At 59.3% G+C, this 115343-nt stretch carries 102 protein-coding genes and 2 tRNA genes (2 of these 104 only partly in view); 60 read left to right on the top strand and 44 right to left on the bottom strand.

Features of this window, described 5'->3' with window-relative positions:
- The 3 genes in view from R0125_RS08935 to imuA are tightly spaced (at most 25 nt apart) and all read right to left on the bottom strand, a layout consistent with a single transcriptional unit that may run on beyond the window.
- Positions 1-900 carry the start of an error-prone DNA polymerase gene (locus R0125_RS08935; RefSeq protein WP_317237889.1) on the bottom strand. The gene continues 2211 nt to the left of window position 1, outside the view, so 900 of the gene's 3111 nt are visible here — the first part of the coding sequence; the start codon lies at positions 898-900; the stop codon falls past the left edge of the window.
- Between the two features lie 4 nt (positions 901-904).
- Positions 905-2350 carry a DNA polymerase Y family protein gene (locus R0125_RS08930; RefSeq protein ID WP_317237888.1) on the bottom strand — a complete coding sequence of 482 codons (1446 nt, stop codon included), beginning with the start codon at positions 2348-2350 and terminating at the stop codon, positions 905-907.
- 25 nt (positions 2351-2375) lie between these two features.
- Positions 2376-3065, bottom strand: a complete 690-nt coding sequence (imuA, locus tag R0125_RS08925) for a translesion DNA synthesis-associated protein ImuA (protein WP_317237887.1) — start codon at positions 3063-3065, stop codon at positions 2376-2378.
- A gap of 143 nt (positions 3066-3208) precedes the next feature.
- On the opposite strand from imuA, the gene R0125_RS08920 reads away from it, so the two are divergent.
- The 3 genes from R0125_RS08920 to R0125_RS08910 all read left to right on the top strand — a co-directional run bounded on the left by R0125_RS08920 (position 3209) and on the right by R0125_RS08910 (position 4913).
- Positions 3209-3550, top strand: a complete 342-nt coding sequence (locus tag R0125_RS08920; RefSeq protein ID WP_248184461.1) for a 4a-hydroxytetrahydrobiopterin dehydratase — start codon at positions 3209-3211, stop codon at positions 3548-3550.
- 113 nt (positions 3551-3663) lie between these two features.
- On the top strand, positions 3664-4542 hold the full coding sequence (locus tag R0125_RS08915) for a putative RNA methyltransferase (protein WP_317237886.1): 879 nt from the start codon (positions 3664-3666) through the stop codon (positions 4540-4542).
- Complete coding sequence (locus tag R0125_RS08910; RefSeq protein ID WP_317237885.1) at positions 4542-4913, top strand: DUF202 domain-containing protein; 372 nt, start codon at positions 4542-4544, stop codon at positions 4911-4913. The genes R0125_RS08915 and R0125_RS08910 overlap by 1 nt, the downstream gene beginning before the upstream one ends.
- Before the next feature lie 3 nt (positions 4914-4916).
- Here the strand turns inward: R0125_RS08910 and R0125_RS08905 are convergent, their stop codons facing one another.
- Together R0125_RS08905 and ggt are read right to left on the bottom strand one after the other, a co-directional pair.
- Positions 4917-5168 carry a YkoF family thiamine/hydroxymethylpyrimidine-binding protein gene (locus tag R0125_RS08905; RefSeq protein ID WP_248184468.1) on the bottom strand — a complete coding sequence of 84 codons (252 nt, stop codon included), beginning with the start codon at positions 5166-5168 and terminating at the stop codon, positions 4917-4919.
- A 15-nt stretch (positions 5169-5183) separates the two neighbouring features.
- On the bottom strand, positions 5184-6947 hold the full coding sequence (gene ggt / locus R0125_RS08900; protein ID WP_317237884.1) for a gamma-glutamyltransferase: 1764 nt from the start codon (positions 6945-6947) through the stop codon (positions 5184-5186).
- A 110-nt stretch (positions 6948-7057) separates the two neighbouring features.
- Between ggt and purU the strand changes: the two genes are divergently transcribed.
- From purU to pyrF, 12 genes are all read left to right on the top strand, one after another.
- Positions 7058-7912 (top strand): formyltetrahydrofolate deformylase, encoded by an 855-nt coding sequence (purU, locus tag R0125_RS08895; RefSeq protein ID WP_248184472.1) that lies wholly within the window; start codon positions 7058-7060, stop codon positions 7910-7912.
- 126 nt (positions 7913-8038) lie between these two features.
- Positions 8039-10684 (top strand): DNA gyrase subunit A, encoded by a 2646-nt coding sequence (gene gyrA, locus R0125_RS08890; RefSeq protein WP_317237883.1) that lies wholly within the window; start codon positions 8039-8041, stop codon positions 10682-10684.
- A gap of 51 nt (positions 10685-10735) precedes the next feature.
- Entirely contained in the window at positions 10736-11818 is a 1083-nt protein-coding gene (serC, locus tag R0125_RS08885; RefSeq protein ID WP_317237882.1) for a 3-phosphoserine/phosphohydroxythreonine transaminase, read from the top strand.
- A 2-nt stretch (positions 11819-11820) separates the two neighbouring features.
- Positions 11821-12918: a prephenate dehydratase gene (pheA, locus tag R0125_RS08880; RefSeq protein ID WP_248184477.1), complete on the top strand. Its 1098-nt coding sequence runs from the start codon at positions 11821-11823 to the stop codon at positions 12916-12918.
- 21 nt (positions 12919-12939) lie between these two features.
- Positions 12940-14067 carry a histidinol-phosphate transaminase gene (gene hisC, locus R0125_RS08875; protein ID WP_317237881.1) on the top strand — a complete coding sequence of 376 codons (1128 nt, stop codon included), beginning with the start codon at positions 12940-12942 and terminating at the stop codon, positions 14065-14067.
- On the top strand, positions 14067-16295 hold the full coding sequence (locus R0125_RS08870) for a bifunctional prephenate dehydrogenase/3-phosphoshikimate 1-carboxyvinyltransferase (RefSeq protein ID WP_317237880.1): 2229 nt from the start codon (positions 14067-14069) through the stop codon (positions 16293-16295). Before hisC ends, R0125_RS08870 begins: the two co-directional genes overlap by 1 nt.
- Positions 16295-16975: a (d)CMP kinase gene (gene cmk / locus R0125_RS08865; protein ID WP_317237879.1), complete on the top strand. Its 681-nt coding sequence runs from the start codon at positions 16295-16297 to the stop codon at positions 16973-16975. Before R0125_RS08870 ends, cmk begins: the two co-directional genes overlap by 1 nt.
- Positions 16976-17105: 130 nt before the next feature.
- Entirely contained in the window at positions 17106-18797 is a 1692-nt protein-coding gene (gene rpsA, locus R0125_RS08860) for a 30S ribosomal protein S1 (RefSeq protein ID WP_248184486.1), read from the top strand.
- 129 nt (positions 18798-18926) lie between these two features.
- On the top strand, positions 18927-19223 hold the full coding sequence (locus tag R0125_RS08855) for an integration host factor subunit beta (protein ID WP_012139425.1): 297 nt from the start codon (positions 18927-18929) through the stop codon (positions 19221-19223).
- Positions 19224-19285: 62 nt separating this feature from the next.
- Entirely contained in the window at positions 19286-19588 is a 303-nt protein-coding gene (locus R0125_RS08850; protein ID WP_248184488.1) for a LapA family protein, read from the top strand.
- Entirely contained in the window at positions 19588-20757 is a 1170-nt protein-coding gene (gene lapB, locus R0125_RS08845; RefSeq protein WP_317237878.1) for a lipopolysaccharide assembly protein LapB, read from the top strand. The genes R0125_RS08850 and lapB overlap by 1 nt, the downstream gene beginning before the upstream one ends.
- Before the next feature lie 72 nt (positions 20758-20829).
- Positions 20830-21540, top strand: coding sequence for an orotidine-5'-phosphate decarboxylase (gene pyrF / locus R0125_RS08840; protein WP_248184494.1), 711 nt, complete (start codon positions 20830-20832; stop codon positions 21538-21540).
- 135 nt (positions 21541-21675) lie between these two features.
- On the opposite strand, the gene R0125_RS08835 is transcribed toward pyrF, so the two are convergent.
- Together R0125_RS08835 and R0125_RS08830 are read right to left on the bottom strand one after the other, a co-directional pair.
- Positions 21676-21751 (bottom strand) — tRNA-Asn (locus R0125_RS08835).
- Between the two features lie 70 nt (positions 21752-21821).
- Positions 21822-23006 carry a pyridoxal phosphate-dependent aminotransferase gene (locus R0125_RS08830; RefSeq protein WP_317237877.1) on the bottom strand — a complete coding sequence of 395 codons (1185 nt, stop codon included), beginning with the start codon at positions 23004-23006 and terminating at the stop codon, positions 21822-21824.
- A 209-nt stretch (positions 23007-23215) separates the two neighbouring features.
- On the opposite strand from R0125_RS08830, the gene uvrB reads away from it, so the two are divergent.
- Positions 23216-25249: an excinuclease ABC subunit UvrB gene (uvrB, locus tag R0125_RS08825; protein WP_248184531.1), complete on the top strand. Its 2034-nt coding sequence runs from the start codon at positions 23216-23218 to the stop codon at positions 25247-25249.
- A 7-nt stretch (positions 25250-25256) separates the two neighbouring features.
- On the opposite strand, the gene rimI is transcribed toward uvrB, so the two are convergent.
- Entirely contained in the window at positions 25257-26369 is a 1113-nt protein-coding gene (rimI, locus tag R0125_RS08820) for a ribosomal protein S18-alanine N-acetyltransferase (protein WP_317237876.1), read from the bottom strand.
- 229 nt (positions 26370-26598) lie between these two features.
- On the opposite strand from rimI, the gene R0125_RS08815 reads away from it, so the two are divergent.
- Positions 26599-28098, top strand: a complete 1500-nt coding sequence (locus R0125_RS08815; protein ID WP_248184501.1) for a RimK family protein — start codon at positions 26599-26601, stop codon at positions 28096-28098.
- Here the strand turns inward: R0125_RS08815 and R0125_RS08810 are convergent.
- Positions 28095-29255 (bottom strand): cation diffusion facilitator family transporter, encoded by a 1161-nt coding sequence (locus R0125_RS08810; protein WP_248184506.1) that lies wholly within the window; start codon positions 29253-29255, stop codon positions 28095-28097. The genes R0125_RS08815 and R0125_RS08810 overlap by 4 nt on opposite strands.
- Before the next feature lie 409 nt (positions 29256-29664).
- Between R0125_RS08810 and R0125_RS08805 the strand changes: the two genes are divergently transcribed.
- A complete protein-coding gene (locus tag R0125_RS08805; RefSeq protein ID WP_317237875.1) occupies positions 29665-30687 on the top strand; it encodes a quinone-dependent dihydroorotate dehydrogenase in 1023 nt (340 codons plus the stop codon).
- A gap of 195 nt (positions 30688-30882) precedes the next feature.
- On the opposite strand, the gene rmf is transcribed toward R0125_RS08805, so the two are convergent.
- Positions 30883-31092 carry a ribosome modulation factor gene (gene rmf, locus R0125_RS08800; protein WP_248184508.1) on the bottom strand — a complete coding sequence of 70 codons (210 nt, stop codon included), beginning with the start codon at positions 31090-31092 and terminating at the stop codon, positions 30883-30885.
- 319 nt (positions 31093-31411) lie between these two features.
- Here rmf and rlmKL point away from each other — a divergent pair, with 319 nt between their 5' ends.
- Positions 31412-33586 carry a bifunctional 23S rRNA (guanine(2069)-N(7))-methyltransferase RlmK/23S rRNA (guanine(2445)-N(2))-methyltransferase RlmL gene (gene rlmKL / locus R0125_RS08795; protein WP_317237874.1) on the top strand — a complete coding sequence of 725 codons (2175 nt, stop codon included), beginning with the start codon at positions 31412-31414 and terminating at the stop codon, positions 33584-33586.
- Here rlmKL and R0125_RS08790 read toward each other — a convergent pair whose 3' ends face one another.
- Entirely contained in the window at positions 33587-34189 is a 603-nt protein-coding gene (locus R0125_RS08790; RefSeq protein WP_317237873.1) for an outer membrane beta-barrel protein, read from the bottom strand.
- Positions 34190-34275: 86 nt separating this feature from the next.
- Complete coding sequence (locus R0125_RS08785) at positions 34276-34758, bottom strand: hypothetical protein (RefSeq protein WP_317237872.1); 483 nt, start codon at positions 34756-34758, stop codon at positions 34276-34278.
- 115 nt (positions 34759-34873) lie between these two features.
- On the opposite strand from R0125_RS08785, the gene R0125_RS08780 reads away from it, so the two are divergent.
- A complete protein-coding gene (locus R0125_RS08780; RefSeq protein ID WP_317237871.1) occupies positions 34874-36163 on the top strand; it encodes a M18 family aminopeptidase in 1290 nt (429 codons plus the stop codon).
- A 56-nt stretch (positions 36164-36219) separates the two neighbouring features.
- Here the strand turns inward: R0125_RS08780 and R0125_RS08775 are convergent.
- A tRNA-Asn gene (locus R0125_RS08775) sits at positions 36220-36295 on the bottom strand.
- Between the two features lie 70 nt (positions 36296-36365).
- Here R0125_RS08775 and R0125_RS08770 point away from each other — a divergent pair.
- Entirely contained in the window at positions 36366-37370 is a 1005-nt protein-coding gene (locus R0125_RS08770; protein WP_317237870.1) for a YheT family hydrolase, read from the top strand.
- A 16-nt stretch (positions 37371-37386) separates the two neighbouring features.
- Here the strand turns inward: R0125_RS08770 and R0125_RS08765 are convergent, their stop codons facing one another.
- On the bottom strand, positions 37387-38028 hold the full coding sequence (locus R0125_RS08765) for an arylesterase (protein ID WP_248184521.1): 642 nt from the start codon (positions 38026-38028) through the stop codon (positions 37387-37389).
- Between the two features lie 84 nt (positions 38029-38112).
- On the opposite strand from R0125_RS08765, the gene R0125_RS08760 reads away from it, so the two are divergent.
- Entirely contained in the window at positions 38113-38805 is a 693-nt protein-coding gene (locus tag R0125_RS08760; protein WP_248184534.1) for an ABC transporter ATP-binding protein, read from the top strand.
- On the top strand, positions 38805-41291 hold the full coding sequence (locus R0125_RS08755) for an ABC transporter permease (protein WP_317237869.1): 2487 nt from the start codon (positions 38805-38807) through the stop codon (positions 41289-41291). Before R0125_RS08760 ends, R0125_RS08755 begins: the two co-directional genes overlap by 1 nt.
- Positions 41292-41299: 8 nt before the next feature.
- On the opposite strand, the gene R0125_RS08750 is transcribed toward R0125_RS08755, so the two are convergent.
- The 4 genes from R0125_RS08750 to R0125_RS08735 all read right to left on the bottom strand — a co-directional run bounded on the left by R0125_RS08750 (position 41300) and on the right by R0125_RS08735 (position 45443).
- Positions 41300-41992 (bottom strand): substrate-binding periplasmic protein, encoded by a 693-nt coding sequence (locus R0125_RS08750; protein WP_317237868.1) that lies wholly within the window; start codon positions 41990-41992, stop codon positions 41300-41302.
- Between the two features lie 289 nt (positions 41993-42281).
- Positions 42282-43469, bottom strand: coding sequence for an iron-containing alcohol dehydrogenase (locus tag R0125_RS08745; protein WP_248183619.1), 1188 nt, complete (start codon positions 43467-43469; stop codon positions 42282-42284).
- The gene (locus R0125_RS08740; RefSeq protein ID WP_248183617.1) at positions 43469-44014 is read right to left on the bottom strand and encodes a hypothetical protein; all 546 of its coding nucleotides are present in this window, start codon (positions 44012-44014) and stop codon (positions 43469-43471) included. Before R0125_RS08740 ends, R0125_RS08745 begins: the two co-directional genes overlap by 1 nt.
- 151 nt (positions 44015-44165) lie before the next feature.
- Positions 44166-45443 (bottom strand): M48 family metalloprotease, encoded by a 1278-nt coding sequence (locus R0125_RS08735; RefSeq protein WP_317237867.1) that lies wholly within the window; start codon positions 45441-45443, stop codon positions 44166-44168.
- 193 nt (positions 45444-45636) lie between these two features.
- On the opposite strand from R0125_RS08735, the gene R0125_RS08730 reads away from it, so the two are divergent.
- From R0125_RS08730 to R0125_RS08695, 8 genes are all read left to right on the top strand, one after another.
- Positions 45637-46374 (top strand): DUF599 domain-containing protein, encoded by a 738-nt coding sequence (locus R0125_RS08730; RefSeq protein ID WP_248183615.1) that lies wholly within the window; start codon positions 45637-45639, stop codon positions 46372-46374.
- An 18-nt stretch (positions 46375-46392) separates the two neighbouring features.
- Positions 46393-46863, top strand: a complete 471-nt coding sequence (locus R0125_RS08725) for a PaaI family thioesterase (RefSeq protein ID WP_248183614.1) — start codon at positions 46393-46395, stop codon at positions 46861-46863.
- Complete coding sequence (locus R0125_RS08720) at positions 46860-47294, top strand: PaaI family thioesterase (protein WP_248183613.1); 435 nt, start codon at positions 46860-46862, stop codon at positions 47292-47294. The genes R0125_RS08725 and R0125_RS08720 overlap by 4 nt, the downstream gene beginning before the upstream one ends.
- Before the next feature lie 223 nt (positions 47295-47517).
- Complete coding sequence (gene htpG, locus R0125_RS08715) at positions 47518-49410, top strand: molecular chaperone HtpG (protein ID WP_317237866.1); 1893 nt, start codon at positions 47518-47520, stop codon at positions 49408-49410.
- A 6-nt stretch (positions 49411-49416) separates the two neighbouring features.
- Positions 49417-49635, top strand: coding sequence for a DUF2835 domain-containing protein (locus R0125_RS08710; protein WP_317237865.1), 219 nt, complete (start codon positions 49417-49419; stop codon positions 49633-49635).
- A gap of 374 nt (positions 49636-50009) precedes the next feature.
- Positions 50010-52181 carry a catalase/peroxidase HPI gene (gene katG / locus R0125_RS08705; RefSeq protein ID WP_317237864.1) on the top strand — a complete coding sequence of 724 codons (2172 nt, stop codon included), beginning with the start codon at positions 50010-50012 and terminating at the stop codon, positions 52179-52181.
- Between the two features lie 142 nt (positions 52182-52323).
- A complete protein-coding gene (locus R0125_RS08700; protein ID WP_317237863.1) occupies positions 52324-53289 on the top strand; it encodes a tRNA dihydrouridine synthase in 966 nt (321 codons plus the stop codon).
- 143 nt (positions 53290-53432) lie between these two features.
- The gene (locus R0125_RS08695; RefSeq protein WP_317237978.1) at positions 53433-54401 is read left to right on the top strand and encodes an MBL fold metallo-hydrolase; all 969 of its coding nucleotides are present in this window, start codon (positions 53433-53435) and stop codon (positions 54399-54401) included.
- Between the two features lie 33 nt (positions 54402-54434).
- Here the strand turns inward: R0125_RS08695 and R0125_RS08690 are convergent, their stop codons facing one another.
- On the bottom strand, positions 54435-55451 hold the full coding sequence (locus R0125_RS08690; protein ID WP_317237862.1) for a class I fructose-bisphosphate aldolase: 1017 nt from the start codon (positions 55449-55451) through the stop codon (positions 54435-54437).
- A gap of 155 nt (positions 55452-55606) precedes the next feature.
- Between R0125_RS08690 and R0125_RS08685 the strand changes: the two genes are divergently transcribed.
- A complete protein-coding gene (locus R0125_RS08685; protein WP_317237861.1) occupies positions 55607-57691 on the top strand; it encodes a dehydrogenase in 2085 nt (694 codons plus the stop codon).
- Positions 57692-57705: 14 nt separating this feature from the next.
- Here R0125_RS08685 and R0125_RS08680 read toward each other — a convergent pair whose 3' ends face one another.
- On the bottom strand, positions 57706-57813 hold the full coding sequence (locus R0125_RS08680) for a hypothetical protein (protein ID WP_317237860.1): 108 nt from the start codon (positions 57811-57813) through the stop codon (positions 57706-57708).
- Positions 57795-58055 carry a hypothetical protein gene (locus R0125_RS08675; RefSeq protein WP_317237859.1) on the bottom strand — a complete coding sequence of 87 codons (261 nt, stop codon included), beginning with the start codon at positions 58053-58055 and terminating at the stop codon, positions 57795-57797. The genes R0125_RS08680 and R0125_RS08675 overlap by 19 nt, the downstream gene beginning before the upstream one ends.
- A gap of 130 nt (positions 58056-58185) precedes the next feature.
- Here R0125_RS08675 and R0125_RS08670 point away from each other — a divergent pair, with 130 nt between their 5' ends.
- Complete coding sequence (locus tag R0125_RS08670) at positions 58186-59250, top strand: endonuclease/exonuclease/phosphatase family protein (protein WP_317237858.1); 1065 nt, start codon at positions 58186-58188, stop codon at positions 59248-59250.
- A 5-nt stretch (positions 59251-59255) separates the two neighbouring features.
- Here the strand turns inward: R0125_RS08670 and R0125_RS08665 are convergent, their stop codons facing one another.
- Positions 59256-61439: an OsmC domain/YcaO domain-containing protein gene (locus R0125_RS08665; protein ID WP_317237857.1), complete on the bottom strand. Its 2184-nt coding sequence runs from the start codon at positions 61437-61439 to the stop codon at positions 59256-59258.
- A 103-nt stretch (positions 61440-61542) separates the two neighbouring features.
- Complete coding sequence (gene tenA, locus R0125_RS08660; RefSeq protein ID WP_317237856.1) at positions 61543-62211, bottom strand: thiaminase II; 669 nt, start codon at positions 62209-62211, stop codon at positions 61543-61545.
- A gap of 86 nt (positions 62212-62297) precedes the next feature.
- Here tenA and R0125_RS08655 point away from each other — a divergent pair, with 86 nt between their 5' ends.
- Both R0125_RS08655 and R0125_RS08650 read left to right on the top strand, forming a co-directional pair.
- A complete protein-coding gene (locus tag R0125_RS08655; protein WP_317237855.1) occupies positions 62298-62861 on the top strand; it encodes an NAD(P)H-dependent oxidoreductase in 564 nt (187 codons plus the stop codon).
- Positions 62862-62900: 39 nt separating this feature from the next.
- Positions 62901-63830: a pirin family protein gene (locus R0125_RS08650; RefSeq protein ID WP_317237854.1), complete on the top strand. Its 930-nt coding sequence runs from the start codon at positions 62901-62903 to the stop codon at positions 63828-63830.
- On the opposite strand, the gene R0125_RS08645 is transcribed toward R0125_RS08650, so the two are convergent.
- A complete protein-coding gene (locus R0125_RS08645; RefSeq protein ID WP_248183598.1) occupies positions 63799-64689 on the bottom strand; it encodes a fatty acid desaturase family protein in 891 nt (296 codons plus the stop codon). The genes R0125_RS08650 and R0125_RS08645 overlap by 32 nt on opposite strands.
- 147 nt (positions 64690-64836) lie before the next feature.
- Here R0125_RS08645 and R0125_RS08640 point away from each other — a divergent pair, with 147 nt between their 5' ends.
- Both R0125_RS08640 and R0125_RS08635 read left to right on the top strand, forming a co-directional pair.
- Positions 64837-65874 carry an AraC family transcriptional regulator gene (locus tag R0125_RS08640; protein ID WP_317237853.1) on the top strand — a complete coding sequence of 346 codons (1038 nt, stop codon included), beginning with the start codon at positions 64837-64839 and terminating at the stop codon, positions 65872-65874.
- Positions 65871-66149 carry a SelT/SelW/SelH family protein gene (locus tag R0125_RS08635; protein ID WP_317237852.1) on the top strand — a complete coding sequence of 93 codons (279 nt, stop codon included), beginning with the start codon at positions 65871-65873 and terminating at the stop codon, positions 66147-66149. Before R0125_RS08640 ends, R0125_RS08635 begins: the two co-directional genes overlap by 4 nt.
- Here R0125_RS08635 and R0125_RS08630 read toward each other — a convergent pair.
- From R0125_RS08630 to R0125_RS08620, 3 genes are all read right to left on the bottom strand, one after another.
- Positions 66146-68029 carry a diguanylate cyclase gene (locus R0125_RS08630; RefSeq protein ID WP_317237851.1) on the bottom strand — a complete coding sequence of 628 codons (1884 nt, stop codon included), beginning with the start codon at positions 68027-68029 and terminating at the stop codon, positions 66146-66148. The genes R0125_RS08635 and R0125_RS08630 overlap by 4 nt on opposite strands.
- Before the next feature lie 174 nt (positions 68030-68203).
- Positions 68204-70090, bottom strand: coding sequence for a hypothetical protein (locus tag R0125_RS08625; RefSeq protein ID WP_317237850.1), 1887 nt, complete (start codon positions 70088-70090; stop codon positions 68204-68206).
- Positions 70083-70727: a TetR/AcrR family transcriptional regulator gene (locus R0125_RS08620; protein ID WP_317237849.1), complete on the bottom strand. Its 645-nt coding sequence runs from the start codon at positions 70725-70727 to the stop codon at positions 70083-70085. The genes R0125_RS08625 and R0125_RS08620 overlap by 8 nt, the downstream gene beginning before the upstream one ends.
- Positions 70728-70851: 124 nt before the next feature.
- Here R0125_RS08620 and R0125_RS08615 point away from each other — a divergent pair, with 124 nt between their 5' ends.
- Positions 70852-71721, top strand: coding sequence for an alpha/beta hydrolase (locus R0125_RS08615; protein ID WP_317237848.1), 870 nt, complete (start codon positions 70852-70854; stop codon positions 71719-71721).
- 231 nt (positions 71722-71952) lie between these two features.
- Here R0125_RS08615 and R0125_RS08610 read toward each other — a convergent pair whose 3' ends face one another.
- Complete coding sequence (locus tag R0125_RS08610; RefSeq protein WP_317237847.1) at positions 71953-73740, bottom strand: DUF4394 domain-containing protein; 1788 nt, start codon at positions 73738-73740, stop codon at positions 71953-71955.
- Between the two features lie 154 nt (positions 73741-73894).
- Positions 73895-74866: a hypothetical protein gene (locus R0125_RS08605; RefSeq protein ID WP_317237846.1), complete on the bottom strand. Its 972-nt coding sequence runs from the start codon at positions 74864-74866 to the stop codon at positions 73895-73897.
- Between the two features lie 512 nt (positions 74867-75378).
- On the opposite strand from R0125_RS08605, the gene R0125_RS08600 reads away from it, so the two are divergent.
- From R0125_RS08600 to R0125_RS08590, 3 genes are all read left to right on the top strand, one after another.
- Entirely contained in the window at positions 75379-77577 is a 2199-nt protein-coding gene (locus R0125_RS08600) for a TIM-barrel domain-containing protein (protein ID WP_317237845.1), read from the top strand.
- 160 nt (positions 77578-77737) lie between these two features.
- Complete coding sequence (locus R0125_RS08595) at positions 77738-78391, top strand: ABC transporter ATP-binding protein (RefSeq protein ID WP_248183633.1); 654 nt, start codon at positions 77738-77740, stop codon at positions 78389-78391.
- Positions 78381-80948, top strand: a complete 2568-nt coding sequence (locus R0125_RS08590) for an ABC transporter permease (protein ID WP_317237844.1) — start codon at positions 78381-78383, stop codon at positions 80946-80948. Before R0125_RS08595 ends, R0125_RS08590 begins: the two co-directional genes overlap by 11 nt.
- A gap of 9 nt (positions 80949-80957) precedes the next feature.
- Here the strand turns inward: R0125_RS08590 and R0125_RS08585 are convergent, their stop codons facing one another.
- Entirely contained in the window at positions 80958-81704 is a 747-nt protein-coding gene (locus tag R0125_RS08585) for an SDR family oxidoreductase (protein WP_248183579.1), read from the bottom strand.
- Positions 81705-81897: 193 nt separating this feature from the next.
- Between R0125_RS08585 and R0125_RS08580 the strand changes: the two genes are divergently transcribed.
- Both R0125_RS08580 and R0125_RS08575 read left to right on the top strand, forming a co-directional pair.
- Complete coding sequence (locus tag R0125_RS08580) at positions 81898-82713, top strand: alpha/beta fold hydrolase (RefSeq protein ID WP_248183577.1); 816 nt, start codon at positions 81898-81900, stop codon at positions 82711-82713.
- Positions 82714-84255 (top strand): PAS domain-containing hybrid sensor histidine kinase/response regulator, encoded by a 1542-nt coding sequence (locus R0125_RS08575; RefSeq protein ID WP_317237843.1) that lies wholly within the window; start codon positions 82714-82716, stop codon positions 84253-84255.
- Positions 84256-84585: 330 nt separating this feature from the next.
- On the opposite strand, the gene R0125_RS08570 is transcribed toward R0125_RS08575, so the two are convergent.
- From R0125_RS08570 to R0125_RS08545, 6 genes are all read right to left on the bottom strand, one after another.
- Positions 84586-84987, bottom strand: a complete 402-nt coding sequence (locus R0125_RS08570) for a hypothetical protein (RefSeq protein ID WP_317237842.1) — start codon at positions 84985-84987, stop codon at positions 84586-84588.
- Between the two features lie 141 nt (positions 84988-85128).
- A complete protein-coding gene (locus tag R0125_RS08565; protein WP_317237841.1) occupies positions 85129-85953 on the bottom strand; it encodes a MipA/OmpV family protein in 825 nt (274 codons plus the stop codon).
- A 242-nt stretch (positions 85954-86195) separates the two neighbouring features.
- The gene (locus R0125_RS08560) at positions 86196-86525 is read right to left on the bottom strand and encodes a hypothetical protein (protein ID WP_317237840.1); all 330 of its coding nucleotides are present in this window, start codon (positions 86523-86525) and stop codon (positions 86196-86198) included.
- A 242-nt stretch (positions 86526-86767) separates the two neighbouring features.
- Entirely contained in the window at positions 86768-87733 is a 966-nt protein-coding gene (gene rho, locus R0125_RS08555) for a transcription termination factor Rho (RefSeq protein WP_317237839.1), read from the bottom strand.
- A gap of 160 nt (positions 87734-87893) precedes the next feature.
- Positions 87894-88589, bottom strand: a complete 696-nt coding sequence (locus tag R0125_RS08550) for an NrdJb (protein WP_248183570.1) — start codon at positions 88587-88589, stop codon at positions 87894-87896.
- A gap of 26 nt (positions 88590-88615) precedes the next feature.
- Complete coding sequence (locus R0125_RS08545) at positions 88616-90754, bottom strand: adenosylcobalamin-dependent ribonucleoside-diphosphate reductase (protein WP_317237838.1); 2139 nt, start codon at positions 90752-90754, stop codon at positions 88616-88618.
- A gap of 552 nt (positions 90755-91306) precedes the next feature.
- On the opposite strand from R0125_RS08545, the gene R0125_RS08540 reads away from it, so the two are divergent.
- Complete coding sequence (locus R0125_RS08540; RefSeq protein WP_248183568.1) at positions 91307-92116, top strand: DUF6160 family protein; 810 nt, start codon at positions 91307-91309, stop codon at positions 92114-92116.
- A 60-nt stretch (positions 92117-92176) separates the two neighbouring features.
- Here the strand turns inward: R0125_RS08540 and R0125_RS08535 are convergent, their stop codons facing one another.
- The 3 genes from R0125_RS08535 to R0125_RS08525 form a co-directional block, all read right to left on the bottom strand.
- A complete protein-coding gene (locus tag R0125_RS08535; RefSeq protein ID WP_317237837.1) occupies positions 92177-92971 on the bottom strand; it encodes an ABC transporter ATP-binding protein in 795 nt (264 codons plus the stop codon).
- A 10-nt stretch (positions 92972-92981) separates the two neighbouring features.
- Complete coding sequence (locus R0125_RS08530; RefSeq protein WP_248183566.1) at positions 92982-93884, bottom strand: ABC transporter permease; 903 nt, start codon at positions 93882-93884, stop codon at positions 92982-92984.
- 66 nt (positions 93885-93950) lie between these two features.
- Positions 93951-94925 (bottom strand): ABC transporter substrate-binding protein, encoded by a 975-nt coding sequence (locus R0125_RS08525; RefSeq protein ID WP_248183565.1) that lies wholly within the window; start codon positions 94923-94925, stop codon positions 93951-93953.
- A 237-nt stretch (positions 94926-95162) separates the two neighbouring features.
- On the opposite strand from R0125_RS08525, the gene R0125_RS08520 reads away from it, so the two are divergent.
- A complete protein-coding gene (locus tag R0125_RS08520; protein WP_317237836.1) occupies positions 95163-96830 on the top strand; it encodes an AMP-binding protein in 1668 nt (555 codons plus the stop codon).
- Between the two features lie 146 nt (positions 96831-96976).
- On the top strand, positions 96977-97462 hold the full coding sequence (locus R0125_RS08515) for a thioesterase domain-containing protein (protein WP_317237835.1): 486 nt from the start codon (positions 96977-96979) through the stop codon (positions 97460-97462).
- 18 nt (positions 97463-97480) lie between these two features.
- On the opposite strand, the gene R0125_RS08510 is transcribed toward R0125_RS08515, so the two are convergent.
- A complete protein-coding gene (locus R0125_RS08510) occupies positions 97481-99169 on the bottom strand; it encodes an ABC transporter permease (protein ID WP_248183562.1) in 1689 nt (562 codons plus the stop codon).
- 107 nt (positions 99170-99276) lie between these two features.
- Positions 99277-100293, bottom strand: a complete 1017-nt coding sequence (locus R0125_RS08505; RefSeq protein ID WP_317237834.1) for a Fe(3+) ABC transporter substrate-binding protein — start codon at positions 100291-100293, stop codon at positions 99277-99279.
- A gap of 189 nt (positions 100294-100482) precedes the next feature.
- Between R0125_RS08505 and R0125_RS08500 the strand changes: the two genes are divergently transcribed.
- The 3 genes from R0125_RS08500 (at position 100483) to R0125_RS08490 (ending at position 102903) form a co-directional block, all read left to right on the top strand.
- Complete coding sequence (locus tag R0125_RS08500; protein WP_317237833.1) at positions 100483-100755, top strand: PilZ domain-containing protein; 273 nt, start codon at positions 100483-100485, stop codon at positions 100753-100755.
- A gap of 71 nt (positions 100756-100826) precedes the next feature.
- Positions 100827-101420 carry a hypothetical protein gene (locus R0125_RS08495; RefSeq protein ID WP_317237832.1) on the top strand — a complete coding sequence of 198 codons (594 nt, stop codon included), beginning with the start codon at positions 100827-100829 and terminating at the stop codon, positions 101418-101420.
- Between the two features lie 175 nt (positions 101421-101595).
- Positions 101596-102903 carry an HD-GYP domain-containing protein gene (locus R0125_RS08490; RefSeq protein ID WP_317237831.1) on the top strand — a complete coding sequence of 436 codons (1308 nt, stop codon included), beginning with the start codon at positions 101596-101598 and terminating at the stop codon, positions 102901-102903.
- On the opposite strand, the gene R0125_RS08485 is transcribed toward R0125_RS08490, so the two are convergent.
- A complete protein-coding gene (locus tag R0125_RS08485) occupies positions 102904-104037 on the bottom strand; it encodes an organic solvent ABC transporter permease (RefSeq protein WP_317237830.1) in 1134 nt (377 codons plus the stop codon).
- 285 nt (positions 104038-104322) lie between these two features.
- On the opposite strand from R0125_RS08485, the gene R0125_RS08480 reads away from it, so the two are divergent.
- Genes R0125_RS08480 through queF form a run of 3 tightly spaced genes read left to right on the top strand, consistent with a single transcriptional unit; the run spans position 104323 to position 106895 of the window.
- Positions 104323-105279 carry an ABC transporter ATP-binding protein gene (locus R0125_RS08480; RefSeq protein ID WP_317237829.1) on the top strand — a complete coding sequence of 319 codons (957 nt, stop codon included), beginning with the start codon at positions 104323-104325 and terminating at the stop codon, positions 105277-105279.
- The gene (locus R0125_RS08475; RefSeq protein ID WP_248183555.1) at positions 105276-106049 is read left to right on the top strand and encodes an ABC transporter permease; all 774 of its coding nucleotides are present in this window, start codon (positions 105276-105278) and stop codon (positions 106047-106049) included. Before R0125_RS08480 ends, R0125_RS08475 begins: the two co-directional genes overlap by 4 nt.
- A 27-nt stretch (positions 106050-106076) precedes the next feature.
- Positions 106077-106895: an NADPH-dependent 7-cyano-7-deazaguanine reductase QueF gene (gene queF / locus R0125_RS08470; RefSeq protein ID WP_317237828.1), complete on the top strand. Its 819-nt coding sequence runs from the start codon at positions 106077-106079 to the stop codon at positions 106893-106895.
- A gap of 42 nt (positions 106896-106937) precedes the next feature.
- Here queF and R0125_RS08465 read toward each other — a convergent pair whose 3' ends face one another.
- Together R0125_RS08465 and R0125_RS08460 are read right to left on the bottom strand one after the other, a co-directional pair.
- Positions 106938-108377, bottom strand: a complete 1440-nt coding sequence (locus R0125_RS08465; RefSeq protein WP_248183552.1) for an adenylate/guanylate cyclase domain-containing protein — start codon at positions 108375-108377, stop codon at positions 106938-106940.
- 1 nt (position 108378) lies between these two features.
- On the bottom strand, positions 108379-108690 hold the full coding sequence (locus tag R0125_RS08460; protein ID WP_317237827.1) for an Mpo1-like protein: 312 nt from the start codon (positions 108688-108690) through the stop codon (positions 108379-108381).
- 160 nt (positions 108691-108850) lie between these two features.
- Between R0125_RS08460 and R0125_RS08455 the strand changes: the two genes are divergently transcribed.
- The 8 genes from R0125_RS08455 to flgH all read left to right on the top strand — a co-directional run.
- Positions 108851-109408 carry a nitroreductase family protein gene (locus R0125_RS08455; protein ID WP_248183549.1) on the top strand — a complete coding sequence of 186 codons (558 nt, stop codon included), beginning with the start codon at positions 108851-108853 and terminating at the stop codon, positions 109406-109408.
- 201 nt (positions 109409-109609) lie between these two features.
- Positions 109610-110014, top strand: coding sequence for a flagellar basal body rod protein FlgB (flgB, locus tag R0125_RS08450; RefSeq protein ID WP_248183547.1), 405 nt, complete (start codon positions 109610-109612; stop codon positions 110012-110014).
- Between the two features lie 34 nt (positions 110015-110048).
- Positions 110049-110507, top strand: a complete 459-nt coding sequence (gene flgC / locus R0125_RS08445; protein WP_248183545.1) for a flagellar basal body rod protein FlgC — start codon at positions 110049-110051, stop codon at positions 110505-110507.
- Positions 110508-110525: 18 nt separating this feature from the next.
- Positions 110526-111203, top strand: a complete 678-nt coding sequence (locus tag R0125_RS08440; protein WP_317237826.1) for a flagellar hook assembly protein FlgD — start codon at positions 110526-110528, stop codon at positions 111201-111203.
- A 27-nt stretch (positions 111204-111230) separates the two neighbouring features.
- Complete coding sequence (locus R0125_RS08435) at positions 111231-113141, top strand: flagellar hook protein FlgE (protein WP_248183542.1); 1911 nt, start codon at positions 111231-111233, stop codon at positions 113139-113141.
- A gap of 74 nt (positions 113142-113215) precedes the next feature.
- A complete protein-coding gene (locus R0125_RS08430; RefSeq protein ID WP_248183541.1) occupies positions 113216-113968 on the top strand; it encodes a flagellar basal body rod protein FlgF in 753 nt (250 codons plus the stop codon).
- An 84-nt stretch (positions 113969-114052) separates the two neighbouring features.
- On the top strand, positions 114053-114841 hold the full coding sequence (gene flgG / locus R0125_RS08425) for a flagellar basal-body rod protein FlgG (protein WP_248183540.1): 789 nt from the start codon (positions 114053-114055) through the stop codon (positions 114839-114841).
- A 30-nt stretch (positions 114842-114871) separates the two neighbouring features.
- On the top strand, positions 114872-115343 hold the 5' portion of the coding sequence (gene flgH, locus R0125_RS08420; RefSeq protein ID WP_317237825.1) for a flagellar basal body L-ring protein FlgH. The gene runs 230 nt beyond the window's last position; the window shows 472 of its 702 coding nt (coding positions 1-472); the start codon lies at positions 114872-114874; its stop codon lies beyond the right edge, outside the window.

Below are 115343 nucleotides of genomic sequence, written 5' to 3'. Positions count from 1 at the left end.
CAGTGGTGTGCCACCGGGAAAACGCCGGCGCTCGCCTTCCCGGGTCAGGCGGTGCAGGAAGCTGACGGGGGATTCGCCTTCAGGCACCAGGTCGGGCGGGTATTCGTAACGCAGGCTGCCGGGCTCGAAAACACACCGCTCGGCGATGGCCAGGCTTTCTTTCAGCCAGGCCTCGGGAAATAGCCGCTGCAATACCGCCAGGGGGCGCAGGTAGCGCTCGCCGTTCTGGAACAGGTAGCGGCCGGCCTGTTCCAGCGAGGTGTTGTGACGCAGGGCGGTGAGCACATCCTGTAATGGCTGGCGTTCGCGGCTGTGCATGTGCACCTGCCCGGTGGCGGTGATCGGGCAGCGCAGGTCCGAGGACAGCTGGCCTATCCGGCACAGGTGGTGGTCTTCCCCGGATTCCAGGGTGCGGCTGGCGCCCAGCCACAGGCGATCGCCAAACAGCCAGTGCAGCCACTCGCCGCTGGCCAGTGCTTCGTCGTAGCTGGCGTTGGCCGGCAGGGGTGGCAACCACAGGCACAGGCAGTCCTCGAGAGGATGAGTTTCCAGATCCTCACGGAACAACCGGTATTGGCCTTTCTCTGCCCGGCGTCGGCCGGTGGTAATCAGTTGGCACAGCTGGCCGTAACCGGCGCGGTTGCGGGCCAGCAGGATGAACTGCGGTGGGGTGCCGTTGGCCGGGGCGTTTTCAAGTTCAAACCAGCTGCCGGTGATCAGCTTTACCGGGCTGTCTTTGAGAGCCGCCCAGGCTCTGGGAATACCAGCGACGGAACAGGCATCGGTAATGGCCAGGGCACGATAGCCCAGTTCCGCTGCCTGCTCGGCCAGCTCATAGGGATGTGAGGCACCGGTCAGAAAAGTGAAATTGCTGAAACAGTAAAGCTCGGCGTAAGACATGGGCTTATCCGAACCAGCCATGGACAAACCAGCCGCCCCGCACATCCCGGAATACCCAGGCCAGCTGACCGCTACTCAGCCCGGCGATGTAGTAATCCCGGTGCACCCGCTGGCCATCCCACCAGCCGCCGCTGATTCGTTCGGGGCCGGAATGCCAGGCCACCGGAGCCTCCGGCAGGGCTTGCGGGCCGCTCAGTAACCACAAGGGTCGGCGGGGCAGACTGGTCAGGTCGCTTATCGCCGGGCGCGGTTTGCGCTGAACCTCGGAGGCCGACCAGGCTCGTTCCGGGCGGTGATCCGGTTGGTGCGACAGTTGTTGCAGGGCGTCGTTGCCCAGACGGGCCTGCAGGCGGCTGATCAGTGTGTGCCAGGCTTCGTTCAGGTCCCGGGTTTCGCCCAGCAGGTCATTGCCTGCTGCGGCTTCCCGCCCGAGAAAGCGGCGCACGGATAACACCAGAGAAGCCACTGGAGCCGGCAGGGGGTGTTGCTCGAAGCGCAGGCGCATCAGGTTCAGAAATGCCTCGGCCCGGTGTTCCGGCCCGGAGGTGCGAATGCGCAAGCGGGTAGGCTCGTGATGGCGATGTGTCAGCACCAGGAGCAGGCTGTCGGTGTCCTGCTGGCGCCAGCACAGGTCTTCTTCCAGCTCCGTCAGTATGCGTTGCAGGGGAAACAGCAGGCCTTCGGCGCGCTCGATGTCCTGCACGAAATCCGCCTGCTGACGAAAGTGGTGCGGTGGCTGCCAGGGTTGTTGCGGGTCTGGCCGGCTGCCCTGAATTTTCTGCACCCGGGCAAGGGTTTCCGGTGCCAGCCGTCTGGCCAGCTCGGCGGCTGGTAAGGTCATGACTTCCCCCATTTGGGTCAGACCCAGACGCTGGAGCCGGGTCAGGGTGCGGTCGTCAAAGCCGGCGGCGGCCAGTGGCAGATTATGGAGATGCCGTTCCATATGGCCCTTGTCTGCAGTGCACTGGCCCTGGCCGGCCCGAGCGCAAAGACGAGCCGCCAGAGGAGTGGCTCCGGTGGCCATCCAGGCGGTCAGATGCCGTTCCGAGAGAGCCTGTTCCAGGGTTTGCCAGACGGCGGCCAGGCCGCCGTAGAGTTTTTCCAGGCTGCCCACCTCCACCAGCAAGCCGTCGGGCGGGTGGAGCACAATGCTGGCAACATGGCGGTACAGCCAGCGCGCCTGCTCCGCCAGAATCTGCTGTTCACGCCCCGGGTCCGCGTGGGCGATGGCCAGCTCGGGCACCAGGTTAATGGCGGTTTTCAGACGCATGCCCGCTTGCACACCCTGGGCCTGGGCTTGTGGGCAGGCTTGCAACACGCGCTGGGCAGACTGATCCACAACCACCAGAGCCGGTTTACTGTTCTCTTCATTCGCCTCATCACGCCCGTTGCGGGAGCGACGAATGTGATCCAGCAGCAGATGCGGGAAATGCAGGTAAGCCCAAAGCATGATGCCGTGCCTTTATGTCAGTCAGTCAGGGAGCGGATGCGGACCAGGGGCCCTGAACCACCCGGTTCGATTCGGTGACCGGTAAATCGGCCCGTCGGCCCATGGCCAGTGTGCAACGCTGCCCGGGCCAGCTGCCTCGACGTTTCAGCACATTGATCCGCAGGTCCTGGTGTTCGCCGGCTTCCAGCTCCAGGCGCAGAGCGGCCGGAGAACTCTGGTCGGCCAGCTTGCGGCTGCGGAACAGCACGCACACATTGCTGCCGGCCTCCGCCGCCAGTTGCAGGCGGCGGATATCCCGGGCGGCCAGTTTGCCCGGCCAGGCCAGTACCAGCCCGGTGACCGGAGAGCGCAGGCAGTTTTCCAGGGTCCAGAGCAGATCGCCGCTGTCTTCGGTGCGGATCATCACAATCTGGTCCAGATTCACTCTGTCACGGGCCAGGGCAGGGGCGTAAGGTGTGTGTGGCGGGTTCAGCCAGAACACAGTTTTGCCAGCGTGGGACAGCCGTTGCATCAGTGGCAGCACCAGCTGCAATTCGCCAATGCCCGGGGCATCCAGCAGGCATTCGCTCAGAGCTCCGCGGGGCCAGCCCAGGCCTCCGAGCTGATTGTCCAGGGCCTGATAACCGGTCGGTTCCGCCGGTTGCGTGGTCCGTGTCTGACGATGCCCCTGCCAGACACGGGCATCCTCTATCAGCGTGTTCAGAAGTTTGCTCATGGTGTTAAATTCCTGCCTGGTTTCCGGAGTACTGTTTAAATATACAGTATTCTGAACAGGGTCAAATTTCAAGAGTGGGCTTGATAATCCGCAGGCCGGCGGCCACGCTTGTAGTACACGCTACTGTTCAGGGGGAAAAGACCATGACTTCACTGGAAGGGCTGTCCTGCGAGGCCTGCAGCGCAGATGCCCCGAAAATCGGGGAAGATGAGAAGCGCAGTCTGCTGGGGGAAATTCCTGACTGGCAACTCGTTGAGCTGGATGGGGAAGAGCAGCTGCAACGGGTCTTCAGGTTTCGTAACTTTGCCGAGGCTCAGGCGTTTACCAACAGGGTCGGAGAACTGGCCGAAGCCGAGGGGCATCATCCCGCCATTCTGCTCGAGTGGGGCCAGGTGACGGTGCGCTGGTGGACTCACTCCATCGGTGGTTTGCACAAAAACGATTTCATTATGGCCGCCCGGACCGGTGCCGCTTACGGAAGCTGACCAGTGGTCCGGCACGGCAAAACCGATGGCGATGAAATCCGGCTTGCCATTTAGACCATTGGCGGTGTTTGGGGTAGCCTTGCGCATTCCCATTGCATTCAGGTGATACGCCCATGCCCGTCGAACCCTTTCAAGCTCTTGCCTGCCCGCTGGACGGAGAACCTCTGAGCCATACTGGCGCGGCCTGGCGCTGCCCGGTGGGGCATAATTTTGATACCGCCCGCCAGGGCTATATCCACCTGTTGCCGGTCCAGAACAAGCGTTCTCTTCATCCCGGTGACAGCAAGGAGATGGTGGCAGCCCGTCAGCGCTTTCTGAACGGCGGCTTTTACCAGCCCGTCGCCGATGCGGTGAATCGTCTGGTGCTGGCGGAAATGCCCGACACACACCGCTTAACCTGCCTGGATGCGGGCTGTGGAGAAGGCTATTACCTGCGCCAGTTGGCGGCGGCTGCCGCAGAACAACCGGCACTCGAGTTGTTGGGCGTGGATATCTCCAAATGGGCGGTACTGGCAGCCGCGAAACAGGACAAGCACCCGGCGTGGGTTGTGGGTACCAACGCCAGGCTGCCGGTGCTTTCGTCCTCGGTGGACCGGGTGCTCTGTGTGTTCGGCTTTCCTGTGTATGCCGAGTTTACCCGGGTGCTGAAGCCCGGGGGGCAGTTGCTTCAGGTGGACGCCGGACCCGCGCATCTACGGGAATTGCGTGAGATCATCTACCCTACGCTGAAGCCTGAAAAAAGCGCGGTGCGCGACGATCCGGTGGGTTTTAGAGTGCTTGGCTCCGCCATGGAGCGCTTTGCCCTGACGCTGGACAGCCAGGAGCAGATTGCGGATTTGCTGGCGATGACGCCACATTTGTACCGTGCCACCGCGGAGGGGCTTGAGCGTGCTGTGGCGCTGCAGTCGTTGACGGTCACCGTGGATGTACGCCTGACCCGTTATCAATGCACACTTCCAAACCCTTCACCGGATGAAAAGGAAAGCGCCTGATGTCAGATCTGAAAGACCCCCGGGTTCTGTTCGCCGCCGAGCGCACGTTGCTGGCCTGGAACCGCACCAGCTTGTCCTTCATTGCCTTCGGATTCCTGATCGAGCGGGCGGGGCTGTTGCTCCATGCGCTGGTCCCGGAAGCGGTGGGTGCCATCAACGCGGTGCTGGCGTTCTGGATTGGCATCCTGTTCATTCTGCTGGGGGCCTTTGCCGCAGTGTGGTCATCCCGCCAGTTCCGGGCCCTGTTGCGCACCCTGACCCCCGCGGAGTTTCCCGAAGGTTACGGCTTCCGCTGGGGGCTGGTGGTGAACATGGTTGTGGCGTTTCTCGGCACCGTGCTGGTTGCGGCGCTGTTTGTGGGGCGGGTGTAGGGGTTACCCCTTCGGCCGCCGGTCACCTTCCATGATTTTTGCCACGAAAACCGACTTGCCGTAGGTTTCGAACGACCATTTCAGGGTGTCTGAGAGCACCGACATCACCTCATCATACTCGCCGAACATCTCGGTGCTCATGCGCCCGGGATGCACCTCCAGACTGGTCTGTTTCAGCCGGTCAATCAGATCCCAGATTGGTTGCTTGTAGTCGTCCTTGAGCGGGTAACAGCTCAGTTGCACAGATAGATACATGATGTCTCCCCGGGTTCAGTAACCCTTTGCGGATGAAGTACTGCGTCTTGGATCGGCGCCGCCGTAAAGCGTTCCATCCTCACCAATCAGGACGCTCTGGATCGCACCCATGGCGTTGGTGGTTTTCACGGTATGGCCGCGGTCCTCCAGTAGCCGGAGGGTGTCCGGGCTGAATCCCTGTTCAATGAAGATCGCGTCCGGCAGCCACTGATGGTGCATGCGCGGCGCGTCGACGGCGCTCTGAATGTTCATGTTGTGATCAATCACATTAAGAATCACTTGCAGGGTGGTGGTGATGATCCGCGAGCCGCCGGGGCTGCCTGTGACCAGGAAGTTGCGGCCGTTCTTGCGCACAACCGTCGGCGACATGGAGCTGAGCATGCGTTTGCCCGGTTCCACCTTGTTGGCCTCGCCGCCAATCAGCCCGAACGCGTTGGGCTCACCGGGCTTGGCGCTGAAGTCGTCCATCTCATTGTTGAGCAGGAAGCCCGCCCCGGTCACGGTAATGCCCGAGCCGTAACTGAAATTGATGGTGTAGGTGTTGGATACCGCGTTACCCCAACGGTCGACGATGGAGTAGTGGGTGGTTTCCGGGCTTTCAAAGGCGTTGGGGTTGCCGGGCTGAAGTTCGCTGGCTGGCCGAGTCTTGTCGACGCTGATGTTTTTGCGCAGCTCGGCGGCGTAGGCTTTGTCCAGCAGGCCGTCGAGGGGAACATCAACAAAATCCGTGTCGCCAAGAAACTTCGAGCGGTCGGCGTAGGCCAGTTTCATAGCTTCGGCCATGTAATGCAGGGTGTCCGCGGCGTTATGGCCGAGTTCTGCCAATGGGTAGTGTTCCAGAATGTTCAGGATCTGCAGGATGTGGGTGCCGCCGGAGGAGGGCGGTGACATTGAGAACACCTCATGGCCTCGATAGGTTCCGCGCACCGGCTTGCGGATGGACGGCTGATAGTCTTTCAGATCCGCCGCGGTGATCAGACCATCATTACGCTGCATTTCCTCGACGATCAGGCGCGCTGTCTTGCCCTCATAGAAGCCTCGGGTGCCCTGATCGGCGATGCGCTGCAGGGTGGCAGCCAGTTCCGGCTGGCGAAAACGCTCGCCCGGTGGCCAGGGTGAGCCATCCTCCCGGTAAAACGTCGCACGGCTGGCGGGCCAGCGTTGCAGGCGGTCCCGGGCCTGCTCCAGGCCTTCGGTGAAGCGTGCCGGCACGATAAATCCGTCCCGGGCCAGGCGTATTGCCGGCGCCAGCGCTTCCGGCAGTGACAGGGTGCCGTGGCGTTCCAGTGCCAGGGCCAGTCCGGCCACCGTGCCGGGTACGCCGGAGGCCAGATGGGTGAAGCGGCTGCGGTTGGGCACCGCATTGCCATCGTTGTCCTGGAACATGGTTTCGGTGGCCGCGGCCGGGGCTTTTTCCCGGTAATCGATGGCTTCAACCGGGCCGCCGTCGCCGGGGGCAAACAACATGAAACCACCGCCGCCGATATTGCCCGAGCGGGGCTGCACAACGGCCAGTACAAAGCCGGCGGTTACGGCGGCATCTACGGCATTGCCATCATTTTTCAGCACCTCCAGCGCCGCGTCGGTTGCCAGGTCGTGGCTGGTGACCACCATGCCCTTGCGGCCCTGTTCCGGGTGGTGACGTTCGCCCTCCAGAATCGCCTGCGCACACAGACTGCCGGCAACGCTTAGCAGAATGACGGCAAGCCCGGCGCGAAGGCCCGGTGAGCGGCCCCTGGAGGCGTGTGTGCGGGGTACCTGAGGTGGGTGTCTGTCCATGTGCTTGTTCCTCGTTTCTGGCGTTCAGATAGGCTATGATAGCCGGTCATTTTTACGGGTGTGAAACCTTCGCCCCCGCGTTTCCGGATCAGAACTAAGGAAAGGCTTCCATGGAGCATACCTATCGTCTTGTTATTTCCTGCCCGGACCGGGTGGGAATTGTCGCCAAGGTGAGTAATTTCCTGTCCACCTACAATGGCTGGATTACCGAGGCGAGTCACCATTCGGACACCCATACGGGCCGCTTCTTCATGCGCCACGAGATCAAGGCCAGCTCGATTCCTTTCGGTCTTGATCAGTTTCGTGCCGCCTTTGACCCGATTGCCCGTGAGTTCGATATGGACTGGCACGTGGCGGATTCCGCGCAGCCCAAGAAGGTGATCCTGATGTGCAGCAAGGAGTCCCACTGCGTGGCGGACCTCCTGCACCGCTGGCACAGCCGTGAGATCAACGCCGAGATTGTGGCCGTGATCTCCAACCACGAGGACCTGCGCCGCATGGTGGAGTGGCACGAGATACCCTACCACTACATTCCGGTGTCCCGGGAAAACCGTGACGAGGCGTTTGGCGAAATTGATGGTCTGATCGAGGGCTACGCCACGGACGTGGTGGTTCTGGCCCGTTACATGCAGATTCTGCCGGCTGCTTTGTGTGAAAAATATTCCGGTAAGGTGATCAATATTCATCACAGCTTCCTGCCGTCCTTTGCTGGTGCCAGGCCTTATCACCAGGCCTACAGCCGGGGCGTGAAGCTGATCGGCGCTACCTGTCATTACGTCACCCAGGATCTGGACGAAGGTCCGATCATCGAACAGGATGTGATCCGCATTACCCACAGCGACTCCATCGAAGACATGGTTCGCCTGGGTAAAGACGTGGAGAAGAACGTGCTGGCCCGCGGCCTGCGCTCCCACATTGAAGACCGGGTGATTACCTACCAGAACAAGACGGTGGTTTTTGATTAAGAGCGGTTCGCAATTGCCCCGGTAAGGGGCTGACTGTGTTAGTATTGGCCGCTTGTTAAAGAATAACTACGGGGCGTACAAAAAGCCCTGAAACGACTTCCAGCAAACGCAAAGGAACCTTTCTCGATGGGTGAGTTAGCCAAAGAGATCCTGCCGGTAAATATTGAAGATGAGTTGAAGCAGTCCTACCTCGATTACGCCATGAGCGTTATCGTTGGCCGGGCGCTCCCGGATGTTCGTGACGGCCTCAAACCCGTTCACCGCCGTGTTCTGTTCGCCATGTCCGAACTGGGCAACGACTGGAACAAGGCCTACAAGAAATCCGCCCGTGTGGTCGGTGACGTCATCGGTAAATATCACCCCCACGGTGATTCCGCGGTCTACGACACCATCGTTCGGATGGCTCAGCCCTTCTCCCTGCGTTATCCGCTGGTAGACGGTCAGGGTAACTTCGGTTCTATCGACGGCGACAACGCCGCCGCCATGCGTTACACCGAAATCCGCATGAAGAAGATCGCGCACTCGTTGCTGGCGGATCTGGACAAGGAAACCGTTGATTTCGTCGACAACTACGACGGCACCGAGCGGATTCCCGAAGTGCTGCCGACCCGGGTGCCGAACCTGCTGGTCAACGGTTCTTCCGGTATCGCGGTGGGCATGGCCACTAACATTCCGCCCCACAACCTGACGGAAGTGGTCAGCGGCTGTCTGGCACTGATTGATAACCCGGACCTGACCATCGACGAACTGATGGATTTCATCCCGGGTCCGGATTTCCCCACCGAGGGCATCATCAACGGCCGTGCCGGCATCGTCGAGGCGTATCGCACCGGCCGCGGGCGTATCTATATCCGCGCCCGCCATGAAATCGAGCACGACAACAAAACCAACCGTGATGCCATCATCATTACCGAGCTGCCGTACCAGCTGAACAAGGCGCGTCTGATCGAGAAGATCGCCGAGCTGGTCAAGGAAAAGCGCCTGGAAGGCATCACCGAACTGCGGGATGAGTCCAACAAGGAAGGCATCCGCGTGGTGATCGAACTTCGCCGTGGTGAAAACCCGGAAGTCATCGTCAACAATCTGTTCGCCCATACCCAGTTGCAGACCGTATTCGGTATCAACATGGTGGCACTGATCAACGGCGAGCCGAAGATTCTCAACCTCAAGGAAATGCTCGACGCGTTCGTGCGCCACCGCCGCGAGGTGGTAACCCGCCGGACCATCTACGAGCTGCGCAAGGCCCGTGAACGTGGCCATATCCTTGAGGGTCTGACCGTTGCTCTGGCCAACATCGATGAAATGATCGAACTGATCAAGGCCTCACCGAGCTCCGTGGAAGCCAAAGAAAAGTTGATGTCCAAAGGCTGGGCGCCGGGTGATGTGCTGGCGATGTTGGAGCGTGCCGGTGAAGACGCCTGCCGTCCCGATGACCTGCCGGAAATCTACGGACTGCGGGATGGCCTTTATTACCTGTCACCGGAGCAGACTCAGGCGATCCTGGACATGCGTCTGCATCGTCTGACCGGTCTGGAAACGGAGAAGCTCCAGAACGAATACAAGGAAATTCTGGAGAAAATTGCCGGCCTGCTGGAAATCCTCGGGGATCCGGACCGCCTGATGCAGGTGATCCGCGAAGAGCTGGAGGCGGTGGTGAGTGAATTCGGCGACGAGCGCCGCACCGAGATCACCAGTTCCCAGCGTGACCTCACCATTGCCGACCTGATCGACGAAGAAGATCTGGTGGTGACCATTTCTCATGGTGGTTATGCCAAGACCCAGGCCGTGGAGGATTACCAGGCCCAGCGTCGCGGTGGCCGCGGCAAGGCCGCCACCTCGATGAAAGACGAGGATTTCGTCGAGAAGCTGTTGGTGGCCAATTCCCACGACACCATTCTGTGCTTCTCCAACCGCGGCAAGGTCTACTGGCTGCGTGTGTTCGAGATTCCTCGTGCCAGCCGCGCCTCTCGCGGCCGTCCGATGGTCAACATCCTGCCGCTGGACGAAGGTGAGCGTATTACCACGTTCCTGCCGGTACGGGATTACCCGGAAGACCAGTTCGTGTTAATGGCCACCTCGGCCGGTGTGGTCAAGAAGACCCCGCTGCCGAACTTCTCCCGTCCGCGCAGCAGTGGCCTGATCGCGCTGTCGCTGGATGAGGGCGATACCCTGATTGGCGCCGCCATCACCAAGGGTGATGCCGAAGTCATGCTGTTTTCCACGGCCGGTAAGGCCGTCCGCTTCAACGAAGAGGCCGTGCGCCCGATGAGCCGGACTGCCCGTGGTGTTCGGGGTATCCGGATGGCTGAAGGCCACCACGTGGTTTCCCTGATCATTCCGCAGGAAGACGGCGTGCTGCTCACCGCCAGTGAGAACGGTTACGGCAAGCGCACCGCGTTTGACGAGTTCCCGACCTACAGTCGCGGCAGTCAGGGCGTTATCGCCATGCAGTGTTCGGAGCGTAACGGCAACTTGGTGACCGCGCTGCAATTGTTCGACGGCGACGAAATGATGCTGATCTCGGACAAGGGCACGCTGGTTCGTACCCGCACTGATGAAGTGTCTGTTCTGAGCCGGAATACCCAGGGTGTGCGCCTGATCAAACTGAGCCAGGAAGATGAGCGCCTGGTGGGCGTCGAGCGAATCGCTGAAAGTGATGAGCCGGAGGAACTGGCTGAGGAATTGGCTGAAGGCGCATCCGCACCGGAACCGGGCAGTGAAGACAGTGCAGACGATGCCGGCAATGCCGAAGACGGTGCTGGCGAAGAATAACGCCAGCACCTTTCCCGGAACGACAGGTAAGACTTGAGAGATCACAGGAACATGAGCAGGGCGTATAACTTTTGTGCAGGTCCGGCAACCTTGCCGGAAAGCGTGCTGCGGCAGGCGCGGGATGAAATGCTCGACTGGCGTGGTACCGGCATGTCCGTGATGGAGATGAGTCATCGCAGTGATGAGTTCGTCGAGATTGCCGAAACGGCTGAAAAAGATCTCCGTGAATTGGCGGGAGTTTCAAGTGATTACGCTGTGCTCTTCATGCAGGGTGGAGCTTCGAGCCAGTTTGCGACTATCCCCCTGAACCTGCTGGGTGATCAGTCGTCTGCGGATTACATCAATACCGGTATCTGGTCGAAAAAAGCCATCGCAGAAGCGAGTCGGTACGGTCAGGTCAATGTGGCTGCCAGCAGCGAAGCGAGCGGTTTCACCACGATTCCGGAGCAGAGTACCTGGAACACCCGCAACGACGCTGCCTATCTGCATTACACACCGAACGAAACCATCGGCGGCCTGGAGTATGACTTCGTGCCGGACAGCGGTGCCGTACCACTGGTTGCGGACATGTCCTCCAACATGCTGTCGCGGCCGCTGGACGTGTCGAAGTTCGGAGTGATTTATGCCGGTGCCCAGAAGAACATCGGGCCGTCTGGTCTGGTGGTGGTGATTATCCGCAAGGATCTTCTCGGTAAGGCCCACAAGGAAACGCCGACCATGATGAACTACCAGGTCATCGCGGATAACGATTCCATGTACAACACCCCGGCGACCTATTCCTGGTATCTTGCCGGGCTGGTGTTCAAATGGCTGAAAGCTCAGGGGGGCGTTAAAGCCATGGGCGAGATCAATTTGCGCAAGGCGCAGAAGCTTTACGGCTTCATTGACGCCAACGATTTCTACGCCAACCCCATTGATCCCCGTTTCCGCTCATGGATGAACGTGCCGTTTACCCTGGCGGATGATGGTCTGAATGATGAGTTCCTGAAAGGGGCCAATGCCCGCGGGCTGCTGAACCTGAAAGGTCACCGTTCGGTTGGCGGCATGCGTGCCAGCCTCTACAACGCCATGCCGGAAGCCGGTGTGGACGCGCTGATTGCCTATATGACGGAATTTGCCAGGGAGCGTGGGTAATCATGAGCAATGAGCAGGCCCGTCTGGGTGAACTTAGAGACGAAATCGATCAGCTGGATCAGAAGATCATGGAGTTGATCAGCGCCCGCGCCAAATGCGCCCAGGAAGTGGCCAATGTAAAAATGGCCGCCAATCCGGAGCAGGACGTGTTTTTCTATCGTCCGGAGCGGGAGGCTCAGGTGCTGCGCCGAATCAAGGAGCAGAATCCCGGGCCCTTGTCGGGCGAGGAAATGGCGCGCCTGTTCCGCGAGATCATGTCGGCCTGCCTGGCACTGGAAAAACCGATGCACATCGCTTTCCTCGGTCCGGTGGGCACGTTTACTCAGTCAGCGGCGCTTAAGCACTTTGGCCATTCCGTGGTGAGTGTGCCGCTGCCGGCAATTGATGCGGTGTTCCGTGAGGTGGAATCCGGGGCGGCCCATTACGGTGTGGTCCCGGTGGAAAACTCCACCGAGGGCATGATTAACCACACGCTCGATATGTTTATGTCGTCGCCGCTGAAAATCTGCGGCGAGGTGCAGTTGCGCATCCATCATCACCTGTTGGTGTCGCCGGCAAACAAGGATCAGGAGATCACCCGGATCTACTCGCACCAGCAGTCGTTTGCCCAATGCCGGCAGTGGCTGGACACCCACCGTTACGGCATCGAACGGATTACCGTCAGCAGTAACGCCGAAGCGGCCCGCCGAGCCGCGGAAGAACCGGGCGCCGCCGCCATCGCCGGTGACATGGCTGCGGAACTGTACGGGCTGGAAAAAGAAGCCAGCAGCATCGAGGATCGTCCCGACAATACCACGCGGTTCCTGATTATCGGGCGTGAGGAAGTGCCGGCCAGCGGTCACGACAAGTCGTCGATTCTGGTGTCCATGCGCAACAAACCTGGCGCCCTGTATCAGTTGCTGGAACCCTTCCACCGTCACGGACTCAGTCTGACCCGGATCGAAACCCGGCCATCGCCCAGCGGTACCTGGGCGTATGTGTTCTACATCGACTTCGAAGGGCACACGGACGACGAGCAGGTGCGCAAGGTGTTGGCGGAAATCGACGAGGAAGCCGTGGAGTTGAAACGGTTGGGTTCCTACCCGATCGGGGTTCTCTAAGACGACTATCAGGGTGGTGTGATGACGATTGATTACCAGAGTCTAGCGGTCAGGGGTGTTCAGGCGCTGTCACCGTATCAGCCCGGCAAGCCCATCGCAGAGCTGGCGCGAGAGTTAGGTCTGAATCCCGACGATATCGTCAAGCTGGCCAGTAACGAAAATCCCCTCGGCCCAAGTGAGCGGGCTCTGGCGGCGGCGCGTGAGGCACTGAGCGAGCTCTGTCTCTACCCGGACGGCAACGGCTTTGATCTGAAGCAGGCGCTGGCTGAGCGTTTCGGCGTGGGCATGTCGCAGATTACCCTTGGCAACGGCTCCAACGACATCCTCGAGGTGATCACCCGCTGCTTTGCCGATGCGGAATCGGAAGTGATTTTCTCCCAATACGCCTTCGCGGTGTATCCGCTGGTGACGCAGGCCATTGGTGCCCGTGGCGTGCCGGTGCCGGCGAAAGACTGGGGCCACGATCTGGACGCCATGGCGGCGGCGGTTACGGATCGCACCCGGCTGGTGTTTGTTGCCAACCCCAACAATCCTACCGGCACCGTCCACGGTGCCGCCGCCATTCTGGACTTCCTGGCAAAGATTCCCCCACAGGTTCTGGTGGTGCTGGACGAAGCCTACTGTGAGTACCTTCAGGGTGAAAGTTATGCGGATGGCGTGCAGTTGCTGTCCCGGTTCCCGAATCTGATTGTTTGTCGCACCTTCTCCAAGGCCTGGGGGCTGGCGGCCTTGCGTGTGGGGTACAGCATCAGCTCGGCGGCCATTGCGGACATCCTTAATCGGGTGCGTCAGCCTTTCAATGTCGACACCGTCGCATTGGCAGCCGCCACCGCCGTACTGGGTGATGAGTCCTATCTGCAACGCTCCTGCGAGGTGAATGCCGCCGGTATGGCGCAGTTGGAAGAGGGTTTCCGGGCGCTGGATCTGGACTTTATTCCCTCGGCTGGCAACTTTATTGCCGTTGATGTCGGTGACGATGCCGTGGGTATCTACCAAGCCCTGCTGGAGCAGGGCGTGATCGTGCGTCCCGTTGCGGGCTATGGCATGCCCCGGCACCTACGGGTGTCCATTGGCCTCACGCACGAGAATGCGAAACTTCTGGATGCCCTGGGCAAAGCTCTGGGCCGCTCGGGGCAGGGGGCAGCCTAGTGGCAACCGGCGAGTCATCGTTCAAGCGGGTTGCGGTGATCGGCCTCGGGCTGATCGGCGGCTCGCTGGCGAAAGCGGTCCGTATGAATGGCCTGGCAGAGATGGTCGTCGGCACGGACAAGCGTGAAGACGAACTGTCCCTGGGCGTTGAGCTGGGGGTTGTTGACGAGGCGGCGGGCTCCATTGCCGACGCGGTAACCGGCAGTGATCTGGTGGTTCTGGCGGTGCCGGTTCGTGCTACGCGCGCAGTGCTTGAGGCCATCAAGCCCCATCTGTCGGCGGACGCTGTGCTGACCGATGTGGGCAGCACGAAAACCAGCTTCGTGCAGGATGTGCAGGCGGTGTTTGGAACGCTGTCACCCCGGGTGATTCCCGGGCACCCCATTGCCGGTTCCGAGAAGAGCGGCATTCGGGCCGCCAATCCGGAATTGTTCGCCAATCACAAGGTGATCCTGACGCCCGCGGATGATGTGGATGCGGCCGGCCTGGCCCGCCTGAAGGCCCTGTGGGAGGGCTGTGGCGCCACGGTCCTGACCATGTCGGTGGCCTATCACGACGAAGTGCTGGCAGCCACCAGTCACCTGCCGCATCTGATTGCCTTCTCGCTGGTGGACACGCTGGCCGGCGAGGACGAGAATCTCGATATTTTCCGCTACGCGGCCGGCGGCTTTCGCGATTTTACCCGCATTGCCGCCAGTGATCCGGTGATGTGGCACGATATTTTTCTGTCCAACCGGGACGCGGTTTTACGGGTAATTGACCATTTCACCCACGATCTGGACCAGCTCCGCACGGCCATCGCCGATCAGGACAGTGCCACGCTGCTCCGGGTTTTCAGTCGCGCCAAGGCGGCGCGGGAACACTTTTCGAAAATGCTCTCAGGACAGGCTTACGTGACAAACAACAGTCAGAAACAGGTAACGTTCCGTCTCCAGCCCGGCGGCAGTATGACCGGTGATATCCGGGTGCCCGGTGACAAATCGATTTCCCACCGTTCCATCATGCTGGGCGCTCTGGCGGACGGTCTCACCGAAGTGAAGGGGTTTCTGGAAGGCGAGGACAGCCTCGCCACGCTGCAGGCATTTCGCGACATGGGCGTTACCATCGAGGGCCCGGACGACGGCTTCGTGCGCATCCACGGCGTCGGTCTGAACGGCTTGCAGGCGCCCCGCGGCCCATTGTATCTGGGCAATTCCGGCACCGCGATGCGGTTGTTTGCGGGCCTGCTCGCGGCACAGCCGTTCGATTCCGAGCTGACCGGTGACAGCAGCCTGTCCAAGCGCCCCATGGGGCGTGTTGCGGATCCGCTGCGTGCGATGGGGGCAGTCATCAATACCGCCGACGGCGGTCGCCCGCCGATGAAAATCCGCGGTGGTCAGCAGCTGAGCGGCATTCACTATGAGATGCCGGTGGCTTCGGCGCAGGTCAAATCCTGTCTTTTGCTGGCGGGCCTGTACGCAGAGGGTGTCACCTCGGTCACCGAGCCGGCGCCGACCCGCGATCATACCGAGCGCATGCTGGCCGGTTTCGGGTATCACGTCCATCGTGATAACGCCACAGCCAGTGTGTCCGGCGGCGGCACACTGACCGCCACGGCCATCGATGTGCCCGCTGATATATCCTCTGCTGCGTTTTTCCTGGTGGCCGGCAGCATTGCGCCGGGCTCCGAGCTGACGCTGCGACACGTTGGCATGAATCCGACCCGGGTCGGGGTGATCAACATTCTCCGATTGATGGGTGCCGATATCGAAGTGCGCGACGAGCGCGAAATCGGCGGTGAGCCGGTGGCCGATCTGACCGTGCGTTCCGCACAGCTGAAGGGCATCGATATTCCGGAAGACCAGGTGCCGCTGGCGATTGACGAATTCCCGGTGTTGTTTATTGCCGCGGTCTGCGCGCAGGGCAAAACCGTATTGCGCGGTGCCGAAGAGCTGCGGGTGAAGGAGAGCGATCGTATTCAGGTCATGGCCGATGGCCTGGCAGCGCTGGGCGTGAAAACCACAGTGACGTCGGACGGCATCGTTATCGAGGGCGGTCAGACCATTGGCGGCGGCAAGGTTGACAGCCATGGCGATCACCGCATTGCCATGTCCTTTGCCGTGGCCTCGCTGCGAGCGGCCGGTGACATCGAAGTGACGGACTGTGCGAACGTGGCCACCTCGTTCCCCGGTTTCGTGGATCTCGCCCGCCAGACCGGTATCCGGATTCACGCCGAAGGAGGGGAGTGATGTCCTCCACTATGGCACCGGTCATTACCGTAGACGGCCCCGGCGGTTCCGGAAAGGGTACGGTGACCCAGATGCTGGCGAAACGTTTAGGCTGGCACCTGCTGGACAGCGGAGCGCTTTATCGTCTTACGGCACTTGCGGCCATGCGGCAGGGCGTAGCCCTGGATGATGAGGCCGGCCTGGTGAAGGTGGCTGCCAGCCTGGATGTGGCGTTCGAGCCGACCGGGCCGGGTGAGCCGGTGCGGGTGATTCTGTCCGGTGAAGACGTCACCGCGGAAGTCCGCACTGAAGCCACCGGTGACAACGCCTCCCGGGTCGCCGTGATACAGCCGGTGCGCGACGCCCTGTTGCAGCGGCAGCGGGATTTTCGCCAGTCGCCCGGCCTGGTGGCGGACGGCCGGGACATGGGCACAGTGGTGTTTCCCGATGCCCCGGTAAAGATTTTCCTGACCGCCAGTGCCGAGGAAAGGGCGCGCCGACGCTACAGCCAGTTGAAGGACGCGGGGGTCGATGTTAACATTGACACGCTTTTAGAAGAGATACGGGTTCGCGATGAACGAGATATGAACCGTTCCGCAGCCCCGCTCAAGCCAGCGGATGATGCGCAAGTCATTGATTCCACGGGTTTGAGTATAGAAGAGGTGTTAGACAGGTGTATGGCCGCTGCAGGTCAGGCCTGACTGCACCTTTTTGTCGTTGAAATGCCGGATGTAGCGTTACCTGCCAGCCCCAGGCTGCTTCCGGAAACTACTAACAGACCGTGTTGCTGGTAGCACGGAGCACACTTGCGTTGATCATATAGGACACATAATGAGCGAGAGCTTTGCGGATCTTTTTGAAGAAAGCCTAAAAGAAATTGACATGCAACCGGGTTCCATCGTCCAGGGAACCGTAGTTGACGTCGACAACGACTGGGTCACCGTTAACGCCGGACTGAAGTCCGAAGGCGTTATCCCCGCCTCCCAGTTTCTTAACGAAAAAGGCGAGTTGGAAGTTGCTATTGGCGACGTTGTCGATGTAGCTCTCGACGCTGTTGAAGACGGTTTCGGTGAAACCCGTCTGTCCCGTGAAAAGGCCAAGCGTGCTGAAGCCTGGAAGGTACTCGAGAAGTCCTTCGAAGCTGAAGAAGTGGTCAAGGGCATTATCAACGGCAAGGTCAAGGGCGGCTTCACTGTCGATCTGGCTGGCATCCGTGCCTTCCTGCCAGGCTCTCTGGTAGACGTTCGTCCGGTTCGCGACACCGCGCACCTGGAGAACAAGGAGCTGGAATTCAAGGTTATCAAGCTGGACCAGAAGCGTAACAACGTGGTTGTTTCCCGCCGCGCCGTTCTGGAAGCTGAAAACAGTGCCGAGCGTGAAGCTCTGCTGGAAACCCTGACTGAAGGTCTCGAAATCAAGGGTATCGTCAAGAACCTGACCGACTACGGCGCGTTCGTAGATCTGGGCGGTGTTGACGGCCTGCTGCACATTACCGACATGGCCTGGAAGCGCATCAAGCATCCGAGCGAAATCGTGAATGTGGGCGACGAAATCAATGTGAAGGTCCTCAAGTTTGACCGCGAGCGTAACCGCGTATCTCTGGGCCTGAAGCAGCTGGGCGAAGATCCCTGGGTCGATATCAAGGGTCGTTACCCGGAAGGCAGCAAGGTTACCGCACGTGTAACCAACCTGACCGACTACGGTTGCTTTGCTGAGCTGGAAGAAGGTGTTGAAGGTCTGGTTCACGTATCCGAAATGGACTGGACCAACAAGAACATCCACCCCTCCAAAGTCGTTCAGGTTGGCGACGAAGTGGGCGTGATGATTCTGGATATCGACGAAGAGCGTCGTCGTATCTCCCTGGGTATCAAGCAGTGTGTATCCAACCCGTGGGAAGACTTCTCCGGCAACTTCAACAAAGGCGACCGCATTTCCGGCAAGATCAAGTCAATCACTGACTTTGGTATCTTCATCGGTCTGGACGGTGGCATCGACGGCCTGGTTCATCTGTCTGACATCAGCTGGAACGAGACTGGCGAAGAGGCCGTTCGTGAATACAAGAAGGGCGACGAAGTTGAAACCGTTATCCTGTCTGTTGACCCGGAGCGTGAGCGCATCTCCCTGGGCATCAAGCAGCTGGAAAGCGATCCGTTCGCCGAGTTTGTTCAGCTGAACGACAAGGGCTCCATCGTCAAGGGCACCGTGTCCGCTGTTGACGCGAAGGCAGCTACCATCGCTCTGAACGACGAAGTCGAAGCCGTTCTGAAGGCTTCCGAAATAAGCCGTGACCGTGTTGAAGACGCACGCAACGCGCTGAAGGAAGGCGAAGAAGTTGAAGCGAAGATTATCAGCATCGATCGCAAGAACCGCGTGATCAACCTGTCTGTGAAATCCAAAGACGTTGAAGACGACAAGCAGGCGCTTGAGAACGTGCGCAGCAAGACCGCAGAATCTTCTGGTGCGACCACCATCGGTGATCTCATCAAGGAGCAGATGCAGCAGCAAAACGCCAACAAAGACTGAGTTTCTTGTTGGTATGAAAAAAACGGGCTCTAAGAGCCCGTTTTTTTTGTGTTTTTTTCTGGTTTGGCTAAACTAGGGTCATGGAGCTGGTAACCGGCTGTCCAATAATAAAGAAGAGGGATAAGCCTCATGACGAAGTCCGAACTGGTTGAGCTGATTGCGTCCAAGCAGACACAGCTCTCCGTGAAAGATGTGGAACTGGCTGTAAAAACGATTATTGAACATATGTCTCAATCCCTGTCCAATGGCCAGCGGATCGAGATACGCGGATTCGGCAGTTTTTCCCTGCACCACCGGGCAGCGAGAACCGGCCGGAACCCGAAAACCGGCGAGGCAGTCCAGTTGCCCGCCAAGTTTGTACCGCACTTCAAGCCGGGCAAAGAATTGCGCGAACAGGTGAATGACAGCCTGAAAAAAGGTTTTTGATCGCCTTTTTCAGGGAACGAACACTGATCGGGGGCCACACCCCCTGGGGGAGCATTACAGCAATGGCAGGGTTGCAGAAAGTTCTCATTATTCTGTTGGTTTTATTGCTTGTCCTGGTGGCGCTGGTTTTCTCTCTCAATAACCAGATGGCGGTGGCACTGAACTTTCTGGTGTTCGAGACCCAGCCCCATGGTGTTGCAGTCTGGATCATTCTGTCTTTTGTGGTGGGCGCGCTGATTGGTGTTTTGATCACAATGCTCGCCACCTTCCGAACTTCCGTCTCCCGTCGAAACCTGCAGAAGCGGCTTACCCGCGCGGAGCAGGCATTGGAGAAATCCAGGGCCGAGAACGACCGGACGCTTTAATGGAAATAGTGCTTCAATGGCTACTCCTGACCGTGGCTGTCGCGGCCGGTTGGTTTGCCGGGCGCCTCAGTAATTCTTCGCGGGGCTCGAAAAAGGTCATTGCCGATGAAGACTCGGTAAGAGATCGCCTGCAGTTCCTGTTTACCAATTACTCCGATCAGGCCGTCGAGAATTTTGTCCAGTCTCTGGCGGTTAACCGCGATACCGTCAGCCTTCATCTTTCCATCGGTGCCCATTTTCGCCATAAGGGCGAAACTGACCGTGCCATCCTGATTCACCAGAACCTGCTAGCCCGTCCTGAGCTGCCGCCTCGCTTTTCGCCGCAAGTTACCTTTGAACTGGCGCTGGATTACCTTAACGCCGGCCTGCTGGATCGTGCCGAAGCGTTGCTTCATGAGTTGATGGGGGATCGTGAATACGGCCGTAAGGCCTCTCTGCAGCTGATCGAGTTGTACCAGCAGGAGAAAGAGTGGGGCAAGGCCGCGCAGGTGGCCCAGACCCTGACCAACGGCCAGACCGATCCGGCGGTACTGAAGATGCTGGCTTACATTACCTGCGAGATTGCTGACGAAGCGTTCAAGAAGGACGATCGCTGGGGCGCCCAGAAACTCGCGAAAGAAGCCTTGGAATTCGACCGTTCCTGTGTGCGTGCCACCTTTATCCTCATGAAGTTGCAAATCCGTCAGGGCAACTTCAGAGAGGCTGCGGGCCAGAGCTTCAAGGTATTCGATCAGAATCCGGAGTTCGGTTCTGAGGCGGTAGACCGGTTGATGAAGCTGGAGCATGAGCACGGCGACATTGGCAGGTTGGTGAAGAAACTGCGGAAGCTCTATGAAACCTGGCCGAGCACCAGCCTGTTGTTGGCGCTGGTGGAGTCTGTGGAGCGCGCCTCCGGTCGCCCGGCGGCCATTGAGCTGCTGCGGCTGGAACTGGAGGTGCGCCCCAGTGTTCGGGGGCTTTTGCGTCTGGTAGAGATGGCCGGCTATGAGAAGGGCATGACTACGGACGAGGGTCGTCTGGTCAGCCGCATTGGCCATCTCATTCTCGCTAACCGCCCCGTCTATCGCTGTGTCAGCTGCGGCTTTTCGGGTCGGCAGTTACACTGGCTGTGCCCGAGCTGCAAACAATGGGAAACCGTGCGGCCCATTCAGGGTGTTGAAGCCGAATAACACCGAGTTGCGGTACACTATGGGGTACCGATGTTTCCGATCCCTTTCACCGATTGCCCCCAGGACCTGACTGTGCAAAGCAAACATGACCCGAAGATCATCGTCGCCCTCGATTTTCCCTCAGAGAATCCTGCGTTGGCGCTGGTGGATCAACTGGACCCGGCCAAATGTCGCCTGAAAGTCGGCAAAGAGCTGTTTACCCGTTCCGGCCCGGCATTGGTACGCAGTTTTCAGGATCGTGGGTTCGACGTTTTTCTCGATCTGAAATTTCACGACATCCCCAATACCACCTCTGCGGCCGTCGCGGCCGCAGCAGATCTGGGAGTCTGGATGGTGAACGTGCACGCATCCGGCGGTCAGAACATGATGGTTGCCTGCCGCGAGCGTCTGGAAGCCTTCGGCGCCGACCGCCCGTTACTCATCGCCGTCACCGTGCTGACCAGCATGTCCGCCGCGGACCTGGCCGGCATCGGTATCACCGACAGCCCGGAAGCTCACGTCTCCCGCCTGGCAACCCTGACCAGAAACTGCGGCCTCGACGGCGTGGTTTGCTCCGCCCAGGAAGCCCCGAAGCTGAAAGCGGAGCAGGGCGCCGACTTCAGACTGATCACCCCGGGTATCCGCCCGCTGACCGCCGACAAAGGCGACCAGCAGCGAATTATGACCCCCTCGGATGCCCTGAGGGCCGGATCTGATTACCTTGTTATTGGCCGGCCGATTACCCAGGCGGTGGATCCGCTGGCTGCGCTGGAGGCTATCCACACTGAGGTTGTCGGTCTCTGACTTTTGTTGAGACCCCTGTCTACAGGCTAGGGCAGAACCAAAGCTGCGATGACTCATCACGGCAAGAACACAAACCATGACGGCCAAAAACGAAAAAACCCGCTAACTCAAAGAATTAGCGGGCTTTCAAAATAGTGGCTCCCCGACCTGGGCTCGAACCAGGGACAAACGGATTAACAGTCCGTTGCTCTACCAACTGAGCTATCGGGGAACGTCGTCGTGTGACGAGGCGCGTATATTAAGTTGGCTATACCGCCCCGTCAACCCCTGGCAAAAACTTTTTAGCCGAGGGCTTTCTGCAGCCGTTCGATCGCCTTTTCCAGGTTGTCCATGCTGGTGGCAAAGCTCAAGCGCATGTGGCCCGGAGAGCCGAAGGCTGAGCCCGGAACCAGCGCCACACCGGCCTCGGTCAGCAACTTCTCGGCAAATTCCACATCGTTGCTAACGCTGCTGTCGGCATCAATAGCACCCTGGAAGCTCGGGAAAACATAGAAAGTGCCGTCGCCGTTCAGGCACTCCACGCCGGGTAGGTTGTTCAGCGCTTCTACCAGCCAGTCGTGGCGCTCCTTGAAGGCTTTGACCATCTCGCCCACGCAATCTTGTGACCCTTCCAGGGCAGCCTGAGCCGCGGCCTGGGAAATAGAGGCCGGGTTGGAGGTGCTCTGGGACTGGATCTTCTTCATGGCGCCGATGATTTTCGCCGGGCCCGCCGCATAACCGATACGCCAGCCTGTCATGGAGTAGGCCTTGGACACACCGTTCAGCACGAAGGTGCGGTCGTACAGTTCCGGCGTCGCGTTGAGGATGTTGCAGAACGGCTTGCCGGTCCACAGGATTGGCTCGTACATGTCATCCGTGGCGATCATGATGTTCGGGTGCTTCTTCAGTACTTCGCCAATCGCCTGCAGCTCTTCCAGGGTGTAGGCCATGCCGCTGGGGTTGGACGGGCTATTGATCACGAACAGACGGGTGCGCTCGGTGATGGCGTTTTCCAGCTGTTCCGGCGTAATCTTGAAGCGGGTGTCCGCGGTGGTTTCGATGATCACCGGTTTACCCTCGGCGACCAGCACCATGTCCGGGTAGGAAACCCAGTACGGCGCCGGAATAATAGCTTCGTCACCCTGGTTGAGGGTCGCCAGGGCAAGGTTGAAAAAGCTCTGTTTGCCACCACTGCTTACCAGAATCTGGTTGGCTTCATATTCCAGGCCGTTGTCTCGCTTGAACTTCGCAATGATCGCCTTCTTCAGAGCGGGCGTACCATCCACGGCAGTGTATTTGGTCTGGCCGTTGTTAATGGCCTCGATGGCTGCCTGTTTGATGTGCTGGGGGGTATCGAAGTCCGGTTCGCCGGCACCCAGGCCGATAATGTCCTGGCCTGCAGCGCGCAGTTCGGCTGCTTTATTGGTAACAGCGAGGGTGGGAGAGGGCTTGATTGCCTGTACTCGGCTGGAAAGTTGAAGGTCCAAACTTGCGCTCCTTAAAGCTGCGTCTGATAGGGCTGCGACCGCCGGGTGCCAGCGCTGCTGGCTGTTTGTCACCCAGCCGTCGATCGCAGTGATGGTACCATGAAGCCAGCGTAACGATAAATTTCTCTGTAAACTGCCATGATTCAAATTCCGAATCCTTCACCGGAGGTTGTCCGCCGCTTATGGCCACTTCAGAAACCGGCGCCCTGATGAAAGACGGTGCGTTCAAGGTCGATTCACCCTTCCAGCCGGCCGGCGATCAGCCCAAGGCCATTGCGGGCCTGGTGGATGGTATCCAGTCTGGCCTTGCCCATCAGACGCTGTTGGGGGTAACGGGCTCGGGTAAGACCTTCACCGTCGCCAATGTCATCCAGCAGGTACAGCGGCCCACCATCATCATGGCCCACAACAAGACGCTGGCCGCGCAGCTTTACGGTGAATTCCGCGAGTTCTTCCCGGACAATGCCGTCGAATACTTTGTTTCCTACTACGACTATTACCAGCCGGAAGCGTATGTGCCGTCGTCGGACACGTTCATCGAGAAAGACGCGTCCATCAACGAACACATTGAGCAGATGCGGCTGTCGGCCACCAAGGCCCTGCTGGAGCGGCCGGATGCCATTATCGTCGCCACCGTGTCGTCCATCTACGGTCTGGGCGACCCCCAGTCCTATCTGAAAATGATGTTGCACCTGGACCGCGGTGATCAGATCGATCAGCGTTACATCCTGCGTCGTCTGGCGGAACTGCAGTACACCCGCAACGACATCGAGTTTCACCGCGCCAACTACCGTGTGCGCGGCGATGTGATTGACGTGTTTCCGGCGGAATCGGAGAAAGAAGCCATCCGCATCGAGCTGTTCGACGACGAAGTGGAGAATCTGAGCTATTTCGATCCGCTCACCGGCGAGGTCCTGCGCCGGGTACCACGGGTGACTATCTATCCCAAGTCCCACTATGTGACGCCCAGGCAGACCGTGCTGGACGCCGTGGAACACATCAAGGTGGAACTGGATGGCCGCCTGCAGCAATTGCGAGACAACAACCGCCTGGTGGAAGCCCAGAGGCTGGAGGAACGCACCCGCTACGACATCGAGATGATGCTGGAGCTGGGCTACTGCAACGGCATCGAGAACTATTCCCGCTATCTGTCGGGTCGGCGGCCCGGTGAGGCTCCGCCCACGCTATTTGATTATCTGCCGCCCAATGCCTTGCTGGTGGTCGACGAGTCCCACGTGACGGTGTCGCAGATCGGTGCCATGTACAAAGGCGACCGCTCGCGCAAGGAAACCCTGGTGGAGTATGGTTTCCGCTTGCCGTCTGCGCTGGATAACCGGCCGATGCGGTTCGACGAGTGGGAGCGCATCGCGCCGCAGATGATTTTCGTGTCCGCCACGCCGGGCAACTATGAGGCCGAGCACGCGGGGCAGGTGGTTGAGCAGGTGGTGCGGCCCACTGGTTTGCTCGACCCGGAAATCGAGGTGCGCCCGGCGTCCACGCAGGTGGACGATCTGCTGTCGGAGATTCGCCTTCGTACCGCCGTCAACGAGCGGGTACTGGTCACGACGCTGACAAAGCGCATGGCCGAAGATCTGACCGACTTCATGATGGAGCACGATATCCGCGTGCGCTACCTGCATTCTGACATCGACACGGTGGAGCGGGTGGAGATCATCCGGGATCTGCGCAGAGGCGAATTTGACGTGCTGATCGGCATCAACCTGCTGCGGGAAGGGCTGGATATGCCGGAAGTGTCGCTGGTGGCCATTCTAGATGCGGACAAGGAGGGCTTCCTGCGCTCCGAGCGTTCGCTGATCCAGACCATTGGTCGTGCCGCGCGGAATATCCACGGCAAGGCCATTCTCTATGGGGATCGCATCACCGGTTCGATGCAGCGGGCGATCGACGAGACCGATCGGCGGCGGACCAAACAGGAAGCCCATAACCTGGAGCAGGGCATCACACCCCAGGGCCTCAACAAGAAGATCGCCGATATCATGGAAGGCGCCGGTGGCGGTGGTCGTGGCCGTCGCAAGGCGGAACGACCGGGTCAGAAGGCCGCGGAAGAGGCGGAACAGTACCGGGCCAGAACCGGCAACCGCTCGCCCCAGGAAGTGCTCAAGGAAGTGTCGCGGCTGGAGGACGAAATGTACAAGGCGGCTTCCGAACTGGACTTCGAAACCGCCGCCCGTTTGCGGGATGACATTGCCGAACTGAAAGAGGCCGCGCTCCGGACGGGTTAACCGGTGGTCAGCGCCGCGGCCCGACGATCACCGCGGCCTGCAGCGGCTGGTTTCTGCCATAGCGGGACATCTTGTCGAACACCCGGCGGTCAATGGGCAGATACTGCTTGTCGGCCACGGTTTCCCCCGCGGCCACATCGATTTCCGGATCGTGCAGGTAGACGAACTGGTCATCCATGGCGCACACGGTGACCCAGTGAGGCACGCGGCTGCGGTTCAACTGCCAGGTGCTGATCAGGATGACCGGCACACGCCCCTCGTGGAGCGCCGACTCGAGGCCCTCCAGGGTCAGAGGATCATGGTGAAGCTGGATGCCGGTCTGCCCAATGTCGTGCAGAAACCCCTCGTGTACCAGTTCCAGCACCCGCTTCTTGTCGTCGTTTCTGACCGTGTCCTTGAACAGGGCGCCTTCCTTGCTGATCCAGGCACTGGCGTAAAAGCCCCGGTGCCAGGCCGACAGCGCAAGCCCGTGGGGTCCGCAGCCGCCGTGGCCGGCCAGCATGAAGATGGTGGTGGCTTCACGCCAGATTTTCAGCTCTTCCAGAGTGGTCAACGGCTGCTGTTCATCCAGTGTGGCCATGGCCATGATCAGTGCCGCCGGGCCACAGGAGAATTCCGTGGTTTGCGGGTAATAGGGCACCTTGGGAAATTCCCGCGTCGGCTCATAGAACAGAATCCGCCGCTCGAAACGAAGCGCGTTGCCGTGGTCCTCGTAGTAATCCCGATACGTGCCGAACTGGCGATAGCCCAGCCGCCGATACAGGGCGATGGCGGATTCGTTGTCTTCGCGCACTTCCAGGCGCATGACAATCCGGTCGGCCTCCACCGCTTCCTTTTCCGCCTCGCGAATCAGCTTCTCGCCCACGCCGCGACCACGGGCGTCCGGGGACACGGCTACCGAATATATTCTCGCCATCCGGGTGGCGGCACTCATCAACACCAGACAGTACCCGACCAGGGCGCCGTGCAGATTCGCCACGATCAGGCGGTCCCTCGGCATTTCCAGAAACCGCCGGAAACTGCGGCGGGAAATCCGGTCCTCGCGAAAACTGCGGTTCTCCAGCTCAATCAGAGCGTCCAGATCATCGCTGGTGGCCTGGCGAAGAATGACATCGGGCATAAAAGGGGGCCTTGAGAGTGCTTACAGCGTGCTTGGAGAGCGCCTTGGGTACGTCGTGGTCGGGGCGGCTCGCAGGCTTCCCGTATGCGGCTATTATGGTAGAGAGTCGGGCAATCGCAAAGTGCGCCGCCATGCGTAAAAGCACGCATCCACAGGGGATTGTGCCGGCATGGGAGGCAAGCGTATCGTTGCCGGCAATTCAATGGACGTTTCCTCAGGGAGGAACTGCATGTCCCGTTTGCTCATTGTAGTGGATCGCGTTAAAGACTGGGCACCCTATTATCCCAGTGAGGACGTGCTCTCTTTTGACCAGTACCTCCAGTTCTCTGCGCCTGCTGCCAGTCGGGTGCGGGTGATCAACCTGTGTCAGAGCGCGAAATACCTGAGCCGGGGCTATTACTGTTCCTTGCTGGCGGAAGCGCGGGGGCACCATGTGGTGCCGTCGGTGATGACGCTTAACGATTTGAGCCGCAAGGGCCTGTTTTCACTGGAACTGGAAGAGCTGGATGCCAGTGTGATGACCTGGCTGGAGGCGGCCGGTTCGGAAATCGACCCGGCCAGTGACGAACGCAACGCTACCCATGAGGTGCGGGTTCGCACCTATTTCGGTCAGGCCGAACACCCGGAGCTGAAACCGGTAGCGCGGGCGCTGTTCGAGCGTTTCCCCTGTCCGATTCTGGAAATCGTGTTCAAGCGACGCAAAACCTGGCAGATCGAGTCCATGAAGCCGGCGGCGCCGTCGGATCTGAGTGAGCAGGAGCAGGATGTATTCGCCGCTGCGTTCGATCGCTTCAGCAGCATGGTGTGGCGCAAGCCCCGCACACGCCGCCGTTACCGGTTTGATCTGGCGGTACTGGTCAACCCCGATGAGGAGATGCCCCCCAGCGACAAAGTGGCCCTGAGCCGCTTCGAGAAGGCCGGCCGCAAGTTGGGTATCAACGTCGAGCAGATCAGTCGCCGTGACTACATGCGCCTGCCTGAGTACGACGGCCTGTTCATTCGTGAAACCACGGCCATCGACCACCACACCTACCGGTTTGCCCGCAAGGCCGAGGCCGAAGGCATGGTGGTGATTGACGACCCGGTGTCGATACTGCGCTGCACCAACAAGGTCTTTCTGGCGGACCTGTTGAAGAACAACAAGATACCCACACCGAAAACCCTGATCCTGTCAAAGGACCAGAAAGACGCCGTGGACCAGGTGGTTCGCGAACTGGGCTTTCCGGTGGTGATCAAGATCCCTGACGGTGCCTTCTCCCGCGGCGTGAACAAGGCGGAAGACGAGAAAACCCTGAAAGCGGGGCTGAAGGAGTTGTTCAAACAGTCGGCGTTGGTGCTGGCCCAGGAATACCTTTACACCGATTACGACTGGCGCATCGGCGTGCTGGGTGGTCGGGCCATCTACGCCTGCAAATACTACATGGTGAAAGGGCACTGGCAGATTTATCAGCACGGCGGCGCGGAGGTGGACAGCGGTGGCTTCGAAACCATGCCTACCTATGAAGTGCCGCGGAACGTGATTCAGGCCGCCCTGAACGCTACGCGTCTGATTGGTAACGGCCTTTACGGGGTAGACATCAAACAGTCGGGCAACCGGGTGGCGGTGATCGAGGTGAACGATAACCCCAGCATCGACGCCGGCGTGGAAGACCGCTTCCTCGGTGGCGAGTTATACACGCTCATCATGCAGGAATTTCTTTCCCGCATGGAGGAGAACCGGCGCCGTTAACGGGCGCCGAACCACAGGCGCAGGCTACCGAACCAGGGGTAGCCCTGCAGATGGCTGGTGATTTGCGCTTCGTCCACCCCGGTTGCGTCATCGGGGGTTTCGAAGAAAAGCTCCACGTGAATCTTGTTTCGCAGGTAATGCAGGCGGATGCGAGTGCGAGGTGGCATCTCACCGAGACGCGCTTCGAGAAGTTTGCGAATGCCCTCTCGCGTGGGGAGTTGTCCGGAGGTGGGGGGATGCTCCTCATCGTTTTCCGCGTCGATGTGGAAATTGATGTCGCGGATGTTGTCCAGGGCGTCTCTCATGCCCGACACCACCTGCATTCCGATCTGATGCCCTTCTGATACGCTGATCTCCGGGCGCACCACCAGGTGAATGTCCAGCAGGATATCATGCCCCATGCGGCGGCTACGAAGTTCATGCACATTGCGCACGCCTTCGGTATCGCGGGCGATGGCTTTAAGCATCTCGGTGTCTTCCGGTGACAGGCCGGTATCCACCAATTCCTTGACCGCGTCCCAGGTGAACTTCCAGCCAATGTGAATAATGATACCGGCGATCACTACGGCGGCGAGGGTGTCTACCCAGATGAACCCGCCCATCGCGCCGAGGGTGGACACCAGTACGATGACCGACGAGAACGCATCGGTGCGGCTGTGCCAGGCATTGGCGATAATCAGATCAGAGCGGATAGCCTGACCCACCCGGCGGGTGTAGCGGTAGATCCACTCCTTGCCGATAACGGAGGCGGCTGCCGCCACCAGCACCGGCCAGCCCGGCACCTGGTCTGCGCTCCCCTGAATCAGGCGAAGTATGTTGTCCCAGGCCAGTGCCGCGCCCACGGCGATCAGAATGCTCCCCAGTACCATGGTGCCAATGGTTTCAATGCGCTGGTGGCCATACGGGTGGTTCTGGTCCGGCTTTTGCCGCGATACCCGCATGACGCCGAGGACAACAAGGTCGGAAGCGACGTCGCTGAAGGAGTGGATACCATCAACCAGAAGCGCCTGGGAATGGAAAAATACACCACCAATGACTTTGATGACTCCCAGCACGGCATCGAGAACCATCCCGATGAGGGTGACCCTTGAGGCGGCGCGTAGCTCTGCCTTGAGATCCGGGCTATGGCGGACGGGTGTTGTCGGTGGGTGGGTCATTGAAAAGCGCTCTCGGGGTTTTGTGGGCCATTATAGTCGCAAATCGAGACGGCGCCGGGCAGAAAATAAAAGATGGTTCTTTTGTGTGATTTATGCACATCGTGACAAAGCTGTGAATTCGTAACATTCTGTTTATATGCGTTGGCCCGTAATGCAAAAATTTTGTATGTAACTGAAATTAAAGAATAAAAAGACTGATCAAAAAATGATCAATTCGTAGGCTGGCGCAGTTATCAAGGGATGGCAACCGTTCCCCCGCGATTTTGCACAGGTTTATCCACAGAATCCGTGGAAAAGCTTACAAGGCGTCCACGTGACAGGCATTTACGGGCGAAATAAGTAAGTTAGAGGATGCTGTGGACAACTTCCGGTATACTCCGCCACACCCAAAGGCAAGGAGTTTTTTTCGATGTACGGTGCTATCCGCAATCTTTTGTTCCGGCTGCCCCCCGAGCAGGCCCACACGCTTGCCCTGACCGGACTGGATCTGGCAAACCGTATCGGAGTGCTGAAGGCATGCTCGCCGACGATAGATGCATTGCCAGTCAATGTTATGGGGCTTGAATTCCCGAACCCGGTCGGCCTGGCGGCCGGGCTCGACAAGAATGCGGATCACCTGGACGCATTGGGCTCCCTCGGGTTCGGATTCATCGAAGTGGGAACCGTCACACCGCTGGCGCAACCCGGTAACCCGAAACCGCGCATGTTCCGCCTGCCGGAGCACCAGGCCATCATCAATCGTATGGGTTTCAATAATGAGGGCCTGGACCACATGCTGGCGCAGGTGGAGAAGCGCCGGTACCGAGGCATTCTCGGCATCAATGTGGGAAAGAACAAAGACACGCCGAACGAAGATTCCGAATCGGATTACCGCAAGGGGATTGCGGCCGTCTATTCGCGGGCCGACTACATCACGGTGAACGTGTCCTCACCGAATACGCCGGGCTTGCGTGACTTGCAGTTCGGTGATTCGCTCATGCGCTTGCTGGAGGCGGTCAAGGACGAGCAGACCCGTTGCGCAGCGCATCATGGCCGTTACGTGCCCATTGCCGTCAAGATCGCGCCGGACATGGACGATGAAGGCATTCGCTTTGTAGCGCGGGCACTGCGCAGTTCCGGTCTGGATGGGGTGATTGCCACCAACACCACCATCAGCCGTGATGCGGTTCAGGGTCACGAGAACGCTGGCGAGGCCGGGGGGCTCAGTGGTGCCCCGGTGCGCGAACCTTCGCTGCGGGTCATTCGCGGCCTTTATTCGGAGCTGGGAGAGGGCCTGCCGATCATTGGCGTGGGCGGTATTACGGATGGCGCCAGCGCGGCAGAGAAAATCCGGGCCGGGGCAAAGTTGGTGCAGATCTATACGGGCTTCATTTACCGTGGCCCGGCACTGATCAAAGAGGCGGTGGAAGCCATACGCCAATTGCCGCAGTAACAGATGGGGTAGCAGGGAAGGCCCCGTTTTCGGGGGCCAGAACGAAGATGGGCCCGCTAAGCGGGCCCGTGCGGGGGATGAACCCCGTGGCGCTTCATCGCATGGTACGGGTCGGGAGAACCCGTTTCGGTTGCTCTGAGTACTGCGTCAAATTGTATGTAAAAAGATCAGATTAAAGATCGGAGTTATGGTCTGTCACGCCGTGACGTTTGCCAGTTTGTGGATGCCGGACACGCCGGTCATGCCCTCCCATTGATCTGTGCGGCCCTCGCGCCACCCGCTTAACCATTCCTGGCGGACTTCCGCCTGTTCCAACGGGCAACTGTCTTTGGATTTGCCGGACACGCCGGCCAAATAACCCCGTTTGAATGCACGAGCGTACATGTCTCTTTTCTGTCTTTTCATGCCGTTCCTCACTGATGGATTAACAGAACAAGCGTGTACACTTCTGCCATGGTCCTGACAGGCGGATTCCCTCCGGGATTATCCACTATTGCCAGTTCCGACCAGAGCAGTCAGGATCCTGTTAACGGAGAGCAACAAGAGCTCCCCCGAACGACGCGTCACTTACAAGGTAAGTCGAACCTCGCGCCGATGTACACTAATTATTTCATCTATATGAAGCTTCTCTTATAGTTGTGTGACATAACGAACGTGTTTTTTCCAAGAGAAAATACACTATTCCATGCAGTTAGCCGCAAACCGAGATTTCCGGGAGTTGAACTTGTCTGATTCTGTCTTTTTCGTAACCTGTCCGAAGGGCGTTGAATACCTTCTGGCAGATGAACTTCGCACATTCGGCATGGAGCCGGTGCGGAATGCGCCTGCGGGCGTATGGGCAGAAGGACCGCTGGAGAGCGGCTATCGGGCATGTCTGTGGTCGCGGCTGGCGAACCGGGTCATCCTGCACATTGATGAGGTCAGCGCCACCAGCGGCGATGAGCTGTATGACGGGGTGGTCCATCTGGACTGGCAGCAGCACATTCCCGCCACCGGCAGTTTCCGCGTCAATTTCCTCGGCGAAAACGAAGCCATTCGCAATACCCAGTACGGCGCCCAGCGGGTCAAGGACGGCATCGTTGATCGTATGCGATCCAGCAGTGGGCAGCGCCCCTCGGTTGATGCGAAAACACCGGATGTCACCATTTCCGCACGCCTGAATCGTGGACGTCTGTCGCTGGGACTGGACCTCAGCGGTCACAGTCTGCACATGCGTGGATATCGCACGGATAAAGGCATCGCGCCACTCAAGGAGAACCTGGCGGCAGCGCTGTTGTTGCGTGCCGGCTGGCCGGGCATCGCGAAAGCCGGTGGTAATTTCATCGATCCCATGTGTGGCTCCGGCACGCTGGTGGTTGAAGCGGCCCTGATGGCGCTGGACATCGCGCCCGGCCGCAATACCGAACGTTTCGGATTCGAGACCTGGCTGGGTCACCAGTCGGAACTGTGGCTGCAGTTGCGGCAGGAAGCCGAGCGCCGTGCTCACGAGGGCAAGCAGGGCAGAGTGCCCCGTCTGGCCGGTTACGACCAGGACAGCCGGGTCATCGCCACGGCGTGGAAGAACATTCAGCGCGCCGGCCTGGACGGGCTGGTGCATGTGGAGTGTCGATCGGTTCAGGAGTTGGTGCTGGACGGCGAATGGGCGTCACAGGGCCTGGTGCTGACCAATCCGCCCTACGGCGAGCGGCTGAGTGAGCGCAAGGAGCTGGGTGCGCTCTACCAGTCGCTGGGTGAGGCGGTCAAGGCGGCGGTTCCGGGCTGGCGACTGGGGGTCTTCACCGGCGCGCCTGAATTTGGCAAGTCCATCGGTCTGCGCAGCTATAAACTGTACAACCTGTTCAATGCCAAACTACCGGCCCAGCTGCTGCTGTTCTCCATTGACGACGCCAGCGCCATGACACCACGGGAACCGGGCATTCCCGGCGAGGTGCAGCCGCGCATTGCCAATCAGGAACGGGCGGCCATGCTGCGCAACCGCTTGAAGAAGAACATGAAGACCATCGGCCAGTGGGCCCGCAAGCAGGGCATCGAATGCTACCGGTTGTACGATGCGGATATGCCCGAGTTTGCGCTCGCCATCGATCTGTATGACGGCCGGGTGCACGTGCAGGAATACGCCGCACCGAAGACGGTGGACGAGCGGTCTGCGCGGGAGCGCCTGGCGGAAGCGCTGGCGGTGATTCCGGACGCGCTCGGCATTGAGCGTGAACGTATGGTGTGCAAGCAGCGCCAGCGTCAGACGGGTACATCGCAATACGAAAAACAGGCCGCCAGCGGAGAGTTCTTCACCGTGCACGAACACGGCTGCGCGCTGAAGGTAAACCTCAAGGATTATCTGGATACCGGCCTGTTTCTGGACCACCGCCCGGTGCGGCACTGGATCCAGCAGCACGCCTCCGGTAAGCGCTTCCTGAATCTGTTCTGTTATACCGGCGCGGCCACTGTGCACGCCGCGGTGGGTGGTGCCAGCCGTTCATTGAGTCTGGATATGTCGAAAACCTATGTGAACTGGGCCGAGGACAATCTGGCGCTGAATCGGGTCGACCGCCGCCATCACAAGGTGGAGCAGGCGGACTGTCTGGCCTGGCTGGCTGCCAAACCAACGCCGGATCAGCGCTTCGATCTGATTTTTATGGACCCGCCCACCTTCTCCAACTCTGCCCGTATGGCCGGGGTGCTCGATATTCAGAAGGACCACGGCAAGCTGGTACGGCAGGCGATGCAGCGGCTGACGTCAGAGGGTCTGTTGATCTTCTCCAACAATTTCCGTCGCTTCAAGCTGGATGAGGCATTGGAGCGGGAGTTCGCCATCGAGGAGGTGTCGCGCGATACCCTCGACAAAGATTTCCAGCGCAATGCGCGGATTCACCGATGCTGGCATATCCGCCACAGGATCTGATCAGAACTCGTAGCGAATGCCGCCGGAAAACTGGAAGGTGTTCACGTCCGAGCCGGTATCCTTGAACAGGCGTCCGCCTTCGAATACCAGGTAGCCGTTGTCGATGATCTCGAAATCGAGACCCGCCAGCCAGCTGATGCTGAAGCTGCTGTCCGGGAAGTCGCCGTCGATTTCCCGGAACTGGCGGTTTTCGTCGGCATCGACGTTGGTCAGTTCGGCGTCGCCGTTGATGTGGGAGAAGCCGGCCTGGGCGTAGACATTGGCGTAGCTGGTAATGGGGTAGTGCAGGCCAAGGTACCAGCTGGCGAAGTAGTCGATGGAGAGGGTCAGGTCGCCGGTCTTGGCGTCTTTGTAGCCGCCGCCGGCACGGACTTCGGCGTGAAACAGATCCGTGATGTGTCCACCAACGACCAGGGTGCCTACCTGGCCCCAGGCCGCTTCGTTGGAGGTTTCACCAATGCTGCGATGATTCAGGGCGGTGGCGTACAGGCCCACGTAGTGCATGTCTTCCCGTGCTTTCTCGCTGGAGACGGCGAGGTCTGCGCTCAGCAGGGCGATGGGCAGTAGCACTGCCGGCAGGGTATGTCGCAACACCTTGTTCATTGTTATGGGCTTTCCTGACGATTGCGGATACGGGCAGATTCTGCCTTCTGTAACGGTTTGTTACGTCGACCCGCGTCACACTTCCCTCAGTCTTCCAGCACGCCCTCTTCCCGCGCCAGCATCAGCAGGGCGTATACGCCATTTTCTGCCAGCGTAGGTTCCAGCCCTTCGTCAAACAGCAACTGACGGCGACGATCTTCCAGGCTGTCGGTGTCCAGGTTGGTGATCAGTTCGGTGATCGGAATCAGCTCGAAAGGGGGCTCCATCTCTACCGCCGTGAATATCAGATCCACCAGGATCTCGTCCGGGTCCATGCCGTCGGTGTAAACCGTCTGGTCGGGCAGGTCCTGGTGAAGCTCCCGCGCCAGTTCGATCAGCGGCACGCCCTGCTCCTCGAGGTAGAGCAGATCGATATCGCCCAGGTCGCCGTCTTCCGGAATCCAGCTGTCGTCCGGTGCGATGACGACCGTTTTCAGGCGGCCATCTTCAAGGGACCAGGACATGGCGGTGGGGAACACGGTGTCGTCGGTCTGGCAGTATTCGATGTCGAGAAATCGTGGTAGTGGCAAGGTAAACTCCCGTTCTGGTCGTGCCGGGTCAGGGTAAGTACCGGTTTCTCCCGGCAGCGTTTATATTGGCTTCGTGCCATACTGTTGTCAGCATTATCAGTCAATCAGGAGCATCATGGAACACGCGCAGTTTAATCACGGTTTGCTGAATTTTCTCGATTCGTCTCCAACCCCCTGGCACGCAGTCGCGACCATGAGGGCTCGTCTTGACGAGGCCGGATTTACGGCACTGGATGAGAAAGATGAGTGGTCGCTGGCGCCGGGGCAAGGCTACTACGTGATTCGCAACGGTTCATCCATTGCGGCCTTCCGAACCGGGCAGGGTGATGTGGTGGAGAAAGGTATTCGCATGGTGGGCGCGCACACAGACAGCCCCTGCCTGAAGGTGAAGCCGAATCCGGAGTTGCGCCGCAAGGGATTTTTCCAGGTAGGTGTCGAGGTTTACGGCGGTGTATTGCTCAACCCGTGGTTCGATCGCGACTTGTCGCTGGCAGGCCGGGTCACGGTGCTGGATGAGGCGGGTGAGGTCAAAGACATCCTGGTGAACTTCCGCAAGCCGGTGGCGTTCATCCCCAGCCTGGCGATTCACCTTGACCGCGAGGCCAACAGTAACCGCACGATCAACGCGCAGACGGACCTGCCGCCGGTGTTGATGCAGGTGCCGGATGCCGACACCACCACGTTTGCGTCGCTGCTGGAGCACCAGGTTGCATCGGAGAGCGGCGTCGGCGTGCGCAAAGTGCTGGGCTATGAACTCAGCTTCTACGATGCTCAGGGCGCCTCGTTTGTAGGGTTGCGCGATGAATTCATTGCCTCGGCACGATTGGACAACCTGCTCAGCTGCTATATCGGTCTGCAGGCGTTGCTGGCGACGTCCGGGGATGAGCCGGCGCTGCTGGTCTGCAATGATCACGAGGAGGTGGGCAGCATGTCCGCAGAGGGCGCCCAGGGGCCTTTTCTGTCTGCGCTGCTCGATCGCTGGTGCGGCGCGGGGAAATCCCGGGCCATTGCCCGTTCGATGATGGTTTCCGCCGATAATGCCCATGGCATCCACCCGAATTACGCGGACCGACACGATGAAAACCACGGGCCGTTGCTGAACCGGGGCCCGGTGATCAAGGTCAATCACAACCAGCGGTACGCCACCAACAGCCGTTCCGCTGCCGTCTATCGTCATCTCAGTGACGAGCTTGGCCTGCCGCATCAGACCTTTGTGGTTCGCAGCGACATGGGTTGTGGCAGTACCATCGGCCCGCTGACGGCGGCAAACCTGGGCGTGACTACCCTGGACATCGGAGTGCCCCAACTGGGTATGCATTCGATTCGGGAAATGATCGGCACCGAGGACGGGTTGACGTTGTGCCGTGTATTACAGGACTTCATGCAGCGGCCCCAGGTGTTCTGAGGCCAGAAACGAAAAATGCCGCGGCTTCGTCAGAGGCGGCGGCATTCCGGAATCAGTGGCTCCCCGACCTGGGCTCGAACCAGGGACAAACGGATTAACAGTCCGTTGCTCTACCAACTGAGCTATCGGGGAACAGTCGACAGGCGCGAATATTAAGGGCTTTATTCGTTGGGGTCAACCCTCTGAAATAAAAGGTTAAAATTTGTACTATCAATCCGAATCCCACCCGGTTCCGCCAGATATTGGCGAGCGGGCATTGCGCTATCGTCCCCCACCGTGGCTGCGGAACGGGCATGTGCAGTCGGTGTGGCCAACGTTGTTTCGCAAAGTGGACATGGCGGAACCGGAAACCGAAGTACTCCCCACCAGCGACGGTGATGAGCTTCATCTGGACTGGTATCGCCAGGGCAGTGGGCGCCTGGCTATTTTGTCCCATGGGCTTGAGGGCCACAGTCGTCGGCCGTATATGCTGGGCCTCACTCGCGCGCTGATGACCGCAGGCTGGGACGTGCTGGCGTGGAATTTCCGCTCCTGCGGCGGGGTGATGAACCTTCAGCCACGGTTCTACCACAGCGGGGCTACCGAGGATCTGGAGCGGGTGGTGAATCATGGTCTGGCGCAACAGTACCAGACGCTGTTTCTTTCGGGATTCAGCATGGGCGGCAATTTGACGCTGTTGTACCTGGGGCAGCAATCAGAGCAGGTTGACAGCCGTATTTGTGGTGCCGTTGCCTATTCGGTGCCTTGTGATCTGGCTGGCAGTGCCGACGAATTGGCGAAGTCGAGCCGGAAAATCTACATGCAGAGGTTTCTGCGGGATCTTCATGTAAAAATGCAGGAAAAAGCCCGGCGCTTTCCGGATCTGATCGACGTCAGCGGGTTCGAGAATATTCGCAATTTCCATCAGTTCGACAATCGCTATACGGCGCCACTGCATGGGTTTCGCGATGCCGAGGACTACTGGGCAAGATGTTCAGCATTGCATAAGCTGAGGGATATCCGGGTGCCGGCGCTAATGCTGAATGCAGCGGATGACCCGTTTCTCTCCCGCCGCTGCTTTCCCGAGTCGAGGGCGCTGCTCGGCCAGCACGTTCGTCTGGATGCCCCCCGCTGGGGCGGTCACGTCGGCTTTGTCGAGCACGCGCGTGATGGGTATTACTGGTCAGAGCGGCGCGCCATTGCCCACATTCAGTCGGTACTGGGCTAGCGGCTCCGGGTAAGCGTTATTTCAGCAGAGATTTCAGTTGTGGCCAGATATTGGCCAGCAGTTGTCCCTGGGCGGCGGCGGAGGGGTGAATGCCGTCTCCCTGCATCATGCCTTCCTGGTCGTAAATGCCGTCCAGAAAGAATTCCACCAGAGCGGTATCGTACTGGTCGGCAAGCTTCGGGAAGATACCGGCAAACGCCTGGGTATAACGTTCGCCGTAATTGGGTGGAATCTGCATGCCCACCAGCAGAGGCCGGGCTCCGGCATCCTGAACCTGCTCAATCATGCGGGCAAGATTCTTCTCGATGACACCCGGTGGGAAACCCCGCAGGCCATCATTGCCGCCAAGTTCAATCACCACTACGTCGGGATTGTTCTGTTCCAGCAGGCGGGGCAGGCGCCGCAGACCACCGTCGGTGGTCTCACCGCTGATGCTGGCATTGACCACTTCCCAGTCGGCCAGTCCTTCGGAATGCAGCCGGGCCCGTAACAGCGCCACCCAGGCCTCGTCAGTCTGCACTCCGTAGGCGGCGCTGAGGCTATCGCCGACGATCAGCAGTGTCCTCTGCGGCTGCTCCTGATTCGCCTGCGCACAGGTGAAGGCGAGCACAAAGACGATGAAAACTATTGATCTCAGACGTAAAAATACCGTATCCATAGACAACCTGTTAACAGATGCAAAACCGATGGAGACTCCGTGAGCAACCAGACCGACGTTCAGAACAAAGGACGGCAACAGCCCATGCTGAAAGTCAGCAACCTGACTCACACTGTCAGCCTGGAGACAGATACGCTCACGATCTTGCAGGGGGTCAGTCTGGAAATCAATCGTGGAGAGTCCGTAGCCATTGTGGGCCGGTCCGGATCCGGGAAAACCACCTTGCTGGGTCTGCTGGCAGGACTGGATACGCCCACCGAGGGCACCGTGGAACTGGATGGTGCCGTGATCAGCACATTGTCAGAAGACGAGCGCGCAAAACTGCGGGCGCAGCGAGTCGGTTTCGTGTTTCAGTCCTTCCAGTTGCTCCCAGCGCTCACCGCGCTGGAAAACGTGATGCTGCCCCTGGAGCTGGGTGGTGTAGAGTCCCCCGCCCGGAGAGCTCGGGAACTACTGGAACGGGTCGGCCTGGGTGAGCGTCTCAACCACACGCCGCGACAGCTCTCCGGCGGTGAACAACAACGGGTGGCGATCGCCCGCGCCTTTGCGTCTGATCCGGCGGTGCTGTTTGCCGATGAGCCCACGGGCAATCTCGACAACCGCACCGGGCAGTCGGTATCCGACCTGTTGATGGCATTGAACCGGGAGCAGGGCACCACACTGGTGATGGTGACCCACGATGAACATCTGGCTGCCCGTTGCGCCCGGCAGTTCAACATTGAGGCGGGCGTGCTGACGGAGCCCGAGATTCGTAACGCTGTGGAGCCGATGTCCTGATGGCTGCTTCCGACAAACTCATGTCTATCCGCCGGGACTGGCGGGAGCGGGATGTGCGGGTAGTGCTGGCGGCGCTGATGATCGCGGTGGCCACGGTGGCCACCATCGCCCTGTTTGCCAGTCAGTTGCAGCGCACACTGGTGACCTCAGCCAGCTCCTTTCTGGCGGCTGATCGTCAGCTCGAGGCGGAGAATGGCCGACCCGTGCCTGAGGCCTGGCTGAGCGAGGCGCGGAGTCGCCAGCTGGAAACCGGCCAGATGGTGGAGTTTTCCACCATGGTCTCCGGAGCTGACAGTTTCCAACTGGTTGCCCTGAAGGCGGTCAGCAACGAATACCCCCTGCGAGGACAGATCGAGTACCAGCGTGACGAAGATCAGCCCAGAGAACTGGTGTCGCAGGGGCCGGCACCCGGCGAGGTCTGGATTAACCCGCGCCTGCTGCGATTGCTCGATATTGAGGTGGGTGACACGCTGGAAGTGGGGAATCTGGAATTGACGGTGTCCGGCCTGCTGGTTCGTGAGCCGGACGGTGGCTTTCGTTTGTCAGCCCTTGCGCCGCGGGTAATGATGCACGTGGACGATGTGCCGGCGACGGGCGTCATCCAGGAAGGCAGTCGAGTCGAGTACATCTACCTGTTTGCCGGCGAGGAAGCGGCTTTAGAGTCCTACCATCAATGGCTGCAACCGCAGTTGGAGCCCAGCCACGAATGGGAAGGCGTACGAGACGGGGAAACCTTCTCCCGCTCGTTGCAGCGCGCTGAGAGTTTTCTGCTACTTGGCGGAAGTCTGGCGGTGATGCTGGCGGCGGTCGCCGTGGCGGTGGCCAGCCGGCAGTACGCGCTGTCCCAGCGCGATACCGTGGCCCTGCTCAAGACGCTTGGCGTTCGTAGTCGGGGTATCGGCACGCTGTATCTGAAGCGCCTCGGCCTGTGGGGCGTGGCCGGTGCGGTTGGCGGACTGGTGATTGCCTTGCCGCTGTATTGGTTGTTGTCAAAGCTGCTCAGCGATGTGCTGGAGCGGTCGGTGGATTACAAACTGGATCCCGCAGCGCTGGTGCCCGCGTTGCTGACCGCCCTGGTGGCGTTGTTCGCCTTTGCCTATCCGCCTATCCGCCGGTTGCGGAACGTGCCGGCCATGCGGGTGTTGCGCTCCCAGCCCGGGGAATCCGGTCGGGAGGCCGTGCCGGATCTGGTCATCGCCGTACTGGCGGTGTTCGGCCTGGTATGGATGTATGCCGGCGAAGTGTCTCTCGTTCTGGCGCTCCTGGGTGGGCTTGGTCTGCTACTCGGCACCCTGGCGTTGCTGGGGTGGATCATGGTGCTGAGCCTGCGCAGAATCCGTGGCGGCGGTAATGCCTGGAGGCTGGCGCTGGTGGGCCTGTATCGCCACCGCCGCGCCAGCCTGTCGCAGATGGCCGTGTTCGCCATGACGCTGATGCTGGCCGCCACGCTGATTCTGGTTCGGACCTCGTTGCTGGCGGACTGGCAGGCGCAACTGCCTGACGACACGCCAAACCATTTCCTGATCAACATCGCACCGGATACGGTGGAAGAAATCGACGACTTCTGGCAGCAACGTGGCCAGCCGCTCGATACCCTGTACCCGATGGTGCGGGGCAGGTTTACCGAGCTGAACGGTGACCCGGTCAGGGAAGCCGTTACCAAGGACGAGGGGGTAGGGGCGCTGAACCGCGAACTGAACCTGACCTGGATGGAATCGCTCCCCGATGACAACGAGATTGTCGAGGGCGAGTGGTTTGCGCCCGGAGACACCGCCGGCGTCTCGGTGGAGGCTGAACTGGCGGGTAAGCTCGGGCTGAGACTGGGCGACCAGCTGACGTTCACTATCGGCTCGGAAAAAGTGACGGAACCCATCACCAGCATCCGAACGGTGCAGTGGGACAGCATGAAGCCCAACTTCTACATGGCCTTTCCGCCCGGCGGCGGCCTGGAAGAGATGCCGGCTACCTGGATCACCAGTTTCTTTCTGCCCGGTGACAACAAATCGGCCCTGAACGAGTTTTCACGCCGGTATCCGACGGTCTCCGTGCTGGAGATCGACCACATCATCCAGCGCATCCAGGACATTGTGAAACAGGTAACCCAGGCCATCGAAGCCATTCTGGCGCTGATTCTGGCGGCGGCGCTGGTGGTGATGGCGGCAGTGGTCAGTGCCACCCTGCGGGACCGTCAGCGGGAGGGCGCTTTGCTCCGAACCCTTGGCGGCCGGCAATCCCTGCTGGTGCGTAGCACCATGCTGGAGTTCGCGCTGTTGGGTCTGTTTGCGGGAATTCTCGGTGTGGCGGCGGCGGAGGCGGCAGTGTGGGCGCTGCAGTTCCGTATGTTTGAGGGTCAGTTTCAGTGGCACTGGACGGTGGTGCTGCCGATACCGGTATTCAGTGCCGTTGTGCTGGCCCTGTTTGGCCGCTGGCAGTTGCGGCCGGTGCTCAGCGTGTCACCGATGCTGCTGCTGCGGCGCCTTGAGTGAATGTTGCCTTAACGATATCGGGCGAGGATGGTGTCCAGTTCGCCACTGTCGCGAACGGACGCCAGCTCCTCATTGAACTGCTTCGCAAAGTCTGTCCAATCCCTGCGCAACATCAGGCGAAACGGGTAGTTGCTAATAGTCTCTTCGGAGATCCGGAACTGCCCCTGAAGCCCGTCGTTGAGCAGAATCCACTGGCCAACGAGGCGATCGGCAACGGCGGCGTCAAAGTGTTTGCCGTGAAGCAGAAACGTGAACATGTCCCGATCACGAGCGACATCAAAACGTTTGATTTTTTCGTTTTCGAGATGGGGCTCCAGTTTCGGATAGGAGTACCCCAGGTGCGTCACGATGGTCCGGTTGAACAGGTCTTCCGGCTTCCCATAGTGCAAGTCTGACCCCGCCGGAATGAACAGCACCTCTTCCACGGCAACCACCGGGTCCGTGAACAGGAACTGTTCAGGGTTATCGGTCCACTCGATGGCGCGGGGCGTGCTGTCGATATACCCCTCTTGGAGCATGGTATCCACCCGTTTACGGGGAACCTGCTCCGCCACTACGTCATAGCCGATCCGCTCAGCGATCAATGTCACTACGTCCCACATGATACCTGCAGGCTGCTTATTCTTGACGATCAGGTAAGGAGGATAGCCGTTGGGCGATACGTTGAAGCGCAGTGTTTTCGTGCTCTGCTCATTTGCCACTGCAGAGTGTGCGGTCGCTGTCAGTGCAAAAGCCAGAAGAAGCAGTGAGATGATTTGGAGCGAGGTACAGTTGCGGGAAGGCTGGTTTGGCATAAAAGGAACGTCCCGGTATCAGTAAATGACGCGAACCCGGCTACATCCCTGCCAGTACTCCAGCAATTGTTACGTTTAAGTAAGGTTATTTCAATGATTTCATCAGCATCTTCAGAAAATTTTACATTCTGAGTCCACCGAAAGCCTATCAGCTCGCAGATGCGGGCTGATAGGAATGGCCATCTACCATCGGAAATTACGCCCAGGCACGTCTGAGTACCGCCTTGGCATCCTCCAGAGTCACTTCTTTCGGATTGAACATGATGGCGCCATCGTCCAGCGCCACCTCGGCGATGCGTTCCAGCTGCTCCTCCACAACCTTGCCGGTTTCTTTCAAGGTGCGTGGCAGTTTGCAGTGCTTGTAAAGCGCATCCCGCATGCGGCGTATCGCCGAAATGCTGGCTTCGGCCCGCCGGGACGCCGGGGTTGCGGCATACACTTCCGGACCATCCAGATAGAGCAGCAGCTCGCCCAGGGGCTCACGAATCGACTCTATGTTGTATTCCAGCACGTAGGGCAGGTACAGGCTCATGCACAAGCCATGGGGCAGCTGGCAGATGGCGCCGGTCGCATGGCCCAGGGCGTGTACCAGGCCAACCATGGAGTTGGAAAACGCAATACCGGCCATGGTAGAGGCTTCGGCCAGTTCCAGGCGATTGTCGGCGTCTTTCGGGTTGTCCATGACGGCCAGCAGTGAGTTGCTGATTTTCTTGATGGCTGCCGTGGCGTACGCGTCACTCAGAGGATTCTTCGCCATGCAGGTAAACGCCTCGGTGGCATGAGTCATGGCATCCATGGCCGTTGCCGCTGTGATGTGTGGCGGCAGCGTCAAGGTCATGCGCGGATCGATGATCGCGGCATTCGGCAGCAGGAAGGACGAGGTGAACGGCAGCTTGACGTGCTTCTCGGTGTCTGCGATGACGGCCACGGCCGTGACTTCGGACCCGGTGCCGGCCGTGGTCGGTACCACAAAGAACGGCTTGAGCGGACGTTTGAGTACACCGGCGCCGGCGTAAGCGGCGATGTCGTCGCCGCCTTCGGAGACCAGAATATTGACCGCTTTGGCGGTATCAATGGCCGAGCCACCGCCCACGGCAATGATCGAATCGCATTTTTCGCTGCGGTAAACGCCGGCAATGTCGCGCACTACCGCCGTCGATGAATCCGGCGGTACGTCATCGTAAATGCTGACGATTTCCAGACCGCTCTCCTCACAGGCGGCGATAACCGGGTCCAACAGGCCTGCGGCACGAACGCCCTTATCGGTTACGATCATCGGCCGGGTGGCCGCCATGCCGCTCAGTTCGTAGGGCATGTGTTCAAGTGCAGCCTTGCCGGCGATGACTTTTACCGGGCAAAAGAATTCGTAGTATTTGTTCGACATTATGCTCTCACCGTTTCAACAAAGTTGGATGCGACCTTCAGGTAAATCCGTGCTGCGCTCATCAGCTTCTCCGGCAGGTGCAGGTCGGTCGGATATTCTTTCACCGCGCGCTTGGCTACCAGTTTGGGCAGGATGAACGACTCAAGCCTGTTCAGAACCCGCGTCATGCGAATGGCGTAGCTGATGTCGCCATCGACCAGCATGCGGTCGTTGGCGAATGCCACCGAGGTTTTCTCCTGGAATGACAGCACCAGAAACGCATGGGCAATGTGTTTGAACTGAATCGACAGGTCCACCGGTCGCGGCGCGGAGTTACCGTGGTAATGGAAGCGGCCGTTGCCAACGTGCTCAACGATGAGGCTTGAGCCCTGCGGCATGACCATCATCTCGAACAGGAATCCCTCGGGCAGGGCGCTGGCGTCTTTCTGCACGGTGGCATCCACTTCACTGACGGCCTGCAGCGCACGCCCCATCACCTGGAACATGAGTTCCACGTAGAGTCGCCTCGCCTGGAAGGCCATCGGTTGGATACGTTTCGCAATCATGGCAATCGTCCGATTGTTGTTGATGTCATCCAATTTTTAGAGTTATTGCTCTAAAAGTCAATGCGGACGATGACAGAGTTTCTCCGTCAGTGTGGCAAAAACAGAAAGGCCCGGTGAATACCGGGCCTTGGATGAGTGTGGTGAGGGGGCATTACTGGGTCAGATTTGCCAGCTTGCGCTTGGCTTCCTCGGCCACCTCGCCACCGGCCTCCGCCGCGGTGCTGTAGTAGCGGATTGCATCGTCACGGCGGTTCTGTTTCACGGCCACATCGCCCAGCCGCAGAAACGCGATGGACGTGGGGACCAGTTCGTTGGCTCGGGTCAGATTGCTCTGGGCCTTGTCGAGCTTGTCCTGCTTCAGGGCATTCAGGCCGTTGTGGAGTCGATAACTGAACATCTCTGGGTACAGCGCTACCGCCTTGTCAAAATCCTTTTCGGCCTTGGCCACGTCGTCCTGGGCCTGGTAGATCCGGCCGCGCAGGGAGTAGAACATCGCCTCGTTAGGCTCGATCCTGATGGCCTCGTTGACCTTGGCAAGGGCGCCTTTCATGTCCTTTTCGCTGGCGAGCTTGAGGGCTGCGTCGTGAGCGTCGTAGGCGGGCTGGAGTTTGCGAGCCATAGCCAGTTTTTTGTCATAAACGGCTTTGCCACGGTAACCGCCGGTGCCAATTTCCCGGGCCCGCTCGCGGTTTTTCTCCACCCGTTTCTGGGACGGGGGATGGCTGGCGAAGAGGCCGTCAATAAAGCTCGATTGGCGTCCTTCCGAGAGCTCGACGAACAGCTCCTGCAGTTCCACCGCAGCCTGGGGGTCATAGCCTGCTTCCACCATATACTCAATGCCATAGTGATCCGATTCCAGCTCATCGCCCTGGCTGTACTGTGCCAGCGCCAGCTGTGCGCCCATGGCGGCGCCGCCCATCAACAGTCCCGTCCATTCGTTGTCAGACAGCGCGAAACCGAGGCCGGCAACCCCGGCGCTGATCAGCATGCCCTGTTGCATGCGCTGAACGCTGTGCCGTGCCGCCGCGTGGACAATTTCATGGCCTAGGACCGACGCCATCTGGGCTTCATCCTCGAGACGGGTCAATAAGCCCCGGTTGATCGCAATCTTGCCTCCGGGCAAGGCCCAGGCATTGGGCACGCTGCTGTTCAGGACCACAAATTCGTAGGGCAGGTCAGGGCGGTCACTGACGGCGGCTAGTTTTTGCCCGACTTCGCGAACGTAAACCGTCAAATCAGGATCCAGATAAAACTGTCCGCCCTGGGTTTGCTGTGTGGGTGCGTATTGCTCCGCGCCGATTGACAGCTCCTGGCTCTCGGGTATCAGGGACAGCTGTTTTTTCCCGGTGACGGGATTAACGGCACAGCCGGCCAGTGCGGAAAGTGCGAGGGTCAGGGTCAGGCAGCGAAGGAACAGCCGGTTAGTCACGGTAAACTCCTGTGATCAGTCCTTGATCCGGGCGCGGAATGCATTCCCGGTCGAATATGGGCAGTTTATACCACATCTGAGACGTCGGGGTGACTGCCCAAGCACCACGCCTGTCTGGAGCAACGGTGTCCCAGAGTGTATGATTATCCGCTTTCAAACCTACCGTTTTTACCTATCCGCATGTGGATCCCCCATGGCTGAATATCTGGAAGTGGTTGCGCTGGTCTGGTTCCTGATCTGTTGGCTGGGCTACACCGAGTATTCCCGTCGCAAAGCGAATGACCGGTCCTGCTTGTCAAATACCCTGGATCTGTACCGGGAAGACTGGATGAGGGTCATGTTGCGTCGTGAGAACCGGATATCAGACGCTTCCGTGGTGGGTAACCTCGAGCGTAACGGGGCCTTCTTTGCGTCCAGCTGCCTGCTGATCCTGGCCGGTATCATTACCGCACTGGGGTATACGCAGGAAGTGATGGAGGTGTTCAGTACCTTACCATTCGGCAACCTGCCCAGCCGCGCAGTGTGGGAGCTGCGTATGGTGGTTCTTCTGGTCGTGTTCATCTACGCCTTCTTCAAATTCACCTGGTCCATGCGGATGTACAATTTTGTGGCGGTACTGATCGGTGGCGCGCCGCCACCGGACGACACCAAAATCAGCCCGGCCGGCCGCGAAGCGTTTGCCCAGAGCGCTGCAAAGGTCTGTAATCTGGCGGGGGACGCCTTTAACCTTGGCCTGCGCTCCTATTACTATGCCCTGGCCGTGGTGACCTGGTTTATACACCCCCTGGCGTTTATCGGGGCGTCGACACTGGTCGTGGTGGTTCTGTACCGCCGGGAATTCCGCTCTGATGCGCTCCAGGCGCTGCGCTCCGGCAAAGTGTTCGAGGAGCCGGTGGCCAGGGTCGAGCCCACGCAACCCAATAACAGCTAATCAAACTGGCACTGCTGCATGACTGATGACATCCGCATGAACCGGGTTCGCCGGTTCCTTGACACCCTGAACCAGGCCCGGGAACTGGGCCTGACCGTGGAAGCGGCCGGCGAAGGCACGCTGACCATGCGCTTGCCCTACAGCGATCGCATTATCGGCAATCCGGATACCGGCGTGATCCACGGTGGCGCCATCACCACGTTGATGGATACCACCTCGGGTTCCGTGATCATCTGTGCGCTGGACGATTTTGAGCTGTGCCCGACCCTTGATCTGAGGGTGGATTACATGCGTTCGGCGGAGCCCCACAAGCCGGTCTTTGCCCGCGCAGAAACCTACAAAATCACCCGCAACATTATTTTCACCCGCTGTGAAGCCTATCAGGAAGGTGGCGAAACCATCGCCAACTGCGTTGGTACGTTCATGCGTATCGGCAAGGACGCGACCCCGAAAAGCTACTCGGAACTGATCACCGGAGGTGAACAATGACCGACCCGGAAATTCTTGGTTATACGCGGGAGACCGGTGATTTCTCCCGGATGCTGGAAAGCGTACCCTACGCCCGGTTTATCGGCCTCGAATGCGAGCGCTTCGGCGATGATCTGATCTTCCGCTTGCCGAAAAAGGAAGAGAATCTGGGCAACCCGGTTCTTCCGGCTATTCATGGTGGTGTGATCGGTGGTTTCATGGAAATGTCCGCCGCGATCTACCTGATGATGTCCCAGGAAAGCCTGCGCATGCCGCGCATTGTCGATTTTTCGCTGGATTACCTGCGCGCTGGCCTCGATCGTGAAACCTACGCGGAATGCCGATTGACCCGCCAGGGCAACCGGGTGGCCAATGTGATGATCACCGCCTGGCAGAAATCCCGTTCACAGCCGATCGCGACGGCGCGCGCACACTTCCTTCTAGAAGACTGATTTCCGCCCCGTCCGGGGCTTGAAATGCCGTGGCGTGCCCCCATTTCCCTGTTCAACGCGAACTCTCAAGTCGGGTGGTGCGGGCCGGAGGGGCTTTTCAAAACCGTGCGGAGCCGTGGATGGCGGAGCCGAGCGTACACGGACGTATTCACAGCGTGTTTTGAAAAGCCCCTCCGGCACGCGCCGCTCCACCGAACCAAACAGAGCAGGAGAAAGAAACGCCATGACGGTAGAAGCCAATAAAGAAACGCTTGGATTCCAGACCGAAGTGAAGCAACTGCTTCATCTGATGATTCACTCTTTGTATTCGAACAAAGAGATCTTCCTTCGTGAACTGATTTCCAACGCCTCCGATGCCGAAGACAAACTGCGTTTTGCGGCGCTGAAAGACGACGGCCTCTACGAAGGGGAATCCGAGCTGAAAATCCGCCTGGATTTCGATGGGGAAAAGAACACCATCACCCTGGCCGATAACGGCATCGGCATGACCCGTGACGACGTGGTTCAGAACTTGGGCACCATTGCCCGTTCTGGTACCGCCGAGTTTCTACAGCAGCTCTCTGGCGACGAAAAGAAAGACAGCAAGCTGATTGGTCAGTTCGGTGTCGGTTTCTACTCCGCGTTTATTGTGGCTGACAAGGTAGAAGTCTTTACCCGCCGTGCCGGTGCTTCGAAAGAAGAGGGTGTGCACTGGGAGTCGAACGGCGATGGTGAGTTCACCATCGAGCAGGTTGATCGCGAGTCCCGGGGTACCGAGATTGTTCTGCACCTGAAATCCGACGCAAAGGAATTCGCCGACGGCTTCCGTCTGCGCGGCCTGGTGAAGAAATACTCCGACCACATCTCCTTCCCCGTGGTGATGAAGGCCGAATCAGAGGAAGAAGGCAAAGAAGGCGAGTACGAGACCGTCAACGATGCCACCGCCCTTTGGACGCTGCCCCGCACCGAGATCAAGGACGAGGAATACAAGGAATTCTACAAGCACATCGCCCATGATTTCGAAGATCCGCTGACCTGGTCCCACAACAAGGTGGAAGGCAAGCTGGATTACACCAGCCTGTTATACATTCCGGCTCGCGCGCCGTTCGACATGTACAACCGGGAAGCGCCTCGTGGTCTGAAGCTTTACGTGCAGCGCGTGTTCATCATGGACGACGCCGAACAGTTCCTGCCGCTGTACCTGCGTTTTGCCAAAGGCGTGATCGATTCCAACGATCTGTCGCTGAACGTGTCGCGGGAAATTCTGCAGAACGACAGTACGGTAGAGAGCATTCGCTCCGCGTTGACCAAGCGGGTACTGGACATGTTGTCCAAGCTGGCAAAGAAAGACGGCGAGCAGTACCAGAAGTTCTGGGACGAATTCGGTACCGTGATCAAGGAAGGCCCGGCGGAAGATTTCGGCAACCGCGAAAAAATTGGCGGCCTGCTGCGATTCGCGTCAACCCTCACCGGTGAGCGCACCCAGACTGTATCTCTCGATGATTATATTGGCCGTATGAAAGACGGTCAGAAAAAGATCTACTACATCACCGCTGACAACTTTACGGCCGCCAAGAGCAGCCCGCATCTGGAAGTGTTTCGCAAGAAAGGCATTGAGGTGCTGATCCTGTCTGACCGTATTGACGAGTGGATGATGGGTTACCTCAACGAATACGACAGCAAGCAGTTCCAGGACGTTGCCCGTGGTGATCTGGATCTGGGTGAAGTAGAGACCGAGGAAGACAAGAAGCACAAGGAAGAAGCCGCTGCCGAACACAAAGATTTACTGGAGCGCATCAAGACGGCCCTGGAGGACCGCGTACAGGACGTGCGTGTCACCAATCGCCTGACCGATTCGCCCGCTTGTCTGGTGGTCGGTGACTTCGACATGGGCGCGCAGATGAAGAAGATCATGGAAGCCGCCGGCCAAAAAGTGCCGGACAGCAAGCCGATCTTTGAGATCAACGTGGACCACCCGCTGGTTCAGCGCCTCGAGAACGAGCAGGGCGATGAGCGTTTCGGCGAGTTGTCCGCCGTGCTTCTGGACCAGGCGACCCTGGCCAGTGGCGAACAGCTTGAGGATCCGGGTGCCTACGTCACTCGCCTGAACCGTCTGTTGCTGGAACTGGCCCACTGAGCGCCAATGCACCAGATCATTGTGGACCTCAGCATCAGCCCTGACGAGTGGATCAAACTCTATCAGGGCGTTGCGACCGATGTTCACACCACCGCCCGGGACGGACGTTCGGTCCGCTTCCCGGCGCGGATTCTCTCCCGTTTCTACCTCCGCGACGGCATTCGTGGCAGCTTCCGGATCGTGTTTGACGACGCCGGCAAGTTCGCATCTATCGAGCGCCTTTGAGCCGACGCACAGCTTCGTACGATCGCCAGCTATAAACAAAAACTTTCACAAATGTATTTTTAATTAATTGTATCCGTTGTTGCCCGCCGCGATATGGTAATCCTGTTCCTGTGACAAAGGAGTCGCCCGATGCCAGCGTTTTCACTAGGTCGTCACAAAGATTGGCGAAATTATCGAAGAATACTGGCGGACTACTCGAGCGATTTTGCGTGTGCTCAGTAACTCCGGGTGAGTCCGGAACACCGGCGAGAGAGCCTATAGGTATTCACTATACGGGGCATAAGAAATCCTGCGAGCAGAGCAATTATTCTGTCCTATAGTTAGTGAGCCTCCACAGAGAAAATGTCGTTTTGCAACCCGATTAGGAGAGAGCAATGACTCAGAATAATGATTCAGGCGGAAAGTGTCCGGTAATGCACGGTTCCAATACCCAAGAGCAAGCCGGGGTGGCCGCCTGGTGGCCGGAGAACCTGAACCTCGAGATTCTGCATCAACACGACGCCAAGACCAATCCGATGGGCGAGGATTTTGACTACAGAGAAGAGGTCAAAAAGCTCGACTACGAGGCCCTGGAAAAAGACATGCACGAGCTGATGACCAACAGCCAGGACTGGTGGCCCGCTGACTGGGGTCACTACGGCGGCCTGATGATCCGTCTGGCGTGGCATGCGGCGGGTACTTATCGCCTGGCTGACGGCCGTGGTGGTGCCGGAACCGGTAACCAGCGGTTTGCTCCTCTTAACTCCTGGCCCGACAATGGCAACCTGGACAAGGCTCGCCGTCTGCTGTGGCCGCTCAAGAAGAAGTACGGCAACAAGATCAGCTGGGCCGACCTGTTCATTCTGGCTGGTAACGTTGCCTATGAGTCTATGGGCTTTAAAACGTTCGGCTTTTCTTACGGCCGCGCAGACATCTGGCACCCGGAAGAAGACATCTATTGGGGTGCGGAAAAAGAGTGGTTGGCACCTTCAGACAGCCGTTACGAGGACGTGACCAAGCCCGACACCATGGAAAACCCGCTGGCCGCTGTTCAGATGGGTCTGATCTATGTGAACCCGGAAGGTGTCAACGGTAACCCTGATCCGCAGGCAACGGCCGAACAGGTACGGACCACGTTCGCCCGCATGGCCATGAACGATGAAGAGACTGCAGCCCTGACCGCCGGCGGCCACACCGTGGGTAAAGCACACGGTAACGGCGACGCGGATGCGCTTGGGCCAGAGCCCGAAGGTGCGGATGTTGAAACCCAGGGCTTTGGCTGGATGAACCCCAACCTGGATGGCAAGGCCACCAACGCTGTGACTTCTGGTATTGAGGGTGCCTGGACCACCAACCCGACCAAGTTCGACATGGGTTACTTTGACCTGTTGTTCGGCTACGAGTGGAAGCTGACCAAGAGCCCGGCCGGTGCCAACCAGTATGAGCCGATCGATATTAAAGAAGAGCACATGCCGGTTGATCCCACGGATATGAAGACCCGCGTTCGGCCGATGATGACCGATGCCGACATGGCCATGAAGGTGGACCCCAAGTACCGTGCCATCTGCGAGAAGTTCATGGCAGCCCCGGCTTACTTCCAGGATTGCTTCGCCCGCGCCTGGTTCAAGCTGACTCACCGTGACATGGGCCCGAAAGCCCGCTATATCGGACCGGACGTGCCGGCCGAAGACCTGATCTGGCAGGATCCGTGCCCCCAGGGTGAGACGAACTACGTCGAAGAAATCGTCAAGGCGAAGATCGATGAAGCCGGTCTGAGCCTGAACGAGCTGATCACGACAGCCTGGGATAGTGCCCGCACCTTCCGTGGTTCCGACATGCGTGGCGGTGCCAACGGCGCTCGCATCCGTCTGGCTCCGCAGAAGGACTGGGCAGGCAATGAGCCGGATCGTCTGGCCAAGGTACTGAAGGTGTACGAGAAGATTTCTGCCGAGACCGGCGCCAGCATTGCTGACGTTATCGTTCTGGGCGGTAATCTGGGCGTCGAGAAAGCCGCCAAGGCAGCGGGCCACGACGTACACGTGCCCTTCCTGAAAGGCCGTGGCGATGCTACAGACGCCCAGACCGATGCAGAGTCTTTCGAGCCGATGGAGCCGCTGTCTGATGGCTTCCGCAACTGGCAGAAGAAGGACTACGTGGTCAAACCGGAAGAAATGCTTCTGGACCGTGCCCAGCTGATGGGCCTGACGGCGCCGGAAATGACCGTGTTGATGGGCGGCATGAGGGTGCTGGGCACGAACTACGGCGACACCAAACACGGTGTATTCACGGATCGCGTCGGTCAGCTGACCAACGACTTCTTCGTGAACCTCACCGACATGGCGAACCGCTGGGAGCCCACTGGCAAAAACGCCTATAACATCGTGGATCGCAAGAGCGGCAACACCAAGTTCACCGCGACCCGTGTTGACCTGGTGTTCGGATCCAATTCCATCCTGCGCGCCTACGCCGAGGTGTACGCTCAGGACGACAACGAAGAAAAGTTTGTGAAAGACTTCGTTGCGGCCTGGACCAAGGTCATGAACGCGGACCGCTTCGACGTTAAATAAGCCACGCTGCAAAGGGCAGGCACTCTCTTCGGGGAGTGTCTGCCTTGCCTCAACGACGACCTACTACCAACCTCCGCCCATATTCCTTACAATCCCGCTCCGTTTATTGTTTAACCAATTGTGAAGTACTGCCGGAGCCCGCATGCGAATAATCCTTGCCCCGATGGAAGGTCTGGTGGATGCCCCCATCCGCGAAACCCTGACCAAAGTTGGTGGTATTGACCGGTGTGTGACCGAATTCATTCGCGTGACCCACGGCATGCTGCCGCCCCGGGTTTTCTACAAGTATGCTCCCGAGCTTCACAACGGTTCGCTCACCGAGGTGGGCACACCGGTGGCCGTTCAGTTACTGGGTTCAGATCCGCATCAGATGGGCCGGCATGGCCTGAAGGCGGCGGAGCTCGGCGCCAACCAGGTCGATATCAACTTCGGGTGCCCCGCCAAAACCGTCAACAAGCACAAGGGCGGTTGCGTGCTGATGCGGGAGCCGGAGCTGATGCACGACATTGTTGCCCGGGTCCGTCAGTCTGTGCCGGCGGACATCCCGGTCACCGCCAAGATGCGCCTCGGCTACGATGATCGCTCCATGGGCGTGGCCTGCGCCCAGGCGCTGGAAGCGGCGGGAGCCGAGGAGATTGTGATCCACGCCAGAAGTAAGGTCGACGGCTACAAGCCCCCGGCGTACTGGGAAGAAATTGCGAAAGCGCGTGAGGCGGTTGGTATCCGGGTCATCGCCAACGGTGAGATCTGGACGGTCGACGATTACTGGCGCTGCCGTGACGTGTCCGGTTGTGAGGATGTGATGATCGGCCGCGGCCTGATTGCCCGTCCGGACCTGGCGAGAAAAATCCGCGCCAGCCAGCAGGGCGAGGCGGTGGCGGATATGACCTGGCCGGAGGCGGTGGCGCTGGTCTGCGAATACGCGTTCGCGCTGCAGACTCGCCTGGAGGACCGTTTCGTCACCGGCCGTATCAAACAATGGCTCAATTACCTGCGCCAGGGCTTTGTTGAGGCTGAGGTGTTGTGGCCTGAAGCCCGCAAAATCCGCCAGGTCGAGCCCATGCTGGCTTGCCTCCGGCAAGCCGTCAAGGTGCCGCAGGCCGCCTGATCAAGGCTGGCAACGGTCACTCAGGCTTTGTGGATTCCCTGCATTATTTCCCCTCCGGATTTGCCGTCTACACTGGTACGGATAGTGGTGCTGTTCGTAGTCGTTAGATGAAAATCGAACAATAAACAGCGGAGAGGGATGTGATGGTACGTTCAGGATTGATAGCTGCCCTTGCGGTGGGGTTCGCGCTGGGTTCTGCCCCGGTGGCGGCGGAAGACGTGGTGCAAGTAACGCCTCTGGGAAGCCATGACGGCGAATTCTGTGGCCGCGACCGCGCCCTGGTGTTTGAAGACCCCAACGGCACCCGGATTCTATACGATGCCGGTCGCACGGTTGCCGGGCCAGACGATTCAAGGCTGGGTGATATCGACGTGATACTGGTGTCTCATATGCACGGGGATCACGTGGGCGACCAGCGCATCCGCGAAACCAACGCCGGCACCTGCGCATCGCCGGACACCTCGGTGAGCACGCTGCCGCAGTCCAACACCATCGACATCGCCGTTAAAAAGAAATCGCGGATTGTCACCGGCAGTGAGATGCCCGCCTTCTTCGCCGCGAAACTGAAAGAAGCCGGTGCAGATCCCTCGAATTCCGTGCTGGTTCGCTTCGGCGGCAAGCGCGAAGAGGGCGGCGTTAAAATCACCACCGTTCCGGCAGCACACAGCAACGGCGTTTCACCCTCGTTTCTTACCGGTCCGCTGGCGGACTATCTTCAAGCGGCGGGCGTCGGAGCCAGCGTGGGGCCGCCAACCGGCTACGTGCTGACCTTCAGTAACGGTCTGGTGGTGTACCTGTCCGGCGACACCGGCATCACCGCGGAACAGAAACTGGTGGTCAATGACCATTACGGAGCGGAACTGGTGGTGATGAACATTGGCGATACCTTCACCACCGGCCCGGAAGAAGCGGCCTTTGTTGTGAACGAGTTGATTCAGCCGAAGGCCGTCATCGCCTCTCACGCCAACGAGCCCGCCACGAAAAACGGAAAAGTGCAGGACGGCACACGCACTGCCCGGTTCGCCGAACTGGCCCAGGCCCCGGTCCACGTCCCACTGAGTGGCAAGACCATGGGGTTTGATGGCAACGGCAGCTGCGTTTCCGGCTGCTGAGCTCATCGCCGGTAAAAGCACGAAGGAGAGCGTTTAGCCCTCCATGTCAGTGCTGTATTCCCCGTTACGTGCCGCGCCGTTCAGTTGCGCCCGTTTGTGCATGGCGCTCTGGGCAGCGGGGCCGTTCTCCAGCGCGCCGGCCCAGGCCTTTTGCGCCGGTTCCTGCAGGGCCCGTCCGTACGAGAAGCTCAGGGCCCAGGGTAGCGGGCCGTGCTGGTTGATAGCGTTAAGGTTGGCTGTCGCCTCTTCCGGTGTCTGGCCGCCGGACAGAAACACAATACCCGGAACTGCCGCCGGCACAACCCGACGGAACACGTGGAGGGTGGCTTCAGCCACCTGTTCCGGGTTGGCCTGGGTGGTATGGGATTTGCCGGGCGTCACCATGCTGGGCTTGAGGAGCATTCGCTCCAGAACCACACCGTGGCGATGGAGCGCGTCGAAAACCGCCTTTAATACCGATTCGCTCACCTGCGCGCTGCGTTCAATGGTGTGATAGCCGTCGATGAGAACCTCCGGTTCCACAATCGGCACCACACCCAGCGATTGGCAAACCGCGGCGTACCGGGCCAGCACCTCGGCATTAGCGTCAATCGCGAGTCGGCTCGGGTTGGTGTCGGTAATGTGATAGACGTCCCGCCACTTGGCAAAACGGGCACCCTGTTCCCGGTAACCCTGTAACCGCGCCTCCAGACCATCCAGCCCGTAGGTGATCTCATCCCCCGGTGCGTTCGCCATCGGTCCCTTTCCTTTATCCACCTTGATGCCCGGCACGATGCCCTGGCGCAGCAACAGCCCGGCCATGGGCTCGTCGTCGAGGCTGCGCTGGTTCAGGGTTTCCTCATAGAGAATCACCCCGCTGATGTGGTCCCCCAGACTGGGGGTGGAAAAAATCAGGCTGCGATACTCCCGGCGTTTCGCTTCCGTGGATTCAACCCCAATCGCCGCAAACCGCTTGGCGATAGTGGGGGCGCTCTCGTCGGCGGCAAGTATGCCCTTGCCCTGACAGATCAGTTTCTCGACGGTGTCTTCCATATCCTGCTGGTGGCTCATGAGGTTTCTCCTTTCCCTGCTGGCTGCTGGTTTGGCCGAAGGCGTGTTATCCAGTGTAGACCGTTCACACAGATTAAATTTTGATCTGTGCAAAGGCGCCGCCGGCAAATCAGGCATAAGCTGAGGTCAGGACCACATGGGAAAGGATGCAAACCATGAAAACCGTTGTGAGTGTCAGTCAGGGCTCTTCAGAATACGATTATCAGCTGGAAACCGAATTTATGGGGCTGGCCTTCCGGGTGATCCGGATCGGCACCGACGGTGATCTGTCGCGGGCTGAGGCGATTCTGGAAAACGTACGGGAGCAGGCCGACGCCATCGGCCTGAGCATGGTGCACGATCACTACCAGGTAGGTCGGGAACAGATCGAGCACCCGGACACGGCCCGGCTGGAGGCCTGTGTACCAGACAAGTCCGTGACCACCGGCGCAGGGCTGCGCCGCATCCTGCAGGAATGGGCGGTTCGCCACACCCAGAGTGAACTGGGGCATTTTTTTGATAATGCCCGGGTGCTCTGTTTCAACGGTCAGGCCAGCTATCGCATTGCTCTGGCGTTATCGGAGCACACTGATAATCTGCGATTCGCCGATCCCTACACGGATTTCGGCCTGCCGCGTCTGCTGACGTCCCTGGGACAGGTCGAGCGGTATACCTCGATCACCGCACCGCTGTTGTACAAACCACTCGCGGTACGGGCGCTGGATGCCCTGATTCACAATCCCCTGTACCGACTCGGAGAGGGCCTGGTGCAAGGGTCTCTGCATCAGGCCGTCAAACAGTCTCATGTGCTGGTGGCGGCGGTTGGAGAGCTGGCGGATTTCACCCAGACCGAGCTGGACGGTAAAACCGTCATAACCTCTCGGGTGACCGAGCAATCACTGGACTGGATGCGCTCACGCAAAGTCGCAATGGTGGTGGACTACAGCCCGTGGCTGGAAGGCCGGCCGGTGGGCGCCAACGTCATGGAGGCGATGATCAGTGCGGCCCTGGAGCGGGCGCCGGCGCAACTGGCCGCGAACGACTTCCTGGATGTGATTGACCGGCTGGGCATCGAGCCGCGGATTCTTTATCCCAATGGTTACCGGCGGGTGAACCGATTCGCGTTCGTGATTCATCCACTGTCACAGCAGTACCTCACCAAGACCCCACCCCTGGACTGGATTGCCAGCGTGTCGCCCCCGGGGGTCATGAATCTGATTGAGAAAGTGGTGGCCTACACGCCGCCGTTTGTCTATTCACATATTGAGGGTGTGACATCGCCCACCGGGGACGAGGCCGAGGGCTGGCTGATCACCGTGGGCGGTACGCCGCGGGAGATCATGTCCCACAGTCCGGAATTCACCTACAGTCGTTTACTGTCCGCCGCGAGGCTGGCGAAAAAACTGGGTGCCCAGATTATGGGTCTCGGCGCCTTCACGAAAGTGGTGGGCGACGCCGGCATCACGGTCGCCAAGCGAGCTCCGTTGCCCATTACCACCGGCAACAGTTACAGCGCCTCGGGCGCATTGTGGGCGGCCCACGACGCGGTAAAAAGGATCGGGCTGGTACAGGTGGGACCCAGCGGTAAAATGGCCGGTAAGGCCATGGTCGTCGGGGCGACCGGTGCCATCGGCTCGGTATGCGCCAGGCTGCTGGCCAAGGCAGTGGATGAGATTGTTCTGGTGTCGCCGGAGGCGGCGAAACTGCTGGCACTGAAAGAGAGCATCCTGATGGAGTCGCCGGGCGCGACGGTACGCGTTGCTGCCTCCACCGATCGCGAGTTGGGTGCCATGGATATGGTGGTGACAGCCACCTCCGGCGCCGGAAAGCGGGTATTGGATATCCTTAAGGTCAAGCCCGGCTGTGTGATTACCGACGTTGCCCGTCCGCTGGATATTCCGGCGGAGGATGTGGCGAAGCGGCCGGACGTACTGGTGATCGAGTCCGGTGAAATCCGCCTGCCCGGTGATGTCCACATGAAAGACATCGGGCTGCCCAGGGGTATTGCCTATGCCTGCCTGGCCGAAACCATTGTGCTGGCGCTCGAAAGCCGGTTCGAGAACTTCACACTGGGGCGTAACATCGAGTGGGAAAAGGTGCGGGAGATCTACAAACTGGGTCTCAGGCACGGTATGACGCTGGCGGCCATTTCCGGGGTCAATGGCGTATTCGGTGAGGAGGACTTCGAACGGGTGCGCTCGCTGGCCAGAGCCGGCGTACCGGCGCACGGCAAGCGCCCACAGTCAATGCCCCATGGGTGACGCTATTTTACGCCTTAAGCCATCATTGCCTCGGCCAGTTTTTTGAACGCGTAGATGTTGGTACCTTCGCACAGGGCCACCAGGCCGTTCTTGATCAGCCGTTTCATGGCGTTTCCATCCACCTCGTTCTGGGTGGCGCAGGGCAGGGCGATGGCGCCCTTGTAGGCGCCCAGCAGACCCGGAAACGCAGGACGCGATCCGGCTCGAGCATACGCTCCGCGATGTTCCAGCGTTGGTAGGCCGGCTCCTTGCGATAGACGCTGGTCACGTCATCAAACACTTCCATGACGGCCTGATGGTACTCATCGGAGTGAGGGTGGCTCTGATCGAGGGTGTTCTGAATGTCGTCCTGAAACTTGCTCATTTTTGCCCCTTTTGTCCTGTGAACTCAATTGCATACGAGGGCAGGCGGATGAGTGGATTTTTAGCAGCGCAACGGCGCCTGATGGTTTATGTTGTAAACCACATGGACATTTCCCGCGGTGGAGAATGGTTTGATCACTTATTCTTTATTGGCTTTTGCCGTGATTCTGCTGGTGGTTACTGCACTGGGCAAGGTGCGTCTTCACGATTGGTGGATACGGGTGTGCGAGTTCCCCCGGGTACAGATCGTCTGCCTGGCAGTATTGGTTGCCGTGATTGCCTTCTGGTTGGGAGAGGGCGACGTCCGGGGTTGGGTGGTCGGGCTGTGTACCGCAGTGCTGGTCCTGCAGATGTTCCGCATCCTGCCCTGGACGCGGCTGTGGCCGCTTCAGATGCAGAGTGCCGAGCCCGGCCAGAAGGAACGCTGTGTGACCCTGCTGGTCGCCAACGTACTTACGCCTAACCGGAACAGTGAGGGCCTGATCCGTCAGGTGCGTGAGCGGCAACCGGACGTGCTGCTGACCCTCGAATCGGACCAGTGGTGGGGCGATCAACTGGATCAGGCCTTCGGCGACTGGCCCACCATCGTTCGCGTGCCCCTGGATAACCTCTATGGCATGCACCTGTATTCCCGCTTGCCGCTGGAAGAAATCGAGGTCAACTACCTGATTCAGGACGACATCCCATCTATTCACGGTTGGCTGAAACTGCCCAGTGGTGATCGCGTCAGACTGCACGCCCTTCACCCCCGGCCCCCGGCGCCGAGCGAGAGTGAGGAGTCGCTCTGGCGGGATGCCGAGTTGCTGTTGGTTGGTGAGCAGATCCGCAAGGGCGGGTACCCCGCGATTGTTGCCGGCGACCTCAACGATGTCGCCTGGTCACGAACCACCCGGCTGTTCTGCCGGGTCAGCGGTATGCTTGATCCGCGGCGGGGTCGCGGCATGTTCAACACTTTCCACGCCGGCCACTGGTTTCTGCGCTGGCCGCTGGATCACGTGTTCACAACCGAGCATTTTACCCTCGGCAATATCGAGCGACTGGCCGCGTTCGGATCCGATCATTTTCCGATGCTGGCAACCCTGTGTTTCCGGCCGTCGCGCTCCGATGAGCACGAGGCGCCGGAGGCCGATCGGGAGGAGCGGCAGGAAGCCCGTGAGAACATCCGCGAGGGCAAGGCGCGAAACCAGGAAACCTGAGGCGGTCAGAGCGCCTCTGCCGCACGGGCTGCATGCAGTTTCTTGTAGCTGTCGATGAGGCGCAGGTGTTTGTCGAGCCCCTCCAGTTGCATGTTGGTCGGCGTCAGGCCGTGGAAGCGCACACTGCCGTCCACAAGGCCAACCACATCCTGCATGGTCTGTTCACCATACATACGCTGCAGGTTGAACAGGAAGTCGCCCAGCTCGAGTTGCTCATCGAGGGTGATCTCCAGCACCGCATTGACCGCTCGGTAGAACAGGTTGCGCTCCACCGTGTTGTCGTTGAATTGCAGGAACGCCTCCACCCGCTCCAGGGCGTCTTCGTGCTGCCCGAGTGCGAGATTGATCAATAGCTTGAGTTCCAGCACGGTGAGCTGGCCCCACACGGTGTTCTCATCAAACTCGATGCCGATCAGGGTGATGATGTCGGTGTAGTCGTCGATCTGGCTTTCTTCCAGATGCTCCACCAGAGCGGCCAGCTCATCATCGTCCAGTCTGTGCAGGTTGAGGATGTCTTCGCGGTAGTCCAGGGCCTTGTTGGTGTTGTCCCACACCAGATCGTCCGCCGGGTACACCTCGGAATAGCCGGGCACCAGAATGCGGCACACCGGCGCGCCCAGTTCCTCGTAGACGGCCACATAGGTTTCTTTGCCCATCTCTTTCAGAATACCGAACAGGCCAGCCGCCTCTTCGGCGTTGGTGCCGGAAAAATCCCATTCACAGAAGTCATAGTCGGACTTTGCGCTGAAGAAGCGCCAGGACACCACGCCGGTGGAATCGATGAAGTGCTCCACGAAATTGTTCGGTTCGGTCACCGCCAGGCTGTTGAAGGTGGGCGGTGGTACATCGTTCAGGCCTTCAAAGCTACGGCCCTGCAGCAGTTCGGTCAGGCTGCGCTCAAGGGCCACCTCGAAGCTCGGGTGGGCACCGAAAGAGGCGAACACGCCGCCGGTACGCGGGTTCATCAGGGTGACGCACATCACCGGGAACTGGCCACCGAGGGAGGCGTCCTTGACCAGTGTGGGGAAGCCCTGGGCTTCCAGCGCCTGCACCCCTTCGAGGATGTTCGGGTATTTTTCCAGCACGTGCATGGGCACGTCTGGCAGCGCCAGTTCCTCTTCGATGATCTGCTTCTTGACCGCCCGCTCGAAGATTTCTGACAGACACTGCACCTGGGCTTCCTGCAGTGTGTTGCCGGCACTCATGCCATTACTGAGAAACAGGTTCTCGATCAGGTTGGAGGGGAAATAGACCACCTCGCCATCGGACTGGCGCACGAACGGCAGAGACACAATGCCGCGCTCGGTCTTGCCGGAGTTGGTGTCAATCAGATTGGAGCCGCACAGCTCACCGTCGGGGTCATATATGGCCCGGCTATGGTCATCCAGAATGCCCTCGGGCAGCTCGTCTTCGGGGCCCGGCTGGAACCATTTTTCGTTCGGGTAGTGCACGAACTCGCTGTTGGCGATGTCCTCGCCGAAGAACTGGTCGTTGTAGAAGAAGTTGCAGTTCAGCCGCTCGATGAACTCACCCAAAGCGGAGCACAGGGCGCTTTCCTTGGTTGCTCCCTTGCCGTTGGTGAAGCACATGGGTGAGGCCGCATCGCGGATGTGCAGTGACCACACATGGGGCACGATGTTGCGCCAGGAGGCGATCTCAATCTTCATGCCCAGATCTTCAAGGATGCGGGTCATGTTGGCGATGGTCTGCTCCAGGGGCAGGTCCTTGCCTTCGATGAAGGTCTGGCTGCCGCCCTCCGGCTGGGTCATCAGCAGCGCCTGGGCGTCGGCGTCCAGGCTCTCAACGGTTTCAATCTCGAACGTCGGGCCGGTCTGCACCACCTTCTTGACGGTACAGCGGTCGATGGAGCGCAGAATGCCCTGGCGGTCCTTGTCGGAGATGTCCTCCGGCAGCTCTACCTGAATCTTGAAGATCTGGTTATAGCGGTTTTCCGGGTCCACGATGTTGTTCTGGGACAGGCGGATGTTCTCGGTGGGTATGTCCCGCGCCAGGCAATACACCCGCACAAAATAGGCCGCACAGAGGGCAGACGACGCCAGAAAATAATCGAAGGGGCTGGGGGCGGAACCGTCCCCCTTGTAGCGAATTGGCTGGTCCGTCACCACGGTGAAATCGTCAAACCTGGCTTCAAGTCTGAGGTTGTCGAGAAAGTTGACGTTGATTTCCATTACAAAGATACCTGGATCGGAGAGTTTGGCGCGCCATTGAATTCAATGGCGGCCATTATCCAGTTTTTGCAGGCGTTCGTCTTGGTGGGATTTTCGTGGGTCTTTAATCGCTCTGTGTCAGGCCCATCTGCCAGAAATCGATTTCGAGTCGTGTCGCGTCGCGGAAGATGCGGGTGAGCTGTTCGAACCGAGCTGGGGAAACATCTGCCAGGCGCTCGTCCAGCCAGCGGATTTCCGCGCCCATGGCCTGCTGGAACTCGTCACTTTCGTACATGGCAATCCACGCGTCGTAAGGATTGTGCGCGCCGCGGAGGGTTTCCGCCCGGCTGTTCAGCCAGTTGGCAATTTCACCGTAGCCCACCATGCAGGGCGACAACGCTACGTGGAGATCCAGTAGATCGCCACGGTTACCGGTGTCAAGCACATAACGGGTGTAGGCCAGAGTGGCCCGCGCTTCCGGCAGCCGTGCCAGTTCCTCCTCCGAAATTCCCCATTCCTTGCAGTAGCTGATGTGCAGATCCAGCTCTACATCCACGATGGCCTGTAACCCCTCTTTGGCTTGCCGGAGATCGCTCAGGGTAGGGCTCTTGTAGGCGGCGAGAGCAAACGCCCGGGCGAACTGGATCAGGAACAGGTAATCCTGCTTCAGATAATGCTGGAACGCCTCGGGGGCCAGCGAGCCATCGCCGAGCTGCCGGACGAAACTGTGTTCAATGTAGGCCTGCCATTCGGCCCGGCAGGCGTGTTTCAGGTCTTCGAACTGATAGTGCATGTCAACTCCGTTAAACATCACTTTTGCTTAGGTTTTAGCAGCGGCTAAACTGACAAGCAACCTTCCCAGAATCAAGGACCGAATCCATGACGTTAAAACTTCAAATCATCATCTGCAGCACCCGCCCCGGTCGCATCGGGCCGTCGGTGGCTCAATGGTTCCACGAATTCGCCAGAGAGCACGGCCGTTTCGACTGCGAGCTGGTGGACCTGGCCGACTTCAACCTGCCGGTGTACGACGAACCCAATCACCCGAGACTGCAGAAATACGAGCACGAACACACCAAAGCCTGGTCCGCGAGCGTAGCCCGGGCGGACGCCTACGTGTTCGTGATTCCGGAGTACAACTTCTGCCCGCCGCCCTCGTTCATGAACGCGGTGAACTACGTCTACAGCGAATGGAATTACAAGCCCTGCGGCTTTGTCAGCTACGGCGGGGCTTCCGGTGGTCTGCGCTCGGCCCAGCTTGCCAAACAGCTGGTGAATACCGTGAAGATGATGCCCATGGTGGAGGGTGTCATGGTACAGATGCCCTGGGAACTGCTGGACGACAACCGGGTGTTTATGGCCGGCGATCACCACACCGGTTCTGCGGGCGCCATGCTGGAAGAGCTGGCCAAATGGGCGCAGGCACTGAAAACCCTGCGCTGAGTCAGTCAAATATGGCTGAGCATTGCGAGGAATGATGATATGAGTAATGTACTGGAATCGGCCGAGCAGCGTTGCGATGCCACCGAGGCGCCCTGCAGCGCCATCGAAACCATATTGAGCCCGCGGGTGGCCGACCTGGGCGGCTTTTCCGTGCGCCGTCTGCTGCCCACGGCCAGGCGGAAAATGGTGGGCCCCTGGATCTTTTTTGATGAAATGGGACCGGCGGATTTTCCGGCGGGAGCGGGCATCAATGTGCGCCCGCACCCCCACATCGGCATCGCAACGGTCACCTACCTGTTCGAGGGCGAGATACTGCACCGGGATTCCGTAGGCAGCCTTCAGCCCATCCGGCCCGGCGATGTCAACCTGATGGTGTCTGGCAGGGGCATCACCCATTCCGAGCGTGAGCGCCCGGAGATCACCGCCACAGACCATCGCCTTCACGGTTTGCAACTCTGGCTGGCGCTGCCGGACGCGCACGAAGAGACCGACCCGGGGTTCCACCATTACCCGGGTAATGACATTCCGGCCATCGAAGTGAACGGGGTCCCGGTCCGGGTCATGATGGGCAGCGCTTACGGCGTGACCTCGCCGGTGCGTCAGTTCAGTGAAACCCTGTATCTTGAGGCCAGGCTCAAGGCCGGTCAGACCCTGGAGCTGCCAGAGGCAGCCGAGCGGGCCGTGTACGTGTCTCGCGGGGCGCTGACCGCCCACGGCTCCGAACTGCCCGCTCACAGCATGACGGTATTTGCGCCGGAGGCGGGGGTATCGGTAACGGCGACGGAAGACACCCGCATTGCCCTGATTGGCGGCGAGCCTGTGGGCAAGCGTTTTATCGAATGGAACTTCGTGTCGTCCAGCCAGGCCCGCATCGAGCGGGCCAAGGAAGACTGGAGCGCCGGGCGCTTCGCCCGGGTGGTCGGTGACGAAGTAGAGTTTATTCCTTACCCGCCACCGGCTCGCGGCTGAATATGCCGATAATCGGCGTACCGTGGGCACGCATGACGGGCTCGATCTCGCGATGTAGTGCGTGGTACTGGTAAAACGGCACGCGCGGGAACAGGTGGTGAACCGAGTGCAGGTTCTGGCCCAGCCAGAACCACTCCAGAGGTTTCATCCACCGGGGCATGATCAGGCTGCTGGTGTTGCGGTAGCGCTTGGGATCCTGATACGGAATGTGCGGGCGGTAGGCGAACCAGTAGGCGGTGAAGAAGCCGCCCAGCAGATAACCCCCAACAACGACAGCCAGGGTCCACGGCTGATCGACCATCACCACAAACCCCACGCGCCAGCTTACAGACACCAGGACCTCCAGGCAGTAGATGACACGATCCTTCCGCGAAGCGGACGCCCAGTGTTGTTTGACAAAAAAGCTGTTCTGGACCCCGAGAAACCGGACCACCGTGGCCAGTGCCGGAAGCACGCCCCCGCCCATACCGCTGACCATGTAATCCGGGTCCTTGTCGGGCTGGTTGGTGTACCGGTGGTGGGTGAAATGCTCGAGCCGGTGCGAGGCGTAAGGTATGGCAATCAGTGGTGCCACCAGGTAACCGCAAAGATCGTTCAGCCACTGCCAGCGTTCCTGGCCGCCGTGGATATTGCCGTGTACGGCCTCATGCAGGGGAGTGTAAGCCATGTAGGTGAGGGCACCCAGAACCGGCAGTGCTACCCAGGCCGGTATGGCGCCTACGGCAAACAGGGCCAGGTTTGCCACGAAGCCGATCAGCGTGGCCGCCACCAGCAGAACTGTGGGCCACGCTATATGGCCCATATACTGTTTGGCGGACGCAATCGCCTGTTTGTTGAGCACCGTCAAATCGTCTGCCATGAGTAAACCTCTGCATGGATAATGGTCACAACAGCTAGTCTATGGGGCGCCAGGAAAGCGCAACAGGACCCCGGTGGCCATTCGGCATACATTTATGGCCATTATTGCGATGGCCGTTGATGAGCCTGTCGGGGTAGACTCCGTGCCATGTCGAACTTCGAAAATACCCTGCACCCCGTAGCCATCAGCCAGGTCATGATCAACTTTGCCCTTGGTCAGGGTGTTGATCGCGATACCTGCCTGCTGGGCACCGGCATTACTGACCTGGATCTGCAGGATGGTGAGGCGCTGGTTACCCGTGGGCAGGAAATGCGGTTGATCGAGAACCTGATGCTTGCACTGCCGGATACCCCGGCACCGGGATTTCAGTTGGGTCTCCAGTACAGCCTGGCCACCTTCGGTATCTGGGGCTTTGCCCTGCGCACCAGCCGCACTCTCCGAGAAGCCATCGGACGGGCCATGCGATATCTGCCGCTGAGTACCGCCTATTGCACCATTGCCAGAATCGATGAAGCGAACCGCTTCGGTATCTCCATGGACCCGCAGGCGATTCCCCACCATCTGCGCCAGTTTCTGCTGGAACGGGACATCGCCACCGGCCTGAATCTGCTCAAGGAGCTGAGTCTCTCCGGTATGGGCATCGTTGCGCTGGAGTTTCAGGGCGAGCCGCCGGAGCATGCGCAACGGATCGGTGAATTGTGTGGTATTGATCCGATCTACCGCAGCTCCCGGAATGCCCTTGTGGTCCAAAGCGACTTGGCGGATCAGCCTCTGGCTACCTACGATTCGCAACTGGTGCGCATGCTCGACGATCAATGCCGCCGGCGTCTGGAACGGTTGCAGGCCTCCGGTCTGGCGGGGCAGGTGCGGCAGAAACTGCATGGGCCTCTGGGCCTGGTGGCCTCGCTGGACGAAATGGCTCAGGCACTGGCGCTGTCGCCCCGCAGCCTGCGCCGCAAGCTGGACCAGGAAGGCACCAGTTTCCGTACGCTGGTGGAAGACGAGCGCCGGCAAGCGGCTCTCCAGTTCCTCGACGGCAGCGACATGAAACTTGATGAACTGGCCATACACCTCGGCTATACCGATACCGCCAGCTTTACCCGCGCCTTCCGCCGCTGGATGGCGTGTACGCCGGGTGAGTATCGGCAGAACCAACGCCTACAATCCGGGAACCCAACGTTATGACAAACCGCGTAACCCTTCACTACTGCACTGGCTGCAAATGGATGCTGCGAACCACCTGGATGGCGCAGGAGCTTCTGAGCACCTTCGACGGCATGATTGATGAACTCACCCTCAAACCCGGCACTGGCGGCATTTTCGAGATCTACGTGAACGACACACGGATCTGGTCCCGCAAGGAGAAGGGTGGATTTCCGGAGATCAAGCAGCTCAAGCAGCTGGTGCGCGACCAGATCGCGCCGGAGCATTCGCTGGGCCACTCGGATCGGGCAAACTAGGAAGCGGTGGCGCCCAACAGAGTCACTCGATTGCGCCCTTCCTGTTTGGATTGATAGAGCGCGATGTCTGCTTGCTCCAGAAAGCTATCCTTGGAATCGTCTTCTGTCGGCACGGCGGCATAAACGCCCAGGCTGACCGTTAGCTTCAGGCGTCCGATCCGGGTGGTGACGGGTTCAGACGCCACGCTCTCTCGCATGCGCTGGGCAACAGACATCGCAGATTGACGGTCGGTGTTGGGCAGCACCACACAGAACTCCTCGCCGCCATAGCGGGCGACCATATCGGCAGGCCAGCGTGAGCTGTTCTGGATGCGGCCAGCGATTTCCCGCAGGCTGTCATCTCCCACCTGATGACCGTGGGTATCGTTGACCGGCTTGAAGTGGTCCACGTCAATCATCAGAACCGCAACCGGCTTTCGGTCTATCCGCGCGCGGGCGATCGTGTGGGTCAGAAATCGGTCCAGTGAGCGGCGGTTACTGAGGCTGGTGAGCTGGTCGGTGTCGCTCAATTGCTGCAGCTTTCGATTCGCTTTCCGCAGTTCCTCGGTGCGTTCTTTGACGTTCTGCTCCAGCATGTCGTTCGCCTTGCGCTGGATGTCCAGCGCCTGGGCCTGGGCCAACTGGGCTTCCTGCTGGTGGCGGATACGCTGTTGGCTCTCGGTGTTGATGCGATCCGCAATGGCCAGGGACAGGAATATGGCCTCAATGGCCGCGCCGATCTGCCAGCTGTGTTCGGTAAACAGATTGCTGGGCGCCAGCCCCCAGGACTTCAGGCTGTAGGCAATGCCACCCACGATCAGCATCGACCAGGCAATCAGGAAATAGCGTGCAGCGGGATTACCTTTGCGCAGACTGTTCCAGCCAACCACCCACATGGCCGCGGCCGTCACCGCACCGTGGGGGTTGGCCAGGCGGATCGACACGGAGTAATCCACAACGAAGCTTAGCGCCATAATTACCAGGGCCGCATGCTGGATCAGCACAATCACCCGGTCGAGCAGGGGCTGTTCGTCCCGAGTTGCCAGCAGAACGCGGCCAAACTGCATAATCATCCACATCGACAGGCTGACAAGCACCGACATGGCCTCGCGAGACCACCAGGGGTCCTCCAGACCCAGATACTGATAGCCAAGGCCGTTGAACAGGGTAAAGAACAACCCCTGGTGCACCACAATGACGCCGATGTAGTAGGCGTAAACCCGGTCCCGCAGTGTGGCCAGCAGAAAGATGCTGAACAGCGCCATGGTGAGGATCAGACCCTGGTAGAAGGAGAGCCAGGAACGGCTGGTCAGCTCGGTGTGCACCAGACCGGTATCGGTGTGCAGGTAGAGTGGAATGGTCAGCGTGTCGGCACTGTCCACATACAGGTAGTAAAGCGCTTCGCCGCCGGGTGGAACCGTTAACGGGAACACGAAATTCCGCGACTGAAAGGGGCGGTCCGGCGGAGGCACAAGGCGGCCGGATTCCACCTTCGTGTAGTGCCCCTGCTCATCCGGAGCATAGAGATTCAACCTATCCGCAAACAGGGAACGGAACTCCAGGAAACGTTTGAGTGGTTCGGCTCCGCTATTGCGGAGCTGGAAACGGACCCAATGACCGGCGCGGTTATAGCCAATATTCAGAACTTCGCTGCTATTTGGCCGGAACCGATCCGCGCTGGCGCGAGCCTCTTCCAGCGTCAGGGAGCGCTCCGGGTCTTCCAGATGCTCGATGTGGGGGCCAAGAGCGAGGGTCTCACCGGCTTGGGGCAGAGCTACCGGCTCTGTGGCAGCGAAACCCGGAAGTGCCACACACACGAAGACCAGGAACGCGACCCGGGACCAGAGGTGCCGGGAAAGTCTCTTGTTGAGGGTTGGTCGCCGCGCGATGGGAAAGTGCAATTGAAGCCCGCAGTATGAAGGTTCTTGTTCCTCGTTATGTTAGTCAAATAATGGGCATTTTGGGATTCAAACCGTATCTGAAGTGTTGGTTTAATGTAGCAAAGGAGGGCATGGCCGGCACAAAAGTAGCTGCGCCGGCCATGACGGTATGATGCCCGGTATCGCGAGCCGCAATCAGAAGGTGGTGTCCAACACCGTGCCCATCCGGGTTTTGCCCAGAGACGGGTCGAATTCATCCCCCTGCCATGCCGGATGCCCGGCAATCATTACCAGTGGCACCACGCCATCGGTCCGGTTCACCAACTGCTCGTGGCTGAATTCCTCGCGATACTGTCGTTGCACTGTATTGTTGTGGTCCAGGCGACGCAGGGCAGACGGGTTCACCAGAGTCAGATCCGCCTGATCGCCCACCTCGATGCTGCCGCCCTTCACGCCGAACACCCGGGCCGGATCGCGGGTCAGCCGGCGAACCATGTAGGCAACGTCGGTATCGCCGCCGTCGGAGGCCAGCTTCAGGGCGCGAAGGTTGCCATCGTAGAACGCCATATTGGTGAGGTGGGCACCGCTGTCATTGAAACCGGGCAGCAGCTGGCGGTCCATCAGCAGGTTACGAACCATTGTCTCGTCCCGGTTGGCGGATACGGTGTACCAGCTCAGGTCGCGGTCAAAGGCCCGCAGCATGGCCAACACGAAATCACCTTCGTCTTTCACGTCACCGAAATGGGTTTTGAGCAGGGTGATTTCCGCTTCGGTGGCGTGGAATTCCCGACCGGTGTTGGCGGCCCTTACCCGGTCAAAGACCTCGGCGAAGGTGTTGCCCTCCCAGGCCTTGAGGGGGCATACGTCAATAGTCATGTCCGCAAGCGTGCGGTTGAACGCATAATCTTCCAGCCGCAGCCAGCGTTTGATCCGGCTCAGACCGAAGCCGGTCTTGCCACTCATCCACATGGCTTTGAAACGCTTGATGTAATCGGGGTCGTTGAGGATCCGGATGCGCTCCTCGCGGTCTTCCAGCTCGGTTTCATTGAGAGTGCGCAGTTCCTCGATTTCTTCGGACAGCGGTGTGACTGCGCCGTCAGACCAAACTTTGAACGGTGCTGCCAGGGCCTGCAGGTGAAAGTCGCCCTTCAATAGCCGGGAATTAAGTACCCGCGCCAGCAGGCGCGCCAGCCGCACGATCTTCCGATTGCTTTGCACATCCAGGGCAGCAACCACGGTGGTTTTCAGAGGCTTGCCGTGCAGGCGGCCGCAGCTGAGCAAAAAGGTCTTGATGGTGCCGATGGTACTGTCTTTCGGTGGCGTGGCCTGCCATACACCGCCCTTGCGACGCACCACATCCGTCAGCCGTTTGATCTCCGGGTATTTGGCGAACTGAGTGGGGATGGTTTTCCGCGTGTTGGGCTGGTTGGCCAGGTAGTGAAAGGGCAGGGCGTCGGTTGAAAAACCGGCGTAGCCATCATCCAGTGCCTTTTCCAGCAACGCTTCCATGGCTTGCAGCTCGTTTTCCGTCGGATCGCGGGAGATGCTGGCGTCAAACCCCATCACTTCTATGCGCAGCATGGAGTGGGGCACCAGCGTCACCAGGTTGGGGCCGAGGCTGAGCTTGTTGAGGTGCTGGATGTATTCTTTGGGGTTGTGCCAGTCCACCTTGTCGGCGGTGGCCCGCAGCACTTCTTTGGGAATGTTCTCTACCCGGGCATAACAATCCACAATGGGATCGGCGTCATCCTTGCGCTGGGCACCGAATGCCAGCCCCAGGCTGCAGTTTGCGATCACCACCGTGGTGGTACCGTGGCGAACGGATTCCGGCAATCCGGGTGCCACCTCCAGCTCAAGATCGTAGTGGGTATGAATATCGAACAGCCCCGGCATGGCCCAGTATTCATTGCCATCGATGACCTGGCGAGCGTTGGCCGGATCCAGTTCCTGACCCCGTGCAGCGATCCTTCCGTCGGCAATGGCAATGTCCTCCCGGAGCGGTAGCTCTCCGGTGCCATCAAACACTTTGGCACCGTGAATCAGATAATCCCAGGTTGCGACACTCGCGGTTGTCTCACTCATCATTGCCCCTCGCTTTGTTGTTCTGGTTTTCAAAATAGGCCGCCAGCAATTGCGTGCCGGTTTCGATCAATTCATCCCGCGTCACATCCTGATGCCCCTGAAACACATGCCGGTGGATAAGGCCCTCTGCCATGGAGAACAGGCAAAACGCGGTGGTTTCCACGTCGTCCCGCACGTAGCGGGCGACAAAAGCCCGCACCCGTTCCATCAGGATCGCCTCGCCGTCGTCCATCAGCGTTGCCAGTGCCGGGTCGACCCGGCGGCGGTATTCCAGCACGTCATGAAGACCTGCTTCCTGTTGGTGGAAGTCGTACAGGAAACCGAGGGCTTCGCGGAAAAGATCGCGGATGCTGGGGGCCTGTGGCCGGGTTGACACGCCACGCGTGAGCCCGAGCCGGGCGTCGGGTATCTGAATATGGGCGTGAAGATCTTCGAACCGCTGGCGTGTGATTTCCAGCAACACATCGTGTTTGTTGTGGAAGTACTGGTAAAACGTACCGGTGGCGACCCCGGCCCGATCCGCGATGGACTTCGCCGTGGTGGCCTCAAACCCCTGGACGGAGAATTCCTGAAAGGCGGCCTCCAGCAATGCGTTTCGCTTGCGGATGGCCCGTTGCTGTTTCGGTGCTGGTTTCATAACGGTGTCCGATCTGTGTACAAGACAATTAACAAAGATCAAACTTGACGTCAAGTTCAGGTTTTCGCATGATCCTGTCACAACAACACCAACAGAGCATCGAATACGGCGCCGGGAGAACAGCATGCGACCACAACAATGGCAATCCAGAGGCAGGACACTCAACATCAACGGGTTCCGGATTTTTGTTGTGGATGAGGGCCAGCCGGATCAGGACACCATCCTGCTGATCCACGGCTTTCCGACCGCAAGCTGGGACTGGCACAGGATCTGGCCGGCGTTGCGGCCGTCCTACCGGGTGGTCGCCATGGACATGCTTGGCTTCGGATTCTCCGACAAGCCGGGTCGCCACCGCTATTCCATTCATGGTCAGGCCGATGTCGTTGAGGGTGTGGTTCGGCAACTGGGGTTGGGGCGCTTCCATGTACTGGCCCACGATTACGGCGATACCGTCGCCCAGGAATTGCTGGCACGGCAGAACTCCGGTGAGGGGGCCGGGCAGTGGCAGTCCGTGTGTTTTCTCAATGGCGGCCTGTTCCCCGAAACCCACCGAGCCTTGCTGACCCAGAAACTCCTGCTCAGTCCCCTGGGCCCGCTGTTCAACAAGCTATCCAACAAACGCCGATTTGACAGCGCCATGGCCCGGGTGTTCGGTCCGGACACCAAACCGGACGCCCGGGAGCTTGAGGACTTCTGGGCGCTGGTCAACCACAACAACGGCAAGCACATCTTTCACAACCTGATCACCTACATGAACGACCGCAAGCAGCATCGGGAGCGCTGGGTCAGCGCGATTCGCGACGCCAGGGTACCCGTGGCACTGATCAACGGGTCTCTGGACCCGGTTTCCGGCGCCCATATGGTGGCGCGCTTTCGGGAACTGGATCTGCCTCTGGCCTGGTTCGGTGAGCTCCCGCGTATCGGGCATTATCCCCAGATTGAAGCCCCGGGTGAGGTGTCCGGCTCTTATCTGAAATTCCTGGAACAGCTTTGAGACATCTTTCCGGGCGCGGGCGTCTGATCTCGTAGCAACAGCGTAATCATAGAGTCTATTTACTAAGGAACCCGCAACCATGTCTCAGCACAAACCTTCCCAGGAATCCTCAGACTCGCATCGGCTCCCTTGTCGGGGATGCCTCCCTGACTGTCCGAATTATGCATCCTGCGACGGTAAGCCATGGCGGACCGTGAAAACGCCTGAGGCTCATTGATCTTGCGGCTCTCTTTATTCGATCTCCGTGCTTTCCGGAATGAACACAGAGATCGCGTTCACCCCTTCTGCCGCGTTTGCGCCGCCAATCACCCCCACAGCTGCAGCGGTACCGTCACTTAGGCTGACCGTGTACAGGGTGGAGGCTGTTTCGTTCGCAGCTCTCAGGGCCGCATAGGCGGTTCCAGCCTGGACAATGTCCATGCTTTGCTGGATCAGGCCATCGGAGGGCAGCGTCAGGCCCTCTGCCAGACCATCACCGACGGCCACAAGGGCTCCGTCATTGGGTACGGCGACCCGCGCCAGGCCACTGTTGCGAGCATCAACCAGGTACTGGAAATCCAGGCTCGGTGTGGCGTTCATCAGCTGCATGGGAGCGGCGCGGTAGGCCACGGCCACGGGAATAGGCGCCATGGTGTCATCCAGCCGCACCGTGCCATCGACAAAGGCAAACCCGGTGTCGCGGGCCATGCCGGCCAGCTCGCGGTCCTGATCAAGGTTCACTCGCAGGTTCTGGCCGGCATCGCCGATGATGCGGAGCAGATCTGCACGGGGGTTGAAGTCAATATCGAAGCGACGGCCTGAAAGGCTCTCAGACAAAGTTGCAAGCTCTGTTGCCTGAGCGGTGTCTGGCGTGGAAGGAAGTATCGGAAGTGGGATTGGCAGGACAGAACCGCCTTCCGTGATTGTGATGCTATAAATTCTGCCGCTGTCTGCCACTGCGTATAGTCCGTTGTTCTCGGCTTCTGGGCTGGTTGTTCGGAAATCAAAGCCGACGATAACGTCTCCCATCATCACTCCATCTAATGGAATGGTGCTTTCAAAGCTGGCGAGAGGGGTTCCGGAGTCTGGATTGGCTGGGTCCAGTTCAAAAATCTGCAGCTGGAAATCGTCCGTATCGAGCTGCTCATAAAGAATAAACTCGCGCGGTTGTGCGTTTGCGGCCACGGTGAGATCCATAAAGTCACCACTGGCTTGCGGGAGCTCCTTGAGTAACGTGGTTTCAGCGTTCGCCGGATCAATGGAATAAAGGCCTACAGTGCCGTCCACATCGAACACGGCATAGTGTTCATTGCTGCCGTCAGCGGTGGTCAACACGTTGTAGCCCTTAACATCCAGGCTGCCGGCCGCTTCAAACAACCCACCAATTCGGGTGAGCAGGCCCACATTGGGGTTCTGCTGGTAGAACGTTCGGGAGTCGGCACTGATCACATACATCTGCGTGCCGTCCTGATCCGGATTCACATTGGTGTACGCGGTGGCCACCACACCCTGCAGGTAACCAAACTTGCCGTCCACCAGCGCTTCCATCATGGCGCTCTCGACCAGAGCGGGGGACCCCATGCGGAAATTCTGCCGGGCGTCGCTGATCAGCCGCAGGGCGTTGGCGGCGGGGTTGAAATCGATGTCGTAACGCGCGCCCTGTAATTCGCCAATACTCGCGGTCACCTGGGTGGTTTGGGCGGTCATGGGGTCTACGAGTAACAACTCACCCATGGCGGTGAGTGCAAACAGTTCGCCGGAAGCCGGGCGGAAATCCAGCCCCACCACATCCCCCGCAGCGTCCAGTGGCCCGATGACGGCGATTGCCGAGGGATCGGATACCGGGAACCGGACCAGGCAATTACTTTGGGAGGTTACGGCCAGCATGTCGTCAGTTGTCAGGGCCGCAAGGTCGCTGGCCGGTGTGCAGTCGAGTAGGTTGTCGCCGGCGCGGCTGCTGGAGCCAGAGCCTCCATCGAAACAGCCAGCCAGTGAAACGGCCACAGAGAGCATTGAGACAGTAAATACTTTATTGTTCATTACAGATATCCCTTCGCTGATTGTTATTACTGAACAAACGGGTGGCGCACAAAATCGCAGGCACCGGGCCTGGCGTTCCTGGGTATTCAGATTCAGCTACGGAACTGGTGAGCGAAAAGTTGCGTTCCGCTGGGTACGAGGGTGGGGTTGGGGTTCAGCCGAACAGGATATCGATGAGGTTCAGGCCGCCATCTTCTTCATCCTCCTCCTCTTCGTCATCATCATTGTCCCCGCCACCGCCGTTCCCGGGGTTTTCATCGACCGGTGGTTCTGGCTCAGGTTCTGGCTCAGGTTCTGGCTCGGGCTCAGGCTCAGGCTCAGGCTCAGGCTCAGGCTCTGGCTCTGGCTCTGGTTCAGGTTCGGGTTCGGGTTCAGGTTCGGGTTCGGGTTCGGGTTCGGGTTCGGGTTCAGGTTCGGGTTCAGGTTCAGGTTCTGGCTCGGGCTCGGGCGTGGCGGGGGAAGTGAGCGCCTCGGGAATGCTCCCAAGGTTTCCGCTAGAGATCAGGTTCACCAGCTCCTCATAGTTTGCGATGGTAGGACTGTCTGCCAGCGCAGCGGAGAACGCCTCAAGCAGTTGGTCTGCGTCGTCGTTGATTTCAAATCGGGTAGAGAAAGGATCGAAGTCGTCCCCGGGGAAAGTGTAGTTTTTTTCCTGCAGCGTATTCAGGAACAGGTTTTTCTGCTGCTCCAGTTCACCCACTGCGGTTGTTCGATCTTCCTGATCAAACCACGTGGTGGGCGTAATTGTCGCAGTCAGAGCGATAATCAAGTCAGTGAACGGCGTAATGTTGACTGTACCAGGAGCGTCCGTATAGCTGTGCAGGCGCTGCGCTGTACCCTCGCCCGTTACCTGCAGGGCACAGGGCAGGGAAGACGTCTCTACCTGCCCTTCAAAACCACCGCTGTCATCGGTAGTGACTGTTTCGATAAAACCTTCGCCTTGGGCACACCGCGCAGCAACAGGTGCGTTGGCGATTGGCGCACCAACCGCCGCCCGCCCGGACAGAATCGCCAGCTGATCACCTGCGATATCGCCCGAGTCATCCTGCGAAGGTCCTGATGGGCTGCAACCATTCAATGCCACTGCCAGAGTCAGGACACCTGCTCCCTTTGCGATCCCTGTCATGGTCAAACCCCTGGTCAAAAACCGACAAGCCTGCCGGTGATGATTTGCACGCAAAATGGACGCCACGGAATCGGAAACTGACGGAAAACAGCGTTGCGGAAGGGCCCAGGAGCGCGTGTCATTTCAGGACTGTTTAATAAGCTGACAGTACACATGTGTCGGCTTGCCGGCCGATAGACGCTGCCGGCAGCGGGAAACAGGGGATGCGAATTGACCGCGGTATCCGCGCTGCGGACGTTTGGGCCAATGGGTAACAATCTGTCACGTTATAGCGTTGAAAGCCTTAAAAATGATAAAAACTAAAGGCGAACCCCACCATGAAAACCTGTGCTCGGCTCATTCTTATTCTTTTCCTTGGCTACCTGGCTGGGTGTGGTGGCAAAAACTCCGCATCAACTCAATCGGACGGCGCACCGAACCAACCACGGCCGGAGTCCGATTCGCCCCCGATGGTTCCGGACCCGCCTCGTACAACCCTGAATCAAACGCCGGCTACGGTCCAACCTGCCAACGTGCACATACGGGAGGAAGCTGAGCGCATCTATCTGGAAACCGACTATGGCCATGTGGAAGTCGAGCAGAGACCGCTGGCGATACGGTTCTACGATGAGGCCGGCGAGCAAGTGCTAGGCAGTGTCAGCCAGGAGCCGCTCGCGCCGCTGCTGACCCGGCTGCCGTTGCCAACCCGTTTGCTGGGCGGCTGGTCTCAGGTAATGCCACAAGCGCCAGCTTTGTACGCACCGTTCACCTTTATGGTCGGAACGCCCATGAACATTCAGTTTCCCGCAACCTTCTGGGTTGGCAACATGCTGGCCTCGACCTCGGTGGGTGTTGAATATCGATTGACCGATGTTGAGGAAGTAACGGTTGACGGCAATCAGGTGTTATTGCGCGTGGGCACGTCGGACCCCAGTGGGCGCTTCGCGCGGGTGACCGTGTCGGCGGACGAGAACCACAGCTTCAAGGTATCGGTCAGGGTCGATCGCCTGTTAACCGAGGTGCCTCTGATAGCCGCGAGTTTTGATGCCGGGCTGGACGAGGCGTTCAGGGGCTTCGGCGGCAGGCGCAACAAGATTGATCAGCGCAACGAGGCTTTCCTGAATTGGGCGGAAGAATTCTCCCAGACTCCGGAGCAACTCGAGCCGTTGATTGGCGACAATTTCGGTGATGCATACCAGTTCCCGACCGGACCTCAGGGTGCCTATTACATTCAGTCGCTGTTCGTCTCCAGTGATGGCTATGGTTTCATGCTGGATCGGGATGAGCTCTCCCACTGGCGCATGGCCTCTGATCGCGAGGATGCGTGGCGCGTGGAAGTGGCCGGCGGCGAACTGGATTTTCTGGACGTGCCGGGTGATGAAAAGCATGCCGTCAGCCAACTGTCGGGCATCAATGGCCGGCACCGGCTGCCGCCCCGCTGGTCGTTAGGGCCCATGCTCTCGGAAACTATCCAGGAATTCACGGATACCCCCGAGAACTACACGGTCAAAGTCATGGAATCTCTGGATCAGATCGAGCAATTAGGACTGCCGGTCACTGCGTTTGCCTTCGAGGGATGGGTCGGTACCAAAGCAACAGGCGCTTTCGATGACATCATTGACCGCCTGCGGGCGCAGAACATCAAACCTTTGACCTACTATCGGGCTTTTGTCGGTCAGACCGAGGATGAGCTGGAGGAACCAGAGGTATACACCGAGGCCGTGTCACGGGGCTATGTCGCCGAGAACGTATTGGGTTTGCCTTATATTTTTGGTTCGCCGTTGATGGGTGGTGTCGCTGCCCTGATCGATTTCACCAACCCGGAAGCATTCGAGTGGTGGAAAGCGCGCATCAAAAAAGGTCTGGAAGAGGGCAGCGAAGGCTTCATGCAGGATTTTGGCGAGCAGGTGCAGGTGGACATGGTGTTCCACGATGGCAGCTCAGGTATCGCGATGCATAATCGAAATGCGGCGCTGTTTCACCAGGCAACCCGGGAAGCGTTTGATGAATTTGCGGCTGCAAATCCCACCAGAGAGCCGTGGTTCTTTGTGCGGTTTGGCAATTCCGGGCGCAGGGGGTCAGCGCATTATGAATCCGCCAGTTGGCCGGGTGATAACACCGCAGACTGGAGCCGCGCTTCCGGTATCGGCTCGGTGATCCCGGACATGCTGAATCGCAGTGTTGGCGGGGCTTATGGTTTCGTGACTGAAATTGGCGGCTACATCGACACGCTGGGATCGATCGACTCGGACTTGCTCATTCGATGGGCTCATCACGCATCACTGATGCCGGTGTTCCGGCAGCACGGTGGGCCGGTCAACGGCACCCCGATGCCCTGGCGATTTGATGACCCCCAGGTGATTGCGCAGTACCGGAAAGCCATGGAGCGGCACGTGGCAGCCCAACCCCTGATTTACCGCCTGTGGCAGGAAGCCCTCGCGACGGGCGTACCGATTACGCGCCCGCTGTGGCTTGAGTACCCGAATGATCCGGAAGCTGCACGCCAGGATCAGCAGTTCATGCTGGGGTCGGACGTGCTGGTGGCGCCCGTGGTAACTCCGGGCACCGGGGGCAGGGAAGTCTACTTCCCTGAGGCATGTTGGCGACACCCGGAAACCGGTGAAACTGTGCAGGGGCCGCAGACAAAATTCATGCTGGCGGCAACCGACGAGCTGCCGTACTTCTTTCGCTGCGGCACGGCCCCATTCCCGGTGCCGGAGAACGGCTTCTAGCTTCTGATCTGGCGCAGATCGGCCGGGTCTGCGGGCGCGTCGTTGCGGATAGCATCGTCTTTGACGGATTGTGCGCCAGTCGCTTGGGCTGCGCGTACACTACCCTGTCAATGCCTGATGCTCCCCAACTCAAAGGTGCCCCGTGTCCCACAGCGTCCAGATGACCGATATCCACCTCAGTTACCCCACAGAATCCGGCAACGTGGCGGTTCTCAGCAGCGCATCACTGAATGTGCCGCCGGGTGAGACGCTGGCCATTACCGGCCCGTCCGGAAGCGGGAAAACTTCGTTGCTGTTGCTGCTGTCGGGGCTTCAGCGACCGGACCGGGGCGAGATCCTGGTGGGCAACCAGCGCCTGGGGGAGATGGACGCTGACACGCTGGCGGACTGGCGTAGCGAGCACCTGGGTATTGTATTCCAGTCTTTTCACCTGCTGCCGGGGCTGACCGCGCTCGGTAACGTCAGTCTGCCGCTGGAGATTGCCGGGCAGTCAGATGCCCGTGAGCGTGCCGTTGCCATGCTGGAAGCGGTGGGGTTGACCCATCGGCTGCAACACTACCCGGGCCAGCTTTCCGGCGGTGAGCAACAACGTGTGGCGATTGCCCGGGCACTGGTTCATCAGCCCAGCCTGCTACTGGGGGATGAACCCACCGGCAACCTGGACCACAAAACCGGCGAGAAAGTGCTCTCGCTGCTGTTTGATCTCCACCAGGAAAGCCGGTCTACCCTGGTGTTGGTCACTCACGACGAGCGGGTAGCGGAACGCTGCCAGCACCGGGTGCGGATGGAAGGCGGGTGCCTGTATGAGATCTGACACCGCCACCCGGCCCCGGTGGATGCTGACGTTCGCGATTACCGATCTCAGGTCCCGTCTCTCCGCACTCAAGGTGTTCCTTGCCTGCCTGATCCTGGGCGTCACTCTGGTGGCGGCCACTGCGAGCCTGTACCGGGTTATCGAGCAAAGCCTGCTGGCGGACACCCGCGCGTTGCTGGGCGGGGATGTGGAGCTGGATGCCAGTGAGCCGCTACCGGGTGACGTGCTTCAATGGATCCGTGACACCGGTCGAATTTCCCTGGTCCGGGACTTTGAAACCATTGTCACGGGGAATGACGGCGAAGGCTTCTTCAGAGCCAAGATCCTGATTCCGGACGCGGCCTACCCGCTCTACGGGGAGCTGCAACTGACCCCGGACCAGCCCCGCGCCGACCTCAATGCCAACGAGAACGGTCTCTGGGGCGCCATCATTGATCCGTTGCTGGCCGAGCGTCTGGGCCAGTCCGTGGGAGACGAGTTCCAGATCGGCGCAGCCACCTTTCGCATCAGCGGTCTAATCGACGCGCAACCGGATCGCAACCTGAACGCCAACTGGCGCGGCCTGCCGATCATGATTTCGGAGCAGGCGGTTGAAGCCACAGGCCTGATTCGCCCGGGTAGCCGGGTGGATTATGAATACCGGGTACAGACCGACCAGGACCTGGACGTCTGGCTGGATGAATTCGAACAGGCCTTTCCCGAACCCGACTGGGACACCACCACCTTTGCCGAACGCAGTGAGCGGATTTCCGAGCGGCTCGACCAGATTGCCACCGCGCTTATTCTGATTGCGTTCACCACACTGTTCATCGGCGGTCTCGGGGTGGCCAACAGCATCCACGCCTACCTGGATGAAAAACTGGGTACCATCGCCACCCTGCAGACACTGGGCCTGCGCCGCAAACCGCTGGTGGGCATCTACCTGCTGCAGATCGGTATTCTTGGCAGCCTGGCGGGGCTTGTGGGTGGTGGCCTCGGGTTGGGTTTTTCGGCCGTGGCCATCAGCCTGGCCGGCGATGCCTACGCGTTGTCCGCTCCTGGCAGTGCGGGTGAGGGGATCTCGCTGTGGTTGCTGCCCTTGCTGCTGAGCTGGCTGTTTGCAGTACTCACCGCCTATGTTTTCGCCCTGCCGGCGCTGGCAAGAGCGCTGGCGGCCTCGCCGGCCGGGCTGTTCCGGGGCCAGGTGCAGGCTGCCCGCCACGAACCGCGCAGTTGGCGCATCGCCAGTTATCTGCTGCTGGCGGTCTATATCTCCGCCACCCTGTTCTGGCTGCCATCGCCGCAATTGGGCTTCCTGTTCCTGCTGGCGGTGGTGGTGCTCTGGGGTTTGCTGGAAGGCATTATCAAGGGGCTGCGGCGCGGTGCCCGGGCGCTGGAGGCCAGCGGCTTTGCCGATCGGAATTTCGCCCGGCGACTGGCGCTGGCCAATCTCCATCGGCCGGATTCGCCCTTGCGCGCCACGCTGCTGTCGCTGGGTACCGCACTCACTCTGGTGGTGGCTTGCACGCTGATAGTGGCCACATTGTTGCGGGCGCTGGAAACCACCATACCCGAGGAATCGCCAGCGCTGATCCTGTACGAGGTGTTTCCGGATCAGAGGGACGCCCTCGAGTCTGGCCTGACATCTCTTGACCCGTCGAGCCGGGCCGAGCTCCTGCCACTGGTTCGCGCCCGCATTAAGGAGATCAACAACGCACCCATCGCAGAGGTGCTTGCTGATGACCCGCAAGCACGCCGTGAAGCCATGGGGGACGAATACAAGCTGACCTATCTGTCGGGTAACCCGGAGGGGTTGGAGTTGGTGGAAGGCGACTGGTGGGCATCACCCGCGCCCGAAGGCGAGCCGGCCTACATGGCCATGGAAGATCGGGAAGCCTACCAGCTCGGCCTGAGCGTGGGTGACCGGATCGCATTCACCGCCCAGGACCAGCCCATCGCCGCGGAGATCCGGGCGATCTACCAGCAAAAGGGCCTGCAGACCCGGTTCTGGTTTGAGGGGATTCTCCAGGACGGCGCGCTGGACGGACTGATCAGTTTGCACGTAGGGGCGGTCTACCAGAGTGACGAGGCCGCCAAAGCCTCTCAGCAATGGCTGGCCAAAAACCTCCCTAACGTGATCACGTTGCGCACCGCCAATTGGCTGGAAACCGCCAGCAATTTGCTCAACAAGGCGGCTGCCGGCCTCGCTGCGGTCGCCATTGTCAGCCTTCTGGCCAGCCTGCTGGTGTTGTCGAGCGTGGTGAGTGTCAGCCGCCGCCGGCAGCTGTATGAGGCCAACCTGCTGCACTGCCTGGGGGCCCGGCATCAGGCCATCCGCCAGTCCATGTTGCTGGAAACCGGCCTGCTGACCGTGTTAGCGACGGTATTCGCGACCGCACTGGGCGCCCTGATTACCCTGCCCGTTGCGGCCACCGCACTGAAGCTGCCAGCCGGGGATCTGTGGTGGCTGGGTGCTCTGGTGGCCGGCGGTGTCAGCGCGCTGGCGCTGCTGGCCGGCCTGCTGCCGACCCTGCGGGCGATGCGGCTCGACCCGGCGGTTCTGTTACGGGATGGGTGAGTGAGCCCGTCACATGGCTTTGGCGAACAGCCGGAAAGGCATGGACTTCAACACATAACTGAGCGGTGTCCACGGCCACCAGGGCACGTAGGCGCGGCGTTTTTCGGAATCAATGGCCTTGACCAGCGCCTTGACGCCGGTGTCCAGATCCACCCGGAACGGCGCGTCCTTGGTGTCGCGGTTGATGTCCGTGAGAATGTAGCCCGGCAGAATGTTGCTGACGTTGATCGGCTTGCCGTCGGTGTCCAGCTGCAGGCCCTCAGCCAGCGAGGCCACGGCGGCCTTGGTGGCGGCGTACACATTCAGTGGGCCGCGGAACCCGCGAACACCGCTGACCGAGGACATCAGCACCAGGTGGCCGCTGTTCTGTTCGCGGAAAATCTCCATGGCCGCTTCACTCTGGGCAATCGCGGCGATGAAGTTGGTTTCCGCGGTGTGACGATTCGCCGCAAAATGCCCGCGGCCGATCGGCTGGGAGCTGCCGATGCCTGCATTCACCACCACCCGGTCCAGGCTGCCCAGTTCCTCCCGAAAGCCCCGGAACACCTCGAAGACCTGATCGTAGTCGCACACGTCCAGGCTTCTTACCAGCACCCGGATCTCGGGGTGGGCCTGCTGCAGTTCCCGCTGCAGCGCCTCCAGCTTGTCAGCCCGCCGGGCGCACAGCGCCAGATTACAGCCCTTCGCGGCCCACTCACGGGCCATACCTTCGCCGAGACCGGTGCTGGCACCAGTGATCAGAATGTTCTTTCGCATGGGTTTACCTTGTTGATTTCCGGAAATATGCAACCAGACTAGCATGAGCCGGCTGTCGGAGTGGACTCTTCGCAAATCGTGGTCCCGTTCAGGTTTTCACTTGGGTTTCCAATTCCCGCTTGGAGCTCCCTTGTGATGGGTCTATGCTTGATGTGAGGGGCCCACACCGGGCCATCGGCAGATGGAGTCGCTGGTGAACCGACAGAAAATCGTCCAGAGGAACAACGTCCACCTGATTGGAAGTGGATCCCGCGTCATGATGCTTGCCCATGGTTTTGGTTGTGACCAGACCATGTGGCGATACCTGATCCCGCGGCTGCGTGAACATTACACGTTGGTGCTGTTTGATTACGTCGGCTCCGGCGGCTCGGATATCGCCGCCTTTGATGCGGATCGTTACGGTTCCCTTGAGGGCTATGCGAAGGACGTTACCGAGATCTGTGAGGCGCTCGAGCTGAAGGACGTGATCTTCGTGGGCCACTCGGTCAGCAGCATGATTGGTCTGATTGCGTCCCAGTCACACCCGGAGCTCTTTGACCGGCTGGTGATGGTCTGTCCGTCGCCCTGTTTCCTGAATATCCCGCCGGACTATCTCGGCGGCTTCGAGCGGGAGGACCTCCAGGAGCTGCTCGATCTGATGGAGAGAAACTATCTGGGGTGGGCCAGTTTTATGGCGCCACTGGTGATGGGCCGCGAGGCGCCCAAGGAGCTGGTGGACGATCTGGCCAACAGCTTCTGTTCAACAGACCTCAACGCTGCCCGGGTGTTTGCCCGCGCTACCTTTCTCTCGGACTATCGCCACATCCTTCCGGACGCGAGGCACCCCACGTTGATTCTTCAGAGCGAAACCGACGCCCTGGCCGAGCAGAGGATTGGCCGCTTCGTGCACGAACGGATGCCCGGAAGCACGTTTGCGTTGATCAAGGGGGAAGGCCACTGTCTTCATATGACCCACCCTGACCAGGTCACCGACGTTATCCAGCACTTCTGCGCCGACCGGAGCGAATGAATGCAGGAATTTGCCGCCCCCGGCACTGAAAAGTTCCCCTGTGGTTGCCTGGTCACCACGGGGATGGGTACGGCGGGTGATCGCTTGATCGTGTTTGCGAACCGGTATTTCTACGACCGCCTGGGTTTCACCGGCGGCTCCCTGGTGGGGCAACCGCTGGCCTCTGTGCTTACTCCCGCATCCCGCATCATTCTGGACAGTTTCATGCTGCCGATGATCAAGCATGAAGGGAAAGTGGAGGAGATTCTGCTGGAGGTGCTCAGCTCCGATGGGGAGCGCGTACCGGTGGTGGTGAACGCCACCACCGACAGCCCGGGCGAGGAATACATCTACTGGAGCCTGTTCAGAGCCGTTCAGCGCGATCGGCTCTACAAGGAGCTGAACCAGACCCGGGACATGGCCGAGCAGGCGAACCGGGCGAAGTCCCGGTTTCTTTCCAATATGAGCCACGAATTGCGCACCCCGATGAACGCCATCCTCGGGTTCAGCCAGATCCTGAAAGCCGATCCGGCCTTGCCTGGCAGTCACGCCGGCAGCGTTGAGGAAATCATCGGGGCCGGCCAGCATCTGCTGGACCTGATCAACGAGGTGCTGGATCTGGCACGGGTAGAGGCCGGGCAGATTGACCTGTCGCTGGAGCCGGTACCGGTGACCACAGCCGTTAAGGACGTGCTGAGGCTGGTGCGGCCCCTGGCCGATAAACGCCGCATACAATGCCGCCTGACCGGCACCGCCAAACTTGGGGTGTTAGCGGACCGTACCCGCCTGAAACAGGTGCTGCTGAACCTGGTTTCCAACGCCATCAAATACAACCGCGAGGGCGGCGAAGTCACCGTGGATGTGCAGCGTATTCAGGAGAATGGCAACGCCCGGGTGCGGCTATCCGTGACCGATACCGGGCCGGGCATCGACCCGGAAGATCTCGCCGGCCTGGCCACCCCATTCAATCGCTTGCAACGAGAAGAGGCCAGCGTGGAAGGCACCGGCATCGGCCTGACCATCACCCGCCAGATTGTCAAAGCCATGGACGGAACACTGGGCATCAGCAGCGAGGTGGGCGCCGGCAGCACCTTCTGGATTGAGCTGCCCGAGTGCCAGCCAAAGGCGCCGGAACCGGAGATCCCGGTGGAGAAAACCGCAGCAGAAGTTACCGTGCCGGAACAATGGTCTGACATCGTGCTGTACATCGAGGACAACCCGGTCAACCTCAAGCTGGTGGAGCAGTTCGTCCGCCGCCACGGCAAGGCCCGGATGGTACCGGCAGATTCACCGGAGAAAGGCATCGAACTGGCGACGAACCTGAAGCCGGCCGTCATCCTGCTGGATCTGAGCATGCCGAGCATGGACGGCTTTCAGGTGCTGGCAATTCTGAAGGCAAAACCGGAATTGGCGGGCATCCCCATCATCGCCATGACCGCCCACGCCCTGCCCGAGGACATCCACCGAGGCAAGGCCGCCGGCTTTGATGATTACCTCACCAAACCCCTGAAGCTGAAGCACTTCTTTCAGGTGCTGGACCGCTATCTTGCAGACCCGTCCTGAGGACGCTGGAATCAGCCATAGTCACACCCCATCGCAATGTAAAGCGCTCTCACCGCCCGTCAACTGGCTACGCGCGCTTTACCTCATGTTCAACCTAGCGTCTATCTGATCCTGAACGGCGCCATCTTTAGACCATCCACCGGCCAGAGAGTGCGATCCTTGAACGTGTAGGCCTTGGGAGAAATAGATCTGACCCGGTTTTTTGTGGTGTTGAACGCCGTCACCGATCAGCCGGGGGGGGGGGGAGCTCATCTGCTGGACTGCTTCCTGGCGGGCTACGCCCGACCGCCGTGTTCTGAAGCAGGTCCTTGGCAAGGGGTAGGGAATGACTCAGGCGCCACGCCGGGCAAGAACGAACGCGTAGAGAAACAGCAACCCGAACGCCAGGTCATTGATGCCATACCCGGCAATAAAAACGGCGGTGAGGCTGTCCTGCTCCAGGATCGATGAGAACTGGTCAGCCGAGTTCCACCACCAGACGATCCAGGCACCGACATAGAACAGTTTTTCGATAAAGAATACCAGGCAAAGCCAGGGCACCAACGCCCAGGACCGGGCAACGGCAACGTAGGCCAGGCCCCACACCAGAATCATCGCTTGCCCGAAAACAGAGAACACAACGGGGTCGGCGAACGTGAGCACGTCGTTGGTGAACCCTCTTGAAATCATAAGCATGCCAATAATGTTCACTGCGCCAGCAGCCAGAAATGCAGGACCAACCCAACGGCTCATTCGCGAATCTCCCATGAAATGAAAAAACACAGCATAGTACGAAAATCATCTGGTTGTGGTTATTCGCAGGTTCAAACGTCCGATAATTGAGTTCCGACCCCGGGAATCACAGAATGGCCGGCGCTTCGCGCGCCGGGCTCCTCAAAAAACATAAATGAGGCCGATACCGATTTCTGCTTCATAATTATTTCGAGAGATCGGGCTATCTGACACGTCACTCCCATAGTGCTCATAAAGAGCCTCGCCGAAGACCTGCCAGCTCTCGCTCAAGTAATCCCGGTAGTTAACATTGAGCCCCACTGACCGATACCCGCTATCAACGTCGGTTTCCGAGATCCCTGAATCTATGGATTGTTTTGTGTCGACACCGAAATCCCGATTGGCGCGCTCACCATCGTGGAACGTAACTGCGGCGCCCACCTCCCAGCCTGTGCCGTCAGGCTGGCAACCCAGACACGTTCCCACGCCGAAAATCCCGAGCGTGCCGACCTTTCCGGTTGATATCCGGCCATCCAGAAAGTAACGCCAGTCCTCTGCAAGGGCATGACGCAGTTCCAACAGGAAGGCCACCCCGGAACTCGATTCGCCCAACCCGTCTAGCCGGCCGTCATCTGAATCGCTTTCTTCACGGCCTTCCTCGTAACCAACAGACGCCTGAAACAACCACGCACCCCCGGCTAGAGCACGCCAGCCGATGGCCTCACCGGCCCAGAAAAATACCTGTTCGCCAGTTCGCCACTGCACACCCCCAGCCGGATCGACCTCAAACTGGAATTCGTCCGAGCCCTCATAAGCCGACTCATATTCAACGCTTAGGCCCAAGCCAACGCCCCAACCATCACCATCTGTAAAATCGACGACCGAGGGGAGGGGAACGAGGGGTATTCTCGCCTCTGTGGCATGAACCGATCCGAAACATGAAAGGACGCCAAGCAATGTGGCGACTTTTAAGCGTATGCTTTTCATGGTTATTCTCCAGGATTGGCGTACTGGCATGAGAGACAACCCGCGTGTTTGATTCCTTCAAACTGCCTTCGCATATCCTGAAAATGTAGGCGCAGTGTACCGAAACCGCCAGAACGGCCAGGCACGGGGGGCGCCGCTGCCAGCTGCTTATACCCCTTATGATCCCCGGTTCAGTTTCTTGCCTTGCGCCGGATCTTTTCCGCGATGAACGGCGCACAAGCGGTCACCGCAAGCACCACCGGCTAGAGGTTGCCATCCTTGAAGGTGTAGGCCTCAAGCATCACTGGCCACGACTTTCCCTGTGCAAGCCCGAAGGAAAACTCGAACGCAAGGGTGAGTGCGAGCCAGCCAAATCCCATCAGCCAGACTTGTCCGGGGCGGTGCAGGTGGAGCCAGGGAAGCGAAAGCCACGCTACGGCAATAATCAGGGCTGAAAGGAGCAGACCGCTCAGGATGAAGGCGGATGGAGTCCCGAATGCTGGAAGAAGTAGAGTCTCGCGGAGCAAGCCGTTAGCGATGGCAAGGGCGAGTATGCTGAACCAGACTGCCAGCGCTTTCAGAGCTTTTAGCATGGGCAGTTGCTCCCTTTAAAACGTCTGGCTTATTGCTGATCGTTCATTTCGGATTGCTGCCAAAAATACCGGCAGTCCCGCTAACTTTGGCACCTCCCCAAACTCCGCATCCCAAGCAGCTTTTCTGGATAAGAAGATATGCGCAGTTGGTGATGGTCGGCCCCGGCAATTGCCCCAGACGACGCATATTGACCGCCACGAGCCATCAACTTTAACCAGGGCTTGACCACCGTAGCCCGGATTTAATTGATGGGCGCCCCGGGGATGTTGTGCAGAAGCTCGGCATTTGTGGGGTACTTCTCTAGCAGCTCAACCAGCCGTTTTGTGCCCTCTAGCGGTTTGAGACCGCTAAGCGCGCGGCGCAACGCTCTTATTTTGTCCAAATCTTTCGGATCCAACAGCAGCTCTTCACGGCGCGTACTGCTTTTCGAAATATCCAGCGCGGGGAAGATTCGCTGATTCGCCACGTCTCTTGATAAAACCAGCTCCATGTTCCCCGTGCCTTTGAACTCCTCAAATATAACCTGGTCCATACGGCTGCCGGTATCAACCAGAACGGTTGCCAGGATGGTCAGCGAGCCGCCATTCTCAAGGTTTCGTGCAGAGCCAAACAACCTCCGCGGGATCTCCATCGCTCGCGCATCAACCCCGCCAGACATCGTACGACCGCTGCTCTTTCGCTCCGCATTGTGCACACGTGCAAGCCTGGTAAGAGAATCAATCACAATCATGACGTTGTGACCCTCGCCAGCTTGTTGGCGGGCGATATCAAGAAGCTCATCGGCAATACGAGCGTGATGAGCATAGCTTTCATCCGAAGAAGACGCGTGTACCTCAGCCGGGACGCTTCGCTTGAAATCAGTGACCTCTTCGGGTCGCTCATCTATCAACAACGCGTAAAGTTTAATGTCGGGATACGCCTTTCCCACCGCCTGGCAAATATCCTTTAAAATCGTCGATTTTCCAGACCCCGGCGGTGCAACGATCAAACCTCGCTGCCCCATTCCAATCGGCGTGATCAAATCCATCGCGCGCACCGTGAGTTTTTCTGAACCCGACTCCAGGCGGATCCCCGGCGTTGGATTGATAGCCACACCGTTTAAAAAACGTTTTTGTGGATCAACCTCAACCATCGCTTCGGCTTCCTTGGCCACTGGTTTGGCGTCTTTATTTGGTTTTCGGGTCAACCCTAATGTCTTTCTCGTCATAGCTTTTGATGGCTCTTGTTTGATAGATATTTTTCGACGTTGGCTGATAACGCCAAAAAACCGTGTGCACAAAATAGGTCTGCCCCGGTGTTCCCCACAAAACAAAAAGGCCCGAAGTTCTCGCTCCAGGCCTCTTCATCACTCATTGCGATCAATCACCTCAACCGCACTTGCTGTCGCCACAAGACAGGCAGGTCGCACATCCGTCCATCACGATCACCGCCTTGGTGCTGCACTTGCCGCACATGGTGGCGTTGGCGGGGTAGTCGCCAACCTTGTCGTCGTTCGTGGCCGTGGTGTGGCTGGCTTCGAACTCGGCGCGCTTTTCGGCGAGGATGCGCTTGGTGGTTTCGCTCATTTCCTCGCTTTCCAGCAGGCCGATGGCTTTCAGATGCTTCTCGATCACCGCGCCGATTTCCGCCACCAGCGAGGGCATGAACACGCCGCCTTTCTTGAAGTAGCCGCCGTTGGGGTCGTACACGCTGCGCAGCTCCTCCACCAGGAAGGTCACGTCGCCACCCTTGCGGAAGACCGCAGAGATAACGCGGGTGAGGGCGATAACCCATTGGAAGTGTTCCATCGACTTGGAGTTGATGAATACTTCGTACGGCTGCCGGCTCTCGTGGTCGGTGTCTTCGTTGAGCAGGATGTCGTTGATGGTGATGTACATCGCATGCTCGCCGATCGGCGGCTTGATCTTGTAGGTGGTGCCCAGCAGGAAGTCCGGCCGCTCGATGTATTCGTTCATCTGTACGGGTTTGACTTCCGGCTGCACAGCCACCTGTTCCTGACTGGCTTCCGGGTCGGCTTTCTTGACGCGGTAGCCGACGATCTTGTTGCTGATTTTAACTGTCATGTTCGTTGTCCTTGTCGGTTACCGGATCAATATTTTCCGTAGGTGCCTTCTTTGAGGGCGTCGAAGAGGTTGGCGGCGTTGTGAATTTCGCCGTCGTATTCAACCTGCTCGTTACCCTTCAGGGTCACCTTGCTGCCGTCATCCAGTGTGAATTCGTACAGGGTGTTTTCCAGGTCTTTCTCTTTGACCAGTACACCCTGGAACGCCTCGGGGTTGAAGCGGAAGGTGGTGCAACCCTTCAGGCCCATGTCATAGGCATAGAGGTAAATGTTCTTGAATTCCTGGTAGGCGAAGTCAGTAGGCACGTTCGCGGTTTTGGAAATCGAGGAATCTACCCATTTCTGCGCAGCGGCCTGAATGTCTACGTGCTGGGCCGGTGTGACGTCGTCCGAAGTGGTGAAGTAGCTGGGCAGCTTCTTGTCTTCCTCTTCGGAGAACGGCATGGCGCCGGCGTTCACCAGGTGGCGGTAGGCCAGCAGCTCGAAGGAGAACACGTCGACTTTCTCTTTCGTCTTGCGGCCTTCGCGGATGATGTTGCGGGCGTAGTGGTGCGAGAAGCTCGGCTCAATGCCGTTACTGGCGTTGTTGGCCAGTGACAGGCTGATGGTGCCGGTGGGCGCGATGGAGGTGTGGTGGGTAAAGCGGCCACCTTTCTCGGCCAGCTGCTCGACCACGTCCGGCGCGACCTTGGCGATTTCCTGCATGTATCGGCTGTACTTGGCGTGCAGTACCTTGCCTTTGAGCTTGTCGCCCAGCTTGTAGCCGTCTTCAGCCAGCCGCGGGCACTTGCCCATCATTTTCGGGGTGATCTCGAACTCGTCGTCCATGATCGGGGCCGCGCCTTTCTCTTCAGCCAGGGCCAGAGACTGGCGCCAACCTTCCACGGCCATTTCACGCACCACGTCTTCGGTGAACTGCACAGACTCTTCCGAACCATAAGGCATACGCAGCATGGCGAGGGTGGAACCCAGACCGAGGATGCCCATGCCGTGGCGGCGCTTGTAGGTGATTTCGTGGCGCTGCTCGGCCAGCGGCAGGCCGTTGATTTCGACCACGTTGTCCAGCATGCGGGTGAAGATGGCCACAACCTTGCGGTACTTCTCATAGTTGAAGCTGGCCTTGTCGGTGAACGGGTAGTCCACAAACTTGGTCAGGTTCACCGAGCCCAACAGACAGCTGCCGTAGGGGGGCAGGGGCTGTTCACCGCAGGGGTTGGTGGCGCGGATGTCTTCGCAGAACCAGTTGTTGTTCATCTGGTTGACCTTGTCGATCAGGATGAATCCCGGCTCGGCGTAGTCGTAGGTGCTGGTCATGATGGTGTCCCAGATGAACTGGGCTTTCAGGGTGCGGTAGATGCGGCATGCGACCTTGCCCTCATCGTTGACCACATAGCCTTCCAGAATCGGGAAGTCGCGGTACACGAACTGGTCCGGGTTGTTCAGGTCCAGGCCTTCTTCAGCCACTTCTTTCTCGGTGACCGGGAACGACAGGTGCCAGTCGGAGTCGTTGCGCACGGCGTCGATGAAGTCTTCGGTGATCAGCAGCGAGAGGTTGAACTGGCGCAGGCGGCCGTCTTCACGCTTGGCCTGGATGAAGTCGATGATGTCCGGGTGGTGCACGTCGAAAGTAGCCATCTGCGCGCCACGGCGACCACCGGCGGACGACACGGTGAAGCACATGCGGTCGAAGATATCCATGAACGACAGCGGGCCAGAGGTGGTGGCACCGGCGCCCGCCACGTAGGCACCGCGCGGGCGCAGCGTGGAGAATTCATAACCGATGCCGCAACCGGCTTTCAGGGTCAGGCCGGCTTCGTGGTTCTTTTCCAGGATGTCGTTCATGGAATCACGAACGCTGCCAGACACGGTGCAGTTGATGGTCGATGTGGCAGGCTTGTGGGCTTCCGCGCCGGCGTTGGAGGTGATGCGACCTGCCGGGATGGCGCCGTGCTGAAGGGCCCAGATGAACTCCTTCATGTATTTGGAGCGGTTAGCTTTCGCTTCAACCTGAGACAGGGCAGTGGCTACACGTTCGTAGGTAGCGTTGATGTCTTTGTCGACCGGCTCACCGGTTTTGGTCTTGAGCTGGTACTTGCTGTTCCAGATGTCCAGCGAAGCTTCCTGCATTGGGATTGTTGTTATCACTGCCTGTGCCTTAGCGTTCATTCAGCCTTACCCCTGTGAATCAGTATTGAAAACCTGCGCCAGAGGTGGTGCCCTGGCCGGATTGTGTGCTTGTTGAACAAAACCACTAGATGTGGTGTTGGCTCCAACCGGTGTTGGCCGGTGGCATGGGCTTTGAAGCCCTTTGTAATCGCGCCAGAACAGCCGTAAGGGCTGAGCGAGCCGCTGGGGAGGTTTCTCCGGGGCGACCCTATATATGGGCGTCTTTTCACAAAGTATAACAGGATATAGTGGTCTGTGAAGAAGGAGACAACTATCGGTTGTGTCTGTGCGGCAAAGAAAATCAATGGATAGGCCCTTGAATCCACGGAATTGCCCGAAAAACCGGCAAGTTGGGTGTCTGGCCTACAAAGCACAATATGTTGTGGTTAAAAAATATTCGCCAGAATCCGCCATTCAATCGCTAACTCAGGTAATTGTGACCGGTGCACGTACCCCTTTCGGACGTGTCGCTAAAGTACGAATGTGGCGTCGAACTCTGCAGTGGCCCACCGGTAGTTAGGGAGTAATGACAACGATAAAAGGAACATAATAATGAAAGGCCTGAAACGCTCATTGCTGGCGCTGAGCATCATGGGGGTGCCGGCGCTTGCCGCGGCTGACATCCAGATGCTGGACGACAGCGCAATGGGAAACATCACCGGCCAGGCCGGTGTGACGATTGAACTGGAAACCAAATTGAACATTGATCGCTTCATCTACACCGATGAAGGCTCGCTGGAGATTAACGACATCTTCGTGGGCGGTGCAAACCGCACCGACATGTTCTCGGAAATGAACCTCAACCTCAACGGCGATGCCACGGACCGGCTCGACAACATTCGCATCAACATTGATCTGGCCAGCGACGGCGACGCCATCATCAATCTGTTGCCGTTGAGCTTCAATGCGGTGGATGTGCGGATCGCAACCGGCGCCTGGAACCTGATCGGAACCGACGGCAACACCACCATACTGGATAACTTCAATATGGACATGCTGGTGGGGTCGGGCACCATCCGGGTGGACACCGCCACGGATACCCTCAATTTCCGCACTGACATCGCCATCGATGATATGGACTTTGATGTGCCGTTTCTGGCCCTCGGGATCCGTGACTTCGAGCTGACCGGCGCCGATTACGATCTGCAGGCACCGCAGCCGTTGCGGCTGTTTGCGGCCGTTGAGCTGGATATGTACACCGCGCAGAATTCCCAGAACGTCGAAAGCCTGGCGATTGATCTGGCGAACTTTGAGGCGGATATCCGCATTGGCGGGGTGATTGTGGGGGGTACGTCCATCGGTTCTATAGCCATGGATAACCTGGCAATTACCGATACGTCGATGTTGATCTACGGTCATTGAGGCGCAGGGCTGGTGACAGCCCGATAGAAAAAGCGGGGCCCAGGCCCCGCTTTTTTTGGATCAGCCCAGCAGCAGGCTGTCGTCGTCCACTTCCAGGCCCCGCTGTTTCTCGAACAGCCCCAGCAGGTCTTTCACTTCCAGACCCTTGCGGTCTTCGCCCTCAATATCAAAGACCACTTCGCCCTGATGCAGCATCACCGTGCGGTCGCCCACTTCCAGCGCCTGTTTCATGCTGTGGGTGACCATCAGCGCCGTCAGTTTCTGCTCTTCGATAATGCGGGTGGTGAGTTCCAGCACGAAGGCAGCGGTTTTCGGATCCAGCGCGGCGGTGTGCTCGTCCAGCAGCAGTATGGCGGAGGGCGTCAAGCTGGCCATCAGCAGGCTGACAGCCTGGCGCTGGCCACCGGAGAGTAGGCCCATCTTGTCGCCGAGCCGGTTTTCCAGACCCAGCTTCAGGGTCGACAGGCTCTCGCGGAAACGCTCCATGTAGTGTTTTTTGACCGCAGTGGTCAGGCCACGGCGTTGCCCGCGCTTGATCGCCAGGGCCAGGTTCTCTTCGATGCTCAGGCCCTCGCAGGTGCCGGCCAGCGGATCCTGAAACACCCGGGCCACGCGGTTGGCACGCTTGTGGGTGGGCAGCTTGGTGACATCCACGTTGTCGACGATGATGTTGCCGCTGTCCACCATCACTTCACCGGCGAGGGCGTTCAGGAAGGTGGATTTGCCGGCGCCGTTGCTGCCAATCACGGTGACGAATTCACCCTGGTTGACGGTCAGGCTCATGCCCCGCAGCGCGGGGTTTTCCAGCGGCGTACCTTTGCCGAAGGTCAGTTTAAGATCTGTTGCGCTAATCATGCTTTACCCCTCAGGCCTTGTTGCGGGTGAAGCGGGCGACGAGTGACGCGCGCGCACCGGGCAGAACGATGGCCAGGGTGACCAGCACTGCCGTGATGAGGTTGAGATCCTGGGATTGGAGCCCGAGGAAATCAGCGTTCAGGGCGAAGGCGATGGCCAGGCGGTAGATAATGGCGCCAACCACGCAGGCAACCAGGGCCTTGATAACGGTGTTGGGGGTGATCACCGCCTCACCGCCAATCAGCGAGGCCAGGCCGATCACGATCACGCCGACACCCATGGTGACATCCGCCGCGCCCTGGCTCTGGGCAAACAGGGCGCCCGCCAGACCCACCAGGCCATTGGAGAGCGCCACACCCAGAATGATCATGCCGCCGGTGGCGATGCCCTGGGCGCGGGCCATGCGTGCGTTAGCGCCGGTGGCACGCATGGCCAGGCCGGTTTCGGATTTCATAAACCGCCACAACAGCACCAGCGAGACCAGCACCACGATCACGAACAGCAGCACCGGCACCTGATGGTAGTCCAGGGGTAGGTCGTACCAGGGGGTGAGCACGGTGTCTTCGCCCAGTAGCGCCACGTTGGGTCGGCCCATGATGCGCAGGTTGATGGAGTAGAGCGCGATCATGGTAAGGATCGATGCCAGCAGGTTGAGGATGTTCAGCTTCACGTTGAGAATTGCGGTGACCGCACCGGCGGCCATGCCGGCCAGCACGGCGGCACCGGTGGCGATCCATGGGTTCCAGCCGGCGATGATCAGCATCGCGGCGACGGCCGCGCCCAGGGGGAAGCTGCCGTCAACGGTGAGGTCCGGGAAGTCGAGAACACGAAAGGAGATATAGATGCCGAACGCCACCAGGCCGTAGATCAGGCCGGTCTCGATGGCGCCGTACAGAGCAATGTCACTGAGCATGGGTAATGTTCACTATAGATGGAACGGACGGTGCCCTCGTGAGGCCCCGCCCGTGTTGGTTCGCGGTTACTTGTCGCTTTTGACGATTTCCTGGGCGTCGTCCAGCACGTCCTGGGACAGGGTGATGCCCATGCGCTCGGCGGCTGCAGGGTTTACAAACAGGTTCAAGGTATCCACGGATTCCACGGCCATGTCGGCCGGGTTGGCACCGTTCAGGATGCGCGCCACCATGCCGCCGGTCTGGCGGCCCAGGTCGTAGTAATCAAAGCCCAGGGCAGCAACGGCACCGCGGCTGACGGTGGCGGTGTCGGCGGCGAACACCGGTATTTTGGCGCGCTCACCCACAGACACCACGGCTTCTGCGGCGCTGATTACGGTGTTATCGGTGGTCAGGTAAATGGCGTCTGCCTTGCCCACCAGTGAACGGGCCGCGCCCAGCACTTCCGAGGTCTTGGTGGCCGCGGCTTTGGTCAGTTTCAGGCCTCGGGCCTCCAGGCTGGCTTCCAGCAGTTCCACCAGCGCCACGGCGTTGGCTTCGCCGGGGTTGTAGACGGTGCCGATGGTTTTCGCATCCGGGACCACGCGCTCGAGAAGGTCGATGTGGCGCTCAATGGGCAGCATATCGGTGACGCCGGTGATGTTGGCGCCCGGCTTTTCCAGGCTCTGGACCAGTTTCGCGCCCAACGGGTCGGTGACGGCAGAGAACACCACCGGGATGTTGCGGGCGGCGGCGGCCATGGTTTGGGCAGATGGGGTGGCAATGGCCACGATCACGTCGGGGCCTTCGCCGACGAATTTGCGGGCGATCTGAGAGGCAATCGCGGAGTTACCCTGGGCGCTCTCATGCATTATGGTGAGGTTGTCGCCCTCGCTGAAGCCTTCTTCGGCAAGCTCATCCCTGACGCCCTGATAAACCGCGTCCAGTGCGGGGTGTTCAACAATCTGGGTAATGGCAACGGATTTGAGTTCGCCTGCCTGTGCCAGTCCGGCTGCGGCAAGCAGCATTGCACCGATCAGGGTTCTCAGAGCTTTATTGGCCATACGCCGTTTCTCCCGAGTGAAATGAGCCGTAATTTGAAGGTGCGAAAGTTTATCACAGCGAAAGGCGCTCGGGGGCACGCTAAGTATCTGGAAAAAAACATGAGAAGTGCAATATTTATATTGCCATCACGTTTTGACGAGAGGTGGTGTGTTGAAATACGCTACGAAAGTCTAACAAGCCCGCCAAGAGGCCCGGCTCTCGAAACAATACCAAAAACAGCAAGCAAGGAAAGGTCCATGGACACAACGAACAAACTTCCACTGGATATGGTCTATCACTGGGAAAAAGCCAAAGGCGATTCTCTGTATATGACCCAGCCGATCGGCAACGGAAAAGTCGTGGAGTACACCTGGAAGCGGGCCGTTGACGAATCCCGCCGGATGGCGTCTTACCTCAAGTCTCTCAACCTGCCGGAGAAAAGCCGGATAGGTATTATCTCCAAGAACTGCGCCCAGTGGATCATGTCGGATTGGGCAATCTGGATGGCCGGCCATATTTCCGTGCCGCTGTATCCCACGTTAAACGCAGACACCGTGCGCTACATCCTTGAACACAGTGAATGCGAGCTGCTGTTCGTGGGCAAGCTGGACGACTGGGACATGATGAAGCCGGGCGTGCCCGAGACCCTGCGTTGTGTGTCTTACCCGCTGAGCCCGCCCAACGATTTCGAAACCTGGGATGACCTGGTCGCCAAGTACCCGCCCATGGAAGAGAACACCCAGCGGGAAGCCGACGAGCTGGCCACCATTGTGTACACCTCCGGCAGTACCGGTCGCCCCAAGGGTGTGATGCTGAGTTTCAATAACATGGCGTTTGCTGCCGCCGGTGGAACCCAGGTGCTGGGTGTGGGCTCTGAAGAGCGCATGCTGTCGTACCTGCCGCTGGCCCACGTTTTCGAGCGCACGTTCGTTGAGCTGGGTTCGGTGTATACCGGTTTCGAGCTGTACTTTGCGGAATCCCTGGATACCTTCGTACAGGATCTGCAGCGGGCTGAACCGACGTTGTTCCTTTCAGTGCCGCGGCTGTGGGTGAAGTTCCAGCACGGTGTGCTGCAGAAGCTGCCCAAGCAAAAACTTGATAAGTTGCTGAAGATTCCGGTTGTAAAAGGTTTGATTAAAAAGAAAATTCTCAAAGGCCTGGGCCTGAGCAAAGTGAAGCTGGCCGGCAGCGGTTCGGCGCCTTTGTCCAGCGATGTGCTCGACTGGTACCGCAATCTGGGGCTGGAGCTGCTCGAGGGTTATGGCATGTCCGAGAACTTTGCCTATTCCCACATGAACAAGCCCGGCAGGTCCCGCACTGGGTACGTGGGTGAGGCGGCGCCGGGTGTGGAAGTGAAGATCAGCGAGCAGGGCGAAGTGCTGGTCAAGAGTCCGGCCACCATGATGGGCTACTACAAGGACGAAGAGAAAACCCGCGAAGCCTTCACCGAGGACGGTTTTCTGAAAACCGGTGACAAGGGCGAGATCGATGAAATGGGCCGCCTCAAGCTGACCGGTCGCCTCAAAGAGATCTTCAAGACCAGCAAGGGCAAGTACATTGCGCCCGCACCGATCGAGAACCGCTTGATGTCTCACGATGCCATCGAAATGGTCTGTGTATCCGGTGCCAACCAGACTCAGCCCCACGCGCTGGTGATGCTGGGCGAGGAAATTCGCCCGAAAATGGCTGACGAGGGCTTCCGCAAGGAGATTGAGGAAAGCTTTAAGAAGCTGATCACCGATGTGAACAAGACCGTGGATCCCCACGAGCAACTGGCGTTCATTACCGTGGTCAGTGACGAGTGGTCCATCGAGAACAGCTTCCTGACACCCACCCTGAAGCTGAAGCGTAATGTGGTAGAGGATGCCTACCAGGAGAAGGTCGACAGCTGGTACGCCAAGCGTCAGCCGGTGATCTGGCAGTAAGCATCACTGACAGCCACTGTGACTGGTGGTGATCCAAAAGACCCGGACCCTGTCCGGGTCTTTTGCGTTTGGTCACACAATGCCTACATAAGTCGCATAGGGCGATCCGGGCCGTCGAACTAAAATGAAACGTATCAGGAGGGACTATGACGCAATTAGGCCGTTTCCAGAAACGCATTCACGACGCTATTCCGATTACCCGTGCACTGGGGATTGAAGTGCTTGATTACGATGGCCGAGCGCTGCTGGTCAGCGCGCCGCTGGAGCCCAATCACAATCATCAGGGCACCGGGTTTGGTGGCAGCGTGTATTCGCTGGCGGTGACCTCGGCCTGGGGGCTGATCGAGCTGGCCATTGCCGATATGGGTCTGAAGGGCAATGTGGTGGTGCAAAGTGGCAGCATCGATTACCTGACGCCCGTGGAGGGGGATTTCTACTCGCTGTGCCGGTTGCCGGCCGGTGAGGTGCCGGACCGGTTTCGCAAGAGCCTGGCACGACACGGTAAGGGTCGGTTGGCATTGCACGCCGATGTCTATTGCGGTGAGCCCACCATGGAACCCCGTGGAGCGCCTGTTGCTACTTTCCAGGGACGTTTCGTGGTTCAGGATACGGAATCACGCCCGGTGCTCTGAATGCCGCTATCGGCGCCTTCAGGCGATACGGCGGCTACCAGAAATGGAGCGGCTCATCAGGATGATGGGCACTATCCCCGCCAACACAATCACCAGCGCCGGCAGGGCGCTCTGCGCCAGCTGCTCGTCCGAGGCAAACTGATACACATAGGTTGCCAGCGTATCGAAATTGAACGGGCGCAGAATCAAGGTGGCCGGCAATTCCTTCATGCAATCCACGAACACCACCAGGGCGGCGGTCAGCAGCGTGCCCCGCAGCATCGGCAGATGCACTTTCACCAGCGTGTTACCCGGCGAATGGCCGAGCGAGCGTGAAGCCATATCCATGCTTGGGGTGATCTTCTGCAGCGCGCTCTCCACGCTGCCGGCGGACACCGCCAGGAAACGCACGGTGTAGGCAAACACGAGGGCGAAGGCCGAGCCGCTCAGTAACAGGCCGGTGCTGACGTTGAAAGTGTTGCGCATCACCGAATCCAGCCAGTTGTCAAAACCTGCCAGCGGAATGATCACACCCACCGCCAGTACCGCGCCGGGCATGGCGTAACCCAGGCTGGAGAGGCGCATCATGATCTGCATGCCACGGGTGTTGTGCAGACGGCGACTGTAGGCCAGTGTGACGCCGATCAGCAGGGTGGTGAACGCGGCGGTGCCGGACAGGAACAGGCTGTTCAGAGTGTTGCGGAAGAACGTGGAGTTCCAGCTTTCATCAAAGTATTCCCAGGCGAACTGGCCGAGGGTGATGGCGGGAATCACAAAGCCGAGAATCACCGGGATGGCGCACACCGCCACGCAGATCAGCTGGCGCGGCATGGACATGGTAAAGCGGCGGATAGGATCGCGGTTGTCCCGCGCCGCAAACTGCTGCTGGCGCCGGCGTGAATAGCGCTCCAGGGTGACCAGAATCACCATGAACATCAGCATGGTGGAGGCAATCTGTGCGGCACCACCGAGGTTACCCAGGTTCATCCAGGTGTCGAACAGGCCGGCGGTGAGCGTTTGCACTGCGAAGAAGTCCACGGTGCCGAAATCATTGAGAGTTTCCATCAGCACCAGCGACAGGCCCACGGCGATGGCGGGCCGGGCGATGGGCAGTACAATCCGGAAGAAGGTGCTGATGGCGGAGTGGCCCAGGCTGCGGCTGACCGCAAACAGAGACGGCGACTGCTCCAGGAAGGCCGCCCGCGCCAGCAGGTAAACGTAGGGGTAAAGCACCAGGCCGATCATCAGGGTGGCGCCCTCCAGGGTGCGGATCTCCGGGAACCAGTAGTCCTGGGCGCTGGTCCAGCCAAACCACTCCCGCAGGGTGACCTGTACGGGGCCGGCGTAATCCAGCAGGCTGGTATAGACATAGGCGATCACATACGCCGGTACCGCAAAGGGCAACAGCATGGCCCACTCGAAAAACCGCCGGCCGGGGAATTCACACATGGTGACGGCCCACGCCGTGGCCAGACCGATGACCAGGGTAATGCCGGCAACGCCCAGCATCAGTTTGATGGTGGTGGTCAGGTAGCGGGGCAGGGTGGTGTCGAGCAGATGGGGCCAGATGTTTTCTTCAGGGAAGAAGGCCAGAAAAATCACCGAAAGAACCGGGAGCGCCACGATGGCGGTGGTCAGCGCGGCGGAGATCAACCAGCGCTTGGAGGTACGCTTCGCCAGCAGTGGCTGTGTCAGCCCGGGAGCACCGCTGGTTACTGCCTCGCTCATGTTGGTCCTTTGGCGTTCAAAAAAGAGATCCGATTCTAGTCACCCGAGCGGGCCTCTGCAAACTAAAAAGGGTGGGCAGCGCCCACCCTTGCTCGTTCGCGACGGTGTTACTCGCCGTCGTAGTCTACACGGTCAACCAGCTTCACGGCGGCATTGCGGTTGTTCGCAATCTCCTGCAGTGACAGGTCGTCCGGGTTGATCTCGCCCCACTCGGCGACGAGGCCTGAAGGCTGAACATCCGGGTTGGCCGGGTATTCGGTGTTGGCTTCTGCGTAAATACGCTGAGCCTCGTCTGTGGACAGGAACTCCATCAGGCGAAGTGCGTTTTCGCGGTTCGGCGCGCTCTTGGTCAGCGAGATACCACTGATATTAACATGGGTGCCGCGATCGTCCGCGTTCGGGAACACCAGACGAACCGCTTCAGCGGCCGGGCGCTGGTTCTCGTCGTTCAGCATGTTGCCGTAGTAATAGCTGTTACCGATGGCGATGTCACACACGCCTTCGGAGATGGCCTTGATCTGGTCACGGTCGCCGCCCTGGGGCTTGCGGGCCAGGTTGTCTTTCACGCCTTCCAGCCACTTTTCGGTTGCTTCCTCACCGTGGTGGGCAATCATTGAGGAGATCAGGGCGATATTGTAGGGATGCTTGCCGCTGCGGGTGCAGATGCGGTCATTCCACTTGTCGTCGGCCAGTTCTTCGTATGTGGTGATCTCACCTTCTTCAACACGCTCGTTCGACGTGAAGATCAGACGGCCACGGGTGGTCAGTGCAAACCATTTGCCTTCCGGATGACGCAGGTTTTCCGGAATGTTGTCTGCCAGGGTTTCGCTGTCCACACCGGCGACCAGGTCGCGCTCAACCAGCTCGTTGATGCGGGAAATGTCGACCGTCATGACCACGTCGGCGGGGCTGTTGCGGCCTTCGCGCTCAAGACGCTCTGCCAGACCCTGTTTGGCGAAAACCACGTTGGCCTTGATGCCGGTTTCCTGTTCAAAAGCGTTCAGCAGCGGCTCCAGCAGATACGCCTGGCGATAGGAGTAGATGTTGACTTCGCCGTCGGCGGAAGCGCTCAGGGGCATCACAGACAGGGCCATTGCAGTGGCGGCAGCCAGTTTCATTCGCATAGCGTGTGTCCTTTGTCGGGCAGATGGTTGAGTTATCACCTGGTTGACAGGAGATAGCACTAAAAACAACAACCATTCTCATTAGTGTTAACGATCATGTCAAGGTGCTGTTGCTGATTTTGCCCAAAATGGTGCTATGCTTCGGAAAGCCCTAAAAACTATGCAAAAAAAGCGGTGGATACACGGTTTATGGTTGGCAACGATCGCAGAGAACACTGTCGCACCGCTTTGAGTGCGAAGGTGAAGGTGCAGCACGCCACCCTCGGGGAGTTCCTGTTCTCAACACGGGACATTTCTGACGGCGGTATCTTCATTGTGGTGGAGAGCGATCCCTTCGAGCCCGCGATGGGAGACCGTGTGCAAGTGCAGGTGCAGGGATTGCCAGTGCCGGCGCCGGTGCTGGAAATGGTTGTGGTGCGCAAGACCAATGACGGCTTCGGTCTGCAATTTGCGGATCAATAAACGGTTTCCCGGCCACGGCTGTGGATAATAGCCAGTGCTGATCCGTCATTCTCAAGCCGTGAAGTGCCCAAATGAATCGTTTTCGCCAGATTACCCTGCGCCTGTCTTTCTTGTTTGTTGTCTCTGCCCTCAACGGATGTGCCTCTTATTACAGCCATTATGGCGCCTTCCTGGCGGAAAATTCCGCGGGCGAGGCGCGGCAGGTGGTGTTGAGCTGGCAAACGGCGGAATACCCCGGCTGGTGGGTAAAAGACAGCCAGTCTACGCCGATCCGGGTGGCTACTCAGTGCAGTGAGCGGGCCTGGCGCCTGACCGATGATTCCCACCGTGATCCGGCCAGTTGCGGTGACGGTATCCGCGCCTGTGGGCGGCCGGGACAGGACCTGGTTGCGGCCAGCGGGCAGCCGGCAGGTGAAGACGATGTGTGCCTGTCCATAGACCCCGGAGAGAGCCTGTCGAAGGTGACCGATATTGGCCAGTCCATGACCCTGTTGGTGTCCTGCGAGCCGGTGAGCACCAGCCGTCAGGCCGAAGACGAGGAAGAGAACACCGATTACCTTCGCGCCTCAGTGGTGCCCTACAGGGTCTACATCCGCAAAGCGCCCCGGGGCGCGCTGAATGGGCGCCCGCCCGCCGTGGACGATTCGGTGTGTGACGCAGATTGACACTTTTGGTCCGGAAGTGTGCGTCACGTCACGTTGCTACATTTTGTTTCCTCATGATGACTATCGTTACCTCCTGTTGCTTTCAAGTTACTTTGGACTACAAATATGTAATGGACTCTATCGTTTGAGCCGTCAAAATAGTCAGTATCGATTGTTGTAAAAATTGAGGTGCACCGTGGGCGTTCGTCAGAAGAAAATCGCCGTACAAGATCTGGAAATCGGCATGTTTGTGTCCGATCTGGACCGGCCATGGCACCAGACTCCGTTCCCGATTCAGGGCTTTCCTGTTCGCTCCCAGGACGACATCCGCTCGGTTGTGTCTTACTGCAAGTGGGTATTGATTGATGTCGCGGAGGCTCGTGAGAAAATCGATGCCGGCAAGGATCCCGGGCCAGTGTTTGGTCAGCGCGCGCGGAGAATGGGCGGCAACCGGGAAGTCATTCAGCTGCCGCCGCTTCACATCCGCGAGCCGGTTCATTATGAGACCACCACCACCATGAAGCGGGAGCTGAAGGTCTCGGGCATGGTGCTGGCAGATGCAGAGATCGCGCTCAAGCGTGTGTCTGAAACCATCAAGCGCCAGGCTACGCCCGATCTGCGGGAAGTGGCGGGCGTTACCCGCAACATGGTGTCCAGCGTGGTGCGCAATCCGGACGCTCTGCTGTGGCTGAGCCGTACCCGCCAGCATGACGACTTCATCTACCGGCACGCCATGAATACGGCAGTCTGGGCTCTGGTGTGCGGGCGTGAGCTGGGACTGAACGAAGGGTTGTTGAACCATCTGGGTCTGGGGTGTCTGTTGTCGCAGATCGGCAAGATCGCGCTGCCGGTCTCCATGCTGGAAAATGAAGACAAGCTCAGCCCTGATCAATTCGCGGAATACCGCACCTACGTCAATCGTGGCGTGGCCATGCTGGACGGTTGCGGGGTTTCTCGAGCGGTAATCAGTGTGGTGCAGGGGCACCGGGAGCGTCACAACGGTTCCGGCTTCCCGGAAGGTATTCGTGGCGACCGCATCCCACTGCTGGCCAAGATTGCCGGGCTGGCGGAGTTCTTCGAAAACCTGATCGGCCCGCGTGCGTCGTCCGAGCCGATGACGCCGGCCAAAGCCGTGCGGCTGCTGTATGACATGCGGAACATTGAGTTCCAGGAAGATCTGGTTGAAACGTTCATTCAGGCGGTGGGTATCTATCCCACCGGTAGCCTGGTGCAGCTCAATGATGGCCAGCGTGGGATGGTGGTGTCGCATTCACCGGAACGCCGGTTGTGGCCGAGGGTGATGGTAATGACGGACCAATTCCAGAAGCCACTGAAGTCGGCGAAGGTGATTGATCTGGCGAGCTTCAACGCGAACAAGGAAGCCGGTGAAACCCTGTCCATTGCCGAGTGCCTGCCCCATGGCACCGAAGGACTGAACCCCGAGCATTACGACGTTACCGGTACTGAATCCCGCTGGAATCTTGCGCGCCTGGTTGGCGCCTGATCAGCGAATGAGCACCCTGAGGCTTTTTCGTATCCAGCGGTAGGTGTTGTCCGGTCGAAAACTGATGACGATTTCCGATTCGCCGCCGCTGGCGCCCGCCACGAAATAATCCACCGTTGCTGACTGCCAGTCGAAACTGTGCACCACCACATCCTGCTGGCGGGTGCTGATGGCCTCTATCTGCGCCAGCCCGGTATCGCTACCTACGCGGCGCACATCCACGCTTTTAATCCCGGTGTCGGACGGGGAGTAACTGGCGGTCTCGTTGTTGAGATAGTAGCGGTTGCCATAGGTGGTGGTGATGGCGTTGAGCTCGCGGGTGAGGTAATCCTCAGCCGCCTCGCGATCGAAGTCGTCCAGGCTGCGCCGGGCTTCGAGAATGCTGTCTCGCTTGTTCTCAAGATCTTCCTGGTATTCCACATCCGGGTCGCGGTCGTCTTCGTTTTCCGGGCGTGGCGGCAGGGCGTCAATCTCGGACTGGGTGGGCGGTGCGTCGCAGAGTTCGTCGTCCTCCGGGTAGAAACAGATAGCTGCCAGCAGCTGATTGGCCGGCGACGGGGTGGGTTCGCTCTCTGATCCGGTGTGGGCAAACTCGGCTTCGCTGACGGAAAAATCAATCGGCGCCGTGAGGTCGGGCAGGGCCGCATTCAGCTGGCTGATGACCCTTTCACGCAATTCGATACCGTCGGTTTCCTTCAGGTTTTCCTCCCAGTTCAGTGCCAGCAGCAACCGCGTGAGATTGATCAGGGCATTGTCACTGAGCAGCGCCTGCTCGGTCAGTGTGTGGGTACGAAGGCCCTCATCGTCTGTGCCGGGGTTGTCGAGTTTCTGCCGGGTGTCTTCGAAAAACTCCAGTGGGGTGACAAATTCTTTTGCCGGAACATCCTCCGCCAGCGTGAGGTCGCCAACACGGAAGCTGACCGTTTCGCCCGGGTAGTACTGGTACTGCCCCTGCGCGTCGGTGTGCCCGGTGCGACTGGCGGTACGGTAACTGACGCCGCTGAAACCATGGACGTTAACAGCGCCGGTGCGGGTGTCGTCGTCGTTGCTGCCACCGCCGTCATCGAGGCAGCCGGTGAGGGTGAGTGCGGTAACCAGTGTCAGGCAGAGGCGAGGGTGGTGAACGGATTTCATGGTCTGGCGTACATTCCCTGGTCAGACGGCCGGCCGTACAAAGGCAGTGAGCGGTGCCGGGCCTTTTGTAAAGTGTTGTAACCGGCATTATAGGGTCGTCATGGCGGGGATATCGGGATTCCTGTCGCAGTTTGGTGTTTTCCCTCCGGGGTCCGTTTTCCGGTTGCCCGGAGCGGCAATGACTTGAAAATCGGCCACTCGCCACAACCTAGAAGACTTCCGATTAAACAGATCACGACGGTGGGCGGTCAGGCCGGCCAGGCACGTCACAATTCCGGGTAGTTTATGACCAATGCATTGGAGATCGGAGGGCTGATAAAAACCTACGGCGATGGGTTTCAGGCCCTCAAGGGTATCGATATGAACGTCCGCGAGGGGGACTTTTTTGCGCTGCTTGGGCCGAATGGCGCGGGTAAGTCCACCACGCTGGGTATTGTATCGTCCCTGGTGAACAAGACCGCGGGTACCGTGCGGGTTTTCGGGCACGACATTGATACCAGTCTCTCCGATGCCAAGCTGCATCTCGGCGTTGTGCCCCAGGAGTTCAATTTCAACCAGTTCGAGAAAGTGTTCGACATTGTTACGACCCAGGCCGGGTACTACGGCATTCCCCTGAAAAAAGCGAAAGTGTCGGCAGAGAAATACCTTCGCAAGTTGGGCCTGTGGGACAAGAAAGACACGCCGGCGAGGATGCTGTCCGGCGGTATGAAGCGTCGCCTGATGATTGCCCGGGCTCTGGTTCATGAGCCGAAACTGTTAATTCTCGATGAGCCCACCGCCGGTGTGGATATCGAGTTGCGCCGCTCCATGTGGACGTTTCTCGAAGAGATGAACCGCCAGGGCACCACCATTATTCTGACCACCCACTACCTGGAGGAGGCGGAGGCCCTGTGCCGCAACATCGCCATCATCGATCACGGCCGTATCCTCAAGCACACCAGCAAGCGGGAGCTACTGCAGCAGCTCCACGTTGAAACCTTCGTGCTGGACACCGAATCGCCATTGGCTTCCGCACCGGCGCTGGCAGATTTTCCCTGTCGGCTGGACGGCGAGGGTGCGCTGGAAATCGACGTGGAGAAAGGTCAGGGCCTCAACCGAGTGTTTGTGCAGCTTGAGGCCCTGGGCATCAAGGTAGTGAGTATGCGCACCAAGGCCAACCGGCTGGAGGAACTGTTTATCCGCATGGTGGAAGAAAACGCCAACGAGGGCGCGGCGCCGGTCAGCGCGGGAGGTGCCGTATGACGCCCCAGGCCAAAATGACCGCGTTTAACACCATTGTGCTGCGGGAGATTCGCCGCTTCACCCGGATCTGGCCTCAGACCCTGTTGCCGCCGGCGGTGACCATGACCCTGTATTTCATCATTTTCGGTAACCTGATCGGTTCCCGCATTGGTGACATGGGCGGGTTCGACTATATGTCGTTCATCGTACCGGGTTTGATCATGATGGCGGTAATCACCAGTTCCTACGCTAACGTGGTGTCGTCGTTCTTTTCGATGAAGTTCCAGCGCAGCATTGAAGAGCTGCTGGTATCGCCAGTGCCGGACTGGATCATTCTGGCCGGCTATGTGTGCGGTGGCATGGCACGTGGGCTGGGGATCGGGTTCATTGTCACGCTGTTGTCGCTCGGCTTTACCCGGTTGGAGATTCACAACCTGCCGATGGTGGTGGTTACGGTGTTTCTGACTTCGGCGCTGTTCGCGCTGGGTGGTTTCATCAACGCCATGCTGGCCACCAAGTTTGACGACATCTCCATTGTGCCTACCTTCGTACTGACACCGTTGACCTATCTCGGCGGGGTGTTCTACAGCATCAACATGTTGCCGGAATTCTGGCAGGGCGTGTCGATGATCAACCCGATCCTGTACATGGTGAATGCCTTCCGTTTCGGCATCCTCGGCGTTTCCGATGTGAATCCTTTCGTGGCACTCGGTATGATTCTGGTATTCATCACGCTGTTGTCGGCCGTTGCCCTGCGGATGCTGCAGCGAGGCAAGGGCATTCGCCACTGATTCAGACCCCTTTGAGCAGGACACACCATGGCACTTAACGATGCCCCTCTGGGCAAATCCAGTGAATACCCGGATCGCTATGATCCGGCGCTGCTGTTTCCGGTCCCGCGGGAGGAAAACCGCCGGCGCATCGGTCTTGATGATGGTCGCTGGCCCTGGTTCGGCGAGGATCTCTGGCAAGCCTGGGAAATCTCCTGGCTGCGGGCGGATGGGGTGCCCGAGGTGGCCTGGGCGGAAATCCGTTTCCCGGCGGCATCCCCCTGCATCATCGAATCCAAATCCCTGAAGCTGTACCTGAATTCACTGAACCAGGCGGTGTTTACCGCGCCGGAGCAAGTGGCTGAGGTCATCACCCGGGATCTCTCCAGTGCCAGCGGATCGGCTGTTCAGGTTTCCATGTTAAGCGTGGATGAGGGCGGCATCGCGGAGGGTCGGCCGCAGGGTTACGAACTGATCGACAGCGAAATCCTGGAGGATGTGACCTATCAGTATGCGCCGGAGTCCCTCGTGGCCGATGCCGGAGAGGTCACTGAGAGCCTGTGCTCACACCTGCTCAAGAGCAATTGCCCGGTGACCGGGCAGCCGGACTGGGCCACGGTGATGATCCGTTACACCGGGCCGAGAATCGACCGCAAGGGATTACTGAGGTACGTGGTCAGTTTCCGCCAGAAGCAGGATTTTCACGAGCACTGTGTGGAAACGGTATTCACCGACATCCTGGCCCGTTGCGCGCCGAAACAGTTGATGGTGTGTGCCCGATACACCCGGAGGGGGGGGCTGGATATCAATCCGTGGCGGAGTACCGAGCCGGAAGGCGACGCCGGTGCGCGACTGATCCGCCAGTAATGACGGGCGGATGCCAACACAGGGATTGAGCAGGGTGAGAGGTTAGCGGATTTCTTCTTCCTGGCGCAGGCGGTCGGCGGCGTCTTCCAGCGCCGTCAGGATCGACTGCCGCTCGCGCTCGGTGATCTTGTCTGAGTCCAGGTACATGGCGAAACCGCTGTGCTCGTGCTCCAGGAAACTGCGGTTGGGGCCCATGTCGCGGCGGAAATCCACCACTTCGTAAATGGGTACTGGCTTACCAAAGCCCTTCACGGTGATCTCACCCTTGTCCCGGCACATGATGCGGTCCTTGATCAGCGAGAAGGTCTCATAGGACACCAGAATTTCACCGGGCTCGGCCAGGGACTCCAGCCGGCTGGCCAGGTTCACTTCCTTGCCGATGATGGTGTAATCCATCCGGTTCTCAGCGCCGAAGTTGCCTACGGTGGTGTAACCGGTGCTGATACCCATGCGGATTTCCAGCGGGGTCTTGATGCCCTGGCTGCGCCACTTCTGACGCATGATCTTCATGTGTTTGCGCATGTCGATGGCCATGGACACACAGGCAAAGGCATCTTCACGCTGGCCACGGCTGGTGGGGTCACCGAAAAACACCATGATGGAATCACCCACGAACTTGTCGATGGTGCCGCCGTATTTGAGCGCCACTTCCGACATGCCGTTAAAGTAGTGGTTCAGCAATTCGGTCAGGGCTTCCGGCTCCATCTCTTCCGACAGTTCGGTAAAACCCTTGATGTCGGAGAAGAACACCGCCAGTTTCTTGCGCTGAGTTTCCAGGCGCACGTCCCGCTCGCCGGTAAAGATGGACTGCCAGACCTGGGGCGAGAGGTATTTTGACAGTTTGTGGGACAGTGCGATCGACTGTTCCCGTTGGTTCTGGATCTGGGTTTTCGCCATCATCAGCGCACGGGCCTGCTGGTGCGAATAGAAGGCGGTGACACAGATGTAAAGCCCGGTGGCGAGTATCGAGACGATGCCGGTGAGCAGGGGTGCCTGGAAGCTCTCGGCCGGACCACAGACCGCCAGCCCGATGGACAGTGTCGTGAACATGAAAACAGTGCCGAACAGCCATTGCCGCAAACCGCCGATGATCAGGCAGCTGAACATCAGCATCAGCATCACCGATACCGACGGAATGGCAACCAGTCCGATGGCGCCGACCAAAGCACCGCCGATCAGGCAATCGACAATCAGCATTTTCTGGCGGATGCGGGAAGAATTTTTCAGAAAGGTGCGCCGGGTAAGCGCGTGAGCGACGTGGGGCCAGCTCAGGGCTCCGGCGATGGCGTAGATCAACCAGTCCGGGAACGCGCCCTGAATAACCCCGGCGGCAATGATCATTGCCGTCACGGTGTACGCCAGGATGCGACCGTTGTAGTCCGGCATGGGCGGAATGGCGATGGGATTGTTCGGCGCGTCAACAAGAGTTGCCTTGCCAGCGTTGGCGCTGGCATTGCGCAGGTCCACCGGAGCACTCATCATGTCAGAAACGGATCCGGCCGATGAGGATGTCACGAAACATCACCCAGTCACCCATCAGGCTGTACACTGGGTGTTTGAATGTTGCCGGGCGGTTTTTCTCGAAGACATAGTGACCGACCCAGGCAAAACCGTAACCGATTAAGGGGAGCAGTAGCAGCCAGGCCAGCTTGCCGCTGGTCAGTGCGTAAAGTGCTACGGCGATCACCAGCAAGCTGCCGACAAAATGAAGTCTGCGGCAGGTCACATCGCTGTGTTCTTTCAGATAGTAAGGATAGAATTCTGAAAAGTTGCGAAAGGCGCTCTGTTCACTCATGGTTCGGCTTACCGGCTCAATATAAACGATGTTCGTGGTCGAACTACGACCAAAGGTTAACAGTATTACAGAAAGGCCACAATTCCGACGGGGCTTTTCTGCTTGACATCGCCTTTATACCCGCAAATTCACATCAGCTGATACAGGATCGCGATAATTTATGACGGCAGCAATCGATTTCCTGCTCCAGAGAAAATCCGAGCCGCGCCTGCAGGCTCCGGCGCCGGACGCCGTCGCGCTGGAAACGGCTTTCCGGTGCGCCGCCAACACACCAGACCACGCGCTGCTGAGGCCCTGGCGTTATCTGGTCATAGAAGACGAGGGGCTGGTTGCGCTGGGTGAGCTGTTCGAATCGGTTTGTGAAAACAATGCCACGGAAAAGGAGCGCGAGAAGCTGAGGGCGGCACCGCTGCGGGCGCCGATGGTGATCGTTGGCATTGCCACCCACAAGCCTCACCCGAAAGTGCCCGAGAGCGAGCAGTCGCTGTCTGCCGCGGTGGGAATGGGGCATTTGTCGCTGGCGTTGCAGGCGGCCGGTTACGGTGTTATGTGGCGCACCGGCAATATTGCGTATCGGAAAGAAGTGATGGCCGGGCTTGGGCTTGATGAAAACGAGCACATCATCGGCTTTCTTTACACAGGCACCGTGGCAGGTGAAAAACCGTCGGTGCCACGCCCGGCGGTCTCCGATTTTGTAAGTCGCTGGCCAGATCACTGAATAATCCCTCAGGGGCAGAGGAAAGCGTTTGCCGCTTCCTCTGCCGTTTTTGCCGTGGAACGCCTTGTTTCACTCCGATATCCCCCGTCACGCCCCGCCACTCGGCCATTCTCTAAAACTGGCATTGAGGTTGCTTTGTCTATCTCAAAGAGGTGAACCGGCAAACCGATGCAGGTCCGGTCACAAGGTTCGGGAGGCAGTATGGCAATTTCTTTTGATAGCGCACTGGGTGTTCACCCGCAGGCTCTGATGGCCCGGGAGAAGCGTGGCGAAGTGCTGGCCAACAATCTGGCCAACGCCGATACGCCGGGCTTCAAGGCCCGGGATGTGGATTTCCGCGCCATGATGGAAAAAGCCCAGCAGGAAGCCAGCGGCTTTGGTATGGCACGCACCCACGAGGGTCACATGGACACCTCCATGGGTGGCATGGGCGCCGACGCCGAGCTGCTGTACCGCACGCCACATCAGCCGTCGGTCGATGGCAATACCGTGGATGCCCAGCAGGAACAGAGCCGGTTCATGAGAAACGCGATGGACTACCAGGCCAGTTTTCAGTTCCTGAACAGCAAATTTTCGGGCCTTAAAAAAGCCCTGACCGGTCAGTAAACCGGACGCAGCCTGAGAGCAGAGGAGCAGCATTATGTCCCTGGGTAACATTTTTGATATCGCCGGTTCCGGCATGACCGCACAGTCACTGCGGTTAAATACCACTGCGTCCAACATCGCTAACGCGGAAACGGCCAGTTCAAGCACCGAGGGCACCTACCGTGCTCGCAAACCGGTGTTCGCGGCCATCCAGCAGTCCATGATCAACCCGGACTCTCAGGGCATGCAAGGCATGGGTTTCAACGGCGGTTCCGGTGAGGGTGCGGGCGTGCGGGTTGACGGCATCGTGGAAAGCGATGCGGAGCTGCAGATGCGTTATGAACCGAACCATCCGGCGGCCAATGAAGATGGCTACGTGTTCTATCCGAACGTCAACGTGGTTGAGGAAATGGCCGACATGATGTCGTCATCCCGCAGTTTCCAGATGAACGTCGACATCATGAATACCGCGAAGTCGATGATGCAACGCATTCTCACACTTGGGCAGCAGTAAACGGGCGAGGACTGACCGATGAGCGCAATTAACGCAACAGACGCTGCCGATGTACTGGGCAAGTTCCGGGTGCAGCAGGATTCCGCGGCGGCCGGCGGCAACGAACTGGGCAAGAATGAGTTCATGGAGCTGATGATTGCCCAGCTCAAGAATCAGAATCCGCTTGAGCCCCAGGATAACGGCGCATTCATCTCCCAGCTGGCGCAATTCAGCTCGCTCGAGGAAATGCAGGGGCTGTCGAAGAGCGTAGACGACGTGGCCAGCCAGTTCCGCTCGACTCAGGCGTTGCAGGCCTCCGCCATGGTGGGCCGTGCCGTGCTGGCACCATCTGAAATCGGCATTCTGGGTGCCGAGGGCGAGATCACCGGAACGGTGGAAGTGCCTGCATCGACCGGGGGGCTGCGCGTGTCCATCGAAAGCCAGAATGGCGAGCGGATACGTCAGATTGACCTCGGCGCCAGTCAGGCCGGTATTGCGTCCTTCCAGTGGGATGGCAAAGACGGCAACGGCAACGCCTTGCCGCCCGGGCCCTATCGCATCGTGGCGGAGGGTTCTTACCCGAGCGGCACCGAACAACTGGCTACCCGTATCAGCGCCAACGTGGACAGCGTGTCTCTGGGGCAGGGTGGCAAGGTAACACTGAATCTGGCGGGTATGGGCTCCATTGCCCTGTCGGACGTCGAACAAATCAACTGATACCGGTACGGAACCACGAGGTGAATTATGGCTTTTAACACAGGGCTTAGCGGTTTGAGGGCGGCGTCGGTTGATCTGGACGTCACCGGTAACAACATTGCCAACGCCAGTACGGTCGGCTTTAAAGGCAGCAAGGCGCAGTTCGGCGATCTGTACGCCAGCGGTTTTCTGAGCTCGGGCACCAATCCGATCGGCGACGGCGTGCGGGTGCAGGACGTCAAACAGTCTTTCGGTCAGGGCAACATCAGCTTTACCGACAACGGCCTGGACATGGCCATCAATGGTGACGGCTTCTTTGTTCTGAACAACGGCGGTGAAATCCGTTACTCCCGTGCCGGTCAGTTCGGCATCGACAAAGACGGTTTTATCACCAACAACCAGAACATGCGGGTCCAGGGCTTCACCGCCGACGCTGACGGCAACCTGTCCGGGGTGCGCGGCGACCTGCAGGTGGAAACCGACAACCTGGCGCCGCGGCGAACCACCAATCTGCGATCAGACCTCAACCTGGACTCCAGGCAGAGTGTGCTGGAGAACCGTATTCGCGATCTGGGTGAGACGCTCAATGTGGCAGACCTGGATGGCGACGTGTTCCAGATTCAGTACTCGGATGGCACGACGTCGCAGCCGATCACCATAGGGACCGGTGAGCCGGCCAACGAAGTGGCCGAACTCCTGGGATCGCAGAGCGGGGTAAATGCTTCGGCGCGGACCCAATTCGATCTGTCCGGTCAGTTTGACATTACCCAGTTGCAGACGGATCTGGCAGACCCGGATTTCGAGCTCACGATCTCTCTGAACGGGAGTGATAACGTGACTTTCCGCGGCAGCGACGGCATTACCGATCTGAACACGTTGGCTGCGGCCATCAACAATTCGGAATTGAACACACTGCGCGCGCGGGTAAGCGATACCGGTGACGACATCGAAATTACCGACAGCCGCGGGTTTACCGTGGATATGGGGTACACCACCGGTGCTGCCGGGGCTCAGGACTTCGTTGACCCGCAGCGCGGCAACCTGTTTGTGACCACCGAGCGTGATGTCAGCGGCATTGCCACCGCTGCCGGCGGAACCGACGCTTTCGCCACCGCGTACGACAGCGGCGAGACGCGAATCACCAATGAATTCAATCCGCTGGACCAGCGTACCTACAATCACGCCACGTCCACCACGATTTACGACAGCCTGGGCAACTCCCACGAGCTTACCCAGTTCTTCGTAAAAGAACCGGCACCGGGTAACGGTGTTGGCCAGAGTGAGTGGTCTGTTTACTTGCAGATCGACGGCGAGATGGTTGCCGGCACGGATGAAGCGCCCTACACCGCCCGTTTCAATCAGGACGGCGCGCTTCAATCGATTAACGGTGATCCCAACGGCGAGATTGTGGTGACCGACTGGATCCCGAAAGACGTCAACGGGCTGCCCAACGGCAGTGACGGCCCGCCCGCGGCCGGGGAAGAGGTGGTGACCCCGATTCCTGAGCCTCCGACCACGTCTGCCTTCGTCGTGGATCTGGGTAATACCACCCAATATGGCAGTGCCTTCGGGGTGAATGACCAGAACCAGAACGGCTTCACAACCGGCCGTTTGTCCGGTCTGGACGTGTCTGATCAGGGCATTCTGTTTGCCCGTTACACCAACGGGCAGTCCAAAGAGTTGGGGCAGGTGGCGCTGGCAGCCTTCAATAATACCGATGGCCTGACACCGGTGGGCGACACTACCTGGGTGGAAACCTTCGAGTCCGGTCAGCCGATCATTGGCGCGCCGGACACTGGCACCCTGGGTTCCATCAAGGCGAGCTCGCTGGAGGATTCCAACGTGGATCTGTCTGCGGAGCTGGTGAATCTGATCATTGCCCAGCGGAACTATCAGGCCAATGCCAAGACCATCGAAACCTCCGATGCGGTCACCCAGACCATCATCAACCTGCGTTAATCCCTGAACTATAAATCTGGCACAACTCCTGCAGGATGACTGGAAACAGTCAAAATTCCGGCAGGAGTTTTCCCATGGATAAAGCCCTTTATATTGGAATGTCTGGCGCCAAGCAGAACATGCTGGCCCAGCGCGCACACGCCAACAACCTGGCTAACGTTAGCACCACAGGGTTCAAGAAAGATTTTGCCCAGGCCCGCAGCATGCCGGTGTTTGGCGAACATCATCCTACCCGTGCCTATGCCATGACCGAGCGCCCGGGTACGGATCTCTCCGCCGGCGCCCTGATGGAAACCGGCCGCAAGCTGGACGTTGCCGTGGAAGGCGATGGCTGGCTGGCGGTGCAGAACCAGCTGGGCCAGGAAGTCTTCACCCGCTCCGGCAGCCTGCAGGTCGACGTGAACGGCCTGCTGCGAAATGCCAACGGTGACATGGTCATGGGCAACGGCGGGCCCGTCGCGCTGCCTCCTTTCGATAACCTTCAAGTCGGCTCCGACGGTACCATTTCCATCATTCCGGTGGGCGGTCCTCCCGATCAGCTGGTGGAGATTGATCGGCTGAAACTGGTGAATCCGCCCCCCGCAGCACTGGAAAAAGGTGAAGACGGCTACATCCGTCGTAAAGCGGATCAGGCTCTGGATGGCCCGGAGCCACCGGATGCCGCGTTGCGGGTGGCATCTGGCTTCCTTGAAAGCTCCAACGTCAACGCCGTTGAGGAAATGATTGCCAACCTGCAGCTGTCGCGACAGTACGAGATGCAGGTGAAAGTAATGACCACCGCCAAAGAGAATTCCGAGGCTTCGGCACGGCTGTTGCAGAACCTTTGATAAACCACAGCATCATTCGCCGGACGGGTGAAAAAGCGGCAAACAATGGCCGCCTGATTTCACCCCAGGGCAAGGAGTAAAACCATGCATCCAGCACTTTGGGTCAGCAAGACCGGGTTGAGCGCACAAGATACCAAGATGACCACCATCTCCAATAATCTGGCCAACGTGAATACCACGGGCTTCAAACGGGATCGGGCGGTGTTTCAGGATCTGCTTTATCAGGTCAACCGCCAACCGGGTGGTATGAGCACGGAAAACTCCGAGCTGCCCTCCGGCCTGCAACTGGGTACCGGTGTGCGAGTGGTGGGCACCACAAAGCAGTTTTCACAGGGCAACCTGGAAGTGACCGAGCAACCTCTGGATCTGGCCGTCAATGGCCGGGGCTTCATGCAGATACTGCTGCCGGATGGACAGATTGCCTATACCCGTGATGGCCAGTTCCAACTCAATGCCGATGGCGACATCGTCAACCCGGACGGTTACACGCTGGAGCCCAACATCAACGTGCCGGAAGGCGCCACCAACATCACCATCGGTAAGGATGGCACAGTGTCCGCGGTAGTGGATGATCAGGCGGCACCGGTGAACCTGGGCGAGATTACTCTGGTGGATTTTATCAATCCGCAAGGGCTTCAGGCCATCGGTAACAACCTTTACAAAGCCACCAACGCCAGTGGTGATCCCGCTGAGGGCGAGCCGGGTATTGGCGGCCTGGGCAGCCTTGAACAGGGCATGGTGGAGTCTTCCAACGTTGAGGTGGTTGAGGAGTTGGTCAGCATGATCACCACCCAGCGCGCCTACGAGATGAACTCCAAGGTGGTGTCGGCCACCGACCAGATGCTGCAGTTTATTACGAACAACATCGGTTAACCGCTTGACGGCTCGGTGAGGGGATAAGACATGAAACGCATCGCGATAACCAAACCAGGAACTCCACTCAGCGTTTTGGCGCTGGTAGGGGTTCTGATCGTGCTGCAGGGATGCACGGCCATGAGCCGGCCGCGGGCCATGCCGGACGACCCGGCGTATTCGCCAGTGCGCGCTGAAGCCATGATGCAGCGCGACCCCCATTCCGGGGCCATCTATCAAACCTCCCGCAACTATAACCTCTACGGTGACACCGTCGCGCTGAATGTCGGCGATGTGTTGACCGTGACCCTCGAGGAGTCAACGCGGGCCAGCAAGAACGCGGAAACCAGCATTACCAAGGATCAGGACATCTCGTTACTGGCGGCGGAATTGCTGGGTAACGCGGGGTTGGGCGTGAACACCGATCTGCAGCAGGAGCGGGATTTCGAAGGCTCGGCCGAAGCCGACCAGAGCAATAGCCTCGCCGGCAGCATCACCGTGACGGTTACCGAGGTGCTGCCCA

The sequence above is a fragment of the Marinobacter sp. M-5 genome (assembly GCF_032911545.1).
Taxonomy (GTDB): Bacteria; Pseudomonadota; Gammaproteobacteria; order Pseudomonadales; family Oleiphilaceae; genus Marinobacter; species Marinobacter goseongensis.
Note: the sequence above shows the minus strand (reverse complement) of the source record. Positions and strands in the feature narration are given on the sequence as shown.

Excerpts from the sequence above, each read along its gene's own strand:
- R0125_RS08930 (WP_317237888.1), bottom strand. The coding sequence starts at position 2,350 with ATGCTTTGGGCTTACCTGCATTTCCCGCATCTGCTGCTGGATCACATT.
- imuA (WP_317237887.1), bottom strand. The coding sequence starts at position 3,065 with ATGAGCAAACTTCTGAACACGCTGATAGAGGATGCCCGTGTCTGGCAG.
- R0125_RS08920 (WP_248184461.1), top strand. The coding sequence starts at position 3,209 with ATGACTTCACTGGAAGGGCTGTCCTGCGAGGCCTGCAGCGCAGATGCC.
- R0125_RS08915 (WP_317237886.1), top strand. The coding sequence starts at position 3,664 with ATGCCCGTCGAACCCTTTCAAGCTCTTGCCTGCCCGCTGGACGGAGAA.
- R0125_RS08910 (WP_317237885.1), top strand. The coding sequence starts at position 4,542 with ATGTCAGATCTGAAAGACCCCCGGGTTCTGTTCGCCGCCGAGCGCACG.
- R0125_RS08905 (WP_248184468.1), bottom strand. The coding sequence starts at position 5,168 with ATGTATCTATCTGTGCAACTGAGCTGTTACCCGCTCAAGGACGACTAC.
- ggt (WP_317237884.1), bottom strand. The coding sequence starts at position 6,947 with ATGGACAGACACCCACCTCAGGTACCCCGCACACACGCCTCCAGGGGC.
- purU (WP_248184472.1), top strand. The coding sequence starts at position 7,058 with ATGGAGCATACCTATCGTCTTGTTATTTCCTGCCCGGACCGGGTGGGA.
- gyrA (WP_317237883.1), top strand. The coding sequence starts at position 8,039 with ATGGGTGAGTTAGCCAAAGAGATCCTGCCGGTAAATATTGAAGATGAG.
- serC (WP_317237882.1), top strand. The coding sequence starts at position 10,736 with ATGAGCAGGGCGTATAACTTTTGTGCAGGTCCGGCAACCTTGCCGGAA.
- pheA (WP_248184477.1), top strand. The coding sequence starts at position 11,821 with ATGAGCAATGAGCAGGCCCGTCTGGGTGAACTTAGAGACGAAATCGAT.
- hisC (WP_317237881.1), top strand. The coding sequence starts at position 12,940 with ATGACGATTGATTACCAGAGTCTAGCGGTCAGGGGTGTTCAGGCGCTG.
- cmk (WP_317237879.1), top strand. The coding sequence starts at position 16,295 with ATGTCCTCCACTATGGCACCGGTCATTACCGTAGACGGCCCCGGCGGT.
- rpsA (WP_248184486.1), top strand. The coding sequence starts at position 17,106 with ATGAGCGAGAGCTTTGCGGATCTTTTTGAAGAAAGCCTAAAAGAAATT.
- R0125_RS08855 (WP_012139425.1), top strand. The coding sequence starts at position 18,927 with ATGACGAAGTCCGAACTGGTTGAGCTGATTGCGTCCAAGCAGACACAG.
- R0125_RS08850 (WP_248184488.1), top strand. The coding sequence starts at position 19,286 with ATGGCAGGGTTGCAGAAAGTTCTCATTATTCTGTTGGTTTTATTGCTT.
- lapB (WP_317237878.1), top strand. The coding sequence starts at position 19,588 with ATGGAAATAGTGCTTCAATGGCTACTCCTGACCGTGGCTGTCGCGGCC.
- uvrB (WP_248184531.1), top strand. The coding sequence starts at position 23,216 with ATGAAAGACGGTGCGTTCAAGGTCGATTCACCCTTCCAGCCGGCCGGC.
- rimI (WP_317237876.1), bottom strand. The coding sequence starts at position 26,369 with ATGCCCGATGTCATTCTTCGCCAGGCCACCAGCGATGATCTGGACGCT.
- R0125_RS08815 (WP_248184501.1), top strand. The coding sequence starts at position 26,599 with ATGTCCCGTTTGCTCATTGTAGTGGATCGCGTTAAAGACTGGGCACCC.
- R0125_RS08810 (WP_248184506.1), bottom strand. The coding sequence starts at position 29,255 with ATGACCCACCCACCGACAACACCCGTCCGCCATAGCCCGGATCTCAAG.
- R0125_RS08805 (WP_317237875.1), top strand. The coding sequence starts at position 29,665 with ATGTACGGTGCTATCCGCAATCTTTTGTTCCGGCTGCCCCCCGAGCAG.
- rmf (WP_248184508.1), bottom strand. The coding sequence starts at position 31,092 with ATGAAAAGACAGAAAAGAGACATGTACGCTCGTGCATTCAAACGGGGT.
- R0125_RS08790 (WP_317237873.1), bottom strand. The coding sequence starts at position 34,189 with ATGAACAAGGTGTTGCGACATACCCTGCCGGCAGTGCTACTGCCCATC.
- R0125_RS08780 (WP_317237871.1), top strand. The coding sequence starts at position 34,874 with ATGGAACACGCGCAGTTTAATCACGGTTTGCTGAATTTTCTCGATTCG.
- R0125_RS08765 (WP_248184521.1), bottom strand. The coding sequence starts at position 38,028 with ATGGATACGGTATTTTTACGTCTGAGATCAATAGTTTTCATCGTCTTT.
- R0125_RS08760 (WP_248184534.1), top strand. The coding sequence starts at position 38,113 with ATGCTGAAAGTCAGCAACCTGACTCACACTGTCAGCCTGGAGACAGAT.
- R0125_RS08755 (WP_317237869.1), top strand. The coding sequence starts at position 38,805 with ATGGCTGCTTCCGACAAACTCATGTCTATCCGCCGGGACTGGCGGGAG.
- R0125_RS08745 (WP_248183619.1), bottom strand. The coding sequence starts at position 43,469 with ATGTCGAACAAATACTACGAATTCTTTTGCCCGGTAAAAGTCATCGCC.
- R0125_RS08740 (WP_248183617.1), bottom strand. The coding sequence starts at position 44,014 with ATGATTGCGAAACGTATCCAACCGATGGCCTTCCAGGCGAGGCGACTC.
- R0125_RS08730 (WP_248183615.1), top strand. The coding sequence starts at position 45,637 with ATGGCTGAATATCTGGAAGTGGTTGCGCTGGTCTGGTTCCTGATCTGT.
- R0125_RS08725 (WP_248183614.1), top strand. The coding sequence starts at position 46,393 with ATGACTGATGACATCCGCATGAACCGGGTTCGCCGGTTCCTTGACACC.
- R0125_RS08720 (WP_248183613.1), top strand. The coding sequence starts at position 46,860 with ATGACCGACCCGGAAATTCTTGGTTATACGCGGGAGACCGGTGATTTC.
- htpG (WP_317237866.1), top strand. The coding sequence starts at position 47,518 with ATGACGGTAGAAGCCAATAAAGAAACGCTTGGATTCCAGACCGAAGTG.
- R0125_RS08710 (WP_317237865.1), top strand. The coding sequence starts at position 49,417 with ATGCACCAGATCATTGTGGACCTCAGCATCAGCCCTGACGAGTGGATC.
- katG (WP_317237864.1), top strand. The coding sequence starts at position 50,010 with ATGACTCAGAATAATGATTCAGGCGGAAAGTGTCCGGTAATGCACGGT.
- R0125_RS08700 (WP_317237863.1), top strand. The coding sequence starts at position 52,324 with ATGCGAATAATCCTTGCCCCGATGGAAGGTCTGGTGGATGCCCCCATC.
- R0125_RS08695 (WP_317237978.1), top strand. The coding sequence starts at position 53,433 with ATGGTACGTTCAGGATTGATAGCTGCCCTTGCGGTGGGGTTCGCGCTG.
- R0125_RS08690 (WP_317237862.1), bottom strand. The coding sequence starts at position 55,451 with ATGAGCCACCAGCAGGATATGGAAGACACCGTCGAGAAACTGATCTGT.
- R0125_RS08685 (WP_317237861.1), top strand. The coding sequence starts at position 55,607 with ATGAAAACCGTTGTGAGTGTCAGTCAGGGCTCTTCAGAATACGATTAT.
- R0125_RS08675 (WP_317237859.1), bottom strand. The coding sequence starts at position 58,055 with ATGAGCAAGTTTCAGGACGACATTCAGAACACCCTCGATCAGAGCCAC.
- R0125_RS08665 (WP_317237857.1), bottom strand. The coding sequence starts at position 61,439 with ATGGAAATCAACGTCAACTTTCTCGACAACCTCAGACTTGAAGCCAGG.
- tenA (WP_317237856.1), bottom strand. The coding sequence starts at position 62,211 with ATGCACTATCAGTTCGAAGACCTGAAACACGCCTGCCGGGCCGAATGG.
- R0125_RS08655 (WP_317237855.1), top strand. The coding sequence starts at position 62,298 with ATGACGTTAAAACTTCAAATCATCATCTGCAGCACCCGCCCCGGTCGC.
- R0125_RS08650 (WP_317237854.1), top strand. The coding sequence starts at position 62,901 with ATGAGTAATGTACTGGAATCGGCCGAGCAGCGTTGCGATGCCACCGAG.
- R0125_RS08645 (WP_248183598.1), bottom strand. The coding sequence starts at position 64,689 with ATGGCAGACGATTTGACGGTGCTCAACAAACAGGCGATTGCGTCCGCC.
- R0125_RS08640 (WP_317237853.1), top strand. The coding sequence starts at position 64,837 with ATGTCGAACTTCGAAAATACCCTGCACCCCGTAGCCATCAGCCAGGTC.
- R0125_RS08635 (WP_317237852.1), top strand. The coding sequence starts at position 65,871 with ATGACAAACCGCGTAACCCTTCACTACTGCACTGGCTGCAAATGGATG.
- R0125_RS08625 (WP_317237850.1), bottom strand. The coding sequence starts at position 70,090 with ATGAGTGAGACAACCGCGAGTGTCGCAACCTGGGATTATCTGATTCAC.
- R0125_RS08620 (WP_317237849.1), bottom strand. The coding sequence starts at position 70,727 with ATGAAACCAGCACCGAAACAGCAACGGGCCATCCGCAAGCGAAACGCA.
- R0125_RS08615 (WP_317237848.1), top strand. The coding sequence starts at position 70,852 with ATGCGACCACAACAATGGCAATCCAGAGGCAGGACACTCAACATCAAC.
- R0125_RS08610 (WP_317237847.1), bottom strand. The coding sequence starts at position 73,740 with ATGAACAATAAAGTATTTACTGTCTCAATGCTCTCTGTGGCCGTTTCA.
- R0125_RS08605 (WP_317237846.1), bottom strand. The coding sequence starts at position 74,866 with ATGACAGGGATCGCAAAGGGAGCAGGTGTCCTGACTCTGGCAGTGGCA.
- R0125_RS08595 (WP_248183633.1), top strand. The coding sequence starts at position 77,738 with ATGACCGATATCCACCTCAGTTACCCCACAGAATCCGGCAACGTGGCG.
- R0125_RS08590 (WP_317237844.1), top strand. The coding sequence starts at position 78,381 with ATGAGATCTGACACCGCCACCCGGCCCCGGTGGATGCTGACGTTCGCG.
- R0125_RS08585 (WP_248183579.1), bottom strand. The coding sequence starts at position 81,704 with ATGCGAAAGAACATTCTGATCACTGGTGCCAGCACCGGTCTCGGCGAA.
- R0125_RS08575 (WP_317237843.1), top strand. The coding sequence starts at position 82,714 with ATGCAGGAATTTGCCGCCCCCGGCACTGAAAAGTTCCCCTGTGGTTGC.
- R0125_RS08570 (WP_317237842.1), bottom strand. The coding sequence starts at position 84,987 with ATGAGCCGTTGGGTTGGTCCTGCATTTCTGGCTGCTGGCGCAGTGAAC.
- R0125_RS08565 (WP_317237841.1), bottom strand. The coding sequence starts at position 85,953 with ATGAAAAGCATACGCTTAAAAGTCGCCACATTGCTTGGCGTCCTTTCA.
- R0125_RS08560 (WP_317237840.1), bottom strand. The coding sequence starts at position 86,525 with ATGCTAAAAGCTCTGAAAGCGCTGGCAGTCTGGTTCAGCATACTCGCC.
- rho (WP_317237839.1), bottom strand. The coding sequence starts at position 87,733 with ATGACGAGAAAGACATTAGGGTTGACCCGAAAACCAAATAAAGACGCC.
- R0125_RS08550 (WP_248183570.1), bottom strand. The coding sequence starts at position 88,589 with ATGACAGTTAAAATCAGCAACAAGATCGTCGGCTACCGCGTCAAGAAA.
- R0125_RS08545 (WP_317237838.1), bottom strand. The coding sequence starts at position 90,754 with ATGAACGCTAAGGCACAGGCAGTGATAACAACAATCCCAATGCAGGAA.
- R0125_RS08540 (WP_248183568.1), top strand. The coding sequence starts at position 91,307 with ATGAAAGGCCTGAAACGCTCATTGCTGGCGCTGAGCATCATGGGGGTG.
- R0125_RS08535 (WP_317237837.1), bottom strand. The coding sequence starts at position 92,971 with ATGATTAGCGCAACAGATCTTAAACTGACCTTCGGCAAAGGTACGCCG.
- R0125_RS08530 (WP_248183566.1), bottom strand. The coding sequence starts at position 93,884 with ATGCTCAGTGACATTGCTCTGTACGGCGCCATCGAGACCGGCCTGATC.
- R0125_RS08525 (WP_248183565.1), bottom strand. The coding sequence starts at position 94,925 with ATGGCCAATAAAGCTCTGAGAACCCTGATCGGTGCAATGCTGCTTGCC.
- R0125_RS08520 (WP_317237836.1), top strand. The coding sequence starts at position 95,163 with ATGGACACAACGAACAAACTTCCACTGGATATGGTCTATCACTGGGAA.
- R0125_RS08515 (WP_317237835.1), top strand. The coding sequence starts at position 96,977 with ATGACGCAATTAGGCCGTTTCCAGAAACGCATTCACGACGCTATTCCG.
- R0125_RS08510 (WP_248183562.1), bottom strand. The coding sequence starts at position 99,169 with ATGAGCGAGGCAGTAACCAGCGGTGCTCCCGGGCTGACACAGCCACTG.
- R0125_RS08505 (WP_317237834.1), bottom strand. The coding sequence starts at position 100,293 with ATGCGAATGAAACTGGCTGCCGCCACTGCAATGGCCCTGTCTGTGATG.
- R0125_RS08500 (WP_317237833.1), top strand. The coding sequence starts at position 100,483 with ATGGTTGGCAACGATCGCAGAGAACACTGTCGCACCGCTTTGAGTGCG.
- R0125_RS08495 (WP_317237832.1), top strand. The coding sequence starts at position 100,827 with ATGAATCGTTTTCGCCAGATTACCCTGCGCCTGTCTTTCTTGTTTGTT.
- R0125_RS08485 (WP_317237830.1), bottom strand. The coding sequence starts at position 104,037 with ATGAAATCCGTTCACCACCCTCGCCTCTGCCTGACACTGGTTACCGCA.
- R0125_RS08480 (WP_317237829.1), top strand. The coding sequence starts at position 104,323 with ATGACCAATGCATTGGAGATCGGAGGGCTGATAAAAACCTACGGCGAT.
- R0125_RS08475 (WP_248183555.1), top strand. The coding sequence starts at position 105,276 with ATGACGCCCCAGGCCAAAATGACCGCGTTTAACACCATTGTGCTGCGG.
- queF (WP_317237828.1), top strand. The coding sequence starts at position 106,077 with ATGGCACTTAACGATGCCCCTCTGGGCAAATCCAGTGAATACCCGGAT.
- R0125_RS08465 (WP_248183552.1), bottom strand. The coding sequence starts at position 108,377 with ATGATGAGTGCTCCGGTGGACCTGCGCAATGCCAGCGCCAACGCTGGC.
- R0125_RS08460 (WP_317237827.1), bottom strand. The coding sequence starts at position 108,690 with ATGAGTGAACAGAGCGCCTTTCGCAACTTTTCAGAATTCTATCCTTAC.
- R0125_RS08455 (WP_248183549.1), top strand. The coding sequence starts at position 108,851 with ATGACGGCAGCAATCGATTTCCTGCTCCAGAGAAAATCCGAGCCGCGC.
- flgB (WP_248183547.1), top strand. The coding sequence starts at position 109,610 with ATGGCAATTTCTTTTGATAGCGCACTGGGTGTTCACCCGCAGGCTCTG.
- flgC (WP_248183545.1), top strand. The coding sequence starts at position 110,049 with ATGTCCCTGGGTAACATTTTTGATATCGCCGGTTCCGGCATGACCGCA.
- R0125_RS08440 (WP_317237826.1), top strand. The coding sequence starts at position 110,526 with ATGAGCGCAATTAACGCAACAGACGCTGCCGATGTACTGGGCAAGTTC.
- R0125_RS08435 (WP_248183542.1), top strand. The coding sequence starts at position 111,231 with ATGGCTTTTAACACAGGGCTTAGCGGTTTGAGGGCGGCGTCGGTTGAT.
- R0125_RS08430 (WP_248183541.1), top strand. The coding sequence starts at position 113,216 with ATGGATAAAGCCCTTTATATTGGAATGTCTGGCGCCAAGCAGAACATG.
- flgG (WP_248183540.1), top strand. The coding sequence starts at position 114,053 with ATGCATCCAGCACTTTGGGTCAGCAAGACCGGGTTGAGCGCACAAGAT.